The sequence below is a fragment of the Rhodococcus koreensis genome (assembly GCF_900105905.1).
Taxonomy (GTDB): Bacteria; Actinomycetota; Actinomycetes; order Mycobacteriales; family Mycobacteriaceae; genus Rhodococcus_F; species Rhodococcus_F koreensis.
Map to the genome: position 1 here is coordinate 1 of NZ_FNSV01000004.1, position 115,343 is coordinate 115,343.

102 protein-coding genes and 6 pseudogenes (1 of these 108 running past the window's edge) are annotated in these 115,343 nt (G+C 64.4%); 44 read left to right on the forward strand and 64 right to left on the reverse strand.

What is annotated here, in order from left to right; all coding sequences use genetic code 11:
- A partial coding sequence (locus BLV94_RS02665; RefSeq protein WP_208613686.1) for an Lsr2 dimerization domain-containing protein occupies window positions 1-151 on the reverse strand: 151 nt, incomplete at its 3' end.
- 136 nt (window positions 152-287) lie between these two features.
- On the opposite strand from BLV94_RS02665, the gene BLV94_RS02670 reads away from it, so the two are divergent.
- Window positions 288-539 carry a hypothetical protein gene (locus tag BLV94_RS02670; protein WP_072950917.1) on the forward strand — a complete coding sequence of 84 codons (252 nt, stop codon included), beginning with the start codon at window positions 288-290 and terminating at the stop codon, window positions 537-539.
- Window positions 540-853: 314 nt separating this feature from the next.
- Here BLV94_RS02670 and BLV94_RS02675 read toward each other — a convergent pair whose 3' ends face one another.
- From BLV94_RS02675 to BLV94_RS51430, 3 genes are all read right to left on the reverse strand, one after another.
- Entirely contained in the window at window positions 854-1,213 is a 360-nt protein-coding gene (locus tag BLV94_RS02675) for a WhiB family transcriptional regulator (protein WP_072950941.1), read from the reverse strand.
- 300 nt (window positions 1,214-1,513) lie between these two features.
- Window positions 1,514-1,843 carry a hypothetical protein gene (locus tag BLV94_RS02680; protein ID WP_072951841.1) on the reverse strand — a complete coding sequence of 110 codons (330 nt, stop codon included), beginning with the start codon at window positions 1,841-1,843 and terminating at the stop codon, window positions 1,514-1,516.
- Between the two features lie 30 nt (window positions 1,844-1,873).
- Window positions 1,874-2,008, reverse strand: coding sequence for a hypothetical protein (locus BLV94_RS51430; RefSeq protein WP_255315083.1), 135 nt, complete (start codon window positions 2,006-2,008; stop codon window positions 1,874-1,876).
- A 645-nt stretch (window positions 2,009-2,653) separates the two neighbouring features.
- On the opposite strand from BLV94_RS51430, the gene BLV94_RS02685 reads away from it, so the two are divergent.
- Both BLV94_RS02685 and BLV94_RS49870 read left to right on the forward strand, forming a co-directional pair.
- Window positions 2,654-2,887: a hypothetical protein gene (locus tag BLV94_RS02685; protein WP_074933538.1), complete on the forward strand. Its 234-nt coding sequence runs from the start codon at window positions 2,654-2,656 to the stop codon at window positions 2,885-2,887.
- Between the two features lie 193 nt (window positions 2,888-3,080).
- The gene (locus tag BLV94_RS49870; RefSeq protein WP_074933541.1) at window positions 3,081-3,575 is read left to right on the forward strand and encodes a hypothetical protein; all 495 of its coding nucleotides are present in this window, start codon (window positions 3,081-3,083) and stop codon (window positions 3,573-3,575) included.
- Between the two features lie 784 nt (window positions 3,576-4,359).
- On the opposite strand, the gene BLV94_RS02695 is transcribed toward BLV94_RS49870, so the two are convergent.
- The gene (locus tag BLV94_RS02695; RefSeq protein ID WP_072951735.1) at window positions 4,360-5,067 is read right to left on the reverse strand and encodes a hypothetical protein; all 708 of its coding nucleotides are present in this window, start codon (window positions 5,065-5,067) and stop codon (window positions 4,360-4,362) included.
- 266 nt (window positions 5,068-5,333) lie between these two features.
- Here BLV94_RS02695 and BLV94_RS51435 point away from each other — a divergent pair, with 266 nt between their 5' ends.
- From BLV94_RS51435 to BLV94_RS50315, 3 genes and pseudogenes are all read left to right on the forward strand, one after another.
- Window positions 5,334-5,459, forward strand: coding sequence for a hypothetical protein (locus BLV94_RS51435; RefSeq protein ID WP_279635321.1), 126 nt, complete (start codon window positions 5,334-5,336; stop codon window positions 5,457-5,459).
- Window positions 5,460-5,467: 8 nt separating this feature from the next.
- Window positions 5,468-6,937, forward strand: coding sequence for a plasmid pRiA4b ORF-3 family protein (locus BLV94_RS02700; protein ID WP_244163435.1), 1,470 nt, complete (start codon window positions 5,468-5,470; stop codon window positions 6,935-6,937).
- A 70-nt stretch (window positions 6,938-7,007) separates the two neighbouring features.
- Window positions 7,008-7,434 (forward strand): annotated as a pseudogene (locus tag BLV94_RS50315) (DUF3109 family protein); the annotation flags it as partial.
- Window positions 7,435-7,445: 11 nt separating this feature from the next.
- On the opposite strand, the gene BLV94_RS02710 reads toward BLV94_RS50315, so the two are convergent.
- Window positions 7,446-7,652: a hypothetical protein gene (locus BLV94_RS02710; RefSeq protein ID WP_143169048.1), complete on the reverse strand. Its 207-nt coding sequence runs from the start codon at window positions 7,650-7,652 to the stop codon at window positions 7,446-7,448.
- Window positions 7,653-8,118: 466 nt separating this feature from the next.
- On the reverse strand, window positions 8,119-8,379 hold the full coding sequence (locus BLV94_RS02715; protein WP_244163436.1) for an AAA family ATPase: 261 nt from the start codon (window positions 8,377-8,379) through the stop codon (window positions 8,119-8,121).
- A 400-nt stretch (window positions 8,380-8,779) separates the two neighbouring features.
- Here BLV94_RS02715 and BLV94_RS02720 point away from each other — a divergent pair, with 400 nt between their 5' ends.
- Both BLV94_RS02720 and BLV94_RS02725 read left to right on the forward strand, forming a co-directional pair.
- The gene (locus tag BLV94_RS02720; protein WP_072948855.1) at window positions 8,780-10,657 is read left to right on the forward strand and encodes an RNB domain-containing ribonuclease; all 1,878 of its coding nucleotides are present in this window, start codon (window positions 8,780-8,782) and stop codon (window positions 10,655-10,657) included.
- 701 nt (window positions 10,658-11,358) lie between these two features.
- Window positions 11,359-13,833, forward strand: a complete 2,475-nt coding sequence (locus BLV94_RS02725) for an SEC-C metal-binding domain-containing protein (RefSeq protein ID WP_072948856.1) — start codon at window positions 11,359-11,361, stop codon at window positions 13,831-13,833.
- A gap of 413 nt (window positions 13,834-14,246) precedes the next feature.
- On the opposite strand, the gene BLV94_RS02730 is transcribed toward BLV94_RS02725, so the two are convergent.
- From BLV94_RS02730 to BLV94_RS02755, 6 genes are all read right to left on the reverse strand, one after another.
- Window positions 14,247-14,648: a hypothetical protein gene (locus tag BLV94_RS02730; RefSeq protein ID WP_072948858.1), complete on the reverse strand. Its 402-nt coding sequence runs from the start codon at window positions 14,646-14,648 to the stop codon at window positions 14,247-14,249.
- Window positions 14,649-15,157: 509 nt separating this feature from the next.
- Window positions 15,158-15,427, reverse strand: coding sequence for a WhiB family transcriptional regulator (locus BLV94_RS02735; protein ID WP_072948860.1), 270 nt, complete (start codon window positions 15,425-15,427; stop codon window positions 15,158-15,160).
- Between the two features lie 229 nt (window positions 15,428-15,656).
- Entirely contained in the window at window positions 15,657-16,382 is a 726-nt protein-coding gene (locus BLV94_RS02740; protein ID WP_072948862.1) for a hypothetical protein, read from the reverse strand.
- The gene (locus BLV94_RS02745; protein ID WP_174705568.1) at window positions 16,379-17,248 is read right to left on the reverse strand and encodes an RAMP superfamily CRISPR-associated protein; all 870 of its coding nucleotides are present in this window, start codon (window positions 17,246-17,248) and stop codon (window positions 16,379-16,381) included. Before BLV94_RS02745 ends, BLV94_RS02740 begins: the two co-directional genes overlap by 4 nt.
- Window positions 17,245-17,661 carry a hypothetical protein gene (locus BLV94_RS02750; protein ID WP_072948866.1) on the reverse strand — a complete coding sequence of 139 codons (417 nt, stop codon included), beginning with the start codon at window positions 17,659-17,661 and terminating at the stop codon, window positions 17,245-17,247. Before BLV94_RS02750 ends, BLV94_RS02745 begins: the two co-directional genes overlap by 4 nt.
- Window positions 17,658-18,335 (reverse strand): hypothetical protein, encoded by a 678-nt coding sequence (locus BLV94_RS02755; protein ID WP_072948868.1) that lies wholly within the window; start codon window positions 18,333-18,335, stop codon window positions 17,658-17,660. The genes BLV94_RS02750 and BLV94_RS02755 overlap by 4 nt, the downstream gene beginning before the upstream one ends.
- Before the next feature lie 128 nt (window positions 18,336-18,463).
- Between BLV94_RS02755 and BLV94_RS02760 the strand changes: the two genes are divergently transcribed.
- On the forward strand, window positions 18,464-19,318 hold the full coding sequence (locus tag BLV94_RS02760; protein ID WP_072948870.1) for a phosphoadenosine phosphosulfate reductase domain-containing protein: 855 nt from the start codon (window positions 18,464-18,466) through the stop codon (window positions 19,316-19,318).
- 239 nt (window positions 19,319-19,557) lie between these two features.
- Here the strand turns inward: BLV94_RS02760 and BLV94_RS02765 are convergent, their stop codons facing one another.
- The 6 genes from BLV94_RS02765 to BLV94_RS02790 all read right to left on the reverse strand — a co-directional run bounded on the left by BLV94_RS02765 (window position 19,558) and on the right by BLV94_RS02790 (window position 24,038).
- Complete coding sequence (locus BLV94_RS02765) at window positions 19,558-20,130, reverse strand: 3'-5' exonuclease (protein ID WP_072948872.1); 573 nt, start codon at window positions 20,128-20,130, stop codon at window positions 19,558-19,560.
- A gap of 160 nt (window positions 20,131-20,290) precedes the next feature.
- Window positions 20,291-20,707: a hypothetical protein gene (locus BLV94_RS02770; RefSeq protein ID WP_072948874.1), complete on the reverse strand. Its 417-nt coding sequence runs from the start codon at window positions 20,705-20,707 to the stop codon at window positions 20,291-20,293.
- Between the two features lie 142 nt (window positions 20,708-20,849).
- Window positions 20,850-21,797 (reverse strand): C40 family peptidase, encoded by a 948-nt coding sequence (locus tag BLV94_RS02775; protein ID WP_072948876.1) that lies wholly within the window; start codon window positions 21,795-21,797, stop codon window positions 20,850-20,852.
- 269 nt (window positions 21,798-22,066) lie between these two features.
- Entirely contained in the window at window positions 22,067-22,261 is a 195-nt protein-coding gene (locus BLV94_RS02780; RefSeq protein WP_072948878.1) for a hypothetical protein, read from the reverse strand.
- A 55-nt stretch (window positions 22,262-22,316) separates the two neighbouring features.
- Window positions 22,317-23,204, reverse strand: a complete 888-nt coding sequence (locus tag BLV94_RS02785) for a hypothetical protein (protein WP_072948880.1) — start codon at window positions 23,202-23,204, stop codon at window positions 22,317-22,319.
- Window positions 23,205-23,210: 6 nt separating this feature from the next.
- Window positions 23,211-24,038, reverse strand: coding sequence for an alpha/beta fold hydrolase (locus tag BLV94_RS02790; protein ID WP_244163437.1), 828 nt, complete (start codon window positions 24,036-24,038; stop codon window positions 23,211-23,213).
- Window positions 24,039-24,765: 727 nt separating this feature from the next.
- On the opposite strand from BLV94_RS02790, the gene BLV94_RS50320 reads away from it, so the two are divergent.
- Entirely contained in the window at window positions 24,766-25,362 is a 597-nt protein-coding gene (locus BLV94_RS50320; protein ID WP_244163438.1) for a hypothetical protein, read from the forward strand.
- A 134-nt stretch (window positions 25,363-25,496) separates the two neighbouring features.
- Here BLV94_RS50320 and BLV94_RS02800 read toward each other — a convergent pair whose 3' ends face one another.
- Together BLV94_RS02800 and BLV94_RS02805 are read right to left on the reverse strand one after the other, a co-directional pair.
- Entirely contained in the window at window positions 25,497-25,967 is a 471-nt protein-coding gene (locus tag BLV94_RS02800) for a hypothetical protein (RefSeq protein WP_244163439.1), read from the reverse strand.
- A gap of 124 nt (window positions 25,968-26,091) precedes the next feature.
- The gene (locus BLV94_RS02805) at window positions 26,092-26,367 is read right to left on the reverse strand and encodes a hypothetical protein (protein ID WP_244163440.1); all 276 of its coding nucleotides are present in this window, start codon (window positions 26,365-26,367) and stop codon (window positions 26,092-26,094) included.
- A 296-nt stretch (window positions 26,368-26,663) separates the two neighbouring features.
- Between BLV94_RS02805 and istA the strand changes: the two genes are divergently transcribed.
- Window positions 26,664-28,235 carry an IS21 family transposase gene (gene istA / locus BLV94_RS02810; RefSeq protein ID WP_304363173.1) on the forward strand — a complete coding sequence of 524 codons (1,572 nt, stop codon included), beginning with the start codon at window positions 26,664-26,666 and terminating at the stop codon, window positions 28,233-28,235.
- Window positions 28,232-29,002 (forward strand): IS21-like element helper ATPase IstB, encoded by a 771-nt coding sequence (gene istB / locus BLV94_RS02815; protein ID WP_072948883.1) that lies wholly within the window; start codon window positions 28,232-28,234, stop codon window positions 29,000-29,002. Before istA ends, istB begins: the two co-directional genes overlap by 4 nt.
- 84 nt (window positions 29,003-29,086) lie before the next feature.
- Here the strand turns inward: istB and BLV94_RS02820 are convergent, their stop codons facing one another.
- The 3 genes from BLV94_RS02820 to BLV94_RS02830 form a co-directional block, all read right to left on the reverse strand.
- Window positions 29,087-29,317 (reverse strand): hypothetical protein, encoded by a 231-nt coding sequence (locus BLV94_RS02820; RefSeq protein ID WP_244163441.1) that lies wholly within the window; start codon window positions 29,315-29,317, stop codon window positions 29,087-29,089.
- Between the two features lie 272 nt (window positions 29,318-29,589).
- Window positions 29,590-29,916 carry a hypothetical protein gene (locus tag BLV94_RS02825; RefSeq protein ID WP_072948885.1) on the reverse strand — a complete coding sequence of 109 codons (327 nt, stop codon included), beginning with the start codon at window positions 29,914-29,916 and terminating at the stop codon, window positions 29,590-29,592.
- Between the two features lie 71 nt (window positions 29,917-29,987).
- Window positions 29,988-30,851: an A24 family peptidase gene (locus BLV94_RS02830; protein ID WP_072948886.1), complete on the reverse strand. Its 864-nt coding sequence runs from the start codon at window positions 30,849-30,851 to the stop codon at window positions 29,988-29,990.
- 427 nt (window positions 30,852-31,278) lie between these two features.
- On the opposite strand from BLV94_RS02830, the gene BLV94_RS02835 reads away from it, so the two are divergent.
- Together BLV94_RS02835 and BLV94_RS02840 are read left to right on the forward strand one after the other, a co-directional pair.
- On the forward strand, window positions 31,279-31,632 hold the full coding sequence (locus tag BLV94_RS02835; RefSeq protein WP_244163442.1) for a hypothetical protein: 354 nt from the start codon (window positions 31,279-31,281) through the stop codon (window positions 31,630-31,632).
- Window positions 31,633-31,732: 100 nt separating this feature from the next.
- Complete coding sequence (locus BLV94_RS02840) at window positions 31,733-32,323, forward strand: hypothetical protein (protein WP_072948890.1); 591 nt, start codon at window positions 31,733-31,735, stop codon at window positions 32,321-32,323.
- Between the two features lie 992 nt (window positions 32,324-33,315).
- Here the strand turns inward: BLV94_RS02840 and BLV94_RS02850 are convergent.
- The 12 genes from BLV94_RS02850 to BLV94_RS02905 form a co-directional block, all read right to left on the reverse strand.
- Window positions 33,316-33,954, reverse strand: coding sequence for a hypothetical protein (locus BLV94_RS02850; protein ID WP_072948894.1), 639 nt, complete (start codon window positions 33,952-33,954; stop codon window positions 33,316-33,318).
- Window positions 33,955-33,965: 11 nt separating this feature from the next.
- Window positions 33,966-34,526, reverse strand: a complete 561-nt coding sequence (locus tag BLV94_RS02855; protein ID WP_072948895.1) for a hypothetical protein — start codon at window positions 34,524-34,526, stop codon at window positions 33,966-33,968.
- Window positions 34,523-37,663: a LysM peptidoglycan-binding domain-containing protein gene (locus tag BLV94_RS02860; protein ID WP_072948897.1), complete on the reverse strand. Its 3,141-nt coding sequence runs from the start codon at window positions 37,661-37,663 to the stop codon at window positions 34,523-34,525. Before BLV94_RS02860 ends, BLV94_RS02855 begins: the two co-directional genes overlap by 4 nt.
- Window positions 37,660-38,121, reverse strand: a complete 462-nt coding sequence (locus BLV94_RS02865; RefSeq protein WP_072948899.1) for a TadE/TadG family type IV pilus assembly protein — start codon at window positions 38,119-38,121, stop codon at window positions 37,660-37,662. The genes BLV94_RS02860 and BLV94_RS02865 overlap by 4 nt, the downstream gene beginning before the upstream one ends.
- Window positions 38,118-38,570, reverse strand: coding sequence for a hypothetical protein (locus tag BLV94_RS02870; protein WP_072948901.1), 453 nt, complete (start codon window positions 38,568-38,570; stop codon window positions 38,118-38,120). Before BLV94_RS02870 ends, BLV94_RS02865 begins: the two co-directional genes overlap by 4 nt.
- Window positions 38,567-38,905, reverse strand: a complete 339-nt coding sequence (locus BLV94_RS02875; RefSeq protein ID WP_244163443.1) for a hypothetical protein — start codon at window positions 38,903-38,905, stop codon at window positions 38,567-38,569. Before BLV94_RS02875 ends, BLV94_RS02870 begins: the two co-directional genes overlap by 4 nt.
- A 268-nt stretch (window positions 38,906-39,173) precedes the next feature.
- Window positions 39,174-39,431, reverse strand: coding sequence for a hypothetical protein (locus BLV94_RS02880; protein ID WP_072948903.1), 258 nt, complete (start codon window positions 39,429-39,431; stop codon window positions 39,174-39,176).
- 116 nt (window positions 39,432-39,547) lie between these two features.
- Window positions 39,548-40,447: a type II secretion system F family protein gene (locus BLV94_RS02885; RefSeq protein ID WP_072948905.1), complete on the reverse strand. Its 900-nt coding sequence runs from the start codon at window positions 40,445-40,447 to the stop codon at window positions 39,548-39,550.
- Window positions 40,444-41,319 carry a type II secretion system F family protein gene (locus tag BLV94_RS02890; RefSeq protein WP_072948907.1) on the reverse strand — a complete coding sequence of 292 codons (876 nt, stop codon included), beginning with the start codon at window positions 41,317-41,319 and terminating at the stop codon, window positions 40,444-40,446. Before BLV94_RS02890 ends, BLV94_RS02885 begins: the two co-directional genes overlap by 4 nt.
- Entirely contained in the window at window positions 41,319-42,965 is a 1,647-nt protein-coding gene (locus BLV94_RS02895; RefSeq protein WP_072948909.1) for a TadA family conjugal transfer-associated ATPase, read from the reverse strand. The genes BLV94_RS02890 and BLV94_RS02895 overlap by 1 nt, the downstream gene beginning before the upstream one ends.
- Complete coding sequence (locus tag BLV94_RS02900; RefSeq protein ID WP_235214920.1) at window positions 42,962-43,741, reverse strand: hypothetical protein; 780 nt, start codon at window positions 43,739-43,741, stop codon at window positions 42,962-42,964. Before BLV94_RS02900 ends, BLV94_RS02895 begins: the two co-directional genes overlap by 4 nt.
- A gap of 45 nt (window positions 43,742-43,786) precedes the next feature.
- Entirely contained in the window at window positions 43,787-44,494 is a 708-nt protein-coding gene (locus tag BLV94_RS02905; RefSeq protein WP_072948912.1) for an SAF domain-containing protein, read from the reverse strand.
- An 897-nt stretch (window positions 44,495-45,391) separates the two neighbouring features.
- Here BLV94_RS02905 and BLV94_RS02910 point away from each other — a divergent pair.
- Window positions 45,392-46,189, forward strand: a complete 798-nt coding sequence (locus BLV94_RS02910) for a helix-turn-helix transcriptional regulator (protein ID WP_072948914.1) — start codon at window positions 45,392-45,394, stop codon at window positions 46,187-46,189.
- On the opposite strand, the gene BLV94_RS02915 is transcribed toward BLV94_RS02910, so the two are convergent.
- The 3 genes from BLV94_RS02915 to BLV94_RS02925 all read right to left on the reverse strand — a co-directional run bounded on the left by BLV94_RS02915 (window position 46,173) and on the right by BLV94_RS02925 (window position 48,118).
- A complete protein-coding gene (locus BLV94_RS02915) occupies window positions 46,173-46,961 on the reverse strand; it encodes an alpha/beta fold hydrolase (RefSeq protein ID WP_072948916.1) in 789 nt (262 codons plus the stop codon). The genes BLV94_RS02910 and BLV94_RS02915 overlap by 17 nt on opposite strands.
- A 74-nt stretch (window positions 46,962-47,035) precedes the next feature.
- Entirely contained in the window at window positions 47,036-47,662 is a 627-nt protein-coding gene (locus tag BLV94_RS02920; protein WP_072948918.1) for a hypothetical protein, read from the reverse strand.
- Window positions 47,663-47,785: 123 nt separating this feature from the next.
- A complete protein-coding gene (locus BLV94_RS02925; protein WP_072948919.1) occupies window positions 47,786-48,118 on the reverse strand; it encodes a hypothetical protein in 333 nt (110 codons plus the stop codon).
- A gap of 1,759 nt (window positions 48,119-49,877) precedes the next feature.
- Between BLV94_RS02925 and BLV94_RS02935 the strand changes: the two genes are divergently transcribed.
- Complete coding sequence (locus BLV94_RS02935) at window positions 49,878-50,318, forward strand: helix-turn-helix transcriptional regulator (RefSeq protein ID WP_244163445.1); 441 nt, start codon at window positions 49,878-49,880, stop codon at window positions 50,316-50,318.
- 560 nt (window positions 50,319-50,878) lie between these two features.
- Here the strand turns inward: BLV94_RS02935 and BLV94_RS02945 are convergent.
- The 4 genes from BLV94_RS02945 to BLV94_RS02960 are packed head-to-tail and all read right to left on the reverse strand — an operon-like array spanning window position 50,879 to window position 56,378.
- A complete protein-coding gene (locus tag BLV94_RS02945; RefSeq protein WP_072948958.1) occupies window positions 50,879-53,239 on the reverse strand; it encodes an FtsK/SpoIIIE domain-containing protein in 2,361 nt (786 codons plus the stop codon).
- Between the two features lie 58 nt (window positions 53,240-53,297).
- On the reverse strand, window positions 53,298-55,343 hold the full coding sequence (locus tag BLV94_RS02950) for a cutinase family protein (RefSeq protein ID WP_072948925.1): 2,046 nt from the start codon (window positions 55,341-55,343) through the stop codon (window positions 53,298-53,300).
- Between the two features lie 16 nt (window positions 55,344-55,359).
- Window positions 55,360-55,611 carry a hypothetical protein gene (locus tag BLV94_RS02955; RefSeq protein WP_244163447.1) on the reverse strand — a complete coding sequence of 84 codons (252 nt, stop codon included), beginning with the start codon at window positions 55,609-55,611 and terminating at the stop codon, window positions 55,360-55,362.
- Window positions 55,612-55,625: 14 nt separating this feature from the next.
- On the reverse strand, window positions 55,626-56,378 hold the full coding sequence (locus BLV94_RS02960) for an RNA polymerase sigma factor (RefSeq protein ID WP_244163448.1): 753 nt from the start codon (window positions 56,376-56,378) through the stop codon (window positions 55,626-55,628).
- Between BLV94_RS02960 and BLV94_RS49255 the strand changes: the two genes are divergently transcribed.
- From BLV94_RS49255 to BLV94_RS03005, 10 genes are all read left to right on the forward strand, one after another.
- Window positions 56,371-56,595: a hypothetical protein gene (locus BLV94_RS49255; protein ID WP_167372102.1), complete on the forward strand. Its 225-nt coding sequence runs from the start codon at window positions 56,371-56,373 to the stop codon at window positions 56,593-56,595. The genes BLV94_RS02960 and BLV94_RS49255 overlap by 8 nt on opposite strands.
- A 205-nt stretch (window positions 56,596-56,800) precedes the next feature.
- Entirely contained in the window at window positions 56,801-57,064 is a 264-nt protein-coding gene (locus BLV94_RS02965; protein ID WP_072948930.1) for a hypothetical protein, read from the forward strand.
- Window positions 57,061-58,242 (forward strand): conjugal transfer protein, encoded by a 1,182-nt coding sequence (locus BLV94_RS02970; protein WP_072948932.1) that lies wholly within the window; start codon window positions 57,061-57,063, stop codon window positions 58,240-58,242. Before BLV94_RS02965 ends, BLV94_RS02970 begins: the two co-directional genes overlap by 4 nt.
- A gap of 6 nt (window positions 58,243-58,248) precedes the next feature.
- Window positions 58,249-58,575 (forward strand): hypothetical protein, encoded by a 327-nt coding sequence (locus BLV94_RS02975; protein ID WP_072948934.1) that lies wholly within the window; start codon window positions 58,249-58,251, stop codon window positions 58,573-58,575.
- A 157-nt stretch (window positions 58,576-58,732) separates the two neighbouring features.
- A complete protein-coding gene (locus BLV94_RS02980) occupies window positions 58,733-59,353 on the forward strand; it encodes a hypothetical protein (protein WP_072948936.1) in 621 nt (206 codons plus the stop codon).
- 14 nt (window positions 59,354-59,367) lie between these two features.
- Window positions 59,368-61,878 carry an ATP-binding protein gene (locus tag BLV94_RS02985; protein ID WP_072948938.1) on the forward strand — a complete coding sequence of 837 codons (2,511 nt, stop codon included), beginning with the start codon at window positions 59,368-59,370 and terminating at the stop codon, window positions 61,876-61,878.
- Window positions 61,875-64,154 (forward strand): hypothetical protein, encoded by a 2,280-nt coding sequence (locus tag BLV94_RS02990; protein WP_072948940.1) that lies wholly within the window; start codon window positions 61,875-61,877, stop codon window positions 64,152-64,154. The genes BLV94_RS02985 and BLV94_RS02990 overlap by 4 nt, the downstream gene beginning before the upstream one ends.
- Complete coding sequence (locus BLV94_RS02995) at window positions 64,154-65,806, forward strand: M23 family metallopeptidase (protein WP_072948942.1); 1,653 nt, start codon at window positions 64,154-64,156, stop codon at window positions 65,804-65,806. The genes BLV94_RS02990 and BLV94_RS02995 overlap by 1 nt, the downstream gene beginning before the upstream one ends.
- Before the next feature lie 2,084 nt (window positions 65,807-67,890).
- Window positions 67,891-69,186 (forward strand): superantigen-like protein SSL4, encoded by a 1,296-nt coding sequence (locus BLV94_RS03000; protein WP_244163450.1) that lies wholly within the window; start codon window positions 67,891-67,893, stop codon window positions 69,184-69,186.
- Between the two features lie 247 nt (window positions 69,187-69,433).
- Window positions 69,434-70,441, forward strand: coding sequence for an acyl-CoA dehydrogenase family protein (locus BLV94_RS03005; protein ID WP_072948946.1), 1,008 nt, complete (start codon window positions 69,434-69,436; stop codon window positions 70,439-70,441).
- Window positions 70,442-70,839: 398 nt separating this feature from the next.
- Here the strand turns inward: BLV94_RS03005 and BLV94_RS03010 are convergent.
- From BLV94_RS03010 to BLV94_RS49875, 4 genes and pseudogenes are all read right to left on the reverse strand, one after another.
- Window positions 70,840-71,100, reverse strand: a pseudogene (locus tag BLV94_RS03010) (alpha/beta fold hydrolase); the annotation flags it as partial.
- Between the two features lie 165 nt (window positions 71,101-71,265).
- Window positions 71,266-71,526, reverse strand: coding sequence for a Txe/YoeB family addiction module toxin (locus BLV94_RS03015; protein WP_072948949.1), 261 nt, complete (start codon window positions 71,524-71,526; stop codon window positions 71,266-71,268).
- Window positions 71,523-71,774, reverse strand: coding sequence for a type II toxin-antitoxin system Phd/YefM family antitoxin (locus BLV94_RS03020; RefSeq protein WP_005569061.1), 252 nt, complete (start codon window positions 71,772-71,774; stop codon window positions 71,523-71,525). Before BLV94_RS03020 ends, BLV94_RS03015 begins: the two co-directional genes overlap by 4 nt.
- 125 nt (window positions 71,775-71,899) lie before the next feature.
- Complete coding sequence (locus BLV94_RS49875) at window positions 71,900-72,313, reverse strand: hypothetical protein (RefSeq protein ID WP_174705570.1); 414 nt, start codon at window positions 72,311-72,313, stop codon at window positions 71,900-71,902.
- A 322-nt stretch (window positions 72,314-72,635) separates the two neighbouring features.
- On the opposite strand from BLV94_RS49875, the gene BLV94_RS03035 reads away from it, so the two are divergent.
- From BLV94_RS03035 to BLV94_RS03060, 5 genes are all read left to right on the forward strand, one after another.
- Window positions 72,636-74,342 (forward strand): DEAD/DEAH box helicase, encoded by a 1,707-nt coding sequence (locus BLV94_RS03035; RefSeq protein WP_072948951.1) that lies wholly within the window; start codon window positions 72,636-72,638, stop codon window positions 74,340-74,342.
- A gap of 417 nt (window positions 74,343-74,759) precedes the next feature.
- Complete coding sequence (locus tag BLV94_RS51955; protein WP_167372104.1) at window positions 74,760-75,893, forward strand: zinc-ribbon domain-containing protein; 1,134 nt, start codon at window positions 74,760-74,762, stop codon at window positions 75,891-75,893.
- Between the two features lie 60 nt (window positions 75,894-75,953).
- A protein-coding gene (locus BLV94_RS03050; protein WP_244163452.1) for an IS3 family transposase occupies window positions 75,954-77,407 on the forward strand; the annotation gives its coding sequence in 2 pieces (ribosomal slippage) (window positions 75,954-76,326 and window positions 76,326-77,407; 1,455 coding nt in all).
- A 55-nt stretch (window positions 77,408-77,462) separates the two neighbouring features.
- Window positions 77,463-77,963, forward strand: coding sequence for a zinc-ribbon domain-containing protein (locus tag BLV94_RS51960; RefSeq protein WP_425272487.1), 501 nt, complete (start codon window positions 77,463-77,465; stop codon window positions 77,961-77,963).
- A gap of 251 nt (window positions 77,964-78,214) precedes the next feature.
- Window positions 78,215-78,583 carry a histone-like nucleoid-structuring protein Lsr2 gene (locus BLV94_RS03060; protein WP_072951045.1) on the forward strand — a complete coding sequence of 123 codons (369 nt, stop codon included), beginning with the start codon at window positions 78,215-78,217 and terminating at the stop codon, window positions 78,581-78,583.
- An 865-nt stretch (window positions 78,584-79,448) separates the two neighbouring features.
- On the opposite strand, the pseudogene BLV94_RS03065 reads toward BLV94_RS03060, so the two are convergent.
- Window positions 79,449-79,595 (reverse strand): annotated as a pseudogene (locus BLV94_RS03065) (cold-shock protein); the annotation flags it as partial.
- Window positions 79,596-79,659: 64 nt separating this feature from the next.
- Entirely contained in the window at window positions 79,660-79,833 is a 174-nt protein-coding gene (locus BLV94_RS49260) for a hypothetical protein (protein ID WP_167372105.1), read from the reverse strand.
- 80 nt (window positions 79,834-79,913) lie between these two features.
- Between BLV94_RS49260 and BLV94_RS03070 the strand changes: the two genes are divergently transcribed.
- From BLV94_RS03070 to BLV94_RS03085, 4 genes are all read left to right on the forward strand, one after another.
- Window positions 79,914-80,972 (forward strand): hypothetical protein, encoded by a 1,059-nt coding sequence (locus tag BLV94_RS03070; RefSeq protein WP_072951043.1) that lies wholly within the window; start codon window positions 79,914-79,916, stop codon window positions 80,970-80,972.
- A gap of 6 nt (window positions 80,973-80,978) precedes the next feature.
- The gene (locus BLV94_RS03075; protein WP_072951041.1) at window positions 80,979-81,965 is read left to right on the forward strand and encodes a hypothetical protein; all 987 of its coding nucleotides are present in this window, start codon (window positions 80,979-80,981) and stop codon (window positions 81,963-81,965) included.
- Between the two features lie 84 nt (window positions 81,966-82,049).
- Window positions 82,050-83,342 (forward strand): adenylosuccinate synthetase, encoded by a 1,293-nt coding sequence (locus BLV94_RS03080; RefSeq protein ID WP_072951039.1) that lies wholly within the window; start codon window positions 82,050-82,052, stop codon window positions 83,340-83,342.
- Window positions 83,343-83,350: 8 nt separating this feature from the next.
- Window positions 83,351-83,998 carry an NUDIX hydrolase gene (locus tag BLV94_RS03085; protein ID WP_083395451.1) on the forward strand — a complete coding sequence of 216 codons (648 nt, stop codon included), beginning with the start codon at window positions 83,351-83,353 and terminating at the stop codon, window positions 83,996-83,998.
- Between the two features lie 421 nt (window positions 83,999-84,419).
- Here BLV94_RS03085 and BLV94_RS03090 read toward each other — a convergent pair.
- The 3 genes and pseudogenes from BLV94_RS03090 to BLV94_RS51965 all read right to left on the reverse strand — a co-directional run bounded on the left by BLV94_RS03090 (window position 84,420) and on the right by BLV94_RS51965 (window position 86,162).
- A pseudogene (locus BLV94_RS03090) lies at window positions 84,420-84,846 on the reverse strand (nitroreductase family deazaflavin-dependent oxidoreductase).
- A 371-nt stretch (window positions 84,847-85,217) separates the two neighbouring features.
- Window positions 85,218-85,460, reverse strand: a complete 243-nt coding sequence (locus BLV94_RS03095) for a hypothetical protein (protein WP_072951057.1) — start codon at window positions 85,458-85,460, stop codon at window positions 85,218-85,220.
- 489 nt (window positions 85,461-85,949) lie between these two features.
- Complete coding sequence (locus BLV94_RS51965) at window positions 85,950-86,162, reverse strand: zinc finger domain-containing protein (RefSeq protein WP_425272484.1); 213 nt, start codon at window positions 86,160-86,162, stop codon at window positions 85,950-85,952.
- 418 nt (window positions 86,163-86,580) lie between these two features.
- Between BLV94_RS51965 and mihF the strand changes: the two genes are divergently transcribed.
- Window positions 86,581-86,898, forward strand: a complete 318-nt coding sequence (mihF, locus tag BLV94_RS03100) for an integration host factor, actinobacterial type (RefSeq protein WP_072951036.1) — start codon at window positions 86,581-86,583, stop codon at window positions 86,896-86,898.
- Window positions 86,899-87,131: 233 nt separating this feature from the next.
- Here mihF and BLV94_RS51970 read toward each other — a convergent pair.
- Window positions 87,132-87,320: pseudogene (locus BLV94_RS51970) on the reverse strand (Lsr2 dimerization domain-containing protein); the annotation flags it as partial.
- Between the two features lie 524 nt (window positions 87,321-87,844).
- Between BLV94_RS51970 and BLV94_RS03110 the strand changes: the two are divergent.
- Window positions 87,845-88,324 carry a helicase associated domain-containing protein gene (locus BLV94_RS03110; RefSeq protein ID WP_072951035.1) on the forward strand — a complete coding sequence of 160 codons (480 nt, stop codon included), beginning with the start codon at window positions 87,845-87,847 and terminating at the stop codon, window positions 88,322-88,324.
- A gap of 253 nt (window positions 88,325-88,577) precedes the next feature.
- Here BLV94_RS03110 and BLV94_RS50330 read toward each other — a convergent pair whose 3' ends face one another.
- The 3 genes from BLV94_RS50330 to BLV94_RS03125 form a co-directional block, all read right to left on the reverse strand.
- Window positions 88,578-89,267 carry a hypothetical protein gene (locus BLV94_RS50330; protein WP_244163455.1) on the reverse strand — a complete coding sequence of 230 codons (690 nt, stop codon included), beginning with the start codon at window positions 89,265-89,267 and terminating at the stop codon, window positions 88,578-88,580.
- Window positions 89,268-89,829: 562 nt separating this feature from the next.
- Complete coding sequence (locus tag BLV94_RS03120; protein WP_244163456.1) at window positions 89,830-90,792, reverse strand: site-specific integrase; 963 nt, start codon at window positions 90,790-90,792, stop codon at window positions 89,830-89,832.
- Between the two features lie 1,217 nt (window positions 90,793-92,009).
- A complete protein-coding gene (locus BLV94_RS03125) occupies window positions 92,010-92,321 on the reverse strand; it encodes a hypothetical protein (RefSeq protein WP_072951032.1) in 312 nt (103 codons plus the stop codon).
- A 643-nt stretch (window positions 92,322-92,964) separates the two neighbouring features.
- On the opposite strand from BLV94_RS03125, the gene BLV94_RS03130 reads away from it, so the two are divergent.
- From BLV94_RS03130 to BLV94_RS03140, 3 genes are all read left to right on the forward strand, one after another.
- Complete coding sequence (locus BLV94_RS03130; protein WP_072951031.1) at window positions 92,965-93,891, forward strand: ParA family protein; 927 nt, start codon at window positions 92,965-92,967, stop codon at window positions 93,889-93,891.
- Window positions 93,888-94,625 carry a hypothetical protein gene (locus tag BLV94_RS03135; protein ID WP_072951030.1) on the forward strand — a complete coding sequence of 246 codons (738 nt, stop codon included), beginning with the start codon at window positions 93,888-93,890 and terminating at the stop codon, window positions 94,623-94,625. The genes BLV94_RS03130 and BLV94_RS03135 overlap by 4 nt, the downstream gene beginning before the upstream one ends.
- Window positions 94,626-94,810: 185 nt before the next feature.
- Window positions 94,811-95,002 carry a hypothetical protein gene (locus BLV94_RS03140; RefSeq protein ID WP_244163487.1) on the forward strand — a complete coding sequence of 64 codons (192 nt, stop codon included), beginning with the start codon at window positions 94,811-94,813 and terminating at the stop codon, window positions 95,000-95,002.
- 260 nt (window positions 95,003-95,262) lie between these two features.
- Here BLV94_RS03140 and BLV94_RS03145 read toward each other — a convergent pair whose 3' ends face one another.
- From BLV94_RS03145 to BLV94_RS03175, 5 genes are all read right to left on the reverse strand, one after another.
- Window positions 95,263-95,514, reverse strand: a complete 252-nt coding sequence (locus tag BLV94_RS03145) for a hypothetical protein (protein WP_225858411.1) — start codon at window positions 95,512-95,514, stop codon at window positions 95,263-95,265.
- 16 nt (window positions 95,515-95,530) lie between these two features.
- Window positions 95,531-96,388, reverse strand: a complete 858-nt coding sequence (locus BLV94_RS03150; protein ID WP_072951025.1) for a ParA family protein — start codon at window positions 96,386-96,388, stop codon at window positions 95,531-95,533.
- A gap of 116 nt (window positions 96,389-96,504) precedes the next feature.
- A complete protein-coding gene (locus BLV94_RS03155; RefSeq protein ID WP_244163457.1) occupies window positions 96,505-98,145 on the reverse strand; it encodes a ParB/RepB/Spo0J family partition protein in 1,641 nt (546 codons plus the stop codon).
- 5,445 nt (window positions 98,146-103,590) lie between these two features.
- Window positions 103,591-103,818, reverse strand: coding sequence for a hypothetical protein (locus tag BLV94_RS03165; protein ID WP_072951631.1), 228 nt, complete (start codon window positions 103,816-103,818; stop codon window positions 103,591-103,593).
- Window positions 103,819-108,474: 4,656 nt separating this feature from the next.
- Window positions 108,475-108,837, reverse strand: coding sequence for a hypothetical protein (locus tag BLV94_RS03175; RefSeq protein WP_244163458.1), 363 nt, complete (start codon window positions 108,835-108,837; stop codon window positions 108,475-108,477).
- Between the two features lie 293 nt (window positions 108,838-109,130).
- Between BLV94_RS03175 and BLV94_RS03180 the strand changes: the two genes are divergently transcribed.
- From BLV94_RS03180 to BLV94_RS03190, 3 genes are all read left to right on the forward strand, one after another.
- Window positions 109,131-110,192, forward strand: coding sequence for a tyrosine-type recombinase/integrase (locus BLV94_RS03180; protein ID WP_072951812.1), 1,062 nt, complete (start codon window positions 109,131-109,133; stop codon window positions 110,190-110,192).
- The gene (locus BLV94_RS03185; RefSeq protein ID WP_005265299.1) at window positions 110,182-110,496 is read left to right on the forward strand and encodes a helix-turn-helix domain-containing protein; all 315 of its coding nucleotides are present in this window, start codon (window positions 110,182-110,184) and stop codon (window positions 110,494-110,496) included. The genes BLV94_RS03180 and BLV94_RS03185 overlap by 11 nt, the downstream gene beginning before the upstream one ends.
- A gap of 386 nt (window positions 110,497-110,882) precedes the next feature.
- Entirely contained in the window at window positions 110,883-112,106 is a 1,224-nt protein-coding gene (locus BLV94_RS03190) for a site-specific integrase (protein ID WP_244163459.1), read from the forward strand.
- A 53-nt stretch (window positions 112,107-112,159) separates the two neighbouring features.
- Here the strand turns inward: BLV94_RS03190 and BLV94_RS03195 are convergent.
- Window positions 112,160-112,429 (reverse strand): annotated as a pseudogene (locus BLV94_RS03195) (phospholipase D-like domain-containing protein); the annotation flags it as partial.
- Window positions 112,430-112,721: 292 nt separating this feature from the next.
- The gene (locus BLV94_RS48370; RefSeq protein WP_143051318.1) at window positions 112,722-112,973 is read right to left on the reverse strand and encodes a hypothetical protein; all 252 of its coding nucleotides are present in this window, start codon (window positions 112,971-112,973) and stop codon (window positions 112,722-112,724) included.
- A 282-nt stretch (window positions 112,974-113,255) separates the two neighbouring features.
- On the opposite strand from BLV94_RS48370, the gene BLV94_RS48375 reads away from it, so the two are divergent.
- Window positions 113,256-113,924 carry a hypothetical protein gene (locus BLV94_RS48375; protein ID WP_143051319.1) on the forward strand — a complete coding sequence of 223 codons (669 nt, stop codon included), beginning with the start codon at window positions 113,256-113,258 and terminating at the stop codon, window positions 113,922-113,924.
- A 324-nt stretch (window positions 113,925-114,248) separates the two neighbouring features.
- Here BLV94_RS48375 and BLV94_RS03205 read toward each other — a convergent pair whose 3' ends face one another.
- Window positions 114,249-115,343 carry the 3' portion of a sodium:solute symporter family protein gene (locus BLV94_RS03205; RefSeq protein ID WP_083395452.1) on the reverse strand. 381 nt of this gene lie beyond the right edge of the window, so the window shows 1,095 of its 1,476 coding nt (coding positions 382-1,476); the start codon falls outside the window, past its right edge; its stop codon occupies window positions 114,249-114,251.

Here is a 115,343-nt window from a genome sequence, read left to right on the forward strand (position 1 = left end):
CTCGAACGTCTCGCGGCTCCCTGGCGTGCTCGTCCTTCAGGTCGATCACGTACTCGACGCCGTCGACGGCATAGTGGATGCTCTCGCCGTCGTCACCGAACACGGTGCCGTCGATGTCGTCGACCAGCTCCACCACGACCTTGCGTGCCACAGATCCACTCCTCGCGTTCTTCGTCGGTCCGGATCTGATGACAGTACTGGAAGTACCAGATAACCCCGCCGAGCTCAGCGGCCGACAGCGGGATCCGCCGAACCACCGGGCGTGCGCACCGGCCTAGCATCGTGCAATGACGACGATGAGGTCGCTACCGCTGAACGCGATCAGACTCGGCTACCGCATCGCGCGCCTTCCCCTGCGGCTGGCGGAGGACGTCACCGCGTCCGAACACATCGCAGCGTTCGCCTATCGGTGCGATCGTGTCGCCGCCCGGATCCTGCGGGACGAGAGTCTGTTGTTCGTCGACCCCGAGCACTCGGCGGTGGTCCGGCTGCACGACTACCGGGACCGACTGCGTGGTCGCAGCAACCCCACGCAGTAGACGAACACCGACCTCACCACGGGTGAGGACCGAGATGGGGTGCCGAACCGCCCTGCGTGGGGGTGGTGCCGGCCTGCCGAACATGATCGACGACGACGGCTACGGCGCGGCTCGAGGACGCATGGCAACAAACGGGTGCGACGGCAAGGCCGCCCCATCCAGCCGCGTGGAAGCCGACCACCACCGCCTCCGGTGATGTGCTTCCGGGGGCCGATCCAACACCCTACGCAGATGGTGGGTGCCTCCAGCAGGGCACGGGGGAGGCCGCCGGCGCGGGCGACCCTGGGTGCGTCCGAGGATCGGTGCCGCGTCCGCTACCGGGCGGATGCCCACTCGCGTTCGGCATCGCCGGATTCCGGTCGCCGCGGTGGCAGCGATCGGCGTTCGCCGCGGCGGCGGGCATGTCGCCTGCGCTCGGTTTCGGTCATCCCGCCCCAGGTTCCGTACGGTTCACCCGTCGCCAGGGCATGGTCACGGCACGCGGCGAGCACCGGGCAGTTATGGCAGATCTGCTGGGCCCGCATTTCGCGCCGGGCCCGGGCCTGGCCGCGTTCGGTGTCCGGGGAGAAGAACACCGACGAGTCGAGTCCGCGGCACGCGGCCCGCTCCTGCCACCCCACCCCGGCAGTCGGGGTCTGGTACGCCGGTAGCGGTGCGGTTCCTGCGGGTGACACTGCCGATTCCCTTTCCGTTTCTTCCGAGCCCGGGAATGGATCGCCGGGCCGGGGAGAACGGGCGTCAGGCCTTCATGTGGCCACGGGGTCCCGGTCACGCCGTGTCGATATAGGAAACCGGTCACCCTGTTTGCAGAGGTATACCGGAGCGTGTGGCCCCGGCGCCACTCGGTCGCATGTCCGACATCCCGGCCGGCCCAGGATTCCGACGCAGCGGTTCACCTGCACGTTCGGTGGCATTCGTGCGTTGTTCATTTCACACGGCAACCGATGGATCCGCCGGCGGCGCGACCTCAGAGTTCAGGAATGCCTCGGCAGCCCCAGCGCGGCGGCGTGCTCGCGCAAGTACTCGCGCAGGTACGGCATGGTGAAGTCGAGCATCCCGTGACCGACCGACGCGACCAGTTCGGCGTCGATCAGCCGCAACCGGTACTGGCTGGCATAGGTGCTGTCCACGCCGAGTCGGACGGCGATCTGGCCGATCCGGCTCGGGCCGTCGTCCTGCGACATCGCGACCAGGAAACTCCGGTCGACGTCGGAGATCCCCGCGAGGCTCGGCTCGAGGACCAACGATCCGATCCGGCGGCGGGCCGCGGCGACACCCGCGGTGACATCGCCGGTGGAGACCACCGCCGCGGTCCGGTTCTGCCGCCAAATGTGTTATCCGACAAGCTGAATCAGAACCGGATAACCGTTCGTGGCCTCCGCCGCGGTGCGGCAGTCGGCCTCGGCGATCGAGCGCTCGGTGCCCTCGATCGGCTCCCGGATGGCCTGCGCCACCTCGTCGAGGGGCACCGCACCCAGGGAATGTCGGTCGGCACGCCGCAGGAAGGTCAGGACGTCCCTTTTAGCTTTTTTAGCTTCTTTAGGGTTGGGTAGCGATCCGCTCCTCGACCCCCTCGCAGCCCGAGTGTCCTGGCTCAATGAAGGGCGAAGACTCAGCGCGTCGCGCACGAGTGGCGCACTACGCCCACCTGGTCCGATGACACGTCCCCCGCACCGGGCCCGTCCCCGTGAACTCTCACGAAAGCCCCCGACGAGGGCAGAAGCCACGGATCCGTCACCGCTCGCCGGCCCGCGGTTCGCCACCGCCGATCAGTGCCGTCGTCGGCGACGCCGGCAGATATGAGACTGCACGCCCAGCGCACTCCGCCGCACCGTCGGTGCAACTACCGATGCACGAACCTCCGGACGCGCAGGACTGCAGCGGCTGCGTGCAACCGGTCCGCCGACGGTTGGACCGTCCGCCCCCCGGGGGGAGGGTCCGTTGTCCGCGGTTGACCTGAGGTGCCTCCCACCGTGTGCAGTCGACCACGGCGTTCACCGCGACATGCCGACGGCGATATTGCATTAGCACTCCACCATAGAGAGTGCTAAATTTTCTGCACCCGATACCGGGACCCGCACGAACCAGCAACGCCCAGAAAGGATCCGCACCCCGTGACCGCCATCCCCGGCCCGCATTTGCGCACCACCCAGCCCGCCACTGGCCGCGACGAGGCTGCGCCGACCGATATGGCGCTGCTCGAGTCCTGGGAATCGGGTATCGCCGTGATCATCGGCCTGGCCTTGCTGACGACCCTGGTGTGCACCGCCCTCGGATTGTTTCCGCTGGCCCTTTTCGCGCTCGTCGCGGTCGCCGGCGTCGCCGGTCTGGTCACCGCCGCCCTCTGATCCGGCCGGCATGCCCCACCCGCTACCCGGGGAGCGGACAGATACGCTCGCCGGGCGGCAGCACGCTTGTGGTGGATATGCACCCCGATCTTCCGTTACCGGCCTGCAGGTTGTGGCCTCAAATTACTTTCTGGGAGTGGGACTCTCAGGAAATTCACAGGCACCGCGGGGCCGGGTGATGCGACGATGAAGCATGCGCCGCCATCGTTGGCCGGCCCTCGCGCCGCCCACCACCGGAGGGATCGTCGTGCACGCGGGCATGCCGATCGCGGCGGAAAAGGATCTCGCCCTCGAGTTGTCCGCGGCGACCGCATTCGCGTCCGGGCTGGGGCTGCGGTTGACACTGTGCGTCACCGGTGTCCGCGCCGACTTCGCGCGCTACGAAACCCGGCCCCTGACCGACCCCGGGGACTGGACGGCGCAATGGTCCTACCTGGCCGTGCACCTCGGCGCCGACGACCTCGCCGGGTTCGCCGACCCGTTCCACCCGACACCCGATTCCGGGCAGGACGGATCCGGGCCGTATCGCACCACACCGCAGTACTGGATCGGCACCTACCCGACCACCAAGTCACTGACCATCACCACCAGCTGGCCGCAAGTCGGACTCCACCCCACCTCGGTCACCCTCACGCTCGGACCCAGCCCCTTCCCCACCACCGCGTTCGGGTCCGATGCCCGTCGATGACAGGTGCACCAATCCGGTTCGACGAGATGAACGTCCTCGCCGCCGGTGACATCCGCCGAGCAGCTCCACCGTCACCGACAACCACGTTCGTACTATCCCCCGAGGATGACAAGCGGGCCGCGGCGCCGCCCGGACACAGCCCGCAAACGCAGACAGCGCGCCGGACACCGATAGCCGACCGCACACATCTTTAGAACGGTTGGCGGTGACGTGGCGAATCCGCCACCGTTCCGAGATTCCGCGTTGCCTCTGGCAGATCGACATGCTCGGCCAGTGCGTTGACGATCAGCTCGACACGCGGTGGGCCGACCGCCCCGTGTAGCCATTCGCGACCGGTTTGGATCTGGAGGCAGGTCCGAGAGACACGCCACCACAACCGAATCCGTTCTCGGCATGCACGTTCGGCACCGCCACACTCGAAAAGTGGGTGCCGGCGTCGATAGCACACATGGAGGACCGGGGTCGAGTCGACCGGGCCGGGCCGGATCGGTTATCCGGCCGGGGCCGCGTGCCAGGCCAGCCGAACGGATCCGCGGCGACAGCGCCGAATGCGTCGCCGTCCGGCTCGTCCTCGAAACAACCGTAGGGGACACCGCCCGCGGTGCAGCCGACAACGAACATCGACCCGCTCGTCCACCATGATCCAACCGAACACCGATGCCGGCCCGCCTGTGATGTCCGGTTGGTCGTGGCGGTTGCCGTTGTCGTGCCGGCGTGGGCTGCGGCTCGGCTCACGGCCCATGGAGTCGGGCGTTCCCCTCGGTATCAGGTGTGTTCGTGGCGGTCACATCGGTCCCACGGCCACCGAGACGTGGAAGTTCCCTGCCCCCACGGATCGCTCGAGGGTCGCAATGACGGCAGCCGGATTGTCGTAGGGCCCGTTGAGGTAGAACGGCTGACCGTCCCTACCGAACTCGATCCGACCCGGCCCGTCCCACTCACCCAGAAACGCGGCGGCATCCTCATCGAAGGCGCCGGCGGGCTCGAAACCGAGCCCGCGCGCATACGCCGCCGCCCCGAGGATCAGTTCGCGGCCGAGTTCGATCGGAATCTCCACCGCAGGACGGTCGAACGCCGCATAGTAGGTGCGGACGGCGGTGGGGATCCTGCCCGCGTCCATGGTTTCGGGGTCACGGGCGTTCTTCACCCCCAGGCAGTGCACATCGGCCAGGTACCCTCGCACGGTCGCCCGACCACGCCGTCCCTCCCGTGCCACCAGCACCTGCGCGAAGCCTTCGGCCTCACCGGCGGGAGCGTCCAGTTCCGCCCACTCCGGATGCCCGTCGAGGCCCAGCCCGACACTCCAGCCACAATTGACCCAGCACCCCAGCACCCGCCCCAAGCCTCGGGACACGTCGGCCTCGGCGGCGATTCGTCGCACCACCGGCGTCACCACCGACGGCCGCACACCCAGCGCACGCGCGATCACCTTCGGCGGGACACCCTGCTCCCATCGCCGCCGCACCTGCTCGACCAACTCCGCATCGTCCATGGCACCCCATTCTGCTTCACCGATCGACAGGCTCCCGCGTCTGCACACATCCGCACATGTCGGGCCAGGTGAAGGTCCGTGGATACCGTTCGGCGGCATCCAGCATATCGGCGCCACCGACTGGTCACCCGTCTCGCCGTGGGAATCCTCCACCACGGATACTCACGCGAAATCAAGCAACATCCACTGGCGAAGTCCGGCCCCACAGCAGGTTCAACGAAGCCCGACCTGCCACTTCAGATTCCTCACCGCAGGGTGCGGAAGACGTGCCTGCTCGAGTCCTGGATCTGCGCGGTGCCGATCGGGACAGGACGAGCCCGCACACCGAGTATCGCGGCGGCGGGCGCTGGTTCGTGGAGCGGCGGGGCATGCCGGTTCTCGTCGATGGTTGACTGATCTCGTGCCGACCTCAGACGACGTACGACGGCTCGCCGAGCAGCTCATGGCCGAGTTGTCCCCGCAGCAGCAACAGGCGTTCTTGGGCGCGATCGGGGCGGATCGTTCGATCGCATTGATCGAGAATGCGCTGCGAACCCCCGAGCCCACGGTCGGTGCTGCCCCGACCCGCATCCGCGGCTTTCGGGTCCGGCTCGACCTGATCGGCGCCAAACCGCCGGTGTGGCGGCGGCTCGAGCTGCCCGGCGACCTCACCCTCGACCGGCTACACATGGTGATCCAGGCGGCGATGGGGTGGTTCGACGGCCACCTGCACCGGTTCCGCACGGGTGGTGATCCCCGGTCGCCGTACTTCGTCACACCGTTCGACGTCGAGGAGGGCGAGGACGGCGTGCTCGAAAACGGCGTCCGGCTCGATCAGGTGCTGACCGGCACCGGTGACCGCCTCTGGTACCAATACGACTTCGGTGACGGCTGGGACCACGTGCTCGCGGTGGAAGCGATCCTCGACGAGCCGCCCGCCGAGGTGCGCTGCACCGGCGGTCGGATGGCCTGCCCGCCCGAGGATTGCGGTGGGATCTGGGGTTACACGGAGCTGGCGGCGTGGGTGCGCGGCGGATGCGACCCGTCGTCCGTCCCGCCCCCGTTCGAGGACGCCGGCCACGCCCGCGACTGGCTACCGCTCGACTGGCACCCCGACCTGTTCGACGTCGACGAGGCCAACACCGCCCTCGCGGCGACGGTGGCCGCGCCGCTCCGGGTGGCCGGGGAACTGGCCGCGCTGGTCGAGCAACTGGAGCGGGGCGGCAACCGGGCACTCACGCAGCTGCTGGCACGGTCGGCGTCCCACACCGCGGTCGAGGTGACCGAGGCCGACGCCGCCCGCCTGACCGAGCCGTACGTCACACTGCTTGACCTGATCGGTGACGGGGTGCGGCTGACCAGCGCCGGCTACCTTCCACCGGCACTGGTCGAGCAGCTCGCCGAGCGGACCGGCGTCACCGATTGGTGGATCGGCAAGGCGAACCGCGAAGACCTCACGTGGCCGGTCGCGCAACTCCGCGACAGCGCGCGAGCGCTCGGCCTGGTGAGTGTGCGCAAGGGCCGGCTGGCGCCGACCGCGCTCGCCCGCCGGAGCGGTAACCAGCCACTGGCGCTGTGGCAACACATCCTGTCCCGACTGCCGGTGAGCAGGACCGAGTTCGACCGCCAGGCGGGCTGGCTGGCACTCGCCGTCGTCGCCAGCGGCATCCCGGCCGAGGAATGGACCCGCGAGATCCGCAACCTGCTGCTCGGCCTCGGCTGGCGCACGAAGGGCAGTCCGACCCTCGGAACCGCTGCCGTCGCCAGCCCCACGCTCGACGTCCTCGAACTTCTCTCCGGGAAGACACGCGGCACGATCACCGGCACGGATCCCGCCGTTGCCGCCACCGCCCTCGCCGTGACCGGCCCCGACCCCAGCGACGCGACCTGACCGATCCCCTCGCCGCGCCGTACGTCCGCATCTCCTCATGGTGGGGAACCAGCAGGGCGCCGACCCGGGACGTCCCGATGTGTGCTGGCAGCTTCCGATCCGCCGCCCCCAGGAATGGGTCGAACGCCCGACGGCGAACAGGTCCTCAGGACCACCATCACCGAGTGCGACCGCCGCGGCTGGGGCGAAGGGGCGCCGACCCGGACAGGTACTGCTCCGGCTCCCCGGACGCATACGTGGGGACCAAGGCCGTCTGGCAGTCGTTTGCATCCGAGCTCACCGAATTGCCGGGCAAGGCCGCGTACGGCGAACTCGCGAAGCTCTGCACACGCCGGGCCGGGCCGGGAATGCACACGCATTCTCGGCCGGATCGGATTCACCTGCAGCCGCCCGGCGGTCGAAGACCTGGCACACCCGGCGACCCCGCTCCGGGGAGGATGTGGATAGCACACGCCACCATCACCTCATCCCTGCCCGATCTCCTTCACCACATCTGACAAGGCCGACGTCAGCCCCCCAGGTGTTGCGAGTCCGTCGAACCGACGGCACGAAACGCGCGGGACGCCTTCAACCCCTTTCGCACCACCCAGAGGTGAAAAATCGCCACGCCAACCGACACCGCCGCGAAGACCATCGCCAGAAACCACCACCACGCGGCAAACACGAGATAGAGCACCGCACAGGCACCGGCGGCGGCAATGAACCCCCACTGCACACGGTTCAGCGTGCGAGCCATTTCTGTGGCACGAGTCGTCTCCGCAAGATAAAAGTCCTGGCTGAGTGAATGAATGTCGATCTCCCGTCCTCAACTGATCCGACACCGGTGGCAACCGTCCACGGCGACCGGGGACACAGTGTCCGCGTCCTTCGCCGCTACCACCTGCCATCGCGCACCGTCAGCGTAGAGGTCGTCACCGACACTGCGCGATGTCCGCACACCCCAGCCACCGTGGGCGTGGCTGCGCGCCGCGACCCCACCACTGGCAACGGGTCGTTGGCGGCCAGTTACCGGCGGACACCACTATGAAACCCGATCCCGTCTCGCCGTTGCCGCTCCGATCCTTGGTGCCCGACACAGATCGAGGGCGCTCCGGCCACTGTCCGGGTGCAGCGGCTGCCCGTGCTGCCCAGGTGCACCCATTGCCGTGAAACTGTTTCGCGCAGTGGTCCTCCGGCCACGCTCACCGCCGGGCCGCAGCGCGCTGCGCCTCCGGCAGCGGGTAGGTGCCCTCGAACGGGATGTCCCACTCGTCGTCGGCGAGCACACCCCGCCGAGCGTCGTCCCGGCTGCCCGTGGCGTACGCGTTCACCGGCTGGTCGCTTTCGGTGGGTACATGCCCGTGGGTGTAGTTCCAGTGCGCTCCGGAACGCCCCTTGATGGGGACCGCGTCCCTTCTTCGGCCCCGGCTGTGTGCCGACGCGCAGCGGGTGGGCCGCTCCACGTAATCACAGGCCCCGTGCGGGCTGGCGGTGTGACCGTTCGCGGACGGGGCCTCAGACGACCATGTCCGTGGGCTCGGAGACGTCACCGTCGAGCAGGACATCCCACGAGACCGGGGGACCTGGATTGCGGGCATCGTCATGTTCGGCCAGATGACGGGCTCGGAGTCCTCATCGTGACCGCTCGTGCTGCCCCGCGAGAATCACCGCCAAGGCCGTCCACATCGTCGGCCGGGGTAGCGACACCCCACCAGTGCTGACCGCACACCAGTCCATGGGGACCTCGCACGAGAAACGCCGCCTGTGCCTGGGGTTGGCCCGGGCGTCGTGTGTCGGCGACCCCGCAGGGACAGCAGCGGGTTATCGTCGAAGACCTGTAGTGAATCAAGGGGGCAAGCGACCATGGCATCACCGACCACGACCGACCTGTCGACACTGCTGATGATCGACTCCGCGACTGCGCGGGACCGCGACGACGCCTTCGCCGTCACCCCCCTCACCGGCGGCCGCGGGTGGACGGTCGAGATTCACATCGCCGGCGTCGCCGACGTCGTCGACCTGGGGTCGGTCGCCGACGAACAGTCGTTCCTACGAGCCGAGACCCGATACCTGCCGGGCCGCACCATCCCAATGCTCGGCGACACCGCCGAACAGGCCGCCACCCTGACCACCGAAACCGCGCGCACCAGCCTTCAGGTCACCGGCACCCTCACCCCCGACGGCCGACTGGCCGATGTCACCGTCGGGCGCGGACAGATCCCGTCGGGACGGTGCGCGGCCGTCGACCACGCGCAGGTGCCCGGCACCCTGACCGACCCGGCACATCCCTTGCACGCCCAGTTGGCGGCGGCGGATGCGGCCGCGCAGGCCCTGCTCGGCGCCCGCCGCAACTGCGGTGCCCTCGCGTTCTACGACCTCACCCGCGGATGGGCGACCAACGAGGACGGGGCCATCGTGCCGATCGCCGCCGAACTGCGCACCGTCGCCTACGTCATCGTCCAAGAACTGATGATCGCCACCAACGAAGCCGTCGCCCTCTGGTGTGTGGAGCAGGGGTTGCCGATTCTGTTTCGCAACCACCGACCCAACCCGGTCGCCGGCCCCGCCGACGAGCTGATGACCGAGATCGCCGCCGCATCCGGGGACCCGGACCTGTTCGCGAAACTCCGCGGACGGCTGCTGTCGACGCTGCGGGCCGCGACGTACGATCCGACGGTCCACGGACATTCCGGTCTTCGCCTCAGCGCCTATACCCATGTCACCTCCCCGCTGCGCCGGGTGGCCGACCTGATCAACCAGCGGATCATCCTCGCCCACCTCGACCACTCCCCCACCCCCTACACCCCGAATCAGTTGGCCGCCCTGGGCGCCGACCTGAACCGGCGCACCCGCCAGTCTCGGGAGGCGAAGAAGAACCACTTCAAGCACGCCGACCACCGCATCGTCACCCAAGAGGCGGCACGCGATCTCACCGCGCTCGATGCCCGCACCTTCCACAAGGTCCTCAAAACCGCAGCCACCGCACCACTTCGCGACGAGATCGCCGCCGAACTCGCCCGCCGCGTCGACGCCGACCTGCTGACCGCCCCGGACGTCGCGGTCCTGATCGACGCCGCCGACCCCACCTGGCGCCCGATCCAACTCCGCGTCCTCGACACCCTCGCCGACACCCACCCGGAGATGGGGCCGAGTGTGGTGTCGGTGTGGCGGCAAACCCACCCCGATCAACCCCCCACCGACCTCGAGACCCGGCAGAGCGGCGCCGACCACCACCCGCTGTTCGCCGCCCGCGCCACCCACCGCAGCATTCGCGGACCCTGGACCACCGCGGCGGCGAAGAAGCCGGCCGAACAGGCCGCCCTCTGGGCGGCACTGCGGGCGCAGCTGACCGGCACCGACCACCCCGACACCGAACCGGACTGGCCCATCACCGAGCCGTCCACGCAACCCACGACTCCCCCACCGGCGCCACAGGATTCCGGGCCCGCCAAGTCCGTCGAACCGCATCGGAAGACCACGCCGGCCGCACTGAATCTGGACGGGGCAAAGAAGTCCAAGGCACTATCCAACCCGACCGCCTGGTTGATGAGCCTGGCCCAGAACAACCATCAGGACCCACCCGAGTGGGAGATTCGCACCGACGGTCCCGCGCACGCACCCCGCTTCACCGCCACCGTGCACCTCGCCGGCCACACCGCCACCGCCGACGCCACCACGAAAACCGCGGCGAAGACCGCATCCGCGGCCGCGCTCATCGAGGCACTCTTCGCCCGGCAGTGACGGCGCCGCGCGGTCTTGTGTGTACCGCGTCAACACCAGTCGGGCGCCGAGGCCACTGAACCGCGCCGTCAGTCTCAGGCGGGTGGCCGCCGGAGGCGCCTGAGGCGCGCCGACCGAAACGAGGACGGCACTCTCGTGCCCGCCCAGAGAAGAGCGACGTCGATCGGTCGGAGCATCGACATCCCGACGCTCTTCGGTCCGAGAACAGCATGCGCAGGAACCCCACGTCGCGGTTCGGGTCAGAGCAGGTCCCCGGGCAGCCGGTCCAGACCGAGCGCGGATGCGCGATTTCCGCCGAGGTGTCAGGGGAGTGTCCGCGCCGCGGCGTTGCGGTGCCGATGACGACCGACCGGCATCTCCGACATCGGCGCTACCGGCCTGATCGAGTGTCTTTGAACCCGATTCAGTACCGCTTCTTGTGCCCCGCTCCCCACTCATCGACAACCTACTTATCCGATGTGAACTGCGACTATGCTGCCACTCCCCCACTCCCCACCAGAATCGCCGGGCCGTGGGAATGTACGTTCCGATTCGGCGACGGACACGAGTGTCGGTTCTCAGCCGATCTGGCGCGCTTCTTCACACATGTGGCGGAGGCGTCTCATCTGTGGTGCCGGAACCGCAGCCCGCGTGTTGCACCGCGCCGACGCCGAGCCCGCTGCTTCCGACGAGACGGCGGGCGCCTGGCATACCATCGCCCGGTGACCGATCCGACAGATCCCACCGTCGAAGCCGCCATGGCCCTGCTCCGCGAGCACGGCCCCCTCCATCCCGACGAATGGGCGCGGTTGCTGGTCGCCGAGGGGCACGGCTATCTCGCCGACATGGAGGAACTCACCGAGTACATCGACCACCCCCGGCTCGGCTACCTCGCGGACGGTCGCAGCGCAGCCCTCGACACACTGCTGTCCGGGCGCGTGCTCACCCACCGGCTCACCGCCGTGGAAATCTCCACCGGCATCCTCGACGCCCACCCGGACCTGACACCGCTGCTGCCGTTCGACGACCACGACCCGGCAGCAGGCGGGCTGCACACCATCTTCCGGGACCTCGACGACGACGTCTTCGACGAACGCGGCGTCCGCGATCCCGACTGGCCCGCGGACGCGGCGCTACTGCTCGAACCGGATGCGCTCGCCGAATTCCGGCCCGGCGACCTGGTCGCGCTCGCCCTCGTCGACGGCGTAATGCGGCTCACCGCCGCGGCAGTTCCGCTCGCACCAGCACCCGACCTCACCGGCGCGCTGGCCGACCTGGTGCCGCACGAGGGCCCCGGTCCGCTGGACGACATTCTCTGGCAGCTGATGGCCGACGACCCGGCCCTGCTGACGGCGCCGACCCTGCCGCTTGGCGATCTGATCACCGCCGCCGGATACGTGTGCGACGGCGACGTCATCGCAACCGCAGGTTTCGACTTCGCCGCCCACCGCGGGGCCTCGCACGCCGCGGCGGTCGCGGCGGCGCACCACCTCACCGACGACGAGACGGACGCGGTCACGGCCTTCACGGCCCTGATCAGGGTGATCGAGCACACCCCCGACGACGACCGAGAACGCGCCATCGACACGCTCGTGGCCAACTCAGGTGACCGGTTCGGCGGGCTCGCCTCGCCGAACGCGGCCCGCGCCGCGTTCGGCGAGGCGTACGCCACCTGCGGCGCCGGCACCGACACCCTGCACGCCGCTGCCGCGGTGCTCCGCGACCGCGGCCCCCGCCGGATCGCCCCGACCGCGCACTGGCTGGCGGGCAAGGCGGCCGAACTCGACGGACGGACCACCGACGCCGAGCGGCACTACGAGCGGGCGGTGTCGGTGGACCCGAACTGGGACGAGGCACTCGAGGCCCTGGCCCGTTTCGCGTCCGATCGCGGTGACGCGGTGCGGGCGATCGGGCTGCTCGACCGAATCCCGGGCGGGGATCGCGAACCGATGTACGAGCTGCTCCAGATGTTTCGTCCCGTCGACCGGCCGGACCTGGGACGCAACGATCGGTGCTGGTGCGGGTCCGGACGCAAGTACAAGGTATGCCACCTCGGCAAGGCCGAGCACCCGCTCGCGCAGCGGGCGCCGTGGCTGTACCAGAAGGCAGCGTCTTTTGCGCAGGGCATCGCGTGGCGACCGCTGCTGCTCTCGCTCGCCCAGATCCGGTCCTCCCACGACGACGATCCGTTCGCGCTGCTACACGCGCTCGATGACCCGCTGATCGTGGATGTGGTGCTGTTCGAGTGCGGCGCGTTCGAGCGGTTCGTGACCGAGCGCGGCGCGCTGCTGCCCGCCGACGAACTGCTCCTCGCGCAGCAGTGGCTGCTCGCCGACCGGTCGGTGCACGAGGTCGAGGTAGTGCGCCGGGGCGAGGGGCTGACGCTGCGCGACGTGCGCACCGGCGACCGCCAGCAGGTCACCGATCCGGCCGCCAGCACACAACTTCGGGTCGGTGACTTCTTCTCCGCCCGAGTCGTTCCCGCCGGGACCACAATGCAGATCTTCGGGGGCATCGAACCGATCGCGCCCGCCCAGCGTGGTCAGCTGATCGAGTTGCTCGACTCCGATGCCACAGACCCCGCCGAACTCGTCGAGTTCCTCAGCGCCCGCCTCGCGCCGACGCGACTGGTCACCACCGACGGGCACCCGATGATCGCGTGCCGGGCCGTGTTCGAGGTGGCCGACACCGCCGGGATCCGGCGCAAGCTCAGCCGCCGCTTCGGCGCCGCCGACAACGACCGGTGGACCTGGACCGAGCACGACAGCGTCCTCGGCATGCTGAACCTATCGCCCCACACCGAACCCTGGATCCTCGAGATCGAGACAATGAACGAGCCACGGTTCACCTCGCTTATCGACGCCGTCGGCGCCGCCGATCCCGGGGCGCGACTCCGTGAGCAGACCCGGACACCGGCCGCGGAGCTGATGGCACAGATGCAGGACAAGGGTGTTCGCCCACACCAACCCGACCCCGCCGATCCCGAGATCGCTGCCGTGCTCGCCGAGCACATCCGCCGATACGAGCAGCAGTGGCTCGACGAAGCAATCCCCGCCCTCGGCGGTCACACCCCGCGCGCTTGCGCCGCCGACCCCACCCGCCGCGACGAGCTGATCCGGCTGCTCGACGCCTTCCCACAACAGGAGCAGCCCGGGGCGATGAGCGCACGCCGACTGCGGGAGGCCTTGGAGCTTTAGAACTTCCGGCTGCCGCCAACACCGCCCGATCGGCGGCTACTGCAACCCTGCAGCGCTCCGCACCGACGGCACCGACATCACAGGGACCCGCGGCCCGAAAATCACGCCCACCGGCATCGGCGCCTGGATTGGTCACCTCAGTAGGCCCCCGTTCGGCCACTGATCGTCACAAATTCCGGCCCCGGCCGAGGTGGCCGGCACGGGGTGTATCGACGCGCGGTGCCAGAAGGTGCCTACGACAGTCCCTCGACATCGCGTGACATCGTGGTTCGCCCACCCCGTCCCGTCACCGACGGTGAATCGCACCACGACCGCGGTGGCCGAGGCGCTCCGGGCACGACGCCATACGACACCGGGAAGAAGCCCGTCATCTCACCCGGCTCGGGCTCCGCCACCAACCCATAAGGCCCGCTTCAGCTCTCCGGGCGTTTCGAGTCCGCCCCATCGAGTGCGTGGAACGCTCGGGACGCCTTCCTCGACTGCCTCACATACCGGAGATGAACCGTCGCCGAGGCAAGTGTCCCCACCGCGAAGACGATCGCCAGAAGCCACCACCACGCACCGAACACCACATGAAGCCCCACACAGGCGCACGCGGCGGCGAGAAACGCCCACTGCACCCGCAGCACCGTCCGCGCCTTCTCGTTGGCGCGGGCCATCTCGGAAAGATAAAAATCCTTGCTCCGCAAATGAATGTCGACCTCCCGTTCACAATCGGTCCGGCCACCATGGAGGCGGTCCGCACCGGCGTGGAAAAGGCTGCCGTCACCCACCGCGACCTCCGTCGTCGAACACGCCCCCAGCGTAAGCGGCATGACCGACAGTGTGCGGTGCCGACCCCTCTGACCACGGCCGTCGATGGCTGTGTGCCGCGACGAGCACTGGGCACACATCCACCGATCGCCGCAGCCCCAACTACCACCACACGGGGAGCAGGGCACCTCGCTGACTCACACGCCCCACGCATCTGCACTCGTGCGTCGTCACGCATGGTGACCCGCCTGCCGCCACGCAACACTTCACGCACCTGAACCCGCACAGCTTCACGCACATCGACGCGCAGCATTTCACATACGCCGTCACGCATACATCGAGTGGTCAGGGAAACGGGTGTCTGTTCCAGCAACCTGGCTGTGACATACCAGGTTTCCGTCGAACGCGACCGGTAAACGCCCACCGCCGGCGCACGGCGGCGACGCTGATCAGACCGAAATGACAGCAGGTCAGCCGGGGTAAACACTGGGGCACCAAGCGAGGTGGATCTCTTTGGTGCGTCGCCGTCCTTCGGCGTGGCTGGTGTGTGCGAAGTCCACGGCCACGGCGGTCACCGGTGTCGCTTCGGGTAATGCTTGCGCCGCTCGGCCGCGGTCAGCCCACCCCAGATCCCGAACCGCTCATCATGGGCGAGCGCCTCGGCGAGGCAGGCGTCACGGACTTCGCATCCAGAGCACACCCGCTTCGCCGGGCGGCCGTTCTCCCCCGTCTCCGGGAAGAACGCTTCCGGATCGGTCACCCGGCACAGCGCGAAGTCTCGCCACTGCGGAGCGTCCAAGGCCATCCTGGGCCGTGTGTCGGTATCGGTCATCTCGCTCATCTCCCTTGTCCCAGATGGGTGTTTCGGTGGGGCGGACGGTATCCCCTGACCTGGACTACGCGACTCGACGTCGCATCACGGCCGTCACGCCGTGATCGATGTCCTCCGTCACGGCCATTCGTGTCCTCTCCGAAGCGGCCTTATCCCGTCATGAGGAGGAAGATCCGAGATCGATGAGTTGAGTGACCTCGAGCGGAGAACATGCACCGAACCGGTACGCACACAACACTCATCGAGGTAGGTGGAGTTGCCTCATTCGGGTCGGGTGCATGTACGGCGGCCGCAGACCGGCCAACCCGAAGCCGGCCGATTCCGGTTCCAAGCGATCCGGCACGCAGGCCGGTGGTGTGGTGCGCCCGAGGGTGCCATCGCTATGCAGGTGCGCCGACGCCCACCGGTCGGCGGCGGGGCAGTGTTCGAACTCCCACCGCAGAACCCGGCCCTCACCATGGGCCCGCTTCTTCCCGATGACATCCAGGCCACCCAGGATCGTGGCGACGGCGTCGAGATCGCCGACTCCGCGCCAGGTGACCGTGCGAGTGCTGGTGATCATCAGGGGCATGTAGCGAGCCCGGTAGCGGCCCTGCCGATCCGAGGTCACCGCCGGCAGCGTATGACTGAGTTGCTCGAGCCCGCGGTGATCGGCCCGCGACCCCCAGTGCCGCACCACGGGATCACCGGCCGGGTCCTCGGGGAACGAGCACGTCGCACACCAATGCCAGTCCTCGCCGGCGAGCTCGCACCGCGCCAGTGGCAGCTCGAGGTCCGGCGGGGCGCTCTCGGGTGTCAGCGCCGGCACATACTCGCCTCGGCCCCATGCCGCGGCCTTGTGATCGGCCCACAGTTCGGCGGCGAGGATCCCGTCGAGACTGATTCCCCACGGCGTCGCGTGCGCCAGTCCCGACGACAGGTGCGCCCGCACCAGGAACGGTGCCATCTCCTCGGTGCCGGTCATGTCAGCCAGCACAATGCGTCGATGACCTCATCGCGCAGTGGTTCGAGTTCGACACGCCAGTCCACTGACTGCGGGTCCGGGCCGGCCAACACCACCCGATCCGATTCGGCGCGGACCCGTCCGTGACCTATCGCGCTGCGCCCTCCGAGGAATCCGTCACGCGCGAATCTGCCCCACACCTCGGTGAAGAACGAGATTTCGAGTTCGGTGGCCCGGTCCAGCCGCAAGAAGGTTTCGAAACGGGTTCCCGCGGGCAGTGTTTCGACCTCGAATCGCATCAGCATCGACGAGCCGGCGGCTGTACCGGCTCCGCCCCCCGCGGAGGGTTCGGGGAACGTCCGGGTGTCGGTGTCGTCGAATCGGCTGTAGCTCTCCAGGGAGACCAACTCGAACTGACTCATCAACCGGCCGTCATACGCCCGGGTCATGATCGTCTCGGTCTCACGCACCCGCGGGATGACCTTGCCCACCTTCAGGGCGCCATCGATCGGTGGCTGGCCTCCGCCGTTGCCGCCGAACACCCCGATCGGGGGAACCAGCTCCCGCAGTCGCTGCCGCCGGCGCCCGGTCAGACCGTCGCCGGTGACCTTCGTCAGAGAGCCGCCGTTGCGTAGCGCGTGCGCGGCCGAGAGCGGGATCTGCCCTTCGTAGCCGATGAGATCGCGGAACAGCTCCTCGGCGATCCTGCGCAACCCGCCGCGCAGGGAGTTCCCGGACACGATCGGCACCAGCACCGGCTTGCCGTCCGGCTGGATCACCGGCTCGCGCCGGAATAGTGTCGTCGTCGTTCCGGAGTCCTCCCCCTTCTGGGAGATCGAGGACAGCGCGGTCAGCTCGACATCCCAGCGCAGGGTCGACCTCATCATCTTTTCCTTCCCGCAGTGCGAGCGGCGGCCACGGCTTCGGCGACGATCCGTGTGCGCAGCACGTACGACGTGGGACGCTCACGCAGCAACGTCAGCACCGGCTCGGACTCCTCACGCAGCAACGTCGCCAGCTCCAGCCGTTGGTCGGTGTTCGTCGGTTCCGATTCGAGGGACCGTGAGACCACCGACCACCACCGGTCGAGATCGCCGCCACCGATATAGGTGGCGACCCGAACCCGGTTCGGCAGGTGCTGGGTCCAGTACGTTTCCCGCCGCCGGCCGACCCATCCCGAATCCCAGTCGATCCCGTAGTGCAGCAACAGCAGCAGGCGTTCAGCCGTTGCCGCCGGACCGTCGAGCGGCGGCAGCCCCGCCGGTGCGGCCGCGAGCCATCGACCGGTCGGGCTGGTCATGTCGCTGCCTTCGCACTCGCCGACACGGTGGCGCGCAGCGCGAGCTCCCACCACTGCCCGATCTGGCGGTACGGGGCGAGACGGTCCCAGTCCGCGAAGACCGCCGGCCACCGCCGGGGGGCGACCTGGGCGAGCGCCGAATACGGGGCCGCGGGCTCGGCGAGCATGCGGGCACCGAACCCCAGCGCCCGCAGGCGGCGCATCGCTGTCACCGCCGCCACGTCACGCGCAGTCCAGGGCAGGGACGTGTCCTCGACAGCAATCCCGCCCCACCGCGCGTGCGGCAGGATGTGCTTTCGGCCGGGCCGCAAGGGCACCACCACGGCGGTGTCCGGCTCGAGGGGCCGCGACAAGATCCGTTCGAGATCCGCCGCGGTCACTGCCCTCATTGCTGGTCGTGTGGTGACCACATGCATGCGTCTGCGCAGATCCGGGTGCTGGTAGGCCCAGGCGCAGGACGTGCACAGCCCACCCTCCGCGGGCGCTTTCCAGCAGTCGTAACCCGTGAACGTTCGGGAGACCACCTTGGTCACCGCCTCCACCGGCACCGGAGACACCGCGCATCTTCCGCACCGGCCCACCCTCGCGGGCTCGGCTGCCGCGCGCGTCGTCGTCGACGCGAATGCCGCCGCGACGACGTCCTGCCGGAAGGCCACCTCGCACAGTTTCCCCACACCACACTCCTCACATGCCCAGGCGACTCCAAACCGCCCCTACGACTGGAGGAAGATCCACCGGGCGGACACTGTGTGACAGAAGCTGCGAGATCTCGAGACCGACCGGACACCGCGAAGGAGGACGTGTGGCGGGCAAGCCCGAACCCGACGGCCTCGACCTGAACACGCTCCGGGCACTGCGCCGGCCCCGCCGCGACCTGGTAGCCCTCACCGGGCGCATCGCCGGGCACCTCGACGACCACGACGGATACCTCGCCTTCTCCGGCGGCAAGGACTCACTCGTCGCACTGCACCTCACCCTGCAGGTCGAACCGAACATCCCCGTCGTGTTCTTCGACTCCGGCCTCGAGTATCCCGAGACCTACAGCTACATCACCGCACTCGCCGACACCTGGAATCTCAACCTCGAACCCCACCGAGCCGACCCACCACTGCTGACCGTCCTCGCGCAGTCCGGCGAATGGGACCACCAACAGCCCACCCGAGCCACGAGCCAGAAACTGCGCGACATCCTCATCGGAGCACCCTCCCGCGCGGCACACGAGGCGCACGGGCCAGGAGAAATCTGGGGTGTACGCGCCGACGAGTCACCAAAAGGGACCGGACGCTGGTCGCTGTACTACACCGCACTCAGCAGCCACGTCTCACGCGACTGTGACGGCTGCTGCACCAGCACCACCGAGCAACGCCGACACCACGGCGGTCTCATCGACCGAGCCGACGGAACACATGTCTTCGGGCCCATCTGGGACTGGAGCGTCGAGGAGATCTGGGCCTACATCGCCCACCACCAGCTACCGGTGAACCCCGTCTACGACACACTTCGCCGCCTCGGCACCCCCGAGGGGCACCTGCGGGTCTCGCACATGCTCGACGGTGCTTTCCTCGAACACGGCCGCATCACCCGCCTGCGCCGTGGATGGCCGGCACTGTTCGAAGAACTCGCCCACGTCCTCCCCCGGATCCGCGAATTCGTCTGATGGCGAGCGGGTATCCCGGGACCGACCCACGAGAGCCAGCGCGGTGTCGCGTCGCTGTGGACCTCCGCCGACCCAGCAACAACCGGTGTCGCGACCGTGGTTTCCGCCCGACACCGCGGAAGATCTCATCGGACACACCGCGGCCGGATTCACGTATCGTCCCATTCGAGTCCGAGCAGACGCATCGCCCCGGCAAGGAGACTGCTACCGACCCGCCTCGAGATGTGCGGCACGGTGGACTACGCCGGCAAGTGGGAGGTAGCGGCGGAGTCCATGGTGGCCGATGGCGCCGAGGTGCCCTCGGCGATGCTGAGCAGGACGGTGCGTGCGGCCTCGGCGTCGCTGCGGGCTCGGTGGCCGCCATCGAGCCGAATGCTCTTCTCGATGCCCTCGGCCTCCGATCGCATCCGCATGATGCATCCCCACATCTCGGGGTCGGCGAGGTGCGCGGGGTCGAGACCGTGCCGAGCACAGTCATGGAGAACGCGGCTCTGATCGAATTGACTGTTGTAGGAGAGGGTCACTCGGCCAGCGGTCACCGCAAGCAGCGTCTGGTGGACCGTAGCCCAGCCGGGGGCGCCGATCAGATCGGCCGGGGCAATTCCGTGCACGGCGTAGGCGTCCGGGTGGATTGGAACTTCGCCGGGATCGACCAGGGTATCGAGCAGCGGATTTCCGGTGGCGGCGTCCACAACGCAGATTTCGATGATGCTGCCGTCCAAATTGGTCGATTCAACGTCCAGCACTGCTGCCCGGCCGGGGACGAGCATGCCCCGTGCCCACTGTTGCGGAGACGTCTGTGTACTGGTCATGCCACCTCTTTTCTCGTGATCATCGTGACGGCACCCTCTGACATGTGGTTCTTGACTTCGGCTCCTATGCCGGCCCCGGAGGAGTTCCTGGTAGCGCTCGGGCGCCGTCGCCCGACAAGGAGGACGGCGCGTGGCTGGGGCCACGCCACCGGACTGCTTCCTAGCTGTAGGAGTGCTCAGGTTCGCGTTCGCGGGCGATCTGCCCGTCGGTGCTCGGCGGCTGAGCGCCTTGCTGCGGTGCAGCGGCATCTGCGACGTCGGTCGTCTCAGTCGCGTCCTTGCTGGCGCCACCGCGCGCGGCCTTACCGGTGGTGTTCTTCCGCTTCTTCGGGGCGGTGTAGCCCATGGCTGCGAGCTCTTTGGCTGTCCATCCGCCTTCGATCGCCCTCTCGTGGGCCGTCCTGATTGCGTCTACAGCTGCCTCGCGTGCGGAATCGAGTGCGGCGAGCTCTTCGACTGCTTCCCCGATGGCTCCGACAAGCGCGACTCGTGTTTCGATTGCTTTCTGCGCCAGTGCTTCCGCATTCTTTCGTGCGGTCTCGATTGCCTTCTTGTGGGCTGCTGGGGTAATGGTCATGTGGCACTGTCTCCTTCGTCTCTGCGGTCGTGCCGCACATCGCGACACGACCTGTGGCCGGTCTGGGGTCTCTAGTGGCGATCGTATTGTTCCGCTTCGGGATCAAGCGCAGGGCACCATCCCCGCTGGCCGCCGGCTGGGGTCACAGGAAGCGGGCGGGCACCAGGTCCGGACGGACGGCGCTGATCTGGACGCGCTGCCCGGTCTGCGGTGCCTCGAGCATTTTTCCGCCTCCGAGGTAGATCGCGACGTGGTTGGCTCCGTCTGCCTGCCAGTTCCCGAACAGCAGGTCACCGGGCTGGGCTTGGTCCATGCTGATCTGCTGGCCGGCCCGGAACTGTTCCTGTGAGGTTCGCGGCAAGACCTTCGTGCCTCCGGTACCGATGTAGTACGCGAAGCGCGTGAGCCCGGAGCAGTCGTAGCCGGCGGTAGCTCCTCCGGTGCCGTCGCCTATCGACGGTCCGGTGAGAAGGCCGCCGCCCCATTGGTAGGGCAATCCGATCGCACGCATCGCCGCGTCGATGACCGCACGCGCGAACTCGAGGTTGCGGGGAAAGCGGGGATCGAAGGTCAGCTCGCCGACTGCGGTCGGGGCCAGCATTCCTGTCAGGGAGGGGATGCCGGCCGCAGTGGTGGGTGCTCCGCTGACGACAGGAGGCAGAACTGCCGGATTCGTCTCCTGCTGCGGAGCCGATGACGATGCCTGAGCAGCGGGTCCCGCCGGGTTGGTGACACCGCCGCCGGGCCCGGGCTCCGGACTGGGGGCGGGCAGGACCACCTCGGGAATCAGGCCCTGCGCCTCGGGCGGCAGCTGTTCCCTGGCGCCGGCAGCGGCATCGAGGACTTCCGGTGGAATTGCGTTCTCGATCTCGGCTTGCCACTGCGCGGGTAACTGCTCCTGCGCCTGCTGGACGGCCCGGGCGGCGTCGTCGAGATACGGTTGCGGGTCCGGGACATACTGGGCGAGAGCGGGCGGTAGGTCCTGTGCGACCGCCGTGACGCTGTCGGTGATCGCGGGGTCCACTCCGCCGCCCTGGGCGGCTGATGCGCCGGCCACTGCGACGCCGACGATGATCGATGCGAAATCCATGATGTCTCCTGTGCCGTGGGTGTGGCGGCCAAGGGCGGAAGTTGTCTCGATGACCGCGACGGGTGTCGTGTGCGATCACCGACAGTAGAGAGGGACCTGTACAACTCGACCGAACTCTGGGCCGGGGCAACCCAGTCGGGCATTCCCATCAGCCGGGTGTGGAGAGGTGGACCGGATGCGGACGATCAAATAGGGTGTGGGTACTGAGAATGCACCGGGTGAGTCGGAGGCACACCATCTTGTAGGTGGCCTCCGACTTTTCTTTCTGCTCACAGCCCCTTGCCTTTTCGTCGTCCGGTATGAGCGTCGGCGTCGAAGCTGTGATTCCCTTGCGTTGTGTCCGCGGCCTGGTCCGCCTCGTCGTGTGGCGCGGCTTCCACCACTCTGAATTGCGCGGGCGCAGCGAAGATATCGGGATGAAAGGTCAGGTCGGGGCGCCGGTGGCGCGGCTTGTCCGCGGTCATGACTGTGTGTTCCTTCCGGTGAGGTGAATCTGTCTCGACCGCCCGTCTCGACTCCTCAGGGCGTCTCGTGATCGACGAGTTGGACGATCAGGCGCTCCCCCGGCGGCTGCCCGGGCCGTTCATACGGCACAAAATGAGCCCCCACCACCCGTAGCTGCATACCTCGTGGCAGCAGATGGTGCGAGTTGTCCACGCGGGAGGATTGCCCGTAGTACATGCCGCGGTCGGTCTGGATCTCGAAGACGACATCGGTGGGCTGGGCGGTCGAGTCCAGCTCGTGCAGCGAATGGGTTGCTGCAGTGAACCGGTCGAAGGACAGGACCGTCCCCGGCGAGAGCGTCGAGGGCAGATCTGACGGGTTCACGACCGCGTTGGGGATGCTCACCGCGGTGTACACGAGATGACCTCGCCCGGATTCGCGTTCGTATCGTTGGATTGCCCTGTCCACTCGTTGGACCTGCTTGCGGCGAGCATCCTCGAGCTCGACAGCGTCGCCGGCCACCGCGGAGAGGGCGTTGTTCGTCTCCCTCCAGGTCTTCGGGTCCGACGTCAACGACGCCAGCGCCGTGTACTGGGCTTTCGGCATGGCGTCGAGGACGCGGCGCTTCGCCGCGGATCGGGTGTTCCGTTGTCGTGCCGACAGTGTGCGACGGAGTTCGATCGCTGGTGGCAGCCGGGGGCGTAGCCGAGAGTTTCCGATTGCCGCCGGCGTGGGCCGTGGATAGGCCCGGTTGAGGTCCCGCTGCGCCCGGGTCAATCCGGGGAGGTTCTCGGTGGCGGTGTCGAGTTCACGTGCCCCGCTGCGGAGATCGGCGCGGGTGTCGTAGGCGTGCTGCGAGATCAGGGCGCCTTCCTTGCGGGTGGCGACGTCGCTGTCGCCTCGGTCGGGATCGAACACACCGTTGCCGCGGTCTGGGCTGATCCGGTCATGGCTGCGGCCCATCAGATCTCACGCCCCGACCAGGGTGGATGTGGATCTGCCGGTGGTGTCCTGTTCGCGGCGCCCGACCGCGCGGCCGAGTAGTCGATCGAGACTCTCGCTCACCACGGCAGGGCGCTCGAGGCCGACCATGTGCCGCGCTCCGCTCACCGGGATCAGTTCGGCGAGGGGAAGAGCCGCGGCGAGTCGCTGTGAGTGTCCGATCGGGGTCACCCTGTCCCGGGTTCCACAGATGATCGACGCCGGCACCCGCGCGAGCACGTCGAGGGCCGGGGAAGCGTCGTAGATCCGCAGATCACGCAGGAAAGCGGCCACGGTGGCGATCGGCGTCGCGTGGACCATCACGTAGGACGTGGCGGCGGCACGGACACTTGCGCTCGGAGCAAGCGGGCATGTTGCGCCGACCACCGGCGACAAGATGCGACGGGAGAGATCCCAGCTGCGACCGACGAGCCGTGGGGCGTGAGCTGATGCCGTCCGCAGCAACGTCACCGCCGGCGTATTCAGAGCGCGCCCGATGCCGGCGCCGGCGACATTGTCGACGGCGGTCGAGATCAACCCGACCCCCACGATCTGTGCGGCCGCGGCCTCTTGGTGATGGGCGAGGTAGGACATCACAGCCATTCCGCCCATCGAATGCCCGACGAGGACAATCGGCCCCTGTGGCGCCACCGTGCGAATCACCACATCCAGGTCCCGTCCAAGCTGGCTGATCGTGTAACTGTCGGTGTCCGCCGCGCTGGATCTGCCATGGCCGCGGTGGTCGAAGAAGACCAACCGGGCACGCCCCCGCCAGACCTCGGCCAGGTAGGCCCGTTGCGGTGCCCAGGCGTCCATATGGAGACAGAATCCGTGCGCGAAGATCACAGTGACTGGGGCCGTCCGGGATCCGATCTCACGCACCGCCAAGGAGGTGCCATCAGCGGTGAGGATGAGGTGTGTGCGATCGATGGGGGTCCTCATCGCCGGTCCCCCAGGCCTCGGACCAACCCCCCGTGTCCAGATTGATCTCCGCGGTGGCTACCCGTGCGGGGCTCGGGACGAGGTAACCACCAACGATGAAGGTAGCGGATCTTCGCGTCCGTCGGATGGATGCGGCGAACCTCAACATTCATCGGTACCACTCCTTCGTACCTACGACAGCAATTGCGAGGACCATAGGTCCGGACCTTGACTGCCTCACCTGGGCCGCGAGCGATCGGTCACTCCGCCACAACAGGCACACCTCTGCCGTAGAAAGTGCCGCCACTCCCCTCTCATCTGGAGGAAGATCCCCCTCATCGGGGTTGTGTGACATGCTTTGGACAGAGGCTCGGTCACACCATCGACAGCGTCACTTGGTTGGACAGCCGGAGTGTCCCGTTCGTCGCCCCGATTCGGGGGTTCTTCACCGGACGGGGCTACCGGGAACTGCGCAGCTCAGCGCGTTCCGGCCACGGGGCGGCTTCGGGACGCGCCCGGTTGTCGTTCGGCTTACGGGTTTCGCTCGCTAGCCACCAGCGGTGTGGGACATACTGATGTCATGACGAGCCGTGGAGTGGTCCGCAGCTGGGACGTGCGGGGTATGCAGGGCGTGATCGACTCCGCAGACACCCCCGGCGGTAGCTGGACTCCATGGATATCCGTAGCGGTTCCTGGGTTCCCCGGTTTGGCTGAAGGTCAGGAAGTCGAGTTCGAGTGGTATCAACTCGACGAGCCGGCAGACGGTTACGACTTTCACACGGTGCGCGCATGGCCAGTCGGCACCGAGCCCTACGCGCGGCCGGGGCCGTTCAGCTCCAGGGCTTGGCATATCGATCCCGACGGCAGTGCCCACGAGATTACCGACCTCGACGACACGATCCCGCCCCGGATCGGCACCCCAGCGAGCGGCGTCGTCACCACGTGGAATGACGACGAAGGCTGGGGAGTCATCGACTCTGCGGACACACCGGGCGGTTGTTGGACCTTCTACAGCGCCCTACACCCCGATGAAGTCATCAATGCCCAGCCGGGCGACAGTTTCAGCATCGGCGGAGGAATCCGTGGTCTCGACGTCGGCGAGCAGGTCGACTTCGAATGGGAGTCGGTGATCGACCAGGACGGATACAAATTCCGTGCGATCAAGGTCAGGCCGCGGCGGGAGATCCCACCTTGGCGCGTCGAACGAATCGGTAGGTAGCGCTCGGAGTTGCCAACGATCGGTGTTCGGTCGGCGATCGTTGACCGGGCACGTGCCATTCCGCCGAATCGCAGCGCTATCGTGCTGCGCTGCGATTCGCACGAGTCGGTATCCAGCTTGATTTCATTCGCCCTTCATTCTGCCCTGCCGTCGTCGCCGCAGGCAGGGTGACTCTTTGGGTCATTCAAGACGTCGGAAATGCTGATGTGCCCAGCCCGGAATTCGTTTGGGGGGCTGATCGGCGGCAGCCCCATGTTCTCGCGGCGTTCATTGACCGAGAAAACGTATTGTGCGAATTCGGATTTGACATGCACATCGGGGAACCGGAGTCGAAGCTCGTGGATGATTCGACAGCCTTCGTCGTACCACTCGAAGGGATTTATTCCAGATCGCCACCGTGGTCGGGAGCTGAAGTCATCTAGCTCTTCCACGAAGAACTTCTGGAACTGGACAGTCCATGCCAGTAGTTCATCCCCGAGGGTTTTATCCATGCCGATTTGGCTGGGAAGAACGTAGGGCTCATCCGAATGACTGATCACGAGCTCCTGCGAAGGCCATATCGAGCTGGGATGACCATGCTCAGGGTGAACAACGATGGTGAACACAGAGAACCCCGTCCTTAAAGCCGGACCGTGTAAAGGGTGCGACGTCGAATCCTGCCATAATCGCGCATCGGTGATGTCCCAGATACCCGGTCCGATCATCGATCGGTGAAGGGACCGCGGGCACTCAGGACAGCGAACGAGCCCAACTGACTGACTCGAACAGATCCCGCATGCTGTGTTCCTGGCTGTCACGGGTGCCGGGATCGGACACCCACGTCTTGTACAAACCCGGAGCAGCGCGGTTGATCTGCACCTCCCGCGAGTTGTACGCATCATCCGCAGACAGCGGGCCCACGTCCGCAATCAGCTCTGCACACAGAACCGGGTGAAGCAGGCCGTCCGTCACACGAGAAGCCAGGAGCCGAACCCAGACGTTCATGCCGGCCTCCCGCCGGTCCATCCGCGGCGCCCCGAGAGGATCGAGAATCGCCCATCGACGTTCGGCACGGTTCTCATGGGTAAGACCCGACGTCGCATCGAGAACGATCCTTCCGACTCGGGTATCGAGACCGTGGGCGAACTGCTAGCGGACATGCCAACCTCCCTGTAGGCGGACACGTTCGTCCCTGCTGACGGACAGCTGATCTCCCTGTCGATGGACATGGGGCCGGCGGTGTGTCGGTCCTGACACCGACGCCCCTCCGGGGTTTTGCTCGAGGTCTTCGACCACCTTGAGCGACTCCACCGGAGGGACGCATGAAGAAGTCTGACAGGGACATCATGGAAATTCTCGAGGCATACGACACCACCGGCAGTGCACACTCCGCTGCGCAGCTGGCCGGGGTCGATCCGAAAACGGTCCGACGCTATGTCGCCGCCCGTGACGCCGGGATGCCGGTGACCGGCCCGTCGCGGCGACCGCGCATCGTCGATGACCATCTACCCAAGATCGAGGAGTGGGTCGAGCGCAGCAAAGGCAAGGTCCGTGCCGACATCGTCCACGAACGCCTCGTCGCTCTCGGCTTCGACGGCACCGAACGCACCACCCGACGCGCCGTCGCGGATGCGAAAGCCGCATGGCGGGCCGGACATCGCCGCACCTACCGACCGTGGATCACCGAACCCGGACTGTGGATGCAATTCGACTGGGGTGAGGGCCCGAAAGTACCCGGGCCCGGTGGGATCATGCGCTCGACCCTGTTGTTCTGCGCCTGGCTGGCATGGTCACGCTACCGGGTGGTGATCCCGGTGTGGGATCAAACATTGCCGACGTTGATCGCGTGCCTCGATGCCACGGTGCGCCGCTTCGGTGGAGTGCCGACCTACGCGTTGACCGACAATCCCCGCACGGTCAGCATCGATCACGTCGCCGGGATCCCGGTGCGGCATCCGCAGATCGTCGAAACAGCCCGCCACTACGGCATGGCCGTGCACACCTGCGTGCCCTTCGACCCCGAATCGAAGGGTGGCAGCGAAGCAACCGTCAAGATCGCCAAAGCCGATCTGGTGCCCACCGACGCGAACCTGCTGCCGGACTACACCTCGTTCGCCGACCTCGAGGCCGCGTGCGAGCAGTTCTGCGCCACGGTCAATGCGCGTCGGCACCGCGAAAGCGCCCGCGTCCCGGACGAGGCCCTGGCAGAGGAACGCGCCCGGCTGCACACCCTGCCGTCGGCCCCGCACACCCTGGCATTGGGCACCACCCGCAGCGTCGCCACCGATCAGACGATCCGGTTCGGGTCGGTGCGGTATTCGACGCCACCGGGGTTGGTCGGCACCGAAGTGTGGGTGCGCGCTGCCGGCACGGAGCTGGTGGTCGTCGCCGACCTCGATGCATTGCCCCAGGCCCCGGACTGGGCCGAAAACAGAAGGGGTTTGAGTGAAGTTGCGCGACATTTACTTTCGACACCGGGGAACCCGCGGATCGACCCGGCGCATTATCCCGATCATCCGCAAGAACCGGGTGGGGCACCGAAGCCACCACGACCGAAGGCCCGCTCCGCGGCCGAAGCCCGGTTCCTCGACCTCGGGCCCGGGGCGCACACCTGGTTGGTCGCCGCGTCGGCGGCCGGCACGGTCCGGATCCGGGCGAAGATGACCGCCGCGGTCGAGTTGGCCGCATTCGTCGGCGCCGCCACCGTCGACTCGGCATTGTCGAGACCAGCCGAATCGGGTCGGTTCGCCGAGGGGGACCTGCCGGCGATCGTCGCGCACCACACCGCCACCTCAGCCGGGGCGGTTGTCGTCGCCGACGAGAGGCATTCGGTCCAACCCGGTACCGCCGCCTGGGCCGGATTCGGCAGCACCAGTGCGGAGGCAAGCTCGTGAACCCCACCGCGCCACCGCTACCCGACGACCTCCTCGCCGTCCTCAAACGGATGCGCCTGCCCTACCTTCGGGCTGCCGCACCGGAGGTGCTCGCCACCGCGAAAGCGCAGCGGTGGGATCCCACCGAGGTCCTCAAGGTCCTTCTCGACGAGGAGGTCCGCGGTCGGGACGAGGCAACGAAGGCGATGCGCCGCAAAACCGCCGGGCTTCCGGCTGGAAAGACGTTTTCCTCATGGCGGGAACAGGATTCATCGATCCCGGCTCCTACCCAGCAAGCCCTGAGTACGTTGGAGTGGGTGCAGCGCGCCGAGAACCTGGCGGTCAGCGGACCGTCGGGGACCGGCAAGACCCATTTCGTCGAGGCGCTCGCGCATGCGGTGATCGACGCGGGAATGCGGGTGTCGTGGTTCACGCTCGAATCGTTGACCGCGGCGATCGGGAGGGCCGCGGTGGACGGGTCGATCACCAAGACCATCACCAAGATCACCCGCGCCGAGTTGATCGTGGTCGATGACATCGGGATGCTTCCGTCCGGTCAGGCCGCCGCCGAGGCGTTCTACCGCCTCGTCGATGCCGCATATGAGCGCCGCAGCGTCGTGGTGACCAGCAACCTGCACCCGTCCGGGTTCGACACGATCATGCCGAAAACGCTCGCGACCGCCGCGGTCGACCGACTGCTCCACCATGCGCATGTCGTGATCACCGAAGGCACCTCGCTGCGATTGCAGGAGGCCACCGCCGGACGCGGGGTGATGCCCCTGACCTGATGGTGCGGGAGATCAGCTGACCGCCGACAGGGAGATCAGCTGTCCGCGCACAGGGACACCACCTGTCCGCCTACAGGGACGCCCTCATGTCCCTTGACAGGCGAACTCGGTTGGCTCCCGTGCGATGGCCTTGCTGAAGTACTCGAGTTGGTCCAGCCCGGAGCGTGGCCCGCCTTCTCTGAGGGGGTAGCCGGACAGATCCATCAGGAGGTTGTCGACGGCGTCCCGGAGAAACGGATCCTGAGCAGATGGTGTTCGAAGCCGACGTGCCTCGGCGAGGGTGATAACGCCCTGCAGGAGAAATTTTTCCACCATTCGCTGGTCCTCACGCATCAACCAGCTCATGCCACTCCAGCGGGATCGGTCTCGGTGCACGCCCCCATGGACACAGTGTAAGAGCCGACAGATATCGGCACGTCCGATAGCTGCCGACAGATATCGGCACGTCCGATAGCTGAACCATCACCGGGACCAGGTCTGCGCCGAGCTCAGGCACACGCCAGTCGCCGCCCGTTCCGGAAGTGGATCGCCTACCGATAATCGATCGGCATGGGGTGCGGTCAACGATGCGATGGACGCCGCGCCTATCAACGGCCACGTCCCGTGACAGCCGACCTCCCCAAAGGGACCTCGGCACACACGATGTCCTCGACCGAGTAGGCGATCGCCCCGCACCGAGGGCACTGCCCGGGCAACTGTTGGTGTCGGATCATTGCCCAGTGCTCGTCACACAGCAGGTAGTCCACCCCAGCATCGAAGTGACAGCAGTCCTTGACCACCGCCGCCCAGCGGGCCGCACGCACGAAGCCGACGGGGTCACCCGGGAAGTACTGGGGATGCTCCGCGCAGAACTCACACGGCAACTCCGTGCGAACGATCGACGGCATCGGGGCGGAGTGAGCCACCTCGTCCATACCTGTACACCTCCCCGCTCTCTGGAGACCAGTATGCAACCGATCCTCGACCACCCTCCCGTCAAAGGCGTTCAAACCCAGACGATCCACCACAGCGGCGGGACGGCCATGGCCACGGCGGTTCCGGCGACGAGGAACGGTGCGAAACCGAACTCTCCCAGGTCTTTCTGACGCCGGATCGACTTCACCCCCGCCATCACCACGAGCGCCAAAATGTTCGGTAGCAACATGCCCGCGAGCACATTCATCCAGCCGACCCACCCCAGCGCTGCACCGAGGATGAAGCTCAGCCGCACGTCGGCGAGCCCGGGATAGCCGCCCGTGATGATCGCGAACGCAAGGTTGAACGCGAACACCAACGCTCCAGCGAGAAGTGCGCGCCCACCTGCCGCAGGATCTTGATCCACCGCCACCGCGAACGCCCCCAACATCAGGCCCACTGCGCTGGTCAGCCGGATCAAGGTCAGCGGAAACCGCAGCGTGAAGTGATCGATCCACGCTGCCCACACGCACAGCAGGCTCAGCACTAGCCAGGCAGGCAAGATCGCGTCGCCGCCGGCGAACATGACGGCGCCGAACCACATTACTGCGGTCAGCGCCGCGGGACCGAACCGCCGGGAGCAGCCCTCTGTCGGGATCTCGACGGCAGCACACAACCTGGTCATCATCGGTGCTGTCACCACGCTCAACGCCGCACCAGCCGCGGCACTGGTGACGGCCACCCACCACAGCCCGGCGGTGCCGTATTCGGCATCAATCCACCGCGCCGCGAACCACACCACCACACTCGCGACGACGACAAGCCCAGCAGGCGCGTACACCGTCGCCGACAAGTGGTCACTGCGTTGCCCTGCCGCATTTTCAGCACCGACGGCCGGCGATTGCGGCTCCTCGCTGGGACCACTGCCCGCCAGCTCGGACGTCGGTTCGGTCATCGTGGGCACTCCTCCGCAACTGTGCGACAGACATCAGGATGGATCGACACTAGCCGTCCACCTGGACAGTCTCAGCACCACCGAGCCGATGCGGGAGCCCGCCCACCCACTGGAAGGGTCTTCGAGAAGCCGCAGCCTGAAACGCTGGAGCGACCGTGGTCGCGACAAGCGTCGTTCTGTCCAGGTCATCACATATCACTGGGCTCGACAATGCGTCCTCCCTGCCGGACTGGAAGAGAAGCGAGCACTCGTGAATCGACGAACCACCAGCAAAATTGCTGCACTGCCCCTCATCACGGCCGCCATCCTCACCGGGTGCAGCAGCACACAAGCCGAGACCGCATCCTCGTCAGCCGAACCAACTGCTGCCGCCACACGCGTCGAGTGGTCGGCGAACCCCACCACCGTCGGTCAAGGTCAACCCGAAGTGACCGCCCCTCAGACCCGGCTATCCGAGACACAGCCGGCGACGACTACCACGCAGACCACCGCTGCCGCCGCATTGCCGCCCACAACTGCTCAGTGCGGAACCGTCACGAACAACCTGAACGGTGCGACTGCACCTGTGATCATCATCGCCGGGACTCCGAGCTGCCCAGCAGCACTGAGCATCAGTGATCGCTACCTCAACGACCGCACGATCGCCACACAAGGACAAGGACGATTCGCTGTCATCGACGGTTGGCACTGCAACTGGCCCTACCTTCCGGACCGATCACACGCCGACTCCTACCTGCAATGCGTCGACCCGACCGGCAATGCCGTCAAGATCGGCGACTAACACAGAACACCGAGGCACACCGAACCTCGTGCAGCCCACGCACGACACGCCGACATCGGCGCTCGCACGAACGACACCAAACGAAGGCACTATTGATTTCATGGGGGCACCAGTGAAGAAGACCACGCGCAACTCACGCCGGCCGTATCGTGGCCGCTCCACATCGCCGGTCCGCAGCTATGCGGAATACGCCAAGCGCCTCGCCGCCGGAGCGAAAACCATCGTCATCGACGCCGACCCGGAGAGCTGGCTGGACCTTGGTCACATCCCCAACCAAGTCGAGGTCAAAGTTATCGGACAAACCTGCGCGGGAATCGCCGGCGGCTCCATCGCAGCCGCCGGCCGATGCTTCGTCCAAGCGTCCAACCACGCCAGGGTGACTGCCTACGAGCATGCTCACATCGAAGCCTTCGACGACAGCACCGTCGATGCCCGCGGTAAGAGCCATATCGTCGGTACCGACAACGCCAGGATCCGCGCAGAAGACAGCGCGATCGTCTTCGCGCACAGCCACTGCCACGTCCAAGCCAACGGACAAACTCTTATCGCCGCCACTGACACCACCACCGTCCGCATCGACGGCGAGGCCCACGTCCGAGTGAGCCCAAGCGTGCACACCACCGGGCCCGGTCAACCCGCGAATATCGAAACCCATCCGATCAGCCGCCTCGCACGCCACCTGAATTTCTGAGCGAAAACGATTCCAGCAGTGTGCACGCCAGTCAGTTCGGCGTTACGAGCACCTGTAGCTCGCCGATCCTTTGCTGGTACGTAGAGGTCAGAGGTACAGGAACAACACCTCCCGCAGCTCCTCCCGGCCATGCGGCGGTCCAATTCACGAGCCACGCAGAGGTCGCTGAAACCTTGAATGTCCCGCCGGGCTCTGTGATCGAAGTTTTCTCGATGTGATGACCACACGTCGGGGATGGCATTCCACTCGGCGGCGTTACTGGGCTGGCATCGACAATGTCGGCATATGGGGTGAACGGCAGTAGAGCACCAGGGCAAATCACAGGTGGGCTTCCGTCTCCGTAATTTATGGTCACACTGGTGTTTACGGCCGTCGCGGTGACCACCACCCCGCCTGGACCAGGAACTACCCGTGTAACCGGACCGATATTCGTCTCCCTAATCTGGTCGGGGCAGAGCCAAGCCCATGAAAATTTGCCGACTAATCCGGTTCTCCCACCTGGGAAATCAGCAGGTTCGGGAGTCCAGCACATCGGCGGTTCCTCGAGTTGCATGCCGGTCACGGCCGTACCCACAACGTTCATGACCTGGGCCATACTCACTGGGGTGGCCGGCATACCCACATCCGGGCTCAGCGGAACGCAGTCTGTGAATCGGCCGCACGCCTTCAGCTGCTCCCTAACCGGAGGTCCTGTGGGGGCTGCTACGACGTCACTGCCACCACCGCTGTATCCAGACCCGCCGCCGCCCGTCCCCGCTGCACTCGCCCCTGGGGAGCCTCCGGAGCCAGGTGACGCCGAAGGTACCTGGACGTAGCTGCCTTGCACTGTGATGTTCGAGCCGCCGTTTCCCATGCCAGGGCTGACGTCGATGCCTCCAGAACCGAAGCCAGGTTGTCCAAGCGCTGAGTGTGGCGATGCGACCAGGCTTCCCAGAACGAGCGCGCCGATCACGGTCGCATGACGACGACGATTTGGCATGTGTTCTCCTTGGTTATGGTGCATCGCACGGTGCGTATCGGCCTGCTGCATCGCTGGTGACTCGCCAGCCGTTTGCATCGGGCCAATCCGCATTCCGGACGGTCAACTGGGCGAGCACAAACTGCGGACGGTTGACGTCGTAGGCGGGACTGCCGTCTGACTTCGTCCAGGTCATACCGGAGATGTCGGTGCAGGCGCGCACGTGGACCCAGGCGGGTCCGGATATAGCCTTGCCGTCGTCGCCTACCGGTATGCCGGCGTCGGTGATCTTCGCATCGACAACCGTGATTGCCCCATCACTCCTCACGTTCTGAGACCGGTGCAACGTGAGGTCGGCCCTCCAGTCATCCAGCACGGGGCCACCGGCGACGGTGTCGAGCTGTTCGATCGGTACCGCGGGATCGGCGTCGAGGCGCGCCCAAACCGCATAGAAGTCGTTGACCTTCGCAAGCGCCTGTTCCCGTGCCAGCTCGTCAGGAGTCTTGTTCGAGGTGTCTGCCCCGTCGGGCCCCTCGAACGCCGGGTCACCGGTGACAGTGAGCTCTACCGCCGGATCCGCCGCGTCGGTGTCGGAGCAGGCGGTCACGCCGACCAATAGTGTCGTGGCAGCCAAGGCAGCGACGGCGGTTCGGCGGATGGTGGTGTGTGCCATAGTCGTATCTCCTAGAAAAGTCCGGCATTGCAGGGCGTACCGGGCAGTGTGTAGTCGGCTGTGACCCTCCATCCTGCTGGGTCGGGCCAAGCGGTGTTCGTCAGGATCGGCTTCCCGAGCTCGAGAACGTCGGTAGCGCGGGCGAGGCAGACGTCCATCTCGATGGTCGCGGTGCCGGGCGTGGGGACGCCGTTTTCGTCGATCGGGATGTTGTGGCGGGTGATGGTGTTCTTGAGAACCTTGACCTCGCCTGCGTTCGCCTCGATGCGATGCGCGGTGATGTCCCGCTTCGTCGATTGAAGGAAATTGCCGGCCGCGACATTGTCGAGATCTGCGGGATTGGCGGCGGGATCGGCACTCAGTCGCGCGAGCACCGTGTAGTACTCGTTGACCTTCACCAGTGCGGCTTCACCGGCCTGTTGCTCGGGGGACTTTCCGGAGCCGGGCGGTCCGGTGAACGTGGGTCCGGTGCTGGTTTCGAGGGTGACCGGTTCTGGGGTCAGGATGCTGCAGCTGGCTGTCAGGCACATCGCGGCAGTGAGTGTCGCCAGTGCGGCGATGCGGCGCGTCATGATGCTGCTCCGATCCGGTAGTGGCTCCCGTAGGTGGAGTCGAGCTGACTCAAGAGCATCTTGGTTTCGTGCTCGGGCTCTTCTTCGAGTGCGTCGAGCTCGGCGATCATGCGATCGATCAACCTTTGGGTGGTCTCGGTGTCACCCGAGAAGTGGGTGGCGATGATCGCCGCACGCCAGCACCCTTCGTGGACAATGTCGACCTTGAGGCCCGTCGCCGCGGCGGCGTGTGCAGCCGCGAGGTCCTGGGGAGCTTGGTGGCCGCGGATGTAGCGGGTGGCGAGCTCCTCGGCGACGTCGGTGACGGCGGAGATCATGTCTTGTTTGGTGTGGTCGGCCCACCCGTAGGCGGTGGGGTCGTCGCTACTGAAGGGTTGCCCGGTGACCAGGGCTAGTGCGGCGGATAGCCGGGCGGTGACGACGTCAGCTGGATGGGCGTTGACGAGTTCATGCCAGTAGTCCCAGTCGGTCGTGACGGCGTCGTGGAGACGTTGGGGGGTCCGGCCGGTTCGATCTCCGGACTTGATGAGGGCGGGTTCACCGGTCTCGGTGTCACCAAGCCACTTACGCAGGCGAGAGAGCGCTTCGTTGCGGCGCCGGCGGAGCCGGGCCTTCGCTTCTTTCTCCTGCTCGGCTGTGCCGGTTCTGGCGGCTTCGACGTCATGGGGCCAGATCTTGCTGTCGATGTCCGCGGCGAGGACTCCGCCGTCAGTGGTGATGAGAAGTGCGGCGATTTCGGTCAGGCTCTTCTCTCGGCCTTCGGCCGGCCCTGGTGACGGGGGTGTGACGGCGGGTTCGCCGAGCAGCCTGATCCAGATGTGATCCGCCTCCGGCAGCTCGCCTTCTGCGGTGATCTCACCTGAATCGGACGGCTGTGGTCGGTCGACGGTGTGGTCGAGGTCATCGTTCCCGACCACGCTGAAGGTGGCGGGATCGGAGCTGGTGATGAACTCCTTGGTCGAGATGTCGTTGTCGAGACGGGCTGCTTCCCATCGAATGTCAGGGTTATTACTTGTGTGGGCGATGCGGGGTTCGCGTGAGGTGGTGGTCAGGAGGTCTAGGACGGACGCGTAGCTCTCCTCGTCGAGGGTGGTCACTGTGATGCCGGCCGACGCGATTCCTGGTCGAGCAAGGACGGCCGAGCCGCTGTCGTCGACCTCGAGGGTCCATGTGGCGTTGGTATGTGTGCTGTCGGTGGTCACTGCGGCGAAGGCGATTCGGGGTGCGTGTCGTGCGATCCCGGTGAGTAGCTCGGCCTGTGCCTTGGTCACCGGGTCGGCGATCAGAACGATCTCGGGTGCGGTCAGCTCGCTGGTGGTGTAGGACGTGCGTGCCTGCGCGATTGACTCGATGTCGTTGTCCGCGAGTATTTCGGAGTCGAGTTCGAGGTGATTGGCGAGTGTCGTCAGTACCGTGTCGGCATCCTCGGAGTGGGTGATGCGGCCGTTGTCGATTGCCTCCGGCAGATCGGCGCAGTATCCGACGAGGTTGAGGTGGAGGCTGTCGGCGATGGGCGAGACTGCGAGTTCGACGGCGAGCGCGCGCAGCACCCCGGCTGTTGCGGTCGGGGTGCCGCTGATGGCGAGGTGGCCGATCTGTTCGAGGTTGAGCATGAGGTCGCGACCGTCGTCGCTGGTTCCGACTGCCGTCAGTGCCGGGTACGGACTGATCTCGGCCTCGGGAACGCTGCGTGGGAGCGCTCTCGGGTCTACTGCCCAGGTGGTGTCGTCGATCTGTGTCCACGGCGCGGGGGGTGAGACCTGTTCGACGAGTCCGAGCTCGATGTCGTTGTCACCGACGAATACCGTCAGCAGGCCCGGTAGAGCGGTACCTGTGGATCTGCAGTGGTGCGCGAGGTGCCGCAATGCGATGTCGACGTGGATGGTGGTGAGCGGGTCAGCGGCGGTGAGTGCGTGCTCGGCCTGGATCGCGGTTTCGGCGGGAAGGGCGATGCGTTCGCCGCGGCGGCGGCGGTGTTGTTGCTTGCGACGGCGAAGTGCGAGATGCCCGGTGAGTCCGGCTGCGGCAACCGCTGAGATTCCGAGACCGATGAACACGACGTCGGATGAGCCGTCCTCGGTATCGGTTTCTGCAGGCGCGTCATTGGTGACGAGGTCGGCAGGCAGTTGGGGTTCGATGGGGTCGAGTTTCCAGTTGGGGGCGACATCCACAGGCGCGGGCGCCGGAGCGGGAGCAGCTTCCGGGGTCGGAGCGGGAGCAGGGGCAGCTTCCGAGGCCGGAGCCGGAGCCGTATCGGCCGGCGGCACCAAGGCCGGGGCCGGCGTAGCGTCAGCCGCCGCGGAGGCGGCGGTGGGCATGATCAATTGCTGGCCAACCGTGATCAGCTCGCCCGCCGGGATGCCGTCGGGAGTCGTTATCTCCTTGAAACGCAAAGGATCACCGAGCTCGCGCTCGGCGATATCCCACAGGGTGTCGCCCTGTTTGACCGTATAGGCGCCGCGTATCACCTCGGGCGGGGATTCGGGCAGCTGCAGGGTCAACCCTTCGGCCAGAAACCCTGGCTCGGGGACAGCAGTCCGGTTGAGGTCCAGGATTTCGGCGTAGCGGCGGCCCTCTCCGAGATGCTGCTGGGCCAATCCCCACAGGGTGTCTCCCCGCACGGTCGTCACTGTCGGCCCCGCCGGTTGTACCGCCGGACGGGTAGCCCGCGGATCCACCTGCGTCCGTGGTGACGCGCTCGGATCTTCCTGCTGCGAGTGCGGCGCGTACGGAGAGGTGCTTCCCACGTCCGCAGGCTGGGTCAGGACGGGTGCGGCGGTGGCGGTTCCGGCGGTCAGGAGCAAGAGAGCGCCGCTGACGAGGAACGTCGCCGTCCGCTGTTGTGAGCGAAGAAGGCGCAGCTTCGGCGCTTTGACGCCACGCAGTGTCGCCGCGAGTTCGAGCAGAATCGGGACGGTGAAGGTGGCCCAGGCCGCCCAGCCAACAAGGGGAAGAAGGGCGATGAGAAGACTGCCGTCATCTGGACTCGCGAGCAAACCTTCGAAATCCGACCACGGTATGTCGAGCGGATTGCCGCGCAGCGCCCAGAGCGCGGCCGGGATCCCGGCGACAAGCATCACCAGGATCAGGAGGTAGCCGAGTCCGGCAAGGCGGGACCGCGCGGCGTTTGCGCTCACGGTATGTACACCTCCCCGGCGTTGGTGCGGTTGAGATTCACAGCGGCCGTACCGACGAGCAGTTTCGTTCTGGGGTATGGCAGAAGTTTCGAGTTGTAGACGATGCGGGTCGTGATCAGGAGGGTGCGCGGGCCGGTGGGGATCACGTCGCCGTCGACGCCGGCCTCGAACAGGTATCTCTTGGCGGCTGCCGTCGCGCGGACCGGGTCGACGACCGTGTCGATGCCGCGGGCGCTCACCGATCCGATGATCTGCTGACCGGCTGCTCGGGCGGCATCCTCGGCGACGTTGTCGGCTCGCTGGTCGGCGGTGAGCATGCCGCCACCGTCGACGATCAGTCCCCAGACGAAAAAGATCAGGACAGGGGCGAAGACCACCGTCATCAGGGTGACGGCACCCTTGTCGCGGTGCTCCTCCGGCAGGCGGGAGGCGAGTCGCTTACGCAAGGTGTTGGTCATCGTGTGCGCTCCCGGTAGGTATCGATCGGCGAGATTGCGGTAGCGGTGACGGTGCGGGCACCATTGACTCCGGGCCATCCAAGAGCGTCGAAGGAGACCTGGCAGGTCACGGTGACCTCGACCGTGGCGGGGACACCAGGTCTGGTGCGGAATCCGCTGGTATCGGCGTTGACGTTCATGGTGGCGCACTTGAGACCTTGTCCGTCCATGCTGCCGGCCGCTGCTTGGTACGCCAGAGGGGTGGCCGTGGCGATGGTGCGGGCGAGTGAGGCTGCACGGGCACCCTCGGTGGCGGCGTGTTCAACCTTCTGGTGCGCCTGTCGGTTGACGCCGTACGCATACATCCAGCCCAGGAGCAAGATCAGGATGACGACTGCGAGGCACAGCTCGATCGTGACGTCGCCCCGGTCATCTCGGCGGGCGCGGGATATCCATCGGGTGAGTCTCATCCGATTCCTCCCGGGTTGGTGACGCGTTCAGTCGGTTTGGTGTGGTTGACGACGATGGGGAATTCGAGACCCGGGACGAGGGACGGGGCCTTTCCGGTGATGTTGACGGTTGTTTCGCGGATGTTCTTGCTGACGAGGACCACCGGGATCTGCAGGTCACCGGTGCCTGCCTGGGCGATGCAGGCATAAGCGGCAGCTGTTCCGAGCGCTTGGTTGCCGTATTGCGATCTTGTGTTCTTCAGTGCTTTTTCGGCGCAGCTGTTGGCGACGTCGCGGCCGTGGAAGAACAGAGCGGTTTGCAGCAGGACCGAAAAGATCAGAAGGAATGCGACCATCGCGATGACCGTAACGAGGGTCGCCGGGCCTCGGTCATCGCGGCGCCATCGGTCGATCAACTGTTCCAGTGTGACCATGGTCTGCTTTCCGATTGTTGTTGGACGGCTGGCTTTTCAGGACGGAATAGGGATATGCGGCCACGGCCAGGAATCGATTCCGAGCTGCACAAGCACCCCAGCGACCGCCACCATCGCCGCGGCCTGGAAGACCCTCACGAGGTATGTCACGTACTCACCGTCTCTCCAATCGATGCAGCGCTGTCTGATTTCAGTCGGGGATCGCGTTTGCGCGGGACATGATCTTGCGGACGACGATCGCACCGGCTGCGGCGGCGGCTCCGACCACCAAGACGGCCAGGAAGACGTATTCGAGGGTGGAGGGTCCGCGGTCTGAGCCTTTGCCGCCGGCGCGGTGGAGGAGGGTGCCGGCCAGTGCGGCGACGAACATCATCGTGAGGCTGATGTAGGAGGTCACGGCCTCGCGGGCGGTGCGCCGGGTGGCGGTAGCGACGGTGGTGATGCTCATGGTGGGCTCCTTGTGTTTGGTCGATGTGTAGCAGGTGAGCTGGACTGGATGATCGTGGCCGGTGTGGTCTGGGGGTCTCGCTCCTTCGCGGCGCCGGCGGGCACCATCGAATCGGACTAGCCGGTGATGATGGTCAGTGCTGGGATGAGCAGCAGCATGATGAATAGGCCGGCGAGTCCGGCCAGTGGCATAGCCAGCTTTTCGGTGGCCTCCGCTGCCGCACCTTGTTCTGCGCTGGCCTGGGCGGATCGCAGGCCCGCGGCCTTTGCCCGCAGTGATGTGTAGACGGATGCGCCTTTGTCTCCGGTCATGTTCATGATGTCGGCCAGGTCGCCCAGCTCGGTCAGGCCGAGCTCTTGGGAGACGCGTGTCAGGGCATTCCATGGGGCTTCGCCGGAGCGCCCGGCTTCGTACAGTTCCTCGTCGAGACGTAGGAACACCCATGAATCTCCCACCTGTGCAGCGCGCTCGAGGCTCTGGGTGGTGCCGATGCCACCGCGTCGGCACAGTGCGACGAGATCGATGTAGGAGCTCAGTGCCTGCGCGAATTCCGCTCGTGCCGCGGTTGCCCGGCGCCGGATCTCGATGTCGGGGATGAGGAAAAGCAGGAAGGCGGTCGCAATCGACAGGATGGCCGGGATGGACCATCCCAGGCCGACCCCGAATGCAGTCAGGACCAGGTTGAGGAAGGGGAAGATGAGCAGTCCGAGCAGTGCTGCGACGAGCTTTTCCCCGAGTACGTGGGCGGGATCTCGGTGCAGCAGGGCGAGATCGGCGTTGGGGAGCGTGAAGAATTTGCTGTCCTGCAGGTAGGGGTGGACCCGGATGCCGAGTTTGTTCGCCATTCCGTCGATCAGGGAGGTTCCAGTTGTCGACGTGCGCTCCGGGGCCGGTCCGGACAGGCGCGACATGGCATCGCTGAGTGCGGGTTGTGCGCGCATGAAGTAGAGGGCAACCAGGTAGATGCCGATTGTGCCGACGCTCGTGTAGAGGATGACCGTCATCTGAATGCTCATCGCTGCGCTCCTACGAGGTCGGTGCGGTTGACGCGATCATTGGTGCCGATAAAGCGGGGGTAGGTCGGCGGTTTGGTGGCCTGCTTCATCCAGTACAGGTCGGCCGCGAACAGGGTCAGCAGGATCAGTAGCACGATCTGCATTCCGCCCGACTTGTACGGTTCCATGAAGTTGGTCAACAGGAAGGCTGCCGCGAGTGTTGTGATTGCGATGATGGTGACCCATTTCGCCTGTGTACGGCTGGATTTGCGGTCGGCCTCGGTGCGGCGTCGGCGCGCGACCATGTCACCGACGTCTTCGGCGAGGCCTTCGAGCACGGCTGCAAGTCCAACGCCCCGCAGTTGCATGCTCAGAAGCAAGGCTCCGCAGATCTTGTCGCCGACGCTGTCGTTGAGGTCCGATGCGAAACGTGTGATTGCATCCACCGGAGGGACGTTGTTGCGCAGGCGGCTGATGAACGCTGTGATCTCCTCCCGTAGTGCCTCTGGGATCGGAGTGGAGATGATGGTGTGCTCGATTCCCGAACCAGCCTTCATGCTGCTGGACAGGTTGCGGGCCCACTCATCCATGGCCGCCAGCCGACTGATCTGCTGTTCTGCTTCGGGGCGCCCGAGCAGGTACGGCAAGCCGACCAGCAGCGCCGGGACCAGAAAGAGGGTGAAGAGCCATCCCGAGAGGGACGACACGACGATGCCGGCGGCGAAGCCCACGACGAGCAGGATCTGGGTGCTACGCGGGATCTTCGATGAGCTGGGGCGCCGGCGCTGACGGGTGGGCGCGGTGGGATCGCGGCGGTCTTTCCATCCGATGACGATGCAGGCGACCCCGGCGCACAGCAGTAGTACCAGGAGGATGCCGATTTGCTGATACATCACGCCACCTCTTCGTCGTCGTAGAGGTCGCGTTCTTCGTCGAAGTGGCGAAGGCTGTCGCTGGGGAGGTTGATTCGCTTGAATCCGCCGGCGAGTAGCTTGCGGAGCAGAGGTTGTGGGATGGATCCGAATTCGCCTGTGCCGTCGGAGTATCCCCGGTAGATGGTGGAGAAGGACGGCTTCTTGTCGTCGCCGGGTTCGACGTAGACGACTTCGTCGACGTAGCGGACCGAGGTGCGTGACCCTTCGCCGTCGACGCGGACCTTCGTGCCGAGTTGGACGATCAGGTCGATGTGCTCTGCGAGCTGGCGTTCGACGTAGTCCACCGTCGCGTTCATCGGGGGTTCGGTCGCCAGGTTCACCAGACGGTCGATGACACCGCGAGCGGTGTACGCGTGCGTCGTGGATAGTCCTCCTCTTGCCGTCTGCAGCGCTTTGAGGAAGGCGAGGATCTCGTGACCGGCTACCTCACCGACGATCATGTAGTCGAGCTGCTGTCGCACGAACTCGTACAGGATGTCCGAGAGGGTGTAGCTGCCGGCGAGCTCGCCGTCTGCACCGCGTTCTCCGCCGCCCAGGATCGTCTCGGCGTCGACCACGAAATCCTCGCGGCCGGGGAGTTCGTCGATGAACAGTTCCCGCTCGGTTTCCGCGATTCCGATTCGCGTCTGCAGAGGAAGCGCATTGGCCAGTGCACGCGTGAAGGTCGTTTTTCCGAAGCCCATTCCGCCACCGGTGACCACCGAGGCACCGCCGCGGACCGCGCACGAGAGGATGGTCGCGAGCTCGATCGGCATCATCCGATGTTCGACGACGAGCTGATCGAGGGCGATGTTCTTGAGGCGGTGGATGCGGATTGCCACCGAGGGGCGTTTGACCGAGTAGCCCATGACCGACAGTCGGTGGCCTCCGCGCATTGTCAGACGCAGCGACGGATTGAGCCGGGAGAAGGGCCGACCGCCGTTGTCGGCGCGTGAGGCCAGCAGTCCCATCCACTCGAGGAGCTCCTCGGGGGTGTCGACCACTGGGTCGCGGTGTTCATAGTGTCCGTCGGGGAACTTGACGTAGACGGCCGCACCGTTGAGGAAGATGTCGGTGACGTGCGGCTCTTCGACGAGTTCCTGCAGCGGGCCCAAGTTGAACTGCGCGTCGAAGATGGCCTTGATCAGGGCTTCTTCTTCGACGATTGTGAAGGCTTCCCCACCGGAGTTGATGGTCTTCTGGACGTGGTTCTTGACCAGGCCGGTGATCGTCTCACGGCCGAACTCGCGTTCTTCCTCCTCAGTGAACGGAGCGAAGTATTTGCCGGCGTTCTTTGGGTCGTGGCGCTCGCGGTCACGCGCTGACCGGTAGTCACGCAACAGTTCCGCGGCTTCTTTCTGCAGAGCGCGGACCAGGGCGCGATCGACCTTGACCTTCGCGGTCGTCGGCACGGACCGTCGCGCCGTGCCGAGGTGCCCGTTGGTGCTGGCCGGTGGCAGTTCGTGTAGGCGAAGTGATCGAAACGGGTCGGTGTCGGGGAGCGTGATTTCCGATACCGAACGGCGTCCCCCACCTGCGAGGTCGGCGTCCGGGATCGAGGCTGAGAAGAAGGGAAGTTCGGTGATCTTGTTCTGCGGAGGCGCAGTCGCGTCGTCGGAGTTCATCGACGTTCTCCTGTCAGTGTCGGCAGCGCAGCATTGAGCGCGGGACCGGACTTCCAGTCCGCCTGATGGCTCACCGCGAATTTGGTGATCTTCGGCCAGGTACTGCGGTGGAGGGTGTGCAGGTAGATCGAGCGGCGACGGCGCCATTTGCTGATGGACAACCCGTCCGAGAAGACCTTGGCGTCATCGGAGTCGGGCAGGACGGCGATCACGTCAAGTCCGGTGACTTTCGTGACTTCCTCTGCGTTGTAAGGGGACTCACCGATCAGGATCAACCCCAGACTTGCGCGTGATTGCACCGCGGAGAGCTGCTGTCGCAGGGCGTTCTGCGAGGCGCGTAGCGCTGCGATTGCCGTTCGCTCAGTGCGGGTGACGATTGCGATCGTTGTTGCGTTGACGATCAGTTCGACCGGAGCGCCGCGTTGCCCGATCCGGCCGGCGTCGACGATCACGTTGGTGTCGTCGACGCTCAATCCGGCCAGGTGGACACCCAACGGTCCCCACACGGGCCGCATCGCATCTGCCTGGGCGGAGTGGACCAGTCCCGGGAGCAAGGACACCGAGGATTCCGGGATCTGGATGAGTTGCTCAGTCAGAGCAGCCTTGAGTCGCCCGTGACGATTCGCGTCGACGAGATTGATCAGGGAACGGTCGTGATAGTGGTTTCCGAGCATGTATCCGGCCAGGACCGGCGAGGACCCGATGGCATCCGCTTCTACGAGCAGAGTCCGGTCGGTCGGTGAGTTCAGGGCCAGGGCGAGCGCCGTGGTGCTCACACCGGGTGAGCGTGAGGCGGATGTCAGTGCGAGAAACATTGCCGGTCACCGCACTCGGTTGTCGAGGACGATCGCGACACGCTTGGTTGCGCCGCGGGCGGCGACCCAGTTGGCCTCTGCCTCGGGCACGAGCAGGTTGAGCGTTGTCTCGCCGGCTTCGGGGATCTCCTTGGTGGAGTACACCTGTGCTTTCGTGTTGATCGGGCCCTGTACGGGCGGGTCGTCCTGGTCGCGTGGTGTGTCCACGACACGGACCATGTCGCCGGGGACGATCGGCTCGGAGGGGAGGTGGCTGTAGCTCACCGTGATGCCGACCATCGTGAGACCTTCCCCGGGAACAACCTGGTCGGTGATCGCGGACGGGAGCAGAATGGTGCCGGCCGGCAACCGGATGCTGGCACTCATTCCTACGACGCGGCCGCGTTCGCTGGCGGGCAGCGCCCCGAGATCGGCATCGACGTTGACCGATTTGGCGGCCAGGTCCTTGGACTCGATGGTCTCGCCTTGCTGCACCTCGTTCGTCAGGACGAGCACATCGGTGGTTGCGCGCATGGCGTTGACCGCGGTGAGCATGCCGATCACTGCCACCACGACGAGTGCGACACCGATCGCCAGGTAAATGGGGCGCCGGCGAACGCGCGCGCGGGTATTCAGATCGGGTGGGTCGTCCTGATCTGCGCCGTTGTGCGCCGGAGGCCGGTCATCCCCGGACGAGCGGAGCTTGTCGAGTTTCTTGGTCAGCAGGGATGCCATGGTGGTCCTTCACAGTGGACGTGTGGACATATCGGACGCTTCGTACGGGGTGGACAATAGAACGCGACCTGGACAACTTCGCGTCGGCGACGCCACCTACCGCCCGCGTGGATGCGTGGAGCCATCGCACGCTGCTGATCGGCTTCTTCGACAGTGTTGAGCGTTGGACGTGCCCCCACAGGGGACAACGTACGTTGCGACTGCGACAAAATTGACCGTCGCGCCGGGTGTTGTGCCAGATATCCTCGCGGCCACGGGTATTGAGCCGTACAGGTCCAGCGGACACCTGGCACGCCCGTCTGGCACGAACGCTGCGACCATCCGGCACTGGACGATCTGCGAATTGTCTCCGCAGGCCGACTACTTCGCCGCCGAAGCGCTCAGGTTCGGAATCGTGGACGTAAGCAATCCAGAGGACCGTTTTCGCGGTGGTTATTGGTGCGTCATCCGTTTGAAGCGAACATAATTCGACAGAAGGTCCGGGCACGCAGTCCATACCTGCGTCGCGCCAGGTGGGATCACACTGACGAGGAAACTCAACGACGCCGCGACTGATGCGCTCTGAACATCCGCATATGAAGTCGGGCGTGCGCACGCCGATATCCGGACATTTCTTCCTTGACCGCACGCGTGAATACCGTTGCGCTGCACGTGGCATAAGCGTTTTTCCCCTCCGGAACCGCCGTGGACCTCCCGTCCCCGGCGACTCGACTGCCGAATTTTACTCACCTGCCTGCCACGCAGCTGTGAGTCTTCTGGACAAGATCCCATCAGCTGGTGGACCGAGTTGTCCACCGCTGGACATAACACTAAGGAGTGTTACCTGCAAGGGTTGACTTGCGTGCAGAGTATGGTTATGGCGCTCGACATCTCAGATGATCTCGGAAGGCATGAAGCATGGACCCACTCAGCCCACCCAACCTCGGTGATTTCATTCGGGCACGGCGGACGCGGTCCACACCGAGTCATCCTGGCGGGATGACCCGCCAGCAGCTTGCGAGCGGAAGTTTTGCGAGTATGAGCTACATCGCGCAACTCGAATCCGGCAGCAAGGACGGCCCTTCACCCGAGTTCCTCGAAGCCACGGCGACGGCACTCACACTCGATTCGGCAGACCAGCGCCACCTCTTCAACCTCGCTCGACAGACACCAACCGAACGTGAGGTCACAACCACCCCATGGACGATCGCCGACTATCGGACACTGATCACACCGGACATGAAGACCGCTATCGCGGCGCTGAACCCGCATCTGGTGGCGTACCTCGACGAACGCTGGAATGTCATCGACTGTAACTCGGCGTATGACAAGGCGTTCCCTGGGCTGGTCGACGAGGGAAACGTGTTGCGCTGGTTCTTCTCGACTCCGGCATCAATGAAGGTCATGGTGGAGTGGGAGGCGGAAGCGGCCTTGACCGTCAGCTGGTTCCGAGCGTTGATGGGTCGCTACTACAACCCCGACTGGGCGGTGGAAACCCTCGAAGAGTTGAGCGAGTTCCCTCGCTTCCGCGAACTGTGGTCACGTGAAGAAGTCCGGTTCGGCCGGCACCAGCCGTTCATGCACCTCCGCGACGCCGAGACTGGTGAGCGATACAGCGTGCACGTGCAGGTCCACGCGGAGATGCGGGGCAAGTATCCGCTGCAGATGTACCTCGGAGTGCGCCTTCCCGCCTCCGGAACTAGCGGAGCGTCTTGACGAACGCGGTGATCGCGGCGTTGACCGGCTCGGGGTGTGTCCAGCTTGCGGCATGGCCGGCCACCGGGATCGTGACAACTGGCGCAGCACCGGGAAGACCCGCTTTGAGCTCATCCGCCTTCTCTGCGGGTGCTGACAGGTCATTTTCCCCACGGATGATCAACGCCGGAACGCCGATGTCGGAGAGCCGGTCCACGACGTCGTCGCGTTCGATAAGGCACTCGGCGGCCGGCCGGACAGCCATGCGATCACTGCTGTTCCATTTGCTGATCCACGACGTCCAATCCGCAGGTTCTCCGCCGATCAGTTGGGGGGCAAGTGCGCTGGTGAGCGGTTCGAGTGGGACTGTGCTGCACCACTGATCGAACAGGACGCGGTATCCGGACTTTTGCTCGGGTGTACAGGCTGAGGCTTCCGTGTCGAGCAAGATCAGCGCCGTCGTGCGCTCCGGTGCGAGGAGTGCTGTGCGCAGCGCGGTATAGCCGCCCTGCGACATGCCCCCGATGATTGCCTTCTCGACACCGAGGTCGTCGAGGACGGCGAGAGCGTCGCGTGCGAGGTCCCAGTATGTGAACGGCGTATCCCTATCAGTGGTTTTTCCGTGGCGGCGCGCATCCCAGGTCACAACCCGGAGGTCCGGGGATAGATCGCGCACCTGGGGCGTGAACATGGATGAGTCCATGAAGAACCCGTGCCCGAGTAGAAGTACGGGCCCCTCTCCCCCACTGTCGGTGTAATAGATGTCGGCGTCGGGCGTTGTCACTGTCGGCACGTAGCCGATCCTAGGGTGAGATAACTATCCCCGGTCCAGGCGAGCCCCACGGAGCGCTGTTGCCAGTGCCCCTTTCAGCGGTTGCCGCTCACTCTCAACAAGGCCCTCTCGCCACAACCTGCGGAGACTATCGACGCGTTCTGCCCAGTGTCCGTGATCGGTGGGGCTTCCCCCGTTCGAGGACCGCCCTCGACTGGGTGCGTTCGGTTCGTCCATTCAGTGAGAGCGCGGGCGATCCAGCATCGCGCTACCGCGGAGTCCGCTGCACAGGCGGCGAGGCACTCGAATGCCAGCGCTATCGCGACTGTGAACTCGGGGTGCCTTTCGTCGATGCACTCGAGGGCGATGTCGTTCGCCGCCGAAAGTGCCAGATAGGCTGCCTCTGAACTGGTTACGGCCGAGCTGTGGGCCAATCTCTCCGTGGCCTCGTAGGCCACGCGCCACGCGTTGGGACTGAGCGCCTTCGTTTCCGATGTTCGGCACATACCGGCGACGCGCTCGAGTTCGTGGAGTACATCGTCGCCGGCGGCCGGTAGCCTGCCGGTCAAACCCCAGTCTGAGTCGAGCATGTCGGCGAACCAGCACCAGCGAGCGAACTCGGGCGCGTCTTCGAGCGCGAGTTCGACGGTTCCGGAGGCCAGCTGCATCACCGCATCGGCGACCGACATCTCGTTGAGAGCGGAAGAAAATGACTCATGCATGATCGTTTCCCGTCTCCGTGGCCCCACGAGTGGGACGTGAGGGTTAAGTCGCAGGGTTGGAACCTGTTGTGGTCATTGCGAAAAGCCGCACTGCGGAGCGTGCATGACCGCGTCCGGCCGAGGTCAGAGCGTAGTCAACCAGCACTCGACGGCGCGCCTGGCAGCGTCCGTCGGATCGGCGAGGTCGACCACAGTGGTGGCATCGACCCCCTCGGTGCGCTCCCACCTGCCGTCGTCTCGTTGGTGGTCGACGATGGACCAGATTTCCACCGTGGCTTCATGCTCACCGCGGCTGATGAGCCGAAGAGCCGGGAAGAATCCGGGGCAGAGATTGCTGAGGGCGATGTATGTGCGGTCCTCGTCAACGGCGAGGTCAAGGTCGTTGTGATCGTTCGCGTCGTGGGCGGCCGCAATGAACGCCGTGTGGAAGTCCTCGGGGATTTCTATGAGGGCCATCAGGTCTGGTCTCTCTCCTTCGAAGGGGCGAGATCGGGCTGCAGCAATGCCCCACACGGTCGCCGGAGTCAGCAGGTATCAGCGAACTGGAACAAGGCCTGCCGGGTCGGGGTGCCGATGTCTGTTCGGCGGGGCGATGCCATCTTGATGCGAAGAGCCGCAGCCCCGACGACAGCCGCCACCGCTCATCCAAGTGAGGCCAGTTCTGCCCAGCACCTGCAGCTCTCGTTGAACCCGACCGGCGGGGCGGCCGCCATAACTTCGAGCGGCGGGATGGCAGCGAACTCCCTGGCACCCCACTTTCCGGCGCTGAGCGAGGACAGTCGATCGTTGCCTCGTGGAACTGTGCGCTTGTCGTGAAGGCGCCGGTCCAGCGGCGCCTGATCGCACTCACTCGGTTGGCGGAAGCCCGTGCCGGCGCGTTCACCCTGGAGCCGGCGGGCGACTGTGATTCGGCGGCATCTGACGTAGCTGCTGCTTCTCGCGGATAGTCAGAATCGTGCGCGCCTGTCAGATCGGCCGGGGCAGCGACTGCGGCAGTCTCGCCCTTTCCACGCTCCCCCGTAGGCGTGTCGGTCGGGGTCGACGTCTTCGCCGTGGAATCGGAACCGGAACCGGCGACGTCCGTGTGGGCGAGGGCTCGGCGGTATCGGCTCAGCTCCGTCACGGCCGAGTCGTACTTGATGGCGAGCTTGTCTGCGAGGAGGCTCGGTGACCAGCGCTGCTCGTAGGCCATCCGAATGATTTCTCGCCGTTCGCAGTTGCGCATGGGGACTTGTTCGCCACTCAGGCGACGAACGATGACGACCTCGTCGGACGCGACCGCTCCCGTGGCCCGCTCGCGCTCGTGACTACGCGCCTTAGGATTGTCGATCTCGTCGTCGTCCCATCCGAGAGGCGGCACCAGTCCTTCTGCGCGTGTTTTTTCACGGAGGTCGGCGTCAGGTCCGGGGCGCATGGATAGCTCGTCGTAGATCTCGTCAACCGCTTCCCACAGCTCGCTCGGGATGAGACCTTTTTCCGGCATCGAGGTGACGACGTCTACCTCGACGTTCAACCGGTGAGCGAGGCTCGGATCGCCGTAGCCCATGGCGTTGAGTGCGCGCAGTCGGCGGCGAGCCCCCACTGCTGGGGTCAGATCACGCCCACGGCTCGGGTGAAAAGTGATCGAGAGGATCGCGTCCGCGATGGCGGAGGTGGTCGTGCGAGTCGAAGTGCTCCTCAGCGACCGGATTGTCGCGACCGGCACAGAGGCCAGCTCAGCGATCAGAGCGGTCGTCATGCCGGCGCACATCAGCGCATTGATGTGGAAGCGCACATCAACCGTGTCGACAGATGTATCGACGCGACGGGCAGGTGTCCAAGCCTGCCCGTCACGTCCCCCTACACCCGACTGTCGCGATGTCTGGAACCACCCGTCGTCGCGACTGGGCAAAGCAGACCGGGCGGGGAATCCGGCTGCATTCAGTCTAGCTAGCTGAGCGGCGCATACGGACGAGCGTGCGTCACGTCGATGCGCAGACGTCTGGGACAAGGGTAGGGCAGCTGAAACGGTAGTCGTCATCGGATGCTCTTTTCCGTTTAGCGGCTGGTCAGGCCGCATGTACGTGGGAACTGTTCGTACTCGAGCGCACCGGGGTTCGAGTACAGCGAATGATCGTCAGCGCTACACCGCATTCATCACTGGAATTTAAACCCGGTATGCAATGATGGTATCTACATCTTTACTAGGATGTCCAGCGATGAACGGACAATCGCAGTGAGAGCGCCCCTGAACGGCTTCCAGCCCCAGGCCCTCGAAGACGCGCGCACCACTGCCGGAATCTCGCGCGGCGACCTGTCCCGCGCAATAGGTGTCGACCCGACCACCATCCACAACTGGGAAACCTCGCGATCGAACCCTCAGCCCGACCATCTCGCCCGGGCCGCCGAGAAGCTCGGGATACCCCTCGACCATCTCATCGTCGTTCCGGAGGGCAGTCGGACGATCGCCGACCTGCGGAATCTTGCGGGATTGACGCAGAAACATGTCGCGGACCGAACCGGGCTCAGCACCACGACCATCGGCCGAATCGAGCGTGGCGAGGGAAGCCTGTCCGACTCCCACACCATTGCACTCGCTGAGGCTCTGCGCTTGGAACAACGGACGATCCGTGACGCATTCATCCGCGCGCGAAACCGTCCCCTTCCACCTCGGTAGCGTGTCAATGGTCGCGGCGCGCTCATGCGCTGTCGCCACGACGCAACCGTCGCTGCCGTCGACGATCGATGGAACGTCGCGCGCCGCTCAGCACAAAAGCTGCCGAGATCGCCAGCACTGCCACGGCGACGATCAGCCGACGAAGGTCAAGGCCGGCGCCGTCCGTGCCAGGAATAGTCACAAGCGGTGTTGCCGAGGCCGCAACTATGAACTCATGCGCGAGCAGCCACCCCGTTGCCCTACTTGATATCGCCGGAAGGGCTGCTGCGACCACACTTAAAGCCAGCGGGACAGCCATCAACAGAGACAGTTGGTCCTCGTCCGACAGGCATGTTGGTTTCTGCGCAGATTTGCGTGGCAACTGTGCCTGAGTCGGTTGCATAGGAAGTCCTTCCTCCTGAAGTGGGCCTCTTGCATGGAGGAAGATCCGGTCAAGCGGACTTGTGTGACAAACGCCGGCGGTCTTCTCTCAACCCAGCACGAGCAAATCCGCCGAGACCGCGCCGGACAACTGGGCGGTGACATCCAGGCTCAGTTTGCTGCCTCGCTGCTGTCGTTCCTCACACCGAAACCTGAAGAGGTTTACGAATCGATACGTAAGAGCTGTCGGGTAAGGCGAGTTCGCCGTACTCATCGCTGTCGCTGCGCCAGGTCAGGGATAACAGCGAATCGTCGATGATGTCTAATTCGGGATCGGTATCGACGACCACCCATTCGTCCAGGTCGTCTATCAGCAAAAGGTCCCCGAGTGCGACGTCCGCGGCGCGAACGTCGTGGACCGGCCCGTACTGGTCCTCGTCGGTCCGATGTGAAACCGACCGATCGTCGACGAAGTCGGATTCACCGCCTGACATCTCCCGTTCCATTCCTACCGGCTCCTTGACCAGCGCCAGCCGAGTGCGGAATGACTCCAAATCCTCCGAAGACGATTCACCGGGGTGTGGAGCTGAAAGCTGATCGAGAAACGAGGCGGGATCGCTGGCGTCGTTCGAGGCGGTCAACGGCTGGGAGTGGTCGTTGGGCGCTCTGGTCGCTTCGACGGTCGGCTCGGCGCCGCCCCCGAGGAGTCCGAGGAGCGCCGTCGGAGATGCGATACCGTGGTCGACTTCGTGGGTCATGTTCGCTCTTCTGAGGATCGGATCGAGGTCGGGTCGGTCGCTGGCCAGCACCCATTCAGCGTCGATGTAGTCGAAGTACGTCAGCGGCGCAGGTTCGGACGTGTCGTCGGTGGCATCGAGGTCGGGAAGTTCGTCCGGCGGGACGATCAGCAATCGCGGATGGCGTGTCACCGGGGGCCGGAGGGCGTCGAGCAGGTCCGCCTCGAAGGAGTCCGGTCGCGTCTTCCGCGGGTCAGGTACGCGGTAGCACTGGATCTCGATTGGTTGATAGTTGTCGGTGACGGTGGTGCCGCGACCGCGGCACTTGCGGGGCACGCTGGTGCCGATCGTTGGTGACTGCCACATCATCAGCGCACCTTGCGGAGAAAGTCGGCCCATCGAGATGCGCATGGCGAAGTTGTCACGCATGTCGCCAAAGAAGTACTGCGCATCGGGACGCTGGGTTCCGAAGACCAGATGAACCCGTGCGGTGCGGGCTTTGCGCGCCATGGACGCGAGCATCGTTATCACGGGCGGTAGACGGGGTCCGCCCTTCGATTTGACTCCCAGGTACCAATCTTCGACGTTCCCGCGGAATTCAGCCCATTCGTCGAGGAAGACGAGAACTGGCTCGAAGTCCGTTTCGGTAGCCTCGCCTGTGACAATTTTTTGGTACCGGAACTCCATGAGATCGCGGGCGCGATGGACCAACGCTACTTGCTGCTCGATGGTGGTGGCGACCACTTGCACGTTGGGCCAGTCCTGGAATCCCAGAAACTCGACGTACTTTCCATCGAGAACCCAAATCGGCCATCCACGTCGTGAGAAATTAACCAAGAGATTGTGGGCGGTAACGGTTTTACCGCTGCCGGGTGGTCCGATCAACATCATGTTCGGGTCGATCGCTGGTCGCCACACTACTTCGTTGCCGTCTTCGTCGATACCGTAGGGAATTTCGACCGAGTCATAGCTGGCGAGAAGATCCGCGTCGGGGTCGAGGTCTGTCTTCGGCAACCAGATGCTGTCGGGGAAGGCTGTGCGTAGTTCGAACCGGACCCAGTCCGTCTCAAGGTTCCATTTTGCTCGCCAGCGACCGGGCAATGTCGCGCTCATTCCTCGTTCGACTCGGGTCCGGTATCCCTCCGATGCCAGTTTCGGGCCGAGTTCGTGGCGGACTTCCATCGAGGTGACGTCGCCGGTTTCAACGTCAACTTCGATCGCTGTTGCGGCTGCGGTAGGACCCAGCAGTTGAGTGACGATCCGCTTCGCGCGTGTGACCTGGTCACTATCTGGGGTTTCTTGGTTCGGTTCGGCGGCGGATGTAAAGATCAGCCGGCGGCGGGCGGGGTCATGCTTGTCGAGCTCGAAGAAGCCCCAACCCTGGTGTTCGAAGATCTCGCAGATGTCGGCGAGCCACGTTTCATCATTCAGTGCCTGGGTCGAGTCGTAGTGCACGGTGAGTTTCCGCGGATGTCCTGGCCATTCGCGACGACTCCATCTTGCTGTGGACAGTACCGCCCGGGTCGCTTCCGGTAGCCCCACGATCGGACATAGCTTCTCTACCACCTCGTCGACGTCGGCATCGCGAAGCTGTCTTCGCTTGCCTGTTACTGCGGTGTAGGCGGCGGCGATCGAGAATCCTGCGGAGGCAGGCATTGGGAGGTCGCTGTACCCGAACAGCGGGGCGGCGGCACAGATACCTACTCCGGTTGTAGCTAGGCAGAAGCTGTCGCGGATCCATGTGCGTGACCGTGGCGGCAGGGAAGGGATCCGGGATGAACGGGTGAATCGCGTAGCACTTTGTTGCGGTGGTGTTTTCGTCATCATTGGGCCTCACACTCGACGTTCGTCGGGACGGAGATTTTGAGCGGTCATGCGTGCTTCATTTCTGCAGGACACTGTGAGCGCCGATCGGTTTAGCCACCGCCGTCGCGATCGGATCGCGGAAGTGGTTGGTCATGTCCTGTAGGGCCGTTGTGCCTGATGAATCGACGACGAGTCCCCCGTAGTTCTGGTGAGTTCCGGACCCGATGAATGCGGCGAACTTGAGTCCTTCGGCACCGATCTGGGAGAGGGCGTCTGCACCGTCTGAGCCTGCCAATGCGGTGAGGCTCGAGGCGAGCCCTCCAAGGTCCCCAGCCTGTGACTGCTGGGTGGTCTGCTGTCCGGTCGTCGTGGACGCAGACGCTGAACCGAGCTTGGACGCCTCGGTTCTCTGGCCACCGTTGAGTGTGCCCACCGCGATCTTCGCGAAGTCGAGGATGTGGGGGAGTGCGCCGAGGCCGGCTCCGATGATGTCGCCGGTTTCGATGGCGTGCCAGAGTTGCTTTTGGAGTTCGCCGGCGGTGTTGGCCAGACCGATGATGTCGAGATTCCCGACGAGGCCGACGATCATCGAGATGATCTGTGCGGCGCCGGACGGGTCGGGAATCATCGCGATCAGGGCCGCAGCCGTCTTGTAGTCGAGTCCGGCGGCGAGTTTGATGAGTGGCTCGAACAGGACGTTGATGCGGTCGAACTCGGCGTGGACAGCCTTGACCTTTGACATCGGATCGAGACCCGGATCGAGAACGATGTGCGGGATCCGGTTGAACAAGATGTCGAGGACTGGCGGGATGTTGTTGGCGAGGTCGAATGCGTTCGTCCCGATGTGCGTGACCTGGTTGATGAGCACGCTCGGCTTGATGATCGAGAGTGCGTCCGCCGCGAGTGACAGACCATCGGCCGGAGTGGCGGCCAAGGGGGCTACCTGAGTGGACAAGGTGTCCACCGAGGTCTGCAGCTGCTGTACCCGATCCGGCGTAGAGGCATTCTGAACTGTACGCGCGATGGTGTCCGCGGCCTGAAATGCACTCCCCAAGTCGATGCCCTTGACCTTGTCGACGATCTGACCGGCGGCGTATTCGGGAGTCGAAGCGTCCGCCGCCTTGAGCATCTGTTCCACGGCCGGATTCTGGGTGACCCAGCTCGTCGTATCGGCCACCGGAACAAGGGTGTTGGCAACATCTGTCGCTGCCGATTCCATGCTCTCCAGATTCGGAGCGCCGGACTGCAGCTGCTGCTGCAGGGTCTCGATGTTGCCAGCCAATCCCGGAAGATCGACCTTTGAGTAGTCGGACACCAAGGCGTTCTGCAGACCCGCGGTGGTGGGCTGAGATCCATCGCTTTGCTGCGGACCGGAAGCGGTCGGAGGCTGCGAAAGCACCCGCCCAAGTCCTGCGAGCAATCCATCCTTGCCGGCGTTGGTCGAGCAGTAGAGGTCGTCGGGGGCGCAGTACGAACGCGTGACTGCAGCAGTCTTTCCGAACCCGCCCGGCCTGGCTCCCGCGATCCCAACCCCGTCGATGGGCGGACCGACGAGAGTGTTGTCGCCATTCGAACTCTGCCGTGGGTCTGCAACAAGCCCGACAGCGATCAATTTCTCTGCGGGGATCGGTCCCTTGTCGTGTCCGATCAACCATGCCAAGTCGCCGGCCACGTCCGCACCCTGGCTGTAGCCGCCGAGTGCGAACTGAGTGTTTGGGCATTGCGTTGCGCGAGTTTGCATCAGGCGCGCACCGGCCTTGATGCCAGATGCCTTACTGGTGCCGTAGGTCTTGCCCTTGTTGAAGGCGGACGCTTCGTAGGCCGGGTAGGTGATCTTGATGGAGCTGCCGAACAGCTGGGAAAGGGGATCGGTGACCTGCTTGAGCAGACCCGTCGCGATGTCAGGATTAGCGGTCGAGTCCGTTTCGAACGTTCCCGGCATCATCACCACTTCCACTGCCGGGCAGCCCGACGATGCGGGCACCGCCTCGGCCTGACTTGGCGACACAACCGTGATGAGGGAGGCGAGGAGTGCAGCGAGCAGGGAGGCGACGAGTAGAGGCACCCGGGCACTTTGATTGGTGCGACCGCCCGCAGAAGTTGGCGCGTGAAGGTTCGTCATGAGTGTTCTCTTTTCGTCAGCGATGCAGCGCCGGCACGATTACCCGACCGCCGCTGTAGATATGAGTGGTGATGTCGCGGGGGAGAAAGTCGGCGACACTCAGAGCGACCATGCTCATCGCGTGCGTGGACTCGGAGAGCAGTCCGGGACGAGCGATTGCGGGGTAGGTGAGTGCAGCATCGAATCCTCGCGTCGCTTCGAGGAGCAAGGACGTTTCGGTCAGAAGAAGCGCCGCCGCGATGAAGACCATGACGGTGAACAGAGGCACGAAACTACGGGCCATCAGATCGCTGCGGTAGTCGTTGCGGTCCGACGACGACCACGTGCAAACCGGGGTCGAGAAGGCGGCTGGTTGGAGGCGACGACACTTTTACGAAGGCGTGTGACCGCGCGGTAGAGCCGCTGGCGAAGCGCTGCCGGAGTCATCCCCACCTCCGCGGCGATCACGGCCAGGTCGCAATCGGTCTGCTCGAGATATGCCCGCTGAATCAGGGTGCGATCGAGGTCGTTGATGACCTTCTTTTCGACCGCCCAGGTGAGCAGAGCTGATGCAGAGATATCCGCTTCCGGCTCGTTCTCAGCGCTGTCGGACTCGTCCATGACATCGGAGGCGGGGATCTCCTGGGCGAAGGTTTCCTCACGCGTGATCTTCTTCAGCGTGTGCAGGAAGAGCGCCGCGTAGACGTTCTCACCGGAGGGCCTGTAGGTGGCGATCAGAGACATGAACGTGGCCACCGTGGAGGCCGCTCTCTCATCGCACGCGTGGAACCGATCGTGCCCACTGACCCGTGCGTGGCGCGTCAGGGCGATGAGCTTGCCGAGCATCAACTGCAGTAGCGCTCGCCCGGCAAGGGAGCTTCCTTCCTGATGCAGTGTCAGCAGCGCCAGAAGCACACCATCACGATCTCGGCGGTGCGCCGCGGTGAGATCGTTGAGATCCGCGACCTCACGGAGCGCGTCCTGGTTCACCGACCACGTCAAGACTTCGGCGGCGGCCGTGGGGCGAGCGCACAGGTACATCCAGTCGGTGTTCAAGCGGCTGTACAGATTGCTCGGCGCGGTGCTGCGAACCGGCGTTGCCGATGACGCTGTGGTGGCGGTGGGGGCGTGGGTGGACGTTTCCACGATCGGTCTCCTCTGGGCGCGGGCGAGGTGGTCTCGCGCCCAGTACAGCAACCAGATATTGCCTCTGAACTGCGTGTTTGTTGTTGCCGGAGGGGTTGTCGTTATTGCCAAGACGTTGTTGTCGTGAAGGTTCCGGCATTGCGGCGGTGGGCAGGGAGTGCCCCTCACGTGCGCTCTTTCGGCTGAGGCAATAACCCCTTGGCGATTGCAGAAAAACTTCAAGAAGTTTCGCGAGCGATGTCACTCAAGCCCCGGACCCGGATCTTCCTCCAAGTAGAAGCCCACCTTTTCTGTGTGGCGCTCTTCCACACCCCAGTCGCCAGGAGGACCGGATGCACGAGCTCGACAACTCGCTGCAAGCCCAGCTGCACGATCTCGGCTACGTGCACGCCGTCACCGAAGAGATCCGCCGAGTCGCGGCGGCCTTGGCGGTGAACCCTCTCGATGAAGAGGCGAGCACTTCGCTGTGGCTGTTGGTGTTCGTCGAAGCGCCAGCCGCGCGCGCCGCGCTGTCGCGGGCGTGCGCACTCGACATCGTGGATTCCGTCCCCGATTGCACAACCTCCTACCCGACGACAGGAGCCTGCATCCGATGAAAATCGACCTCGCGAAAATCAACAACTTCGGCCGCAGCCCCAAGAGCACGACCGATCCCGCGACCGAAAACGGCGTCGACTTGGTTGTCGACGAAGCCGGGGAATCGGCGCGCGCGGAGCGTGCACAGTGGGGCCTTCGGCAGGTGTGGACCACGCGACTTCTCAGGGCAGGAATCCTCGCCGCACTCGGCGCCGGAATAGTTGCCTTGATCCTTGTCGTCTTCGGATCCTCGCCCACTCCGAACCTCACCGACACCGCCACCAAGGACACCGCAGCCGTCGACACAATCGGTCAAGCGAGAGCCGAGGATCTTGCTCGGCAGTTCGTCGTTGCCTGGCTCCAGGCATCGCGTGGGAATGAACAAGAACTCGATCATTTCGTCTCGGGGAACCCCAGCCTTCCGACCGCGCCGTTGTTTGCCGCGACTGATCCGGCCGTCGCGTCGATCGGCTACGAGCAGAAGTCACGGACATACGCGGTGACGGTCTCGGTGTCAGTTCGAGCCGCCTCGGACGCGAATGCGGACACCGTTCGTCGCTACTTTCAGGTGCCGGTTGTGGTTACCGAAGTGGGCGTGAGGGCGGCCGCACTGCCCGCCGAGGTAGCTGAACCGTCGACCTCGATCGACGTCAAACTCGGCTACAAGTACCGGGTCGCCAACCATCCCATCGCCACGTCCGCACATGAGTTCCTGTCCGCGATGTTGACCGGCAACGGGGAAGTAGCCCGCTATCTCACGCCGGGGGTTTCGATCGCCCCGATTGTTCCGGCGCCGTATCGCAGCGTGGCAATCACCGATGTCTATTCGTCGGAAGACCTGAGCGCTGCCAGTGCATCGGCACCGCGGCCTGACGGTGATGTTGTGCGCCTCCTGGTGACGGCAGCGCAGAAAGTCACCGAGGTCGATTCGGTCAGTGGGCAGTACGCGCTGACGATGACCTCCCGCGGCGGCCGGTGGGAGGTCAGCGCAATTGACGCGACGCCGTTGTACCCGCCGGCGGCACCCCGAACACCATCCTCGTCAACGACCGCACCGAGCTCGACCACACCACGTGCGGGTGCCCCGGAGTCCGCATCGTCTGAATCAAGGCAGACCCCTGCACTTTCAGTGCCGACTGCCGGCGACGTGCCGTTGTTCTCTCCGTCAGGAACCGATCCTCATTCATCCGGAAGGTAACCCATCATGTCCACTGCGCTCGCAGCCACCGATCCCAGCAACGCGGTCCTCGCAATAGGGCTTTTCGACAAGGCGCAGGAGATCACCAGCGACGGCAAGCTGCTCCTCCAGTCGGCCGCCGGCTGCCTCGTTTTGTTCTTTCTTCTCAAGAATCTGATGGCCTCATTCACAGTTGCCCGACTCATCATTTCCGCGCTCATCGGCGGCGCAGCACTGTGGGTCGTTTTCAACATGGACTTCCTGAAGGACTCGACGGGTGAGGAGTTGGAGAGCGCTCCCGCCGTGGTGCACATCGTGGCGGAGCCGAGTTCCGGCTTAGACCTGCCGGTGTGATCTCCGCCCGTTCGCACCGGCTGAAAGTCGCCTTGTCGGCAATGACCTCATTGCGCGACGACCTCTTCAAGGAGGCTCCGATGTTCGATGTAGCTAGCACTGCGGAAGCGGGTTCGCGGCCTTGCCGGCATGAAGTCACGAGTGGGCCGGTGCGGCGATGAGCGACGAGCGCACCACCGGGGAAGTCATCAAGAACTTCACCCGCGCTCGCAAGGTGCCGCAGATGATCGGGCGTACGCCTGACGGAAAGAAGCTGCCGTTCGGTCCTTATACGGTTCCGCAGGCCGTCAGCGGTGCGATCGTCGGTGGGCTCCTGTGGCTCCTGCATACACTGTGGCTTCGGGACAGCATTTCCTGGAACGTCGGATTCTTCGCCTTCTGGTCACTGGGCACCGTCTTTGTCGTCGGCAAACTCCGGTTTGCCGGCCGGAGCCCGGCCTCAGTGGCACAGGGAATCTGCGCCGCAGCCTTCGCGCCGGCCGGTGCCAAGATCCAGATCAACGGTCGCCGGGTGACCATCCGGCCACCCCACCTTGTGCGTCCGAGTGGCTACATCACTGCCGACCCGACGGCCGCCGAACTCAGCGCCACGGTCGTCCCGAAGGCCGTGCACATCGCTACCGCCGAGGTCACCGAAACCGCATCGGCGGAACCTGTCGCACCACGACCGCCGACCTCCGCTCCGGTGCCCACACCGGCAAGCGGGCCCACCCATTGCGCCGGCCGATCGAGCGTCAAGGAACTCCTCGCTCTGGCTGCTGCAGGCGCCTCCGAGTAGAAAGCACCGCCACTATGGAACAGCCGACGCTGTCAATGGCCGCAAATATCCGGTGGACGAAGTCCGGCGTTGTCTGGGCGGACTACGTGCTCACGGGCATCGACTACGGTTACCGCCCCGACGTGGACAAGCGCACTGCTCGTACCCTGCACACGATGCTCGTCCGCGCCCTTCCGGGCGAGTCACTGTTGATGGGCATTGCAGCATCGTTGAGCGCCGAGGCCGTCGTTTCCCGAATGACCGAAGGCGTCGATCTCGATGCACACCCAGACTGGGCAACCGAATGCGAAGCGACTCTCGACTCGATCGAGCTATACCGCCCGGGCCAGCGGATCTACTGGCTGAGCATTCCGCTGACCACACCCAAGGTCGTCGATCAGGTCAAGGCCGCGGCTCATTCGGCCTGGACCACACTCTCCGACTACATCGGGCTGCCGCGGACCGCAATTGACGATGACGAGATCCGGGCCCGTGTCCGGCAGGCCAACCGGATCATGGCCGACATCCCCGGTGTCTTCGATGCGCAACCTGCCACTCCCGCTCAGATGGTGTGGCTGTGGCGGCACGCGATGACGCGCGGACTGCATATCGACACTGACCTGCCGGACGCAGCCGTGACGCCAGGAGCAAAGTCAGGTGCCGCTCTGTCCGCATGCCGGATCGACGAGGGCGCCCAATCGGATCGAGAGAAGGCCTCGGGTTGGCGAGGCAAGGTCCCGACGTTCAGTCGGGTCCTGAAAGTCGACCAGCCGTACGAAATCGTCGACCACCCTGCCTCCTACCAAGTGCTCCTCGCGCTCGCTGACACCCCCGCCGGTGGCGTCTATTTCCCCGGCTCGGAGTTCTTCACCCTCGCTGACGACTTCGGCGATATCGATGTCGATTTCGCGGTACGGCTCAAGGTCACCGCCGGTGCCGATGTCATGCGAGCGAACAAGCGCGCGCTCGAGAACCTGAAGGAGCAGTACGAACAGCGGGAAGGAGAGTTGGCCGGCGGCCAAGGTGTTCTCGACCTCGCTGCCGCCGCGTTGACCGAATACACCTCGCTGCTCGAGACGAACCGCGATGAGGTCGAGGTTGCCTGGACGGCGTTGTTCGCGGTAGGAGCTGATTCCGAGGAGCGCGCACTCGCTGATGCGAAGGCATTGGTGAAAGCGTTCGAACAGCAGGAATACAAGGTGGTCGCACCGGTCGGCTACCAGGAAGACCTGTGGTGGGCCATGTTGCCTGGCGTTCCCACATCGAAGATCGTCCGCGAGTTCGCCCAGATCACCACGTCGACGCATTTCGCGGCGTACATGCCGTTCATTCGCAACGATCTCGGCGATGGCAGTGGTCCGCTGTTGGCACTGAACATCACCACCTCGCGGATCGGTGTGGTTCACCACGACGTCGCCGGAAAGTCCCTGCGCGACCAGTCCGCATCCTTCGCGGTCACCGGTGAGCTCGGATCGGGCAAGTCGGTCACCATGAAGGTGATCGCCGGCCAGGTCGTCGACTGCGGAGGGCAGGTCATCGGTATCGACCAAAGCGATCTCGGCGAATACGCCAACTGGGCCCGCGCCGTCACCGAGGCAGTCGTGGTCGACCTCGTCGAACCCGAATACAGCATGGATCCACTGAGGATCTTCGACGCCGGGGTCGCAGCAGAAATGGCCCAGTCCGTGTTGTTGACACTGCTCCGGATCCAGCCTTCCTCAGACCTGGGCATCACCTTGGCGAAGGCGCTCGAGCCCGAGTACCGCGCAGAGCACCCCTACCAGGGTTTGGGCGAGCTGACCGAACACCTCCTGTCCGGTGCTTGCCCGATCGCCCACTCCCACGAGCTCGGCGAAGCGATGAACGTCTACGCCCGCCGCACCTACGCGGCGGCACTGTTCGGCACAGATCTACCCCCGCTGCCCATTACTGCTCCCGGCATAATTTTCCGCACCCACAAGGTCGACTTGCCGACCCAGCTGCAGACCGAGAAGCAGCACCTCTACGAGAACCTGACGCTGGAGAAGCGATTCGGTCACGCGGTGTACACCCTGATCGCGAAGGTCGCCCGCGGACAGTGCTTCGCCGACCCCGACCAGATGGCGCTATTCCTCGTCGACGAGGCACACCACCTCCTGGGCGCCGACGACGGCATCGACATCGTCGAGGACTTCGTGCTGCAGGGCCGCAAGTCCTCTGCCGCGGTGGGACTCGGCGACCAGGACTGCGCGTTCGGCACCCCGAAGCTGCGCGGACTGATCAAGACCCGCATCGCGCACCGTCATACAGACGAAACCCTCGCCAAGCGCGCCATTGAATGGCTCGGCCTCGACCCGGACGACTACGGACTGGTCAAGCAATACATGGAGCAGACAGCTCCGGTCACCGGAAAAGACAAGTACGTCGAACCTCACCGCCGCGGTGAAGGCTACATGCGCGATGGCAGCGGAAACGTCGGTCGTATTAAGACGCTGCTGCCGGCAACCGAGTCTCGCCGAAGTGCAGTGTCGACCACTCCGAAGGACACCAAGCTGGTGAAATCATGACCGCGGCCGCGGCGCCCTCCCGTGAACGGGAGGTGGTCGGGACCCCCGAACCCCGGGAGTATTTCAGTTTCCGCGCCGCGGCCACACGCTCACTGCTGTGGCTTGTCACCGCATGGATTCCGCAATCCTGGCTGACCGCACTGATACACCTGACCCGTCCGGTAACCCGCTGGCTGTGGGCACGCTGGTGGAGCCGGCTACTCATCCGCCTCATCGCCGGCTGGCACGCGGCCGGCGCCATCTTGATGATCGTGGCCACCCCGGCTCTCGCCGATCCCGCCGGCGGCGGCGGTGCGAACCCGTTCTTCGCCTGGATGAATCTGAAAGATTCGCACGGCATCGACGCGTGGAGCTACTTCCTGTCCATCGACAAAGGCAACGCCTCGGTGGGCGGCGGCTGGCGCATGATCTGGGCGTACATCATCACCCTCGAATACGAGGTCTTCCGCTTCCTGATGGCAACGGCCATCTGGTTCATCACCTGGGTGCTCTCGTTCGAATGGCTCGACCTGATCCTCACCCCCGTGCGCACCATCGCCGACTCGGTCACCTCCATCACCGACCAGTTCGCGCTGACCCCGCTGATGCTCACAGTCGCCGGACTCAGCGTCGCCATCTGGATCATCCGCGGCCGATTCTCCACCGGAATCTACGAGCTCCTCATGTCCTGCGTCATCGCGGCCGCGGCCGTGGGCGTTCTCTCGAACCCGGTCGATCGCGTCCTCGGGGACGACGGACTGGTGCTGTCGGCGCGAAATGTGGGCCTGGAGGTTGCCTCAGGGCTCGCGAACGGTGGTGATACCAGCGGAAACCCGCAGACCGAGATCGACACGATCGAATCGAAACTCATCGATACGTTCATCCGCCAACCAACGCAACTGATCAACTTCGGAGTCGTTCTCGATGCCCCGGAAAACAACGGGAAATGCGTCAAAGAGTTCGACGCCGCGTACCTCGCGAAGCCCAAGGAACCTGGACTCGCGGACAAAGCACAGGATGTCGTCTCCGAGGTCGCCCCTGGGGCAGGCGTAGCCCTTGACCTGATCAATCCCGACGCGAAACCGGAAGACCGCGTCAAAGATGCCATCGCCAAGTGTGAGGGGGAGGACGGGCCGATGAAGGCCTATGCCGACAACCCCGGTCCCGGACAAGCAATGGGCCTGTTCTTCCTGAACTTCGCCGGCGCACTCCTCATGGCCTTCGCGATCTACCTCGCCGGCCGATTGATCATCGCCGCAGGTGTCTCGATCGGCAACGCCATCAAATCGATACCAGGAGTCGTCCTCGCCATCGCACCCCCGATGCGCGGGCAGTTCTGGCGGACCATCGCCAACGCCGCAATGGCGTTGCTGCAGATGATCTTCGCCATCGTCTTCCTCGTCGGCTACGTCATGGTCGTCGAGGATCTCTTCGCTGCAGACGAATCGAACCTGATCCGCACGGTGTTCTTCGTCGACATCTTCCTGGTCACCGCACTTCTCCTCTACCGCCGAGCGGTCAAGGGAATGAAGCGAATGTCGGACAACCTGGCAACAATCCTGGCTAAACGGCCCAACGCCGCACCGACCGCCATCAGTCGCTCAACGCCCACCACAGCGCGCGACATCGCTGCGATGGCCGCCAACGGACGCCACATGTACCAGGGCGGAAAGGCCGTGGTGAAGGGGGCAGGAGCACTAGCGAAGAAGTCCGGCACTGCCGCGGCAACGACCGGAAAGGTCGCAGCCGGCGCCACGTCGACCGCAGCAACCGGCGGGGCGGCTGCAGTGCTGGTTGCCGGACGGGCCCTCTCCTCGACGGCGAAGCGAGCGAAGAACAAGGTCGACTCGATCGCCGATCCCGACAGCTACCCGAAGTCCACCTCCGGCGCGGCCCGTGCCCAGACCAGTCGTGGAACCGCCGCTACGAACGCTGCTGCCGACGCTGTCCGGAGTCGACTGTCGAAAACGGCGGTGTCGGACAAGGCCGGCATCAAGCACCCCATCGGGGTCGCCCCGTCATGGCCGGTCGCCCACCCTGGCCAGGTCCGTGCCTCGGCCACGACAACCAGTGGTCCGGACGGTCGCCGATTCCGCGCATTCACCACCACATCTGGGGCGCCGGTGATGTTGCCGACTACACCGAGCCGCACCCCGCGACCAGCCAGACCTGCCTCTCCTGAAACAGGGATCCCCAACGGTTCAGGGTCGAAGACTGCTCAACTGCTCGCTGCCGCCGCGCAGTCCGGTTCCGCGCCGGTGGTCAAGCCAAGCGCACTGGCCCACCGAGCTCGCTGATGACGCTCCTCGACACACCACCGTCGACCCCGGATACACAGGAAGGCAGCTCGAAAAAGTGGTGGTGGCTGCTCGCCGGCATGCCCGCCTTCGCCATGGTCATCATGATGGCTCCGATACTGGTCATCCTCGCGGCAACCGGTAGTGACACGAACTGCGGTCAACCTGTGCCAGACGCCAGGGGCGGCAGCCTCATCGGCATCAAACCCGGATCCCTCGCGGTCCCGATGGCCGAAGGCACCTACACCATCAGCTCACCCTTCGGTATGCGCGAGGCAGGCATGCACGACGGCCAGGACTACGCAGCACCACTGGACACCCCGTTCTACGCCGCCGGTAACGGCGAAGTCATCGCCGCCGAGCCCGCCGCCGGCTACGGACACTGGATTCGGATCCGGCACACCATCGATGGCCAGATCGTCGAATCCCTATACGGGCACATGCAGGCCTCCGGAGTCCTCGTCCACACCGGAGACAAGGTCACAGCGGGCCAACTGATCGGCAAGATGGGCAGCGAAGGACAGTCGAGCGGACCGCATCTTCACTTCGGCATCTACCCCGGAGGCTGGTCACTGGGCGGCGGAGTAGATCCCATTCCGTGGCTCACACAACAAGGAACCATCTCGCCCAATGGCGGACCAGCAGAGCCGGTCGCACATACCAATTCCACCGGTGGAGATCTACCGCCGCTGCCCGCCGAGAAAGGCAGCGAAGCGCACATGCAGGTCGACTCCATCCGCGTCATGCGCACCATCGCGGCAGCCTTCCCCGAGATCCCAACCATCGGCGGATGGCGCCCAACAGACGACGTCGCCCCGGACCACCCCGACGGGCGCGCGGTCGACATCATGATTCCCGACTCCGCGAGCGCCCAAGGGAAGGCGCTCGGCGACAAGATCGCCCTATACCTCCAACAGAACAAAGCGGCCCTCAACGTCGAGTACTTGATCTGGCAACAGCGCTACTGGGATGGCACCGGTGACTGGTCACTGATGGAGGACCGTCACGGCTACACCGCAAACCACTTCGACCACGTACACGTCACACTCACAGGCGGCGGGATGCCGACCCCCGACACCCACTACGGCAGCGCTCCGGGCAGTACGACCACCACGGAGCCGTGCCCGCCAGAGGTCGGTGATCAGACCAAGTTCGCCCCTGACAGCATCCCGCCGCAATACACCAACGCAGTCTCGGCCGCTGGGTCCCTGTGCCCAGAGGTGAGCCCGATCCTGGTTGCCGGCATCGTTCAACAAGAGTCCGGATTCAACGAAAAGGCCGTCAGCAAAGGCGATGGCGTAAATCAGGGCGGCGCCGAAGGAATGAGTCAGTTCATGCCGGAGACCTGGAAGGCATTCGGCACGGATTCCGGACTAGATCGAAACGGAAACACGGAACCACCGAACGCTGCCGACCCGTTCAATCCGTACGACGCGATCGCCTCGGAAGGGCGCTATCTCTGCCACATCGCCGACTACCTTCGACCGCATCACGACAGCGGGGCCGTCCGCGGCGACTTCACCGATCTGATCATCGCCGCCTACAACGGCGGGGAGGGTGCCGTCGTCACCTACGGCGGGATTCCGCCATTCGCCCAGACCCAGGCATACGTTCCCGCCGTGCGTCAGCGCATGACGAAGTTGGCAGCCTGATGCCCGCCCGGAACGTTATTGCCTCAGAACGATCAGTGCCGCTTGTGTGCAGCCAATTGCCGGCACGATCGACGGCCGGATACCGATCGCATCTTGCGATCGGTATCCCGTCTCGTGCCCCTGGCAATCACTCAGAACGATAAGAGCGCCGCAATGGGTATGCACTCGCGGATCAGTCAGAGGCGAACGGAAACCGCTCGGCGCACAGAGGCTTGCTCGTCACGGCACCGGGTTGATGAAAGGCGACGGAGGTGAAGGGAACCGTCCAGGCTAGTGTGTGGGATTGCGAAGTCAGCAATTCGATGAGACGCAATGCCTGGGACATTTCACCTCTGGATGGGCTCGGCGGGGCACAGAAAGTTGTTGCCTGAGCGCGAGAGAATCCTCCAGCGGCGCTTGCGCTCCACCCTTGCTCTCTTCGTTGCGCTGTGTGGAGCGTATCGCACGTGTCAAGGGCTGGTTGGTGAATCCAGTTGTGTCCCGGCTCAGTGCATCTGATGCCGACTCAGCAGATCTGATGCGACCGACGGTCGATCTGATGCCTGACTCGGTGAATCTGATGCGGGGTCCCCTGGTCGCGGTCGACGTCCTCGTGCGTCGGGACTCAGCCCACGTGCAATCGGTCGGGCGGCACGCCAACAAATTCCACGCGCATCAGATTCAGTGAGGCGAAGTCGAACATTGCGGCTCAGACAATCTGACGCACCGCAGGTCGGCGGCATCAGATGCACTGAGTCAGGACAAGTTGTTGTCCCGGCTCAGTGAAGATGGCGAAGACTCACTGAATCTGGCGAGGGCGGCCGACAATATAGCGGACGGCTCAGCGAACCTGGAGAATCCGAGGTGCTCACCCACGATCGGGAATGATTCGACGCACCAGAGTTCCACGCTCGCCAGATTCTTTGATCCAGACGTTGCCGCGGCGACTCAATAGACCTGGCGAACCGCAGGCGCTCCGGCTGTGATCTCGCCAGATGCACTGAGTCAGGACAGTTGTTGTCATGGCTCACTGCATCTGAGGTCGACTCGGTGAATCTGATGCGAACAGCGGCCAATCTGACCCCGGCAAAGGCAGTTTGATTCGGGGTCCCTGACCAGCGCTCCGATCGCGGGTGTTGCTTCCAGGAAGTTTGCGACGACAGGCCACTGTCCGTGTGCATCCGACTGGTTGAGCCGCGCGACGAGGTCGACACGGCCAATCTGATGCATCTCGGGAACAGGATGTCGTTTCTCATCAGTTTCGTTGAGTCGGGACAGGTGTCTTGCCACGCCACCACTCCATCACGGCGGTTGCACACCATCTGCTAGGCGGAATTCTTTGGGCCAGCTGCGGAAGACTCCACGTGAAGCGATGCCGCACGACAGTGATTAGAAGGTTGCAGCGTTCGTGTCACACACGTCCCCCTTCCGGGATCTTCCTCCGAGTATGGGAGAGCAGTCGGCGACGAACTTGAGTGCAGCCCACATGGGAGAGGAGCAGCGTGGAAATGCGCTCTGATTGACGAGTAGTAGCCGCAAGTTTCGTGACGGATAAGCAGTCCGGCGCGTCGAGTGGAAGACTGCGCGCCGCCGAATACAGACCAGCTGCCGGTTCTAGGGAACTCGGGTGACTATGCAATCTTTCGGCTGTGGAGGGTTATGCGATCCCACGGCGGCGATCATCGGGCAGATCCGCCCGGTCCCAGCCCCACAGCGGCTGTCGCTTCCCTCCAGCCCGCACCGCATTCGGCGTGACCACTTCGACCACAGTCCATCTTGACACTCTGCGATGCACTAGGCCGGCCATGGCGAGTCGGCACCCAAATCTGCCCATAGCGAGGCGATGCCCCTGACCCAAACCACCGCGCGACCCCGATGATCAAACTTCATTTCGCAGACCCTCAAAGACACGAAAACCCCTTGGTGGGGTGGCTTCAGATTCACGAACCGCTCCGCGGCATGCGTTGAGGAGGACTCGCTCGTCCTCCTCAACCACGAGGGTGAAGGCCTCGCCGAGCCGTCACATTCTCTGAGGGTGAGAGTCGGAGGTTCGCTGCTTCCGACACTCGTACTGCATTCCCCGAAGGGACCTACCTATGCCAGGTATGGCGTCTCATGCTAACGCATGCCGTAAATCAGCTTCAACACAACTCGTTTCGCCCACCGAACCCAGGTCGTCGGCCCGCGGCGGGACGCGCATTCCGCAGTCCTCGGAAGTCGACGCCTGGGAGGCGTCCGTCTACGCCGCCACCCAAGCCATCAACGAGCTCCACGAGTACAACCGCGGTACCGGGCAACGCGGCAACTCCTTCACCCTCCCCACCACACCAGGACGCGAAGCCGCCATCCCCGTCTGGTCCGGACGCATCGAATGGCTACGCCAGGTCCGCCACCACATCACCCACAACACCATCGGCCAGGCCGCACTCACCACCCACAGCATCAGCATCGAACGCATTATGGCCGTCGCCGCAGCCCATGCCCGATTCGCGGATTCCACCACCGGCCGTGGTGTTACCGCCTCCCGGCAACTCATCGCACACCACGCCGGCGTCTCACTCTCCGTCGTCAACCGTGCCCGCCGCGTCCTCAAAACCCTCCACATGGGCATCGAGCTCGAACGCGGCCGAACCCTTCGCACCCACGAATACATGGCCGCAGAACTCCACCACGGCGGCCAACAGCACCAAGCAGCCTCCGTGTGGGCACTCAGCTCCCCGAAACACATCGTCGACACCACTCCACCACCCGCGAGCCGACCCCAGCGGCCCCACCGCACCCGCGCCACCCGACGCCTCGCACGCCACCGCACCCGACCCCAACAACCCACCACCGCAACTCATCCCCAGGCCACCGGCGCTGACACCCTATCCCCCAGTACTTACGTTCCTACACATATTCTTTCGTTACGAAGTACTCACCAACGCGCACATGCGCGGCACACCACATCCACCCGGCAACCTCGACCACTCCACCTCCAACGAGCAGCCGCCACCCTCGCCTCCCGCTCCCCTGTTCTCGCCCACGACCATATCGGCCACATCTGCGACACCCTCCACGCCGTCGGCATCGACACCACCCACTGGACCGGCCACGACATCGCACACACCCTCGACCGAGACACCCGAGAACGCGGCTGGACCTGGCCCACAACCGACCACATCGAAGCACCCGTCGCCCTGCTCCGCTGGCGACTCACCCAGATCAACTGGACCGGGCCATCACCCACCCAACTCCGCGCCACAGCCGACGCAGAACGGCGCCGCGAACAGGCAGCCCGCCGCACCGCGATCGCACAACGCAACGCCACACAAGCAACCCACGGACAGCGGCAAGCCGCGCTTGCTCAGATCCGCCGAACCCTGGATCACACCACACATCAGCGAGTTGACCTCCGATGAGCCATTCGGATGGAGGTGCACTGAGCTCCCGAGGAGTCATCCGCCGGCACCGGGCCGCACACCAGATAATCGACCGGACATTACTTCTGATGGCAACAAGACCGGATACGAGGCTACCTGGATCGTGTTTTGTCTCAACGGATCTCTCTGCGGCAGTTCGAGGCTCGTTGGCGGTCAGGGATGAACGGAACCGCCCACCGTTGCAGTGGGTCGGCGTGGTGCGGCGCATGATGGATACGGTGTCACCATGACTGACTGGGTACAGCAAGCGCAGCACCTCACCGACGAGGTACTGCGACCAGCCGCGACGGAGGTGGACGGGTCGGGGATGATCCCGCAATCGCACTTCGAAACACTGCGCGACCAGGGGTTCTACGGCCTCGCCTTCACCTCCAAGGACCCCGTCACCACCCTCGCGGACGTCGGCGAGATCCTCGTCAGTGGGTGCCTGGCGACCGCATTCGTCTGGGCCCAGCACCACGGGACCCTGCTCCGGTTGCTGATGTCGAGGAACGATGCCCTCAAGGCACAATTTCTCGCCGACCTGCGAAGCGGCGCCATCACGGCCGGCGTTTCCGGTAGCGGCTACGCCAACCCGGACAACCCCCTGGTCGTCGCCACCGAAACCGACGATGGATACACCATTACCGGGCGGGCGCCGTTTGTCACGGGATGGGGCTACGTCGACGTCATCGGCGTCACCGCATACGACACCCGAGCAGACAAAACCGTCACCTTCCTCATCGACGCCATCGACGGCCCGAACATCCACTCGAAGCGAATCCCGCTGTCCGCGGCCGACGCATCCAACACCGTGCAACTGACCTTTAACGGACACCACATCCCCCACACCGCAGTCATCCACGTCCGAAAGACTCCTCGCGGCGGACTCAGCATCGCGGACCGGGCGATTCTCAGGATCAACGGCTCCCTCGCCCTCGGCGTGGCACGATCATGCCTGACCGAAGCCGACCGAATCGGACACCCCTGCCCACATCTGTGGGAAACACACACCATGCTCCGCGAGGCTCTCAACAACGCGGCCACTGGCGACGGAGACATCTACGACGCCCGCGCCCGAGCCAGCCAATTCGCCGTCACCGCCGCCAACTACGTCGCCACCGCCGCAGGAAGCCCATCCGTCCAACGCGGCGAACCCACCGAGAGAATGGTCCGGGAAGCCGCCTTCAGCATGGTCTGCACAACCACCCCGGAAATCAAGTCACGCATCCTGACCACCTGTCACCCCCTGTGAACCTGCGAGACCGAGGCGCGATGACACCCGAGTTGAGTGAAACGTTCACGACAGTAGCGGCAAGCTGCTCACACATCCTCGGTCCCATTGCCGGCGTCCCGCTCCCGGCACGCCGTCCACGAACAGCGGGAATCCGCACTCGCACAGATCCGCCAGGCCTGCACCAAGCCCGGCCAAAGCAACACGATCTTCGATTTATCGCAACAGGGCGTGCACCCACCGACGGGAGCCCACCACGCGAGCACCCAAGTCCTCACAACGATCGTCTGCAACGAGCCCAGCGTGATGCACGGTGCATCACCTGCACCCCGGATCGTGGGTGCGACCAGACCGGATGGCGATCTCTCTGCAATGTCTGGCACGGTCAATGCCCAACACAAGCGAATCAGCGATACACCTCAGGTGTCATGCAGGAACGCTCGAAGTCGCTCAAGCACCAGCTCAGGTCGTTGATCGACAACCCAGTGACCGACGCCGTCGACCGTCTCGAGCCGAAAACCATCTGTGTGCTCGGCATACCCGCGCAGCAGCGTCGGAGTGATCACCGGGTCCCCCACTCCGTGCAGGAACCGCATCGGAACATCAACGGAGGTATTCGCGACTTCACCGGTACGGATCAATTCTCGCGTCAGGAATGTGCGATACCAGCGCGAGCCGGCCACGCAACCAAGATGTCCCCCAACTCGGTGGGTCGGCCACACCTCAGCCACCAATCGTGCCTACTACACGCCCTCCCGAAACGCGGACAGTCGGAGCGTCATACCAGTGGACTAGAACCATTCCGTAGTCGTTGTCGACAAGCCCCGCCGCCGTGGTGAGCGCAATCAGTGTCCGTAGTGGTAACGGCAGGCAGCAATGCGGATCTGATCATCGACAATTTTATAAACCAGCCGGTGCTCATCGGTGATACGCCGGGACCAGTAGCCCTGAAAACCGTGCTTGAGGGGCTCGGGCTTGCCGATTCCGTCATTCCCGTTGCGTTCGACATCCTTGAGTAGTGTGTTGATCCGCTTGACGATCTTCCGATCCTGCGCCTGCCACCAGACGTAGTCCTCCCACGCAGACTCGTCCCAGACAAGCTTCATTCAGCCAGATCCCGGACAGTTCCCCCGCCGGACTCCAACCGATCGATCGACGCCAGCAGCCGGCGGGCGTTCTCCGGACTCCTGAGCAAGTATGCCGTTTCCTTCAACGACTCATAATCGTCGAGCGAAACCATCACCACCGGCTCGTGACCTGCCCGCGTGATGACGATTTCTTCCCGGTCATCGACGACGGCGTTGAGGACCTCGGCGTACCGCGCGCGAGACTCCGAGTAGGTCATGGTTCGCATTGAGCACACCTCCAGTTATCACGTACAAGAAATTGTACGTAACCCGACATGCTTCCGCAAACGAAGGGGACGACCCACCGTGGTGCGAGCTCGAGAACGAAATTCACCCCGTGGTCCGCATCCCCTCACCGCCCGCCGATCCCCCGCCGCTCCGGCGAGCGACTCGTCCGGACCCGGGACCGAGCGCGTCCACCAACCGCTGCGGGGCTGCGCAGCGATCCCTGGCCGACGCCCATCCGGATCGAAAATCCGAGAGTGAGGACCCGCAGCGAGACAAACGGGCGGAGCAGCTGCTGCGCAGCCTGGACGTCGCCTCCGAGGACACTCCCGTCGCGATCTGGCACGGCGAGACGGTGCTGCGCAATCCGACGAATGCAGAACTCGCCCGCATCGTCGGTCTTCCGGTCCCAGACTCGGCCCCGGACGCCGACGCGGCGCCACCGATGCGCGCCGCGGTGGCCGGCGATCCGGATACGCCGCGTGCCGTCGCGGACGATGAAGGCACCGGACGCGGATCCCAGCGCAGCGAGGGGGGTCATTCGATGCGATGCTCACGGTCGCTCTGCGTTACGACCGGGCGATAATCCTCGGATGGTCGTCGAAACTGCAGATCGAGATCGACTCCCAGGCTTCGTGGCTGCATCGCAAATCAATATAGTGTCGACAGCGTTGTAACCGTCGGCCGAACCCGAGGTTGTGGAGACCATCGACGTAGATAATCGACCTGCCGTTGCGTCGGCCCTCGCGCCCGCAGCGACAGCCCGCGATTCCTTGGCTCCAGCCGCTGCGACGGTCGCCGCCACACTGGCCGCAGTCGACGTCGTCGATCCCGTCGATTCGCCTTGGGAATAGCCTGCACTCATGGCCGCACGGAAGACCACCCAGCGACGCTCCAGTCCCAGGCGAGCCAGCGCCGCGCCGCTGATACCCACCCCGAGGCACGGGGAGCAGATCTGGATACTCGACGTCCCGCACCGGGCGCCCGCGCCCGGTGCCAAGTACTACAAAGCGCTCAAAGCATTTGCCTACATCGGCACTCAATTGCCTGACGAACTCGCCGTCCACGCATCGAAACCGTACTCGTACGCTCGCTGGGTCGAAGAGGACCTCAACGGCGTGCGGCAACCGGGCGCCACTGGTTTCCACAAGACACCGCGGCCAGAACAGGTGGACTCCGCGAAGGCGATCGCGACGGCCTTTCGCCACGGCAAGCGCGGATTCTTGTTGGCCGACGAGCCCGGTGTAGGCAAGACCGGCAGCGCAATCCTCGGCGCGAAAGCTGCGCTGAAATTAGGGGGCGGCGACACCGTACTCATCACCGTGGACCGGCCAGCCCAGATCACCATCGCCGCGTGGCGCGACGCCCTCGCTGCGTTCGGCGACGGTGGCTATCGGTGGCTGATCATCTCCCCGGACCAGCTCAAGAAGTTGCTCGGACGCAACGGCCAACCGAAGTACTCCTTCTCCCTCGTCATCAATGACGAGGCACAGCAATTCAGGCATCTCACGGCCCAGCGCACCCAGTACCAGCGGCGCGTCAACCGCCTCGCCGCGACGCCAGAGAAGGCGCCGTTCGTCATCACCGTGACGGCGACGCCGGGTCATCACCCAGGCGAATACACCTACTTGTCCTCGCTTTTCGCGCAACTGCACGATGACCCGCCGGGCGAGTGGGCCGATCTTGGCAAGAAGCTGGTCGAGCACGGACTTCCCCTGGCTCCCGGGTGGGACAAGGGCAAATGGGACTGGAACGACCAAGCAAAAGGCTCTCAGCAGCTGCAGCATCAGGCCGTCACCCGCGTCCGGAAATGGATGACCGACTGCGACCCGCCCGTCATGATGCATCGCGACGCGCCCTGGGGGCCGCCACCTATCGACGGCCTGCCACTCGACTTCACCGCCACCCAATGGGCTGCGTACCACCAGGACTGGAGCGAGTTCCGGAGCGCGATGAAGATCGCCCGCCAAGGGAACGACACCGCCCGCGGCCGTGCCGCCCTGATGCGGTTCCGGCAGAAAGCAGGCATGCTGAGAGCCCCGCAGACCGCCGAGTTGGTAGCCGCACACGTCGAACGCGGCTACCAGGTACTCGTCGCCGTCGAATTGGTCACCACGGCCGCCGACCCGGTAGCCAACCTCGTGGAGGAGCACGGCATTGGCGTCTCACGCATCTTCGGCGGCGGCGATCTCGAGACGGAACGCATCAGATTTCAGCGCGGCCACAACCCGGTCGTGGTGTTCAACACCGCATCTTCGATCAACCTGCAGGCGTCCGAGTTGATGGTCGACGGTTCCCGAGCCTCATCCGCACGCCGCATCGGGTTCTTCCACCAGCCTCGCTACTCCGGAATTGCCGCACGCCAAACGATGGGTCGCGCGCATCGCGACGGGCAGGTTTGCTCATGGTCACTCCTGTTCGCCACCGGAACGGTGGAGGAGCAAGCGGCTCGGATCATGATCAGTCGGCTCATGGTGACATCAGCCAGTGTCGATGGCGATCTCGAGGCATTCGCGAAGCTCGCGCGGCTGTTCGACGCAGACTGGCTTCCCGAAAGCATATTCGAGTAGGAATGATGCCAGGACCACGGACCTCCGCAAACGCGAGTGAGCGGATATGCATATCGCCCCGCGAGTGTGCTCACACTTGGGTGTCCACCTTGGTGGACAGAAGACCGACTTGGCAATGCCGCGGCGGGATACGAACTCCTTCGTCGTCCGGCCGGCGTCTTTGCTACGCCGCTGGTGGTCACCTCGCCATCCTTCTGCGATGCAAGTCAGCAGATTCGCCGTGCCCTGCGGCAAACCAAAGGCCAAACCCTGTCCGATGATCCACGGACATCCCGGCAATCGAGCGGACCGCCGTTGCCAAGGCCCGACCACACCGCGAGGATCCGCGACATGACCGCGGGGTTGCAGCCCCACAACACACGCACTGACCGAGCCATCCCCGCTTCAACTGTCAGTGCGCGCTGCTACTTTCGGCGCATGACGACCCGAGGCCAGCTTTCAGTCGCTGAGAGGGCACCGTATTTGGTTGTTGAATGGCACCCAGACCGGAACGGCGACCTCACCGCGGACCGCGTCAGCTACGGGACCAACAAGCCTATTTGGTGGCGCTGCCAGAAGTGTGGGCATGAATGGTTGAGCGCGCCTCGGACAAGAATCCGGTCGACCGAGACCACGGGTTCACACCGGATCATGGGGTGCCCGTCATGCTGGAAACTCAGCGCTAGCACCACTATGCAAACTCGGGCCAACAAACGGAATGCAATGTCACTCGGCCACCGACCTGACCTTCTCGAAGAGTTTCACAAGTCGAAGAACTCTGACGCGAGCGCAGAGCACGTCACCTCTCGGGACCGAGTCTGGTGGACATGCCGACAGTGCGGATCTGAGTGGAGGACCACGGTCGGTGTTCGGCTTGCAGGGCACGGTTGCCCTCAATGCGGCCGGAGATCCCACAACGCAAAGATGAAGACACCGAAGTCAGGAAACTCCCTCACAAAGCGCCGACCCGACCTCGCCGCGGATTGGAACTGGGCCAGGAACGGACGCGGCCCGGGCCAATACAGCTTCGGAAGCTCGCAAGAGGTCTGGTGGCTGTGCAAAACCTGCGGTCACGAATGGGAAACCACGATCAACCAACGGAGCCACAGCACCAAAGGAAGCGGCTGCCCAGGATGCCGGCTCTGGGGTACCAGCGGGGAAGAGATCAAACTTCGATGTGAACTGATCGCAGCAGGTGTCCCACTCGACCCGGTCAAACGAAAGGTTCGCCTCGAATCCCCTGCTCGTTCCTACAATTGCGACATGCTCTGCCCCGAGTGGCGGCTGATAATTGAGCTCGACGGGCACCACTACCACAAGTTTCCACACAACGTAAACCAGGACCGCGTCAAAACCACCGCACTGACCGACGCAGGCTGGACAGTCGTACGCGTCCGCGTCGACCTTCCGCAGATCACAGCCAACGAGGTCCACGTGACACGAACGGACAGAGAGCTCGACCGCGCCAAGCTCGTCCTTACGAAGCTTCTGGAGCTCGACTACCGAATCGAATATGCCGAAGAATACTTGCTATCCGAGATGCCGTGGGCGTCCCCCTGCGTGTCAGGCTGAGTTGAGTCCACCGGTTCACAGCAACCCCGCCTGCAGGGCGAGATACGGATCAACCCGACAATGACAATTTCCAGCCTGGCCGTAGCCGGGGACAATGGTCACATGGAGTCTTCCCACCCACGTTCCGACGGACCACGCCGACGCTCATTCGCCCCGGCGGACAAGCTCGCGCACCTGGCCGCCTACGAGCAGGCCTGCCAGACGAACGAAGGCGGCGCCTACCTGCGCCGCGAGGGCCTCTACTCCTCCCTCATCACCGAGTGGCGCAAGCAACGCGACGCCGGCGTCCTCGACGGCAAACCCGCCGGCGCGAAGGTCGGCAAACTCACCGCCGAGCAGGCCGAGATCGCTCGCCTCAAGCGGGAGCTCGACCGCACGAACAAGCGACTGGCCACCACCGAAGCCGCCCTGGACATCATGGGAAAAGCGCATGCTCTCTTGGAATCGCTCTCCGAGAGAGCGGATTTGGACGACAAGCCAACCAAGCGCTGACCGCAGCATGGACCGAACTGACCAACGTCGGGATGTCGACGAGAAGAGCAAGCGCAGTGACCGGTGTGGTCCGGTCGACCGCGGTCCGGCGTCGCGCCGCGGCCGCCGCACCGACACCTTCCGCTCCAGTCCGACCTACGCATCCGCCGGCGAACAAGCTCACCCCGATCGAACGCCGCCGCATCCTCGACACACTCAACAGTGACCGGTTCGTCGATCAGGCGCCGCTCGAGGTGTACGCGCAACTCCTCGACGAGGGCGTCTACCTGTGTTCGGTGTCGACGATGTACCGCGTCCTGCGGGAGAACGCACAGGTCAGTGAACGCCGCAGGCTCGCCCGGCACCCGGCGAGGACCTGCCCGGAGCTGGTCGCGACCGCCCCGCGGCAGGTGTACTCGTGGGACATCACGAAGCTCGCCGGGCCGGACAAGGGCCGCTACTACGACGCCTACGTGATGATCGACATCTACTCGCGGTACATCGTCGGTGTGCACGTCCACGCACACGAATCGGGTGTGCTGGCACGGGAGTTGATGGAGCAGATCTTCGCGGTGCACGGCATTCCGCAGGTCGTGCACGCCGACCGTGGCACGTCGATGACCAGCAAGTCAGTCGCGTCACTGCTGTCGGATCTCGAGGTCACCCGCTCGCATTCGCGGCCGCGGGTCTCGAACGACAACCCGTATTCGGAGGCGGTGTTCAAGACCCTCAAGTATGGACCGGAGTTCCCCGAACGGTTCGGATCGCTGCGTGAAGCAAGGGAATTCATGATGCAGTTCACCGAGTGGTACAACCACGAGCATCGCCACACCGGCATCGGGCTACACACTGCCGCCGACGTCCACTTCGGTTTGGCGGCGGCGAAGGCCGCCGAACGTCGGCAGGTACTCGAGGCAGCACGGGCCAGGCATCCGTACCGCTTCGGCACTACGACAGCGCCGAAGATCCTCGACCTGCCCGACACCGTCTGGATCAACCGCCCCGCCGACGATTCTGCGGAGGCCGAAACGTCAGCCGCTTAACACCCGGTGGACTCAACTCCCTTGACAAGTTCCGTCCCGGGCCGCGGCAATTGAGCTGCAGCGAGAACTTGCTCGCTCCCTCGGCACCGAATACCCAGACCTCGCGGCCGACTGGCATCCGACCAAGAACGACCCACTCACACCGTTCAATGTGGCTCCCCACACCGCCGCCATCGTGTGGTGGAGATGCGTTGTGTGCTCCCACACCTGGAGGTCGCGCGTTCAAGCCCGCACATATGGACGCGGCTGTCGCATCTGTTCGCGCAAGGCTGGCAGTAGTCGCCCGCCGAAGCCAGGTGCGTCACTGGCCGACAAGCGGCCGGACGTCGTCGCAGATTGGAACTGGGATAGAAACTCCAACATCACACCAGATCAGGTCGGCGTGAACAGTGCCAGGATGATTTGGTGGAGGTGCAGCGACTGCGGACACGAGTGGTCGTCGCCGATCAAGAGCAGGGTCCGATCGAGAACTCATCGACGGGGCATCTGCCCAAGGCGATCGAGGAAGACGCCCGGTGCCTTTGCCCGCGAAGGCGATGCGAGCAAAGGGGTCTGAACCTATTCTCAGCGGCTCCACTCGGATCTAGTCGGGTCGGCGAATGGTTTTACGATTGGTGCCACGACGAAATCCATTCGACGTTGGGAGTCGGCGTAGTTGGGCCTCGCCCTCTTGCTGATGAGGTACCTTCCATAGCTATCCGACCGATTAGCCATTCTTGATGTCGCAATCCGACTCGCTCATATTCACTGAAGCGAGCAGTGCGTAATGGACGTAGAGTGGGTGCGGAAGGTGACGAAGGAGTTGAAATGGCGCGCCAAGTAGTTGTCGAGCATGTCGACGATATCGACGGATCCCCCATTGTGGAGGGCAAGGGTGAGACGATCGCATTCTCCGTGAATGGAATCGACTACGAGATTGATTTGTCGGCGAAGAATGCGAAGGACTTCCACAAGAAGCTTGATTACTACATCGATCACGCCACACGGGTAGGTGGCCGCAAGAATCGATCAGCGGGCACACTCGCGTCGGGTGATGAGGTCAAGCGGAAGCCTGCACGGCGGGACCGTGATCATGTGAGGGGAGTGCGGGAATGGGCCCAGGAGCAGGGGTATGACATCGGGGTCCGCGGGCGCATTCCTACCGAGATCGCGGAGGCGTACAACGCTGCTCACTGACGACCATTAGGAGAGCGCAGTTGTTAGTTGAGTTCCACGGCGGAGTGGATGGAGTGGAAGCTGAGGGACAAGGCGGGAGTGCGGGTGGCATGTCTGCGACAAGCCCCTGCCCTAAGACTTGCCATTCGACGCGCATGCCAGGTCTCGGAGCAACCCCGACCAGCCCCCGTCCTTCCGGTGAGCGATTTGTCAATCGAGTCACCGCCCCAATCTCCTTCGCGGACTCCCGTTAGAATCCGACCCATTCTGAACAGCCCGATCGATAAGTAATCGCGACGCCTATTCATCGATTCGGCGGCGTTGTTCTAGCGCACACATGCTTACGCCACCGCCATGATGTACCGAAACCGCTTCCGGCCGAGCGTATTCATCCACATCACATCAGCATCGAACGCCTGATGGCCGTCGGCCACGCCCGGTTCGCCGCCCCCACCGACCGAAACGTGGATTCCCGGCTGCCGTCTCGGTGAGGCCACTCGGTGACGTGCGGTACTGGCTTCGACACTGGCGCGGACGGGCAACTCCGCACGGCGATGGGACCGACCGACACCGACGTCCCCGTGGTCGGATGCGCTAACGAAGGTGCCAACTCGCAAGGTCGATGGTCGTACCGCAATCGTCCAGTTCACGAGCAAACACTCTGCCGCCCATTTTGGGCGGCTATTGCTGCACAAAATGGCGATGTGCTGGACGTCGCGTGAACGAACCCCTCTCTGCGCGATCAGTCGCGCTAAACCAGCGCTAAACCGGATCGGCGAGACCACGGGTTTCGGACCTCTTGTTGAGGCACTCCTCGCGCGGGAACCGATCCGGCGATTAGAAGTGGGGACCGCACCCACTGGATGCGGTCCCCACGTGACACTGGTCAGACAGAGCGTACATTCGTGGCCTGCGGGCCCTTCTGCCCTTGGCCGACCTCGAACTCCACACGCTGGTTCTCATCGAGCGACTTGAAGCCGCTGCCCGAGATCTCCGAGTAATGCACGAAGACGTCCGGAGTTCCGTCGTCGGGGTTCCGATCTCGATCACTCGATCCTGCCACTTCTTGGTGCAGTTGCGAAGACCGCCCACCGTTTTCACACCGACCTACGACCGGTCGTCAATGCACCGTCAATGACCTGCGGTGGCGGATTGATGGTGCCGGTGTCCCATGTGACCGAGTCGTTCACACCAATCAGGAACGACTCCAGGTGTGAGTGAGTGGGGATCGAGGCGATGCACTCGTGGGTTCCGCCGACATAGGTGGCCATCGATCGACATTGCTTCGACCGATCCCAGCGTGGGATTGCACTTCCTTGTTTTAGTCACATAGACTAAAACAATGGAATCGATGATCGAGGCACTCGACGTCGTCGGCGCGGCAATCGTGCCGAGCGACCTGTTCGGCCCCATCACCCACGACCCGGCAGCTCAGCGCGCCGCCCGTCGGCGGTTCCACCGCCTGTCGGTCCTGATTCACCCGGATCGGGTTGAACCGGCGTACACCGCCCGCGCCGCAACGGCATTCACACATGCGTCCGACCTGTACCGCCGCTGGCAGCGCGCCACGACCATCACGGACGCGGCCCCAGCCACCGTCGTGGACGGCAGAAACGGCTCCTACCGACTCGAGACCCTGCACGCCCGCGGCTCGATCGCCGACCTGCACCATGCCACCGACAGCGGCGGCGCGGGCGTGGTGATCAAGGTTCCCCGCAGTGTCGTCTCGACCGCTCTGATCGATGCGGAGCGGGCCGCGCTCACCGAGATCGCGGCGTCCGCCGAGGACGGGAACGACTGGCTGCGCGCGTACTTCCCGCAACTGATCGACCACCTCACCCACGCCGACCCTGTGACCGGCGCCCGGCGAAAGGTGAACGTGCTGGACTTACTGACCACCGGATTCGTCACCCTCGCCGAGGTCCAGGCCGGCTACCCGGATGGGCTCGATCCGCGGGATTGGGTATGGATGCACCGGCGGCTGTTGCGGGCGCTGGCCGCCGCCCATCGCGCCGGGTGGGTGCACACCGCGGTGACCGCGGACAACGTGCTCATTCACCCTGAGCGGCACGGGGTGGTGCTGGCCGGATGGTCGTTCGCCACCCGCCCCGGCACCGTTCCTCTGGCGACGATCCCCTCTCGGCAGGACCACTATCCACCGGAAAGTTCCACCGACTCCCCCGCAACCCCGGCCTGGGATGTCTTCATGGCACATCGGTTGATGCTGACCATGCTCTCCGATACGGCCCCGGACCGCCTGCGCGCGTTCGCCCGCGGCTGCCTGCAACCCCAACCTGGTCTGCGACCTGACGCCGTCGATCTGCTCGACGAGTTCGACGACCTGCTCGACACGCTCTACGGGCGGCGACGCTTCCGCCCGTTCACCATGCCCACCACGAAAGGACAGTGATCCACCATGGGATACGGCAAGTGGGATGACGACACCTACACCGCGGCCAAGACGTTCCGCGCCGCCCGCGGCGTCGACGACTTCGGCTACACCAGCGCGATGTACACACAACCGAGAGACCAGTGGAAGGCCGATCCAATCCTGGACCCGCTGGGCGTGACCGTGCGGGAATGCCGGGATTCAACCGGGCACCCCGAGTCGCTTCCGATCGCCGTACTCTTCGACGTCACCGGCTCGATGGGCGCCGTACCGCGGATCATGCAGAACAAGCTCGGCAAACTACGCGGTCTGCTGCAGCGCAAGGGCTACGCCGACGACCCGCAGATCCTGTTCGGCGGCATCGGGGACGCCGACTCCGACCGAGTGCCCCTGCAGGTCGGTCAGTTCGAGTCCGGCAACGCCATGGACGCGCAACTCCGCACCATCTTCCTCGAAGGTAACGGCGGCGGTCAGAAATCTGAAAGCTACGAACTGGCCGCATATTTCATGGCCCGTCACACCGCCACGGACGCGTGGGACAAACGCGGCCACAAGGGCTACCTGTTCATCATCGGCGACGAACTGAACAAGGCCCGACTGTCGGCCCGGCACGTGCGCACGGTGATCGGCGACGACCTCGACCGCGATGTCACCGTCGAGTCGGTGTACCGGGAACTCGAACGGCGCTGGAACGTCTACTTCGTACTACCGAATCAGTCCGCGTACTACCACGATCCCGAGATCGCAGAGCACTGGCAGCGCCTGCTCGGGGAACGGTTCCTCAAACTGGACGACCCGGGCGCGGTGTGCGAGCTGATCGCGCTGACGGTCGGCATGGGCGAGGACCGCATCGACCTCGGCGAGGGGCTGGCGGACCTGCGTGACGTCGGCTCCGCCGCCGAAGCGGACACCGTCGGTCACGCGCTCGCCGCCCTCGGTGCGGCGCGGGCCCCCGTCGCGGTGAGCCCATTGCCGATCGATCCGGCCGGCAGCGACGACGTGTCCTTCACCTGACACCCGTTCGAGAGGCGGGGCTTCCGATTCCCGCGCCGGGTGCGAGCCCCGCCTCCCGACTCCCCCTCTACGACAGGAGATCCCATGACCACGGTGTTCGGTGACCGCGACATCATCGTCGTCGACCTGGGCTTCGGCGACGCCGGCAAGGGCGCCACCGTCGACTGGCTCTGCTCACCGGACGCCAGCCTCGATGTCGCAGCTGTCGTCCGGTTCAACGGTGGCGCGCAGGCCGCGCACAACGTCGTTGTCGACGGTCGCCACCACACCTTTTCCCAGTTCGGGTCCGGGACCTTCTCCGGCGTCCCGACGGTGCTGTCGAAGCATGTCCTCGTCGAACCGATCGCCCTCGCCGCCGAGGCCCGCGCCCTGGCCGGGCTGGGTGTGCCGAATCCGCTCCAGTTACTGCACATCGACGCCGCCGCGCTACTGACCACGCCGATCCACGTCGCCGCTAACCGTGCCCGCGAGGATGCCCGCGGTAACGGCAGGCACGGCTCGTGCGGCAAGGGCATCGGTGAGACCGCCGCCTACGCCCTCGATCACCCGGACGCACCCACCGTCGGAGACTGCCACCGCCAAGCCGTTCTGCGCACCAAACTCTCCACAATGGCCGACCACTATCGGGACCTGGTCGCCCCCAGCGTCCATCGGTGGCCCGACCTCGACAACATGGTCACGATGTACTCCGAATTCGTAGCCGCTGTCCGGATCGCCGAGGATGGCGATCTCGCGGCCCTCGCAAACCAGGGGCGCTTGGTTTTCGAGGGCGCACAAGGAGTGCTGCTCGACGAGTGGCGCGGGTTCCACCCGCACACCACCTGGTCCACCGTGGAACCGAGCAACGCGCGCTCCCTCTCCGCCAAGCACGGTCGCGGCAGCCACGTGCTCGGCGTCACCCGCACCTACACCACCCGACATGGTGCAGGGCCAATGCCCACCGAGAACCCGACACTCGGCGCGGTCCTTCCCGAACTTCACAACGACACCGGCAGCTACCAGGGCACCTTCCGGATCGGAGACCTCGACGAGGTACTGCTGCGCTACGCCGCAAACGTATGCGGCAGCGTGGACAGTCTGGCCGTCACCCACCTCGACGCGGTGACCGGCGCCGCAGCCGAGGGGAACCCCATCCGCAGCGCACGCCGGTACCCCGACGTCGGCGACCTACTGCCTCTCGGACCGTGGCGGGACCTCGCGCATCAGCAACACCTCACCGACGTCCTGTCCGCGCTCACCCCCGACACATCGGAGTTGCCGACCCATCCGGCAGACGTCGCGACGCACCTCGGATCGCTGGTCGGCGCACCGGTGGCACTCACCTCCAGCGGCCCCAGCCGGGCCGCCCGTCACGTCCGTGAGCCCGCTATCGCATGATCACAGGTGTGGAACAGTCATCCGTCTCCGTCGATGTGGTCGCTCTCCGGTTCGGCAAACCGGAACCCGACGCGCTGCGCTACGGCGTCGCGCCCCGCCGCTGGGAGCCGTACACCGGGCACACGGCCTTGCCCGGTGTCCTTCTTGGCGCCGGTGAACGCCTAGAAACGGCCGCCCGCCGCGCCGTCACCACCAAACTCGGGATCCCGGACGACGCGCTCCTGGCGGTGGGACAACTCGCGGTGTTCGACGAGCCCAGCCGCGACCCACGCGGGCCGACCCTGTCCATTGCCATGTGGGCGGTCATCACCGCCGACAACATCACCACCGACCCCGTCGCCGCGACGCAGTGGCGCGGCTTCGACGAACACGGCAACCTCGCCTTCGACCACGACCGCATCGTCGCCGCCGCACGCCGCATCCTCGCCACCAGCCTCCTCTGGCGGGACACAACATTCACCCGGGCCCTCCTCGGCGCAGAATTCCCCGCCACCCACGCCGTCACCGTCACCACCGCACTCGCCGGCAACCGGCCCGATCAAGGCAACCTCAATCGCACGCTCAAGGCGATACCCGGACTCGAACGCACCGACGAACGCGTCCGAGTACAAGCCACCGGCCGTCCCGCAGTCGTATGGCGTTGGACCACAACATAAACGACACCACACCCGTGCCGACACCCGGCGCCAAGCACACCCCTGAGCCGCGACCCACTGGGCTCAAGCCTGAGCGTGCAGACAGCGACGGGGTCCGGGGCTCAGCTGTTCGACGGCCCCGTCCCAGACTTAAGCACGATCACCGGGGATCGACCAATGCACAGTGCACGCCCACGAACCGCAGAAGTGTCGCCACTCATCCGATCAAGTTCAGTGAAGGGTCGAACCATCGCCTGGCCGCACCTGAGCACGTCGGCTCGTCAGACACGTGCTCAGACGCCCCCGACCACACCAGCGGCAGAGCCCGCCACAACCCTCCCGTAACATTCCAGCCTATCCCCGGCGGCCAACCTGCGGGAACGGTGCACCCGAGCGCTCAGAACGGCCCGGATGCCCCACCTGCACGGCCCATCATCGACTCTCACCTGCGGCGCAGCAAAAGCACGGGAATTGTCCGGATGCCCGCCGTCTTCTCCGCGTAGTCGGCAAAGCCGGGATACCGCCGCGCCTGCTCGGCGAAGAGGAGATCCCGCTCCTCGCCCGTCACCTCACCGACGGTTACCGCGTATTGCTCGGTGCCCCGTTCGATCTCTGCCTCACCGGCAGTGACAAGGTTGTAGTACCAGTCGGGATTGGTCGGTGCGCCCGCCTTGGACGCGAAGACGTAAATCGTGTCCGGATCTTCCTCATCTGGCAGATACATCATCGGGCTCACCCGATCTCGCCCGGTCTTTCGGCCCCGGTGGTGAACCAGCACCACCGGCGCACCCGAATGGGCCACCAACTCGGCCCTCGTTTGCCCGGAATTCAGCAATGATGTTCGCGTTCCAGTCGTCGGTGCCACTCATTCGGCAGATTCTCCTCTTTCGGCACAGGATCGGTCAGCAATCGGGTCGACGCGGTTGCCTCCGTGTCGCACCCGGTCTCATTCAGGGCGCGCTCCGCTTTTTCAGGCGTACCCGCAACTGTCCATCTTCTCGTATTCGTGAACCGTTCACCGCCACACCGCAGGCCATAGCCGAGCCTCGGCAGATCAGCGAGTCCCTTCTAGATTCGCGGCCGGATTGGACGGCAAATTTCGGGACTGCCGCGGTATCGGTGAAGGCGCCGGAACAATGCCTAGTAGCATGCTGAGACTGATCTCGGGGAAGCATTGACGAGCCCATCCGAACGTTCGCGGACCACACAGTCAGTTTGTGCCGCCCCCTTGCCCGGAGTCCTATTTGCCGATATCGACGGTGAGGTCCTCGATGTCGGCGAAAACCAAACGCCCGTCATCGAGGGCCACCGCCCACCGATTCACCGGTGCCCATTCGTGGCCACGTTCGGCGGTGTCGGTCAGCTCGGCGTAGTCCTCGACGATGACGCCAGTCGCCGCCTCGGATCGCCTCCGCACCAGCACCCGGGTACCCACGCTCAACACATCGGATGACGCCTGCTTCTTCTCGCTCTCGTCACTCATGAACTGCACCTTCCCTCTGTCCTCGGAGCACAAGCATGGCTCGAGCTCGCCCACCAGCCGAACTCACGCCGCCAGCCGCTGGGCGCCCAGTTCAGCGTGGGATGGCGGGCCTTCCCTGGCCATGGACGTAATGGCCGTGTGTGCGGCCGCACCTGCGGATCACAGTCCGGTCGAATTCTTGCTCCCGGCGTTCGGAGTAACTCCATATCCCACGGGTACTCCCGACCTACGCTGCGCTCCGGGCTCGACGGTCCCGGTAGCAGCCAGGCCCTCCCGCCAGCGCTCCCCTTCGCTGGCCGGAGGGCCGTCTGCCGCCCACGGCTCGCGGGCCCGGCATCAATGGGTCCGCCCCCTAATACTTCTGGCCGCTGGGCCGACGCTTCTCAGGATGACCGAAGCGCACAGCGGGAGCCGAGTGGATCGGCCAGCGGAGATTCGACACTCATAGATTGGTCCCCGACAATCCTCGCGTCGGAACGATGGTTCACTTCACTCGTCGCGGGTGCCACCGAGCTCGCCATCATCGCGCTCCGGCTCGGATCGGCTATCTGGGCGCACCTCCGTGTCAGGCCATTTAGCGAGTTTCACCCGGTGGAGGCAGGGGATCTTCCGCACGTATCCGTCCTTGGTGACACACCGCTCACCAATCCCTACACGGCAGTGCGGACATGGGATATGGGCAACGAACTCGAATGGATCCATCGCTCACCTCCACGGCTGTTACCTCGTAATACGACTATGACCGACCACGACGAATCATGCAGCACCGACGCACACCCCACCACCGATACCGTTGCGCAATCCACTTGCAGCGTGAAACTGATAACTGTCGCCGAATCGACTGCGCCAGCACAGATAGCCGGCAGCACGCCGCCCCAAGCTCATACCTCTGAAATTACTGAGTCGGCAGCTTCGCAAATTACTGAGTCGGCAGCTTCGCGACGATGACAACCCACACGACATACTGTTCGAATACACCGTCGGCCACACCCGTAGACGTCACAACCACCACCCGGAGCTCGGTCCCCACTGATCTGTACGCGGACATGTCCGTTCCACCTGGCACGATGGCAGTGACAGCCAGACGAGCTGGCCGAACAACGCAACAAGGAGCACCATCATGGCACTACCTGTCTTGACACCGGAACAACGCGCCGAGGCACTGGCGAAGGCGGCTGAAGCCCGCAAAGCGCGTAGCGAACTCCTCGCAGCAGTGAAAGCTGGAACCCTCAGTGTCGAAGCGGTGCTCACCAAGGCCGAGACCGACGAAATCGTGAAGAAGACGAAGGTTTCGGCGCTGCTGAAGGCGCTCCCCGGCGTCGGATCAGTGAAGGCTTCGAAACTCCTCGAAGAATTGGCGATCGCCGAGACCCGTCGTATCGGCGGCCTCGGAGCCAACCAGCGCCAGGCGCTGATCGAAGCGTCGTCTGACTCCTGACCTCGGAACTGCCGCAGCCTCCGGCCAACTCGAAATGAGCTGGCCGGAGGCTGTTTTGTCGACGCCGCGAGGTCTTGGCCGCAGTGAGCTGCACTGTACGATTCCCCGATCTGATCGGGGATATGCCAGCGCGTGGACAGCTCGTGACCCTCCGTGGTCGGCCATTCTCGAATCTCTTCTGCGCGCTTGCGTCCCCCGCAGGGTCGACCATGCATTCTTCCACCGACGCGAGTTGCATGATCGATGTACAAGGTGAGAGTGCTATGGAAATTCCTGGCGTTCTTGGCCTTCAGATCGATCCTGTAGTCGACACCGTCGCGAGAGAACGGACCGGTCTGCTCTTTTTCGTTCTTGATCGGAGTCCCGTCGTTACGTTCGACCACAATCGCGCGCGACAGTTCCGTTCCCTCACAGTCGAACACCCGGAAACACTACTCCGAGATAATGTTCGTATCCCAAACGATGGCAGGTTTCGACAGGACATCGCGGATTCCAGCCGAGTAGAGCTCGATCAGGGCCGCTCGCCGCACCCTGGCGGTCATTGGCGAGAACCTTGTCAGGATAGACGCTCGTCTCGTTGGACCCGCGAAAGTCCATGCAGTCCACATCCTGCCAACCGCACAGCCTCATCAGCGGAGGTTGACCGGCATACCCGACGCACCGACAAACCACGACTTCCCGCCGCCGGCTGAAACTTCCAGACCTGCACGGCCTGAACACCAAGCGCAACGAGGAATCCTCCTTGGCCAGAAATTGTTCTGGCGGCCGAGCGGAGCGAGAGGACACGATCGATCAATCTGAGGTGGCCAGATACTCGGCGCCACTACGGCAGTCGCTTCACCATGATCGGGTGATCTTCACGACACACGGTCAATGTGGTTGACATAGCGTAAGAAGAAGCTATGTACTTTACAAATATATAGATTCCACAGAAGGACTGATCTCGATGCGTACTTACCGGTCCGCAGCCTCGGCGCTGGAGCTGTACTCAGCATTCCGGCAACAACATCCTCACACAGCTATACCCGAGAACTACCTTACCGAATCTGGTTTCCAGCTCGGTCGCTGGCAGTACCGCCAGCGCGTCGCTCGAATGCTCGGCACACTTCCGGAAGAGCGCATACGTCAGCTCGATTCAATTGGATTCGTGTGGAGCGACGACGATGCCCCGCTCCCCGCCATAACTCGCACCGACAGTAAGCGCCGCCGGATGCTGGCCGAAATCGCCGCTTACCGTGAACAACACGGCAACGCGCTCGTGCCCGCGAATTATGTCAACGCGGATGGCGAGCAAGTCGGCCAGTGGCTCTACCGGGCCGTGAAGAAGTGGAGAGCAGACGCGCTACCCGAAGACGAGCGGGGTCCACTTGCGGCGCTCGGGGTCTCCCCCGGTCCTCGCCCACGCGGACCGAGAACCGCCGCCTGACACACATCAACTCCCAGGCGAGCGAGAATCGGACTCCAAATTGGTCCCACTCGCGGCCGTTACGTCCGAGATCGGGGACCAGACTGCACGTCGCGCCAGTGCGCGGAGGACGCCCCCATTCGGCCCAACCCTTCGCGCCTCACTTGTGCTGAACCGGCGCGATCACTCAATGAACTGGCACGCTCACGCGCGCATCGTGCACTGGATGTCGCCCCTGGACCTGCTGCCCGCCGGCAGTCTCACCGACCAGAGACTACGACAGGCCCAGTTGCGCCAACAGTTCCTCTGTCCGACCCAAGATCGCCTCGGCTTTCCTGTCAATCTCTTCAAACGCGTCATCAAGATCCCCCAAAGCCCGGACATCCGCGTACTTCCGAGCAATAGCCGCCTCGTACTGTTCGTTGAGCTCGTCCGGCGTGAGCTCGACGCCTTCTATCCCGACCTCGAATCCATCGCCTCGGGACGGAGAGAACTCTTCAGCTTTAGCCTCCCTTGCAGTGGGCCGAGGATCCAGCGACTCGGACCGAGTATGTCTCGATGAGGCGGCACCCGTCAGATGTGCAGCGACGATCGCCGCAACCGCTCTGCCCGACAGCCCGCGCCGATCGCGACGGACCGCAGCGAAATGTCCCCACTGATCGAAGCTCGGCAGCAGAGGGCCATCTTGGTTCTCCCGCAGAGCCGGCAGTGTTCCGTAGAACTCTGCGGTGCCGTCTGCATTCTCGTGACTTCTGATAAGACTTCGAGCGAGGACCCGGTTCGAGGGATAGCGATCAAAGAACGCTTGGAGCCGTGCCCATCGCAGATAGATCGCGACGGGACAGCGCTGAGGGTTGTCCCGTGCTGGGTGCAGCTGCAGGTCGTGCCCGCCGCCGACCACCACGATCTTCCCGTCATACGTGACGTCACTGCGTTGCAGGTAGCCCACTTCATTCGCCGACACTCCGTTGATGCAGTGGAGCACAAGGAGTAAAGCGTCCCTCCGCCCAAACATGCCCTGCGGCCAACCGGAAGTCGGAAGCGCCACTATTGCACGGGTGGCGGCGCGAGTGAGATCGTCCCGTTTGGTTGCGCGTACTGACAACACCTGACGGATTGCTCGCGCAGACCCGGGCGCTGGGTACCCAGTGGCGGTGTGTACCCAATTGATCGCTGCCACGCGTCGCCGTTGAGTCGCACGCGCTGCAGGATTTTCGTCGAGGAAGCTCGCAAGAGCGAGAGGATCTGCGGGCAATGCCACTGCTTGGAACGCTGCGCACCAATCAGCGAACAACGCCCAATCGTATCGATAGCCCGATCCCTGACCCTTATCGACAAACAGAGCAGAAACATTCTGCCCACCTGTGAATTCCGTCTGACCGTTCGTCACTGCTCAAGGTTAAGCAATCCGCGGCGACCAATCACGCTTCGGAGGCTTTGTGTCGCCATGAAGACTGCCCTCGACCAAAGCTGGTTCACTCGCTCGCAACACCGGGCGTGACCCCAGGTCGCCAAGTGCATATGGATCACGACAACTGCGAAACGTCGAGGAGGCGCTCTGCAGTAGCACCGGCCCTCAATGACTGACCACCGACCCTGCTGACCACCTCGTCCGGATAGCCGGCGAGGGCTGCACGCCGCCGTATCGCAGCGTGAATCGCAGAGCCGGACAGCGTTGCCGCACTGATGTTGCCGTTCGCGCGTATTGCGCGGAACACAGGCACCCCGGGGTCGGGAACTATTGGCGGCGCGAAAGAGCAGACGTGGCTGTCGAACTCCTCATGCCCGCGAAGCAACCGCATCACGCCCGGACGACCGGACTCGTGGAAATTTGCCACTACCTCCAGCCAACGCCGGTAGGCGCACGGAGCACACATCGCGTGATCCCGCGATAGCGGGACATGCTTGACGAAGTCGTCGTCGACGGTACCGTCATGCGATCCACCACACCGGACACGCAGATCGCCACGGCGAGAGAACGTTACATCGTCGACAGCTAGCATCGACAGTTCCGATCGCCGATACGCCCCCATGAACCCCAATAACAACAAGGCGCTGTCGCGGCGCTCCCGTGCGCGCTTGACCCAAGTCGTCGCGTCTCGACGACTCACATCGACAATTTCTTCGAGCTCACCGAAGCGAAGTGGGTACGCCCTCCTGGTTGGCCGTTCACCATTGTCCCTATAGATCCCGCGGACACTCGAAACAGCGGCACTGACGCAAGCCGCCTCGCCCGGCACACGTAGTCCAGAATTGCGATGCCAGTAGTTGATGGACGCCACCCACCGGTTCAACGTCGCAATCGAATACATCCGATCACCGGCCCCGGAACGTCTCGCCGCGTTCTCCCTTACATACTCTGCGACCACCTCTGGATCTGCGGGCATCATCGAAATCCCACGGTCCGCACACCAACTCGCGAATCTGACCCAGTCCTGCCGATAGTTGCGCGCAGTGCTGGCGGAATGCAACCGGTAGAGATCAGCCACGATACGAGCGTCAACTCCCGGCAACGACTCCGATACGCCAACCGAGGAACGCGCGCGACTCCCCTCTGCAGATGGATGCTTCGATGGGAGTGGCGTGTCTTGATGACTCACGTGGACATCATTGCAGGCGAAGGTGTCAGTTTCGAGAATTCTCGGCGCGCGGCGACTCGGTAGGCACCCCGCCAGCGGACGGCCGTGGAGGTTCGTGATGCACGGTGCATCACCAACGGAAGACCATGGAGGTTCGTGATGCACGGTGCATCACCAACGGAAGACCATGGAGGTTGGTGATGCACGGTGCATCACCAACGGAAGACCATGGAGGTTCGTGATGCACGGTGCATCACCAACGGAAGACCATGGAGGTTCGTGATGCACGGTGCATCACCACCAGCTTCGACTCACCCCCTAATCAGACGGCGCGGCAGCTGAGATTGAAGCCACCACGACACCATGCTGCGGGCGCATCGGCAGAAGTGTCCGCGTACATGCCTTTGCCGTCGGCGCCGGCTCAGCCGCCAACGTCATCGCCCTCGCGGTCAGACCCAGGGCCCCGACCCCCGTGTCGTGATGCACCGTGCATCACGCGGGAGTTGGGTGATGCACCGTGCATCACGCGGGAGTTGGGTGATGCACCGTGCATCACGCGGAAGTTGATGATGCACTGCACGGTAGGGAGGTTGGCGGATTCGAGCAGCCTCTCCGGCGAGCTGTTGCCCTTTCGCGGGCGTGAAGATACATATACCCTGTGGGAAGTGCTCTGACCTGCACACTCTCTGCCGTGTTGAATTCGAGGATGTTATTAGCGTGGGTCTAGTAACGAACCGAGGAAGCGACTGGGCGCGGGTCAGGTTGTTCTCGGAGTAACTGCAGTAGGTCGGCCTGCGCCCGTCCTCGATCGAGGAGGCGCAACCGGTGCAGGCCCGGATGCGATCACTACAGCACCCTCCTGACCTGCCATTTTAAGGTCCGCGGGAACTCAACTTCCTTGCTAGAACGCTCCGCGAGACGTTTCCATGCCCCTCCCCCGGCGAGTGAGTAGCCCCTCGATTGCCGGCCGAACACTGCTCACCTGCACCTTTGGACCGTTGCCCCTGGAGAACCCCGTTCCGCAGGCTTCGACCCGACCAAAGGAACGCCAACGCAGCTCGTCGGGACTCGAAGGTCGTCCAGTCTTGGAGCCAAATACCCGTCCATAGTTACGTCAAGTGACGAAATTAGCTTAAGGTGCAAGGAAGGATAATAGCTCGGTCCTCGCCTTCCTCATCGGGCATGAAGTTGCGGTCGCAATGCACCTCACCGCGACCTCCTTCTAACAGCACCACCTCCATCACATCTTTTGGAATGACCGTCTGTATGGCCTTGCGTATGGCCTTAAGCAAGGTGTTGTCAATGTTCTCGTGGAAGTCGGACGCAGAAGGCAATCGTGAATCGGGGTTGCCTCTTTCCGGCGAGAGTGAAACGGTCATCAACTGCCAGGCCAGGCCCTCCCCCAGCCTGAGATCTCCGGCCTCAAGCCCCGAATGCATTCTCTGAGAGTGAATTTCACCCCAGTGAGGACGCAGAGCAGGAACCGACCTGACGCCTAACCGCCGTGCGACAGAGCCTTCACAACTGCTGTCACGAGAACGCTTCCGCAAGTGCCTCACCACGGTCCGACCCCTGCTTGGAACCCGCAAACTCGCCTCCCCTGCAGCAGATCTGCGCTCGTCAGCGAACCCAACTCACCCGTCCACGGCCCACTTTCAGTCCAATCGGTAAGCACCGAATATGACTCTGACATGCATGTATGTCTACGACACTAGGTATGGCCTTAGCGACGCCCGTAACTGCTGCAGTATGACAGATCGTCGCATGGATCTACGTATAGATCGGTGCTACTACCTTTTCAATTGCCAGCTCTAGCACCGCGATCAGACTCATTGCTACTACCCTCACATTCACCGTGTGCATGATCATCGCCTCGACCAAGCACACAACAGTTGGCAAGGTCTGCAACATGAACCATTCCCAGGGGCGGGAACACGGCCGGTGACATCGCCTTCTCAACCGCTCTTGAACAGGCCCGCTGTATCGCCTTAGCACAGGCTGGACTCACGACGTCTTACACCCCCATAGACAAGGGTGTGTCGTTGGCAATCTGACCGACCACGCAGCCGTACCGTGCTAAACATGTCGCCAACGCAGCCCACGCGCAGTCTGCTTGTCGCCAATCAAAAAGGCGGTGTCGGCAAGAGTTCGATCGTCGCCGCCCTCGCAGCCATGGTCGCGGCGGCGGGACTCCGAGTTCTCGTCATGGACGCGGACCAGCAGGCCAACGTCACATCGTCCGATCTAGGCGTTGAGGGGGATCGCGGGAGGGGCCTCAGCATGAGCCTCCAGTTCGCGCACCCCTTAGAACCCATCCGAGAGGTCCGGCCGAACCTCGATCTCATCCCCGGCGGTGCGGCGCTTGCAGTCATCGGCGCCATCGCCGCTGCCGCGGCCCAAACCGGGATGGATCTGACGGGCAACCTCGTCTCCACCCTGAACGACTTGCAGTCGGCCGAACACTACGACCTGATTCTGATCGATTCAGGCCCAGGCGATGCCCCACTCCTCGACGCACTCCTGGGCACCGCGCGCTATCTTCTCGTACCGACCAGGGATGACGATGCAAGCCTGATCGGCGTGGAGTATCTCGCTGCCCGCTATCTGCGAGCGCGTGAGAATGGTTCCGTCATCCAACTGCTCGGTGTTGTGCTGTTCGACCTGAACCCGACCGCGACAGCGCGGAACCCTGAGGTGTTCAAGCAGGTTGAGGACCTGCTCGAAGGCAGCGGCGCCGCTCCCTTCGAGACGTTCATCCGGAACGATCGTGCCGCCGCGGTGGATCTCCGAAGCCGTCATCTAACTCCAAATGAGCTCGTCACCGTATCCGCTGAACAGGCAAAGACCCGTATCCAGCGACTCCGCGACAAGGACAAGAAACTCCTCGGACGGCGCCTGTGGTCCCGCGACCCCAACGGGCTCGCAAACGACTACCAAGCCCTCACCCGCGAGGTTCTCAGCCGCATAGCGGCTGCGGAAAAGAACGAAATCTCCGGGGGAGTGGCATGAGTGCGAGACGCAGGAAGGCAGCTTTCGATCCGGGCGCCCTCGGGAATCTCGACGAACTACTCCCCACCCTGAGCATCGTCACTGAACGCGACGCGCCGGCGCAAGAACCGCCACCCCCAAACCCCACCGACGACCAGGTCGACGCCGCACCCGAACCCACCGCGAAACCCTCACCCGAGGTGACGCCGAAGGTGTCGCCCGAGCACGCCGAGACAGACAATGCGTCACCAGACACCGAAGACCCGGCTCCGGAACCCACTCACCCTGCCCCCGAGACAACAAGATTCGTCGCCGCGCCCCGCAGAAAGCCCAAAACACGCAGCGACAGCAATCCCGCGCCGATACGGGTCGCGCCGCCGGAGGTCTACTTACCCCCCGCCGTGTACGCAGCATTACGCCAACTCACGCTCGAGGAGCGACAGCGCGACCGCGCCACCGCACGCCCCTACGGGCAAGTCGTTCTCGATGCCATTGAGACGCACGCTGGCGAACTGCTGCGCCACTGGAACACCGCGGAACCCCAGACAAGTACCGGACTCTTCAAGCGTCGCGAGACCAGTGCGCAGCCGCGTCGCCGTAGGCATAGCGAGATACAGGCGCGTGTGCCCCTGGGAGGCATCATCTCCTCCGATACCGCAACGCTCGATGCCCTCGTCGAAGAGTGGTCCGCCGGTAGCCGCAGCGCGCTGGTCGAACACGCACTTCGCCTGTATCTCAATGTGCGACCAGACTGAGCACAACCGCACAATGTCAGGCCGCAGGCGGCGACGGTCCGTGCAGTGTCGAACCCGAATAGCGGACACAGCCGGAGCGACGACAACGGCCCTGGTCAGGCCGAACCACGTCGCCAGGGGAGAACACGGCCGCGGAAAAATCCGGTGTCGGCACTTCTGCCCGATACCGTGACGCAGTGACCGACATGAGGTTCTCCCGAGACACGATCGCGGGTCTCGCACTACTTCTCGTCGTCGGTCTTGCAGCGCTTACCCCCGGTGTCCATGTCTGGAACGGGCAACACAGCCACGACACCAAAATGGCTACCGAAATCTCGCTCCTGATCCTTCTCCTCTTCGTCGGCAGCGCAACCACCTACGCGTGCCGCGGACTCTGAATCCGCTTCCGCCGATCAACACACGATTAGCTGGACCGTTCGACACGATCAACCCACGCAGGCCAACGCTGCAACGATCGCGACGACGAAACCCAGCGGGAAACCCTTTGTCCGCATCGACTGACTGGCGACCCGCCCGTAGCCCACGGCTGGCTCCGACAACCTCACATCCGAACGAACCATCGCCACGACCCGAGCCTGCACAAAGCCGCGCCCTCGTTCCTGCACACAACCGGCGGCTCGCCTGCACGCACCCTGCGTCACACCGCCTTACCAGGCTCCAACGGCTCAGAATCGGGCCCGATCGCGCGACCATCGTTGTAGGTCTCCGCGATCACTCTCAGTTGCGCTGCGAACGCCTCCTGAGTGAACTGCATCAGCGAATACGGCCGCCCGGTCTTGCGGCGTACAAGACGTACAGCGGCCCGGGCCAACGCGTGCAGATCATGGGTCACATTGACTGTGCTCGTCGCACGCGAAGGCCGCATATGCCGCTCAACATCGTTCACCACAGGTGGCCTCCAGCCCCTAAGCGACCACTGCCCGTTGCCCGAACAGCCCCAGCTTCTGCATATGGGTCAGCGCAGCCCGGTAGTCGCTGGTGACCGTCTTTGCCCTGTAACCGTATATCGGCACCGGAACATAGTTCGTGTACGCCTCATCCACGATGCTCGCACGACGGATCGGCGGCGTAACCCTATCCGCATACTCGCTGAGCAGATCATCCATCTGCTCACGGTAGACGTCTCCAATCGGCGGCACCGCGCAAGGGACGATGGATAGCAACGGAACGTCGACTCGGTAGGTCCGCTTGATCTTCCGCAGTTCCTGCTCCAACGCCGGGATGCCTTCGTTCTCCTTGCCGGAGGGCTTCGTGCACGTGATCAGGCCCCATGAACCATGAGGCCCTTCCTCATCAACTGTGGTGGCAAGAATGCCAGCGATCACCAAAACGTTCAGGGAGCCGGGGGAGTCGATCAGGGTGACGTCGACCGGATCCGCTTCCTCGAGGGCGTCACGCAGATGAAGCACACCACCTGTCACCGCAGGCAACTCCACGATCAACTTGTCGAGTGTGTCGCGCGCGGCGGGCACAATCGTCAGGTTGGGGATCTCCTCGTATACGGGCTGGTCACCTTCGTCGTAGCCCCTAACCACCCGCGCTGGGCGCTCGACGTCCTTGATTGACGCGTTGCGCCGCAGCACGTCGGCGGCGGTCTTACCCGAAGCTTCCGGGTACCCGAGCCACGTGCTCGCGTTTGCCTGGCTATCCATGTCGAGAACTCGAACGCGGTATCCGTCCTGAGCGAGCAAAGTGGCGGTCGAGGTGACAGTCGTTGTTTTGCCGGCACTGCCGGACAGGGTTGCTACTGCGTAGGTAGCCACGGGAACTCCTTGCGGTTGAATGTCGTGCATTGGATTGATGTCTGATTCGGGTGATGCACCGTGCATCACCCGGCGAAGCGATGTATGAACTTCGGTGATGCACCGTGCATCACCGATCAGCCGGCGTCACGTAACTCGCGGCGCGCTGCATCGAGACGAGCTTCCTCCCACGCGGTCGGCCGGTACCCAGCGCGCTCGGACAGCAAGTCCAAGTACGTGAGGTCCGATGCCCCCCACTCCCGAGAGTCATTCGCTGCCGCAAGTTCGTAACCAGCGACCGCGCAGGCCCAGGCCATCTCAGTGCGGCGCTTCTCGTCGCCGTTCTCGGCGCTCACCCTGAACTCGGTCGCGTCAAGACCTTCCAGCCGCATATACGCCTGAGCCAGGCGCCACCCTTCCGCGCTCGTCGCTAACGCGGAAACCCCGTAGGCGTATTGGTCGATGAAGTAGTTCACCAACTTCTCCCGCGGAGGAACCGAGGCTACAAGCCTCTTGCCCGCCTCGCGACGAGCCTTCTGTGCCGCCGTCCGTGCTTCCGCTTCCAATCTTGCGGCCGATTCGGTGGCATCCTCATCGGTCGGCTTGTCTTTTGCGTAGAAGACAAGCGTTCCCTGACCGGAGTCGATCGCGCCGACAACGTTTCCACTCGCAATATCGACATCGTTGACCTCAAACAGTCGATGCTCATGAAGAGCATCGCCGAACCGCTCGCGGGGATCCACAATCTCGAGACCCGCAGCCATCGCCTGCTCCCGCGACTTTCGCTCGGTCAACACACGTTCAGCGGCACGGGTCGGGCTCATTCCGCGATCGGACATTAGCGCGAACGCCGCGAGCTGCTCAGCACGACGGTCATCCGTGCCCTGAGTCGGGTCCACCTTCTTCTGCCAATTTCGAGCAGGACCGTAGGGGAGCGCCCCCGCCAGCGCCGCACCCTCGGCACCACGAATCGCATCCTCCGCAATCGCGGCCTGAATCTCAGGGGCGAGCAGTAGCATCGACAGCCGCCTCGACACCGTCGCCTGGTCGACACCGAGCTTCTCGGCGATCGCACGCTGCGACAACCCCAGCTCGGAATACCGAGCGAACATCTGAGCCTCAGCCAGTTCCGAAAGGTCTTGACGACCAAGATTCTCCAGCGTCATGGCATCGAGGTCGCCGTGATCATCCATCACGGCGTCATCGATTACTGCAGGAATCGTTGTCAAACCGGCTGCGATGGCGGCCGCGCGACGACGGTGCCCATAGATGACCACATACTCGGCATCGTCGCCAATAGCGCGAGCGAGGTCGGGCCGCTGCGCGAGGAAGCCCGCGCGCGTTACCAGCAGCGCTGGAACCTTGATGCCATTTGCCCTGGCTCCATTGACCAGTTCATCCCATTTCGGGTCACCAGTCTGAGGCTTAGACCTGTCTGGGTCATTGAAGGGGTGAGGGGCGGTTTGGAGTACCGGAACCTGCACAACGGTCTGACCGTCGGCTGCAGCCAGTCCGACCAGCGCGGCGGTAATGCCGCCCGAGTCTGCATCACCGTTCGCCTGCGTCGTAGTTACATCACCGGAGGCGGCCGCCGCGAGTTCCTCACTCTCTTCGCCGCCAGCGAACTTTCGGAACCGGCTCGCAGTCTTCCTGCCCGCCGGTTTGCGCGCGGCGGGCTTCCGCTTGGTCGCGGCCGGGCCGGCCGATGGACTGGCGGCCACAATTTCGGATGTCACTCCGGCGTTCATCATCCTCCATTCTCTGCGCATGCTTTGCATGTATTTAGATGGAGAGTACTGGGATCGAACTTCCTCCTTGGATATCTGCGGCGGCGTGTCGCATATCCGGTGATGCACGGTGCATCACTGGGACTTGAGCGGCCGGTGATGCACGGTGCATCACCGCGGAGGCAGTCAGGCGAGGTGCAGCCGCAGGTGGCTGTGACAGCGAAGTGATCCGGCGCCCGTGTGAGCGTGCCACTGCCGGCCGGTGATGCACGGTGCATCACCGGGACTCGAGCGGCCGGTGATGCACGGTGCATCACCGAAGGCTCAACCCATCGGGCCGGACCACATCGATTCCGCAGGAGCGAGGCGGGTGGCACTCTGCCAGTGGTGCTGCGTGCACCACCACGACCTGTCCGATCGGTGATGCACGGTGCATCAGCCGGAGCAAGGCTGTCGGCAACCCGGCGGTGATGCACGGTGCATCACTGGGACTCGAGCGGCCGGTGATGCACGGTGCATCACCGAAGGCTCAACCCATCGGGCCGGACCACATCGATTCCGCAGGAGCGAGGCGGGTGGCACTCTGCCAGTGGTGCTGCGTGCACCACCACGACCTGTCCGATCGGTGATGCACGGTGCATCAGCCGGAGCAAGGCTGTCGGCAACCCGGCGGTGATGCACGGTGCATCACTGGGACTCGAGCGGCCGGTGATGCACGGTGCATCACCGAAGGCTCAACCCATCGGGCCGGACCACATCGATTCCGCAGGAGCGAGGCGGGTGGCACTCTGCCAGTGGTGCTGCGTGCACCACCACGACCTGTCCGATCGGTGATGCACGGTGCATCAGCCGGAGCAAGGCTGTCGGCAACCCGGCGGTGATGCACGGTGCATCACCGAAGGCTCAACCCATCGGGCCGGACCACATCGATTCCGCAGGAGCGAGGCGGGTGGCACTCTGCCAGTGGTGCTGCGTGCACCACCACGACCTGTCCGATCGGTGATGCACGGTGCATCAGCCGGAGCAAGGCTGTCGGCAACCCGGCGGTGATGCACGGTGCATCACTGGGACTTGAGCGGCCGGTGATGCACGGTGCATCACCGCGGAGGCAGTCAGGCGAGGTGCAGCCGCAGGTGGCTGTGACAGCGAAGTGATCCGGCGCCCGTGTGAGCGTGCCACTGCCGGCCGGTGATGCACGGTGCATCACCGGGACTTGAGCGGCCGGTGATGCACGGTGCATCACCGCGGAGGACTCGCGATCGGCGTGGCTCGCCGCCTACTCGACCGATCGGCGCGGCCGAGCGATTCCCAGTCGACGCTTCGGTGATGCACGGTGCATCACCGGAGCCTGCCACACTCCGAACGAAGTCAAGTTCACACAATGCGAAGCGGTGATGTGCCTCGCGCATCCTTACCCACTCCTTGATGACAACACCGCCACCGCACACGAATTCCGGGCAGTGAGGATGCCGGCAGCGCCGCCCTCGCGACCCCCGCGGTGATGCACCGTGCATCACCTCGGGGGTCGCGCACCAGAGTGGAAGAAGCGGCCGCTAAGTCAGCGGAAGGGCGTCGGCGACGGGAAGGCCTTCCACTGCCTTCGATGATGCACGGTGCATCACCGAGGACGCGTCCCACTCCGAACCGGACTAAGTCAGTACCGTGCCCGTGGTGGTCTACCTCGACCCCACCGCCCCCTTTGGGGCAAACCCGCCGCTGGAAGATCTGGACAGAGGGACGTCTTGAGCGCGACCTCATGCCACGCTCAGGGAGCCACGCGACACTTCGTACGCCCACATCGCGGGGGTCTGGCTGTGATGCACCGTGCATCAGCCGGAGCAAGGCTGCCGGACGCAAGACGCGGAGCTACGACAACAACGTGTGCCGTCGCCTGGGTAGGGCGTTCCTTTAGTGACCGCTTGAGGAGTTCGCTTTGGGGGACGTAATCCTGTCGAGCGGATCACCGTTCACGATCTTGCCGAGGTCCGCGAAAAAGACGTGACCAGTGCACATTGTGAGCCTCGTGGGACGCCTCCGGCGGGCGGCGCCAAATTAGAGTGGAGCAACATCGGCGGCTGGCTGATTCGAACCTGCCCGAGGTGCGGTGGATGGCCGAGCGAGTATGCCGGCTTCGCTCTTGCAATCGGCGAGTCATTCCCCCACAACGGTGCGTCTCTGTCACTCCGGCATGATGACGCTCCTCCGAGTGCACTGACTTGGTCCTGCGGGATGAGTCCGTTCTCAAGACAGCGCAATCGGACCTGAACGACGCCCGGGGGAGTGGGCGTGTCGCGACTTGATGGGAATCAAGAAAAAGGTGGGCTTGAAGTCGACTTGCGGGCGCCCGCAGGAGCGTTGCCCGATCGAGCCGTGGGTGATGCACGGTGCATCACCCACGGACGCCTTGGTCGAATATGACGCGGACCAACCCAATACTGTCCATCGAGCCGGGCCCTTCTGAAGTGCTCTGTGCACTTTCCCCGCCCGGTACGGGGCAAGATCTCGGCGAACATGTTTCGGATCGCAACGCGCCGGCCATTCGAATTCAATCCGCCCGAACCCTCGGACTAGGAGACAACCGCCACGACGCGGCCACCCACCTCACCTGTCTTACTCCCACACACTAGGCCGAATCACCAACGATGCGCGCAAACGTCTCGTGATCCGTCGAGGGTGCAGAACTTTGGCGCACTGGCCAGTCTTCCTGCTAGCCCAACCCGATGGGAAACTGGATACTCCCTTCAGGTATGCCTCGTCCATCTCTGACTTGATCGTCCTGACCTCGCCTCGCCAACTCATTGGGGTGATGCACGGTGCATCACCCCAATGCGGTCTGCTCCTCGACTTGAGGGCATGAATCCGACACCTCACCCAGTCGCAACATGACGATCGAACATGGCCGAAGAACCGACCTCCTTTGGATTCGGCAGGTCCTTGGTGAAGGCGCCCGACGCTTGGTTTAGCAGTTCGTCGCGGTCGTCCAGCACCGTCGAATCTGCCGAGATCCGTCCCGAATCCAGCGGCCGATGACTCGACATGAATCGTCCGCCACTCTTCTTCGCGCAGGGGAGCCGGCCTCATCTCACCAACGCGCTCGAACGATTGCTGGAGATTTGACTGCCGGGTGCCATCGCCCCACAGGTTTCTCATCGATCGCGCGACGCCCGGTGTGACAGCCCAAACTGTTAGCTTGCGGACCAATCTTTTACGTCCACAACGACAGTGGACCAACCGGCAAGACAGTGTGTATCGGAATTCGACTCCGACTCAAGACATTGCTTCAACTGCTTCCAGTTCGTCCTCGGTGCGAATGAACTGCTTTACTTTGTGTCCTAAATGAATCCGAGGGACCGGCGCGTCGTCGCTCTTGACGGATCACCCAACCGATCCCATGCCGACGACGTTTACAACCTCAACTCCCGGGAGGCGGGTGATCAGTAATTGACTCACCCCGACCGCCCACTCTCATTCCTGCCCGCGTTCTGTTCGGCCTCGGGCAGGCGAGAGAGGAACACGAAATGACGCGGCGACAGCGAAAATACACTCAGCACCGTCTCGGGCCGCGGAGTGCGCACTCCGCGGCCCGGTGAGACCAACCCTGGACTGAAGACGCGATGAGCACGACGGAGAACGGACACCGACCCGACGGCAGCGATCGCAATTCGCTAAGAGCGCCGACATTCTGAGCCATCACCTACGCCGCGTTGTACCTGCGCACTTGAACGCCGTGCGAATGTGCTCCTCTGCAGAGGCTATGGCCCTCTACCGCGTTCGATCGTCAGTGTTCAGATATGCGCATCTGCCTTTCGACGCTCAAGTAATTTCGACGCAAGGGCCTTCTTGCACCGCTCACGGTGCCCAGGAGTCGCCACAGCACGATCACGGCGGCTGAGCCGCGCGTCGCGGTCCGCAATGCGCTGACGGGCTTCCTGGGCGGCTTTTTGGGCCATCTCAGATGGTGAGGGGCGGGTCCAATCGATCTGAGTCAGCCGCCACCGGAGGTATCCGAGAGGCCTCTCGAGGTGTTGTGGCCAAATCCACCCCCGCTGTTGGGTGTCGCGCGTGAGTTCAGCGGCGATGTCACGCCCACTCCAGCGATTCCCGTCAATGCCAGCGCGTGCAAGCACCTCGCACACTGCCCCAATGTGCCCAGCCGATTCGAATACCGATGCGTGAACGAGCAGTTCAGCGGCCGTGCGCTGCAGGTCGATCGGTCGAGGTTGCCGTGTCAGGGTCTGTGCGCTCTTCGGTTGCTCGCCCGCGCGCGCTCGCGCGCGATTTGGTGATAAATCTCTAACAAGAGATAACAACTTAAATCCCCTGGAAGGGGATAGGGGGCCACGAGCGCGCAGCTGGGGATAACTTGACCGTGCCGCCTTCTCGGAACGTCCGACCTTCTTCGATAGCTTCTTCACCGCGCGTCCAACGGCGATGACCAGGGACTTCGGCGACGTCAGCGCCCAAACTGACGCCGCACGACGTTGAATCCGTCCGTGATGGCATTCAGCTGCATACGACTCGTCAGCTCTCAGGTACCTGCCTCGGGCCATCTCGCGGGCGACTGAAAGTTCCTGGAGTGCCCTTCTTGCGCGTTTTACGACTGACACACTGACTCCGCTGCGGTGGGCGATCGTCTCCCGCGCCGCGCATACGCGACGGCCCGTTGACCGCTCCGCGAACGAGGCCATCGTCACTGCCACGGCGAAGACGAATTCTGTGCTGACCTGGAATCGCCGACAAACGTCACGTCCGGTGGGGGAGTTCAACACTTGGCGGACCTGGGACTGCCAGGCACTACGCCCGGTCCAGGCCGGTGTTGAGGCTTGTCGACCTGGATCGACGGGCAACGACCAGGACCTGCCCCGCTGCTCGCTCTCCGCGTTGAGCCGCTCGACATGATTGACCCGTTCGACAGCGGATGAGACAAGAGCTTCCCATTCGGTGTCGCTGGTCGTCGAAACCTCGCCAGCGGGGGTGATCTGAACAGAATCGACAGAAAATGCGGCCGTATGAGCCGCGGAATTGGGGTGCATGACGCGCCTTTCACGCGCCCTTAACCAGGTTGTTGCCGTGAGTCGCTGGCATCACCAGCAGGACATGGCTTACCCTGACAAGAGCGCACGGTATCGACACGACTGCTCGCGGGACTGCCAATCACAGGAGCGGTCGTGTTGGAACGGCCAAATATGGGCGGTGGGTCTCATCCGGAAACGGTGGGACCCACCGACGTTTTCACTAGTGGATTCGACACCCCCTCACGGCATGCGAGAACGCCGGAAGAGCCGGCAACATACGGTCTGCGTACACGGAATTGTCACGTTGACACTGAGATGAGACGTCGCGGACACCCATATCACGTCGTGTCGCGTGCGCACGACGAATCGCGCGTCCTATACTCATAGAAGGCAGACCTCCTCCCTTGCGTGGCGGTTTGTACGACGAGCGGAACCCCCGGAGCTGGCGAGCGAAGGGGGGTTTCGCCTTTTCTGGGCTCTTTCAGCCCGTCATCGGCAACTCTTCCTGCCTGGCTTGCGCCGGAATCGCTGGCTCGTTCTCGAGTGCCAGCTGAATAAGCGCGATCATCCGATCAGTGATTGTCTTGACACGACCATCGTCAACCGGTGCGAGAATCCGGTCGGCGATCTCCGCGGGGAACTCAACCCCGATGTGGCGAACGGCGACGTCGCGGGCTGGGCGCCCGCCCCGACTTTTCCGAGTTGTCATGCCTTAAATCCTGCTCTTTGGGTTTAACTAAACCGCGCAGCGACACGCCGAGTTAAATAAAACTCGAAGATGTCGCGTCGGGACCTCCTCCAGGGGTGAATCTGGCTCCGAATCGTAGGCGATCACCACCCCGCCTATCGAAGAAATATCTGATCAAACGTTGCGTGGCGGCCATAGGCAATCACACCACCCAAGAAACGTCACGTGATGAATTGAAATCTGTGTGGTACAGCGATTTACGCACACTTACACCACCTCGCCGGCAACGAAAGATCGGAGTCTCCCAAACACGCCGTCCACCGCAGATATCACCCGCGCTCCCGTAGACCAAGCTCTGACCTCGCCATATCCGGAGATCGGACCTCACTGCGAGACTTCCGGCCCGTCCAAGATCGGCGTGCCAGCAAACTAAGAAATACCACTTGAAGGAGATGCGGAGCCCTCGGCACAGCTCGACCACCAGGGCGTTCTCGACTAATCCAAATCGTCCTACTGCCGACGCGCAACGCAGCCACCAGTTGTTTCCGATGTAGTGGAAATGCACCGTAAACGCCGCAACTCACCGAATCCGTGCCGACCTATCCAATAATGTCGGTCAGGGCCAGCTCCGCAGCATCATGATCAACGCGGGTTCGCCCCTCGACCATCTTGACTTTCAGCTCTCCGCGGCCGCGGCTTGCAACGGGATAGCCCCTACTCGGAGGACAGAACGATGCGCGATGTCTCGTCCCCGACACGAGCTCCCAACACCAGAAGACGCAGATTGAGTTCCACGCAAAGCAAGCAATGCCGCAAGGGGTTGAGCTCGTCGGTTTCTGCGAAATGACCAATGTCGCCCCAGTCATCTATGCATGGCACGAGTTGATCACCTCAAGATTCGGCTGGCCGCCGGATTGTCCAGTCAACGATGGGAGACTCGGGCAGTCGGGCAAGGCAGCCTTCGCCCCCGACCGCCTGCAACTTGCAAGACAAATAACGCCTTTCACGTATTCGTATCGCCTCCTCCACGACCAGCCACTCTTGGCCTATCGCCCCGCCAGCCAGCGGCGCAACAGCCCGCAGCCATCAGCGGCCGGTCACCTACAAACGCGACAACGTCCACTGCCGCCAGATTGTGCCGCTTGGGTCGTCTTGGATCCGTTCCTCGCGTCAATTTTGCGAAACTTCGTCAGCATCCAAGTCTCGAACAGCTACCTCGATTCGTCGGTTCAGTATTCTGGCTCGCTGGCGGCCGAAGATTTTGACGCTGGCCCCTTGTCTGCGACGAGATGCTCGCCACACCCAATGTTGGTGCACCGACATGGGTCCCAGCGGGGAACAGATGGTGATGCACGGTGCATCACCGCGGAGTAGCACAACAAACGGCCGCGCATATCGGCAGATTGGAGACGAGGTGGCCCTATCCGACTTGCTGCCGTGATGCACCGTGCATCACGTGTGAGTGTGATCCTCGCATCGCTCGGGCCGGATAGACGTGCCCGGGCCGGGGTGTACAGCTTCGGTGATGCACGGTGCATCACCGAGCGCACCTCCGACGAACGGACTGGCGTGTCGCGGTCTGGCTTGCAGTGGGCCGGTCAGGTCGTGACTTCTCCGCGGCGAAGCGCCACGCCGCATCGGTTGGCGGCCTGTCCGCCTCGTAGGGCGTCGAAGTCCTTTCGCCGTCGCAGTCACTGGCAGTTTGGAACATGTTTGTGCAACTCCGCGGTGATGCACGGTGCATCACCGCGGAGTAGCGCAACAAGCGGCCGCGCATATCGGCAGATTGGAGACGAGGTGGCCCTATCCGACTTGCTGCCGTGATGCACCGTGCATCACGTGTGAGTGTGATCCTCGCATCGCTCGGGCCGGATAGACGTGCCCGGGCCGGGGTGTACAGCTTCGGTGATGCACGGTGCATCACCGAGCGCACCTCCGACGAACGGACTGGCGTGTCGCGGTCTGGCTTGCAGTGGGCCGGTCAGGTCGTGACTTCTCCGCGGCGAAGCGCCACGCCGCATCGGTTGGCGGCCTGTCCGCCTCGTAGGGCGTCGAAGTCCTTTCGCCGTCGCAGTCACTGGCAGTTTGGAACATGTTTGTGCAACTCCGCGGTGATGCACGGTGCATCACCGCGGAGTAGCGCAACAAGCGGCCGCGCATATCGGCAGATTGGAGACGAGGTGGCCCTATCCGACTTGCTGCCGTGATGCACCGTGCATCACGTGTGAGTGTGATCCTCGCATCGCTCGGGCCGGATAGACGTGCCCGGGCCGGGGTGTACAGCTTCGGTGATGCACGGTGCATCACCGAAGCTAGGTCATTCCGCAGGGTGTCGTGGTGTTGCGACTTCGATGTGATGGGCAGCGGAGCGCACGCCATGCCCGCGGAGAAGGCAGCACCGTCCAGGGTGCCGCCCGCACCGGTCTGCCGCGAGAAGGAGGCTGGTGTGGTTCGGTGCCGTTGATTTCGCGACGGGGCGAAGACTGGTTCGGCGGAGCAGGACCATCAGGTCAGAGCACGCGTCGTCAGGCGGGTATGTCTCAGCGTGCGGCCTCGATCTCCTCGTGTTCCAAGCCTGGACGTCCCCATCGATCTGCGGGGTGCTCGGCTTCGGCTTGATCAGCGCTGCGATGCCGGATGCTCCGCAAGTGGATTCGTTGTCGGCTAACGTCGCGTCTGTCTCGCTGCAATAAGCGGCGAAGAATACCCACCGCATCCCACTACCGGACGCGGCGCTGCCTTCGAAATAGCGCTTTGTGTGCTACGGCGGGCGATGAACGTTGGCCGCATGCTGGGAACTCGCGGTAAATGCCAGGGTCGCGTGGGGCTGGGCCGTCGATGGTCCACGTGCTATGCGACCTGGTGCCGTCGGAGGTGAGACCTATGGAGGGAAAGTTCGGACCTGACCGGCCTGCATCAGCCGTGACCTCCGGTGCGCGTGCAGGAATGCTTCGCCGTGTAGTGAGCCAGGTCCGGGCGGCAATCGAAGCTTTCGGAGTGGTGTCGGCACGAAGGTGGCTCGTGTTCCTCGCCGGATCGCGGGGTGGACTGGGTGTTTAGCGAACGCCAAATGGCCTCAAGAAGACAAGTAGCGTCGACATATTTTCCACAGACCGATCGAATGGCTCAGCGGTGTGCGGGAACTGGGCCCGATGAAGTGGTCGGCGCCTACTTGCACGGGCCCTTCGCGACCTACCTTAGAACCATGTTCGGGTGATGCACCGTGCATCACCCGAACATCAGGTGATGCACCGTGCATCACGTAAAGCGCGGGTTGAAAACGCATCGTGGTGAGTAAGTCAGTCAGGTTGTGTTGGAGAGAGGTTCAGCACGGATCCGATCCTTCCCGCTTCGTCAGGAGCGTGCAAAAGGCGGACCGTGGTCACAACCGATGCGGGAGGCTGTCGGGGGCTGGGATCAATACCGGGCTTCGCGAGCAAACCCCAGTCAGGGCGACGATTCTTAGTCCTTGCCGACAGAGCTCGGGGGTCTTTGCGGACAGGGCTCGGGGCAGATCAGGTTTCACACGAAGTGGGATCCATATGTCCGTGTGATCGACGATTATATATGATCGTTCGAGATTGGTATGTAAAGACAGCTGCTTCGAGATTAGTCTAAAAGTATTCTACTGCAACGAAATTCGACGGTAGAGTAGCTCTGGGAAGGGCACTGTCGATCGCCCTACCTCCGCAGCTTCGCGCGTCAGTGGAGTTGGTGAGAATGCACGAGCCGGCGCAGATGGGCTCGTTGGCGTCACCCGTTGTCATTGAGTCGCGTCGAGTCGCCACGGGTCAAGCCACGCGGAACCCCGCCGGAGCTGGCGGACGGCGGGGCCGCGACACCGGCAGTCGAGGATCGGTCAAGCAGCGCGAACTCCGGTGGCTGAACAAGATTCAACTCACGGCGTTGCGGCACCAGCGGCCTGCACATCGGATCAGCCGGTGCAAACCAAATCGTATGACGCCGACGACTTCGATCCCAAGAGTGTGTCGTACGCCATATACGATTTCTTGGGCACGCGCATGCGAATCATCCGCATATCGGGACCCAGCCGAGCGTGCCGCACCCGTCGGCACCTGGCCCGTGTTGCAGGCCAAGTGGTTCCTGCAGTTCGGCAGCAATATGCTCAAGCATCTCTGCATGCCAAAACTTTTCGTGTAATCGCATCTTGAGTGCTCCCAGCTACGCACAGAAGGAACGCGACCTCGCCCGCAGCAACGGCATCCTCGCATTCGTCTGCCCAAGCCAACCCGTCGCACCATGGACATCAACCTGATCCACCGGATAGTTGCGTAGAACGCGGCCCGCCGAGCGGTGGAGGCAGGATTCGGATACCTCGTCGCCCCGGAGCGGGCGGCCAGCACGCCGCGATGGGCGCCGTTCCAATAACGCGGTGTTGAGCGTCGCAGGCCACGTGCTGACGGGCGGGCCTTTGGATTCGGCTACCCGACGCCGGTTCTGGATACTCGCCCGACGAGTAGGTCCATCGTCGGCCGCGGCTCTGACAGCCCCGTCAAGTCGGCTCGCCCCCGCACAGAACCCAACAGACATATGTCGCGGTCAGGCAGACGACCGCGACACGAGCGAGCTACGCCCGCAGCGCCACCTCGATAGCGTTACCAGAGCGTGGCGATCCCGATGATCGAGACTCACTGCGAGCGGCGGAAGGCGAGCACGTCAGAAGTCCCACAGCGTCAGCAATGCAGCGCGGAGTGTGGGGGAGCGGACGTAGTGATCGGTCTGCAGTCGCGGGCCAGGATGACCGAGGTCGGCGAGCGCCGCCGCGGCATCGGAGAGGGAAGGCGGAGGCAGGTCGGCGCGGATGCGTAGGAAGTACAGCACTGCGCCGCCCGACCGCGGGATCCGAACGGCATCGGAGACCACGACGGCCGGCGCGTAGATCCATTCGTCGTCGGCAGAGACGAAAACGATGACGTCGCCGCGCCGGACAGCGCTGCGACTATCGAGGCGGAGCGATTCGAGTTGGTATTTCACCACAGGCCCGGCGGTCGTTCGCTGCCGGGGACGCGGCTGTTGCATCAGGTGTTGTTCCGTAAGGCTAGGTGAGTAGTCGATGGCATGTTTGACGAACATCCGGGTGACCGGGGCGGGCAGAAAATCAGCTTCGGTGTCGCGGAATCGGCCAGTGACTCCAGGGATTGGCACCGCCCTACCGATTTCCCACTCGATTGGAAGTGGCATACGTTCGTTCTCTCGGAAATTGCCTGCGAGCTGGTCATTCAGCCCGGTTTGGGGAGTCCACTGTTTTCGAGGTGGGATTCCATTCGTGTCGGTACCACCTTGACGAGCAAGGTGGCCTTAACCTATGTGGCATGAGTCACACATTTCGTGTGGTGCAGGGCAGGACGGTCGAGGTCGCTCACGCGTCGACCGATCCGCTGACCTTTCAACTCGAATGCGTCGAGGCGTTCGTGACCTCGCGGGTGGTCCGAGGCTTCAGTGCGGTGACCATCGAGAACGAGACAGGTGAGCTCGAGCGGATGCTGGCGGCGTTGGGCAAACCGGTGTGGGAGGCCACCGCCGACGATGTCGATCGGGTGGTCGGAGCGATGGCCGCGGACGGCTTGCTGGCGTCGACTCGACGCAGATATGTGCAGGCGCTGAGCAGTTTTCACCGATTTCTGATCACCCGCCGCGCCGGGGAGATTGAGGCGTTGTTCGGGGTGCGGTTGACGAACCCGATCGACGAGTTCAATGCGAGCCGTCATGTCGGTGACGATTCACCGAGGCTGCTTCCACCTCCGAGCGTGAGTCGGGTGGCCGTCTTCTTCGACTTCCTCAAGGAACGGATCGGCTCGGCTCGCAAGTACGCGCCAGCGGCCCGGGATTATGCGCTGTTCCGGACCTTGTATCACGCCGGGTTGCGCTCCGATGAGGCGTCCAAACTCGAGATCGCGGACGTCTACTTCGGGCGGGGCCCGTTCGGGAAGTTGCATGTGCGGTTCGGCAAGGGTGCCCGCACCTCCGGGCCCCGGCCGCGGTGGGTTCCGATGCTCGACCACCTCGATCTGGTGGTGCGGTGGTATCTCGAGGATGTACGACCGAAGTTGCCGGAATCGGCGGTGTTGTTCTGCGATCAGAGTGGTGGTGCGATGGCCCGGGGCACGATCCGCAACCGTCTGCGGTATCTGCAGGATCTCGAGCACTGCTCGCCGGCGGACCGGTTCAGCCCGCACGCGCTGCGCCGGGCATGCGCCACCCACAACTACGAACGAGGAGTCGATCTTGTTGCGATACAACAGATGTTAGGGCACTGGACGGTGGGATCGACGATGCGGTACGTCCGTCCGTCGGAGACGTTCATCGAGGACGCCTACCGCAGCGCGGTGTCCGACACCGTCGCGTTCCTGCAGGGAGATGATGATGCACATTAGATGGAAACTGCGGATGGCCGCGGCGCAACGGGAAGTATGGACCGGCACCCAGCTGCGCCGTCTGCTCGCCGAACGCGGCGGACTCGAGCTGTCGTCGGCGTCGGTGTCGGCGTTGTTCACCAAGGAACCCTCGCAGATCAAGCTCAGCACGCTGCTGGCGTTGTGCACTGCGCTCGACTGCACCCCGAACGACCTGTTCGACCTCGACACCACGCCCGATCGGGTCCCCGCCGAGCCCTCGGCGCCGACAGCGTCGGAGCCCGCGGCGCGGCGAGTCGGCGGCCGGTCGATGCCGCCGGTGTGACGAAGAAGGTTGGGGACTGCACCCGCTGCGGTCGGCCGCGGGGTCGACTCGGGCGCGATTTGTGCTGCCGGTGCTGGCGCAACGCGGTCGCCGCTGCGGCGAAGTCGCCGTGTCCCCGTTGCGGGATCGAGCGGGTCTTGAGTCCGGACACCGGGCGATGCCGGTCGTGTTCGCGCACCTGCCACGACTGCGGTGCCGTCGTGCGCGGCAAGGGCGAGACCCGGTGCCTGCGGTGCCGACGCCGTCACGACCTCGCCACCGCCCGCCGACGCTGTCCGCGTTGCGGCCGCGACGGCTACTTACGCGAACACACCGGTTGGTGCGGACCGTGCTCGCACCCGGGGTCGGCGCCGAAGCCGGCCGCCGCATGCACCGAATGCGGGCGCGTGATCCGCGGCGGCGGGGCGAGGCTGTGCAACCGCTGCTGGCAACGCCGCCCCCAGCGGCCCTATACCCGCGCCGAGCACCTCCTCGCCGAACTCGATGATCCGCCGAATTGGCTGTGGGACTTCACCATCCACGTTGCAGATCGGTACTGTCCGGGGCAGGCGACAGCCTTGGTGAGTCAGCTCGGGGCGCTGCTGCGCACCGAGCCACGGGCAATGCCGCAGACCTTACTCGACCGGGCCCGCATCCCCGGCCGCTCGATCGGGTCGCTCGCGAAGATGCTCGAGGACTTCTTCACCGCCCGAGGCCTTGCCCTGCCCACCGACCAGTCGCAGCGGCTCGCGGCCGGTCGCCGGGCGCGGCGCGTGCAGGCCGTGCCCGAACCGTTGCGGCCCGCCGTCGCCGCGTTCGAACGTGCAATGCTCGACGAACGAGACCGCGCCCGCCGTGCCGGGACCCGGCCCCGCGCCGACACCACCATCGACAAGCGATTGGCCCAGATCCGGGACCTGTCATGTCATCTCGTCGGACGCGGGATCGAGGACTGGGCGCAGGTCGACAAGGCCGTGATCGAGGACTACCTCGCCGAGGTCTCGCCGGCCGGCGGCCCCCTGGGCGGACTTCGCCACTTCTTCCGCTTCGCTCGCCGCAGCAAGCTCATCCTGATCGATCCCACCGCCGAGCTGCGCGTGCGCACGCCCCGCGGATTCCATGGACGGACCCTGCCGCGCTCGCGACAGCGCGAACTGTTCACGCGCTGGTGCACATCCACCGAGGTGGCGCCGAACGAGGCCCTCGTCGGCCTGATGGCGTTGATCCACGGTGCCTCACCGCACGAACTGCGTCACCTGCAGCTCGCCGACATCGATCCCCAGCACCACACGGTTCGGCTCGGCCGCCGCCCACATCCGATCCCGCTGGACCCGGCGACCTGGGCCGCACTGACCCGATGCCTCGAGCACCGCAGATCCGGCACCCATAATCCCCACGTCATCGTCACCAGCCGAACCCGATCCGGGCGGACACCGGCGTCCCGGCCCTACCTCAGCCGCCTCCTCGACCCCGCCGACACCACGATCTCCACGCTGCGCGCCTCCCGACTGCTGGCCTTGGCCATCAGCCACGATCCCAATCTGATTGCCACCACCTACGGCATGAGCGCCGAGGGCGTCCTGGCCTACTTCGCCGACCGCGTCGATCCCACCCTGCTCGCGGACCTGTGAGATTTCAGGCGTCACCGTGCACACGTTCGCACGAACCTGTGCGCTTTGCGGTTGGCGTTGTCGATGAACACCTGATCGACTTCAGTGATCTCGTCGATGCCGTCGATGCGGTCGATGAATTTCCGCACTGAGGCAACGACCTCAGGGTCATCGGTGATGATCACGGCATCGTCAGCGAATGTGGAGTTCTCGGACGCATTCGCCGAACCGACCACCGCACGCCGGTTCGTGGCGATTACCTTCGCATGCAGCGTTGGGGACGACAGAACGCGAACACCTTTGCCGAGGTAATAGGCCAGGGCAGCAGGGGAAGTGGCCGGTCCGGGCACTGCAACGACTCGAGCGGGTCCAGGTCGACCAGGAGGTGCTGGGTTGGGTGTTCTCGAAACTGTCCGGCCGCAGTCGATGACAAGACACCCGCAGGGGATCGCAGCACACAGCGGCGAGTGGGCAGCGTCGATCACCGTGCTGGCCGACCCGACAGACGACGCCACGGTGACGCGCACCTTGCTCGAGGCGCACTGTCCGGCTGCGGGTGTCGTCACCGTGCATCCCACCCCGGCCACCAGGAGCGAGACCTCGTTGGCCGCTGACCTGTTCGCCGGACTGGGACGGTCACCGTCGCGGCTGGCCGCGTACCGACTTGGCAGCCCGGCGCCAGCGTGGCGGGCTGCCACGGCGTGGGTAACCGCAGAAGGGATCGCGCACCTGGTGGTGCTGCGCGCTCACCACCTCACCGCAGGGCAACGGCAGCGGCTCCTCGCACTTCACCGTGCCACCGGCGTGCACCTGGTGCTGGTCGGGCACACGCGACCAGTTGACATACGTGAGATTCTCGGGTGCCCGGTGCGCATCACCAGCGACCATGCCGTCCTCGTCGCTGCGTTCGCATCATCCCGGGCAGCGGTCACCACCCCACCGGACCCGGCGTCCTTGCCGTTGCCGACTCTGTCCAATGCCGTCGGCGATTTCCGGGCCGCGGCACGTCGGGCTCTCTCGCCGCAGGACTTTGCGCGTGTCGATGACGTTTACACCTCGGGCATTCGAGCCGGTTGCCGCTGGGCAGCCGAGTGTCCGCTCGAGGAGCGTGCCCACACGGACCAGGACGCGCGCACCCCTCGCGCGGGTCTCCTGTCGTCACAGTCGGCGTTGCCGGTCATCGACCAGGTCGCGCTGCTGCGCTTCCTCGGAGCGCTGGCCGCCGACAGTCCCAGCCGTGGTCACACGATGGCGCGGTTGCGCGGCGCGCAGACAGGTCTGCGAATGCACGGCGTCCGCCTTCACCTGCCCCCGAACTTGGCCTTCGGTGTCGGACCTGGATTGACCACGGTGCCGATTACCGAGCAGATCGCCGATCGTATCCGCTCGATGATTCCCAGCCCGACACATGCCGCCGCGCTCGCTGCTCTGCTGTGCGCTGGCAGCCCCGGACCGCATTTGGCGTCCATTCCGGTCAGTGCCCTGACCATCGATGCCGACGCGATTGTGCTGAGCGGTGTCGTCGGTCGCCGCCACTTTCGGCATCCAACTGTGCACCCGATCCCTATCTCGGTGCGCCCACTGTTCAAGGCGGCACGGGCCATTGCGCAATTGCGCGGAACCGACGCCAACCAGCATCTGCTCTCTGGGGGCATCGGCACCACCGGCCGACACCTGCGCAACTCGGCGCACCAGTGTGAAGTCACCATTCCACCGCTACATCCCTGGTCGGACTGCTGGATCAGCCGGGTCGAGGCTCGTCCGATGATGCGCGAAAGTGCGATCCGAGGGATCGTCGGAGTGTCCGAGGCAAGTGCAGTGAATCCGCCGCGAAGATGAGGCGGACCGTCGCGTGACCTGGGCACAGGACCATCAATCCGCTCCGTTGGCCAGGCATCGTGGTGGGCGAGAAGGCCGGAGGCAGTGTGGGTTTGTTCTTGGCTCACGTGTCACTTCTCCGAGTTTTCGGTTCTCGAAGTCGTGTCAGTGCGCAATTCTCGCGAACGTGTCTGAATCTTCAGCTCGTTGGTTGGCTGCCCGCCCCCGAAGAAGCTGCTATTCGTGTTGGGGTCCCGCTCCGGGCTGGGTACAAGACCGGGGCCGGTGCCGTTCGAACCCCAACTCGATTAGCTCCAACGTGTGCGGGTTGCATCTGCGTCCGAGCTAGACGGTCGCGGGCTCGTCCGGCTCGCTTGGCGCCTTCGGACGTCCCGTCGTCCGACTGGTCCATTCCCGCAGTACATCCTCGGATGTAGATGCGGTGGTGAGGCTGACGATGATGAACGTCATCAGGGAGGTGCCGAGGCCGTAGTAGACGGGTTCGGTCGCCAGAATGTCGCCGATGATGAGCATTGCGGCGACCGTTGCTACGGCGCCGACAAGCATGGACGCGAGTGCGGCGGTGCCGGTTGCTCGTTTCCAGACCAGTCCGCCGAGGATGGGAACCAGCAATCCGCCGACCAGGATGTCGTACGCGATGGTGATGGCGGCGACGACGTCCCTGATCATTGCGGCGAGGACGATGGCGATGATCCCAGTGGCGAGGACGTACAGGCGGTTTCCTCGCACGTCCGCTTCCGGGTCGATGTCGGTGGTCTGTATCGGTTGTGTCATGAACTGTGAGCGTAGGAGTGGGGCGATGTCCTGGCGGCAGACTGTCGCGGTGGCGATGAGTGCACCGGATGCTGTCGACATCATCGCGGCGACGGCGGCGGCGAGGACTAGTCCGCTGATGCCGACGGGCAGGATGGTCTTCGCGATATCGGCATACACATCGTCGGAGGCTTCAATTCCGGGGAGCAGGGCTGCGCCGGCGGTTCCGATGAGCGCTCCGGCGACACCGTAGAGGAGGCAGTAGATACCCGCTGCGGTGCCGCCCCATTGCGCGACTTGCGGTGAGCGGGCGGTGAAGACGCGCTGCCAGATGTCCTGGCCGATGAGGATCCCGAAGGTGTAGACGACGAAGAAGGTGATGATGGTGGCCCCGCCGATGGCCCCGAGGTCGAAGGCTTGGGCGCCGAGTCGGTCGACGATGCCGTCGTATCCTCCGGCTTTGTTCCAGGTGATCGGCAGCATGAGGGCGAAGATGCCCAGGGTTTTGACGACGAATTGCACCATGTCGGTGAGGGTGATGGCCCACATCCCGCCGAGGGAGGAGTAGCAGACGACGATGGCTCCGCCGAGGATGACCGACGAGATTTGTCCGAAGCCGAACAGGACCGAGAAGATCGTCGAATAGGCGATGGTGGAACTGACGGT

Coding starts and splice junctions, on each gene's coding strand:
- BLV94_RS02945 (WP_072948958.1), bottom strand. CDS start 53,239: ATGACGAAAACACCACCGCAACAAAGTGCTACGCGATTCACCCGTTCA.
- BLV94_RS02950 (WP_072948925.1), bottom strand. CDS start 55,343: ATGACGAACCTTCACGCGCCAACTTCTGCGGGCGGTCGCACCAATCAA.
- BLV94_RS02980 (WP_072948936.1), top strand. CDS start 58,733: ATGAGCGACGAGCGCACCACCGGGGAAGTCATCAAGAACTTCACCCGC.
- BLV94_RS03005 (WP_072948946.1), top strand. CDS start 69,434: ATGACTGACTGGGTACAGCAAGCGCAGCACCTCACCGACGAGGTACTG.
- BLV94_RS02965 (WP_072948930.1), top strand. CDS start 56,801: ATGCACGAGCTCGACAACTCGCTGCAAGCCCAGCTGCACGATCTCGGC.
- BLV94_RS49870 (WP_074933541.1), top strand. CDS start 3,081: ATGCGCCGCCATCGTTGGCCGGCCCTCGCGCCGCCCACCACCGGAGGG.
- BLV94_RS03125 (WP_072951032.1), bottom strand. CDS start 92,321: ATGCATTCGGGGCTTGAGGCCGGAGATCTCAGGCTGGGGGAGGGCCTG.
- BLV94_RS02820 (WP_244163441.1), bottom strand. CDS start 29,317: ATGGTGGAAAAATTTCTCCTGCAGGGCGTTATCACCCTCGCCGAGGCA.
- BLV94_RS03155 (WP_244163457.1), bottom strand. CDS start 98,145: ATGCAAAGCATGCGCAGAGAATGGAGGATGATGAACGCCGGAGTGACA.
- BLV94_RS02830 (WP_072948886.1), bottom strand. CDS start 30,851: ATGACCGAACCGACGTCCGAGCTGGCGGGCAGTGGTCCCAGCGAGGAG.
- BLV94_RS02875 (WP_244163443.1), bottom strand. CDS start 38,905: ATGGTCGCATTCCTTCTGATCTTTTCGGTCCTGCTGCAAACCGCTCTG.
- BLV94_RS02740 (WP_072948862.1), bottom strand. CDS start 16,382: ATGACCGGCACCGAGGAGATGGCACCGTTCCTGGTGCGGGCGCACCTG.
- BLV94_RS51965 (WP_425272484.1), bottom strand. CDS start 86,162: ATGGATCCATTCGAGTTCGTTGCCCATATCCCATGTCCGCACTGCCGT.
- BLV94_RS02670 (WP_072950917.1), top strand. CDS start 288: ATGACGACGATGAGGTCGCTACCGCTGAACGCGATCAGACTCGGCTAC.
- BLV94_RS02890 (WP_072948907.1), bottom strand. CDS start 41,319: ATGTATCAGCAAATCGGCATCCTCCTGGTACTACTGCTGTGCGCCGGG.
- BLV94_RS02770 (WP_072948874.1), bottom strand. CDS start 20,707: ATGACCATTACCCCAGCAGCCCACAAGAAGGCAATCGAGACCGCACGA.
- BLV94_RS02790 (WP_244163437.1), bottom strand. CDS start 24,038: ATGGACGCCTGGGCACCGCAACGGGCCTACCTGGCCGAGGTCTGGCGG.
- BLV94_RS02985 (WP_072948938.1), top strand. CDS start 59,368: ATGGAACAGCCGACGCTGTCAATGGCCGCAAATATCCGGTGGACGAAG.
- BLV94_RS02895 (WP_072948909.1), bottom strand. CDS start 42,965: ATGAACTCCGACGACGCGACTGCGCCTCCGCAGAACAAGATCACCGAA.
- BLV94_RS02920 (WP_072948918.1), bottom strand. CDS start 47,662: ATGCATGAGTCATTTTCTTCCGCTCTCAACGAGATGTCGGTCGCCGAT.
- BLV94_RS02765 (WP_072948872.1), bottom strand. CDS start 20,130: ATGACCAGTACACAGACGTCTCCGCAACAGTGGGCACGGGGCATGCTC.
- BLV94_RS02735 (WP_072948860.1), bottom strand. CDS start 15,427: ATGAGCGAGATGACCGATACCGACACACGGCCCAGGATGGCCTTGGAC.
- BLV94_RS03185 (WP_005265299.1), top strand. CDS start 110,182: ATGCACATTAGATGGAAACTGCGGATGGCCGCGGCGCAACGGGAAGTA.
- BLV94_RS03175 (WP_244163458.1), bottom strand. CDS start 108,837: ATGCAACAGCCGCGTCCCCGGCAGCGAACGACCGCCGGGCCTGTGGTG.
- BLV94_RS02970 (WP_072948932.1), top strand. CDS start 57,061: ATGAAAATCGACCTCGCGAAAATCAACAACTTCGGCCGCAGCCCCAAG.
- BLV94_RS02870 (WP_072948901.1), bottom strand. CDS start 38,570: ATGAGACTCACCCGATGGATATCCCGCGCCCGCCGAGATGACCGGGGC.
- BLV94_RS02905 (WP_072948912.1), bottom strand. CDS start 44,494: ATGGCATCCCTGCTGACCAAGAAACTCGACAAGCTCCGCTCGTCCGGG.
- BLV94_RS03165 (WP_072951631.1), bottom strand. CDS start 103,818: ATGACAACTCGGAAAAGTCGGGGCGGGCGCCCAGCCCGCGACGTCGCC.
- BLV94_RS02695 (WP_072951735.1), bottom strand. CDS start 5,067: ATGGACGATGCGGAGTTGGTCGAGCAGGTGCGGCGGCGATGGGAGCAG.
- BLV94_RS02720 (WP_072948855.1), top strand. CDS start 8,780: ATGGCATCACCGACCACGACCGACCTGTCGACACTGCTGATGATCGAC.
- BLV94_RS03180 (WP_072951812.1), top strand. CDS start 109,131: ATGAGTCACACATTTCGTGTGGTGCAGGGCAGGACGGTCGAGGTCGCT.
- BLV94_RS02780 (WP_072948878.1), bottom strand. CDS start 22,261: ATGACCGCGGACAAGCCGCGCCACCGGCGCCCCGACCTGACCTTTCAT.
- BLV94_RS03000 (WP_244163450.1), top strand. CDS start 67,891: ATGGCGTCTCATGCTAACGCATGCCGTAAATCAGCTTCAACACAACTC.
- BLV94_RS03070 (WP_072951043.1), top strand. CDS start 79,914: ATGATCGAGGCACTCGACGTCGTCGGCGCGGCAATCGTGCCGAGCGAC.
- BLV94_RS02775 (WP_072948876.1), bottom strand. CDS start 21,797: ATGGATTTCGCATCGATCATCGTCGGCGTCGCAGTGGCCGGCGCATCA.
- BLV94_RS03060 (WP_072951045.1), top strand. CDS start 78,215: ATGGCGCGCCAAGTAGTTGTCGAGCATGTCGACGATATCGACGGATCC.
- BLV94_RS03080 (WP_072951039.1), top strand. CDS start 82,050: ATGACCACGGTGTTCGGTGACCGCGACATCATCGTCGTCGACCTGGGC.
- BLV94_RS03075 (WP_072951041.1), top strand. CDS start 80,979: ATGGGATACGGCAAGTGGGATGACGACACCTACACCGCGGCCAAGACG.
- BLV94_RS03020 (WP_005569061.1), bottom strand. CDS start 71,774: ATGCGAACCATGACCTACTCGGAGTCTCGCGCGCGGTACGCCGAGGTC.
- istA (WP_304363173.1), top strand. CDS start 26,664: ATGAAGAAGTCTGACAGGGACATCATGGAAATTCTCGAGGCATACGAC.
- BLV94_RS02805 (WP_244163440.1), bottom strand. CDS start 26,367: ATGGACCGGCGGGAGGCCGGCATGAACGTCTGGGTTCGGCTCCTGGCT.
- BLV94_RS02885 (WP_072948905.1), bottom strand. CDS start 40,447: ATGAGCATTCAGATGACGGTCATCCTCTACACGAGCGTCGGCACAATC.
- BLV94_RS02975 (WP_072948934.1), top strand. CDS start 58,249: ATGTCCACTGCGCTCGCAGCCACCGATCCCAGCAACGCGGTCCTCGCA.
- BLV94_RS03110 (WP_072951035.1), top strand. CDS start 87,845: ATGCGTACTTACCGGTCCGCAGCCTCGGCGCTGGAGCTGTACTCAGCA.
- BLV94_RS02745 (WP_174705568.1), bottom strand. CDS start 17,248: ATGATGAGGTCGACCCTGCGCTGGGATGTCGAGCTGACCGCGCTGTCC.
- BLV94_RS03015 (WP_072948949.1), bottom strand. CDS start 71,526: ATGAAGCTTGTCTGGGACGAGTCTGCGTGGGAGGACTACGTCTGGTGG.
- BLV94_RS02750 (WP_072948866.1), bottom strand. CDS start 17,661: ATGACCAGCCCGACCGGTCGATGGCTCGCGGCCGCACCGGCGGGGCTG.
- mihF (WP_072951036.1), top strand. CDS start 86,581: ATGGCACTACCTGTCTTGACACCGGAACAACGCGCCGAGGCACTGGCG.
- BLV94_RS03130 (WP_072951031.1), top strand. CDS start 92,965: ATGTCGCCAACGCAGCCCACGCGCAGTCTGCTTGTCGCCAATCAAAAA.
- BLV94_RS49875 (WP_174705570.1), bottom strand. CDS start 72,313: ATGACCCCCCTCGCTGCGCTGGGATCCGCGTCCGGTGCCTTCATCGTC.
- BLV94_RS02840 (WP_072948890.1), top strand. CDS start 31,733: ATGGGGGCACCAGTGAAGAAGACCACGCGCAACTCACGCCGGCCGTAT.
- BLV94_RS02785 (WP_072948880.1), bottom strand. CDS start 23,204: ATGGGCCGCAGCCATGACCGGATCAGCCCAGACCGCGGCAACGGTGTG.
- BLV94_RS50320 (WP_244163438.1), top strand. CDS start 24,766: ATGCAGGGCGTGATCGACTCCGCAGACACCCCCGGCGGTAGCTGGACT.
- BLV94_RS02825 (WP_072948885.1), bottom strand. CDS start 29,916: ATGGACGAGGTGGCTCACTCCGCCCCGATGCCGTCGATCGTTCGCACG.
- BLV94_RS03140 (WP_244163487.1), top strand. CDS start 94,811: ATGAGGTTCTCCCGAGACACGATCGCGGGTCTCGCACTACTTCTCGTC.
- BLV94_RS49260 (WP_167372105.1), bottom strand. CDS start 79,833: ATGGCCACCTATGTCGGCGGAACCCACGAGTGCATCGCCTCGATCCCC.
- BLV94_RS02925 (WP_072948919.1), bottom strand. CDS start 48,118: ATGGCCCTCATAGAAATCCCCGAGGACTTCCACACGGCGTTCATTGCG.
- BLV94_RS03135 (WP_072951030.1), top strand. CDS start 93,888: ATGAGTGCGAGACGCAGGAAGGCAGCTTTCGATCCGGGCGCCCTCGGG.
- BLV94_RS02880 (WP_072948903.1), bottom strand. CDS start 39,431: ATGAGCATCACCACCGTCGCTACCGCCACCCGGCGCACCGCCCGCGAG.
- BLV94_RS02995 (WP_072948942.1), top strand. CDS start 64,154: ATGACGCTCCTCGACACACCACCGTCGACCCCGGATACACAGGAAGGC.
- BLV94_RS02910 (WP_072948914.1), top strand. CDS start 45,392: ATGGACCCACTCAGCCCACCCAACCTCGGTGATTTCATTCGGGCACGG.
- BLV94_RS51955 (WP_167372104.1), top strand. CDS start 74,760: ATGACGACCCGAGGCCAGCTTTCAGTCGCTGAGAGGGCACCGTATTTG.
- BLV94_RS03035 (WP_072948951.1), top strand. CDS start 72,636: ATGGCCGCACGGAAGACCACCCAGCGACGCTCCAGTCCCAGGCGAGCC.
- BLV94_RS03095 (WP_072951057.1), bottom strand. CDS start 85,460: ATGAGTGACGAGAGCGAGAAGAAGCAGGCGTCATCCGATGTGTTGAGC.
- BLV94_RS02865 (WP_072948899.1), bottom strand. CDS start 38,121: ATGACCAACACCTTGCGTAAGCGACTCGCCTCCCGCCTGCCGGAGGAG.
- BLV94_RS48370 (WP_143051318.1), bottom strand. CDS start 112,973: ATGGTCGCTGGTGATGCGCACCGGGCACCCGAGAATCTCACGTATGTC.
- BLV94_RS02855 (WP_072948895.1), bottom strand. CDS start 34,526: ATGACGCGCCGCATCGCCGCACTGGCGACACTCACTGCCGCGATGTGC.
- BLV94_RS02850 (WP_072948894.1), bottom strand. CDS start 33,954: ATGGCACACACCACCATCCGCCGAACCGCCGTCGCTGCCTTGGCTGCC.
- BLV94_RS02730 (WP_072948858.1), bottom strand. CDS start 14,648: ATGCCGCTTACGCTGGGGGCGTGTTCGACGACGGAGGTCGCGGTGGGT.
- BLV94_RS02990 (WP_072948940.1), top strand. CDS start 61,875: ATGACCGCGGCCGCGGCGCCCTCCCGTGAACGGGAGGTGGTCGGGACC.